Origin of the sequence: Sulfuricella sp. T08 (genome assembly GCF_000971475.1) — a bacterium.
Lineage (GTDB): Bacteria > Pseudomonadota > Gammaproteobacteria > Burkholderiales > Sulfuricellaceae > Sulfuricella.
Window position 1 is genome coordinate 1 of sequence record NZ_DF967544.1, and the last position, 88,477, is coordinate 88,477.

90 protein-coding genes, 1 pseudogene and 1 riboswitch are annotated in these 88,477 nt (G+C 58.6%); of the genes and pseudogenes, 56 read left to right on the forward strand and 35 right to left on the reverse strand.

Annotation, left to right across the window (positions count from 1 at the left end):
• The first annotated feature begins 107 nt into the window (after nt 1-107).
• Both SCT_RS11045 and SCT_RS11050 read left to right on the forward strand, forming a co-directional pair.
• Nucleotides 108-1,985, forward strand: a complete 1,878-nt coding sequence (locus SCT_RS11045; RefSeq protein WP_059422963.1) for a DUF1631 domain-containing protein — start codon at nt 108-110, stop codon at nt 1,983-1,985.
• 96 nt (nt 1,986-2,081) lie between these two features.
• On the forward strand, nt 2,082-3,425 hold the full coding sequence (locus SCT_RS11050) for an EAL and HDOD domain-containing protein (RefSeq protein ID WP_059422965.1): 1,344 nt from the start codon (nt 2,082-2,084) through the stop codon (nt 3,423-3,425).
• A gap of 131 nt (nt 3,426-3,556) precedes the next feature.
• On the opposite strand, the gene SCT_RS11055 is transcribed toward SCT_RS11050, so the two are convergent.
• From SCT_RS11055 to SCT_RS11085, 7 genes are read right to left on the reverse strand one after another with little or no spacing between them, the layout of a single operon-like run.
• On the reverse strand, nt 3,557-3,970 hold the full coding sequence (locus SCT_RS11055) for a type II toxin-antitoxin system VapC family toxin (protein WP_059422967.1): 414 nt from the start codon (nt 3,968-3,970) through the stop codon (nt 3,557-3,559).
• A complete protein-coding gene (locus SCT_RS11060; protein WP_059422969.1) occupies nt 3,967-4,215 on the reverse strand; it encodes a type II toxin-antitoxin system prevent-host-death family antitoxin in 249 nt (82 codons plus the stop codon). The genes SCT_RS11055 and SCT_RS11060 overlap by 4 nt, the downstream gene beginning before the upstream one ends.
• A 45-nt stretch (nt 4,216-4,260) precedes the next feature.
• On the reverse strand, nt 4,261-5,277 hold the full coding sequence (locus SCT_RS11065; protein WP_059422971.1) for a hypothetical protein: 1,017 nt from the start codon (nt 5,275-5,277) through the stop codon (nt 4,261-4,263).
• Nucleotides 5,274-5,573 carry a DUF167 domain-containing protein gene (locus tag SCT_RS11070; RefSeq protein ID WP_059422973.1) on the reverse strand — a complete coding sequence of 100 codons (300 nt, stop codon included), beginning with the start codon at nt 5,571-5,573 and terminating at the stop codon, nt 5,274-5,276. The genes SCT_RS11065 and SCT_RS11070 overlap by 4 nt, the downstream gene beginning before the upstream one ends.
• A gap of 1 nt (nt 5,574) precedes the next feature.
• The gene (locus SCT_RS11075; RefSeq protein ID WP_059422974.1) at nt 5,575-6,150 is read right to left on the reverse strand and encodes a YggT family protein; all 576 of its coding nucleotides are present in this window, start codon (nt 6,148-6,150) and stop codon (nt 5,575-5,577) included.
• A gap of 2 nt (nt 6,151-6,152) precedes the next feature.
• The gene (proC, locus tag SCT_RS11080) at nt 6,153-6,983 is read right to left on the reverse strand and encodes a pyrroline-5-carboxylate reductase (protein ID WP_059422978.1); all 831 of its coding nucleotides are present in this window, start codon (nt 6,981-6,983) and stop codon (nt 6,153-6,155) included.
• A 3-nt stretch (nt 6,984-6,986) separates the two neighbouring features.
• Entirely contained in the window at nt 6,987-7,682 is a 696-nt protein-coding gene (locus tag SCT_RS11085) for a YggS family pyridoxal phosphate-dependent enzyme (RefSeq protein WP_059422980.1), read from the reverse strand.
• Between the two features lie 36 nt (nt 7,683-7,718).
• Here SCT_RS11085 and SCT_RS11090 point away from each other — a divergent pair, with 36 nt between their 5' ends.
• From SCT_RS11090 to SCT_RS11100, 3 genes are all read left to right on the forward strand, one after another.
• Nucleotides 7,719-8,762 carry a type IV pilus twitching motility protein PilT gene (locus SCT_RS11090; protein WP_059422982.1) on the forward strand — a complete coding sequence of 348 codons (1,044 nt, stop codon included), beginning with the start codon at nt 7,719-7,721 and terminating at the stop codon, nt 8,760-8,762.
• Between the two features lie 11 nt (nt 8,763-8,773).
• Complete coding sequence (locus SCT_RS11095; RefSeq protein ID WP_059422984.1) at nt 8,774-9,910, forward strand: PilT/PilU family type 4a pilus ATPase; 1,137 nt, start codon at nt 8,774-8,776, stop codon at nt 9,908-9,910.
• 252 nt (nt 9,911-10,162) lie between these two features.
• The gene (locus tag SCT_RS11100) at nt 10,163-11,827 is read left to right on the forward strand and encodes a long-chain fatty acid--CoA ligase (protein ID WP_059422988.1); all 1,665 of its coding nucleotides are present in this window, start codon (nt 10,163-10,165) and stop codon (nt 11,825-11,827) included.
• Here SCT_RS11100 and hemJ read toward each other — a convergent pair.
• The gene (gene hemJ / locus SCT_RS11105; protein ID WP_059422989.1) at nt 11,814-12,227 is read right to left on the reverse strand and encodes a protoporphyrinogen oxidase HemJ; all 414 of its coding nucleotides are present in this window, start codon (nt 12,225-12,227) and stop codon (nt 11,814-11,816) included. The genes SCT_RS11100 and hemJ overlap by 14 nt on opposite strands.
• Before the next feature lie 52 nt (nt 12,228-12,279).
• Here hemJ and SCT_RS11110 point away from each other — a divergent pair, with 52 nt between their 5' ends.
• Nucleotides 12,280-12,813 carry a TlpA disulfide reductase family protein gene (locus tag SCT_RS11110; RefSeq protein WP_237759669.1) on the forward strand — a complete coding sequence of 178 codons (534 nt, stop codon included), beginning with the start codon at nt 12,280-12,282 and terminating at the stop codon, nt 12,811-12,813.
• Nucleotides 12,814-12,861: 48 nt separating this feature from the next.
• On the opposite strand, the gene SCT_RS11115 is transcribed toward SCT_RS11110, so the two are convergent.
• On the reverse strand, nt 12,862-14,469 hold the full coding sequence (locus SCT_RS11115) for an ABC-F family ATPase (RefSeq protein WP_059422991.1): 1,608 nt from the start codon (nt 14,467-14,469) through the stop codon (nt 12,862-12,864).
• Nucleotides 14,470-14,634: 165 nt separating this feature from the next.
• Here SCT_RS11115 and gshA point away from each other — a divergent pair, with 165 nt between their 5' ends.
• From gshA to metW, 8 genes are all read left to right on the forward strand, one after another.
• Nucleotides 14,635-15,906, forward strand: a complete 1,272-nt coding sequence (gene gshA / locus SCT_RS11120; protein ID WP_059422994.1) for a glutamate--cysteine ligase — start codon at nt 14,635-14,637, stop codon at nt 15,904-15,906.
• Nucleotides 15,903-16,844: a glutathione synthase gene (gshB, locus tag SCT_RS11125; RefSeq protein WP_059422995.1), complete on the forward strand. Its 942-nt coding sequence runs from the start codon at nt 15,903-15,905 to the stop codon at nt 16,842-16,844. The genes gshA and gshB overlap by 4 nt, the downstream gene beginning before the upstream one ends.
• A 65-nt stretch (nt 16,845-16,909) precedes the next feature.
• Entirely contained in the window at nt 16,910-17,956 is a 1,047-nt protein-coding gene (locus SCT_RS11130) for an FAD:protein FMN transferase (RefSeq protein ID WP_059423260.1), read from the forward strand.
• A gap of 63 nt (nt 17,957-18,019) precedes the next feature.
• Nucleotides 18,020-18,412 carry a PTS sugar transporter subunit IIA gene (locus SCT_RS11135; protein ID WP_059422997.1) on the forward strand — a complete coding sequence of 131 codons (393 nt, stop codon included), beginning with the start codon at nt 18,020-18,022 and terminating at the stop codon, nt 18,410-18,412.
• 1 nt (nt 18,413) lies between these two features.
• Nucleotides 18,414-18,683, forward strand: coding sequence for an HPr family phosphocarrier protein (locus tag SCT_RS11140; protein ID WP_009207122.1), 270 nt, complete (start codon nt 18,414-18,416; stop codon nt 18,681-18,683).
• Between the two features lie 52 nt (nt 18,684-18,735).
• The gene (gene ptsP, locus SCT_RS11145; RefSeq protein WP_059422999.1) at nt 18,736-20,460 is read left to right on the forward strand and encodes a phosphoenolpyruvate--protein phosphotransferase; all 1,725 of its coding nucleotides are present in this window, start codon (nt 18,736-18,738) and stop codon (nt 20,458-20,460) included.
• 29 nt (nt 20,461-20,489) lie between these two features.
• Nucleotides 20,490-21,632 (forward strand): homoserine O-acetyltransferase, encoded by a 1,143-nt coding sequence (locus SCT_RS11150; RefSeq protein ID WP_059423002.1) that lies wholly within the window; start codon nt 20,490-20,492, stop codon nt 21,630-21,632.
• A complete protein-coding gene (gene metW, locus SCT_RS11155; RefSeq protein WP_059423004.1) occupies nt 21,629-22,213 on the forward strand; it encodes a methionine biosynthesis protein MetW in 585 nt (194 codons plus the stop codon). The genes SCT_RS11150 and metW overlap by 4 nt, the downstream gene beginning before the upstream one ends.
• Before the next feature lie 97 nt (nt 22,214-22,310).
• Here metW and SCT_RS11160 read toward each other — a convergent pair whose 3' ends face one another.
• Nucleotides 22,311-22,979, reverse strand: a complete 669-nt coding sequence (locus SCT_RS11160; RefSeq protein ID WP_059423007.1) for a sulfite exporter TauE/SafE family protein — start codon at nt 22,977-22,979, stop codon at nt 22,311-22,313.
• Between the two features lie 238 nt (nt 22,980-23,217).
• Between SCT_RS11160 and SCT_RS11165 the strand changes: the two genes are divergently transcribed.
• Nucleotides 23,218-24,468 (forward strand): AmpG family muropeptide MFS transporter, encoded by a 1,251-nt coding sequence (locus SCT_RS11165; RefSeq protein ID WP_059423010.1) that lies wholly within the window; start codon nt 23,218-23,220, stop codon nt 24,466-24,468.
• A gap of 7 nt (nt 24,469-24,475) precedes the next feature.
• On the opposite strand, the gene SCT_RS11170 is transcribed toward SCT_RS11165, so the two are convergent.
• On the reverse strand, nt 24,476-25,255 hold the full coding sequence (locus tag SCT_RS11170) for an exodeoxyribonuclease III (RefSeq protein WP_082098314.1): 780 nt from the start codon (nt 25,253-25,255) through the stop codon (nt 24,476-24,478).
• A 26-nt stretch (nt 25,256-25,281) separates the two neighbouring features.
• Between SCT_RS11170 and pyrE the strand changes: the two genes are divergently transcribed.
• The 3 genes from pyrE (at nt 25,282) to SCT_RS11185 (ending at nt 29,014) form a co-directional block, all read left to right on the forward strand.
• Nucleotides 25,282-25,923, forward strand: a complete 642-nt coding sequence (gene pyrE, locus SCT_RS11175; protein ID WP_059423013.1) for an orotate phosphoribosyltransferase — start codon at nt 25,282-25,284, stop codon at nt 25,921-25,923.
• 10 nt (nt 25,924-25,933) lie between these two features.
• A complete protein-coding gene (locus tag SCT_RS11180; protein ID WP_059423016.1) occupies nt 25,934-26,557 on the forward strand; it encodes a DUF4124 domain-containing protein in 624 nt (207 codons plus the stop codon).
• An 81-nt stretch (nt 26,558-26,638) separates the two neighbouring features.
• Nucleotides 26,639-26,724, forward strand: a riboswitch (cyclic di-GMP riboswitch).
• Between the two features lie 223 nt (nt 26,725-26,947).
• Entirely contained in the window at nt 26,948-29,014 is a 2,067-nt protein-coding gene (locus tag SCT_RS11185) for a methyl-accepting chemotaxis protein (RefSeq protein ID WP_059423017.1), read from the forward strand.
• 60 nt (nt 29,015-29,074) lie between these two features.
• Here SCT_RS11185 and gatB read toward each other — a convergent pair whose 3' ends face one another.
• The 3 genes from gatB to gatC form a co-directional block, all read right to left on the reverse strand.
• Nucleotides 29,075-30,532 (reverse strand): Asp-tRNA(Asn)/Glu-tRNA(Gln) amidotransferase subunit GatB, encoded by a 1,458-nt coding sequence (gene gatB, locus SCT_RS11190; protein ID WP_059423019.1) that lies wholly within the window; start codon nt 30,530-30,532, stop codon nt 29,075-29,077.
• Between the two features lie 2 nt (nt 30,533-30,534).
• The gene (gene gatA, locus SCT_RS11195; protein ID WP_059423023.1) at nt 30,535-31,989 is read right to left on the reverse strand and encodes an Asp-tRNA(Asn)/Glu-tRNA(Gln) amidotransferase subunit GatA; all 1,455 of its coding nucleotides are present in this window, start codon (nt 31,987-31,989) and stop codon (nt 30,535-30,537) included.
• 79 nt (nt 31,990-32,068) lie between these two features.
• The gene (gene gatC, locus SCT_RS11200; protein WP_059423025.1) at nt 32,069-32,356 is read right to left on the reverse strand and encodes an Asp-tRNA(Asn)/Glu-tRNA(Gln) amidotransferase subunit GatC; all 288 of its coding nucleotides are present in this window, start codon (nt 32,354-32,356) and stop codon (nt 32,069-32,071) included.
• 93 nt (nt 32,357-32,449) lie between these two features.
• Here gatC and SCT_RS11205 point away from each other — a divergent pair, with 93 nt between their 5' ends.
• The 12 genes from SCT_RS11205 to SCT_RS11260 all read left to right on the forward strand — a co-directional run bounded on the left by SCT_RS11205 (nt 32,450) and on the right by SCT_RS11260 (nt 43,679).
• Nucleotides 32,450-33,493 carry a rod shape-determining protein gene (locus SCT_RS11205; RefSeq protein ID WP_059423264.1) on the forward strand — a complete coding sequence of 348 codons (1,044 nt, stop codon included), beginning with the start codon at nt 32,450-32,452 and terminating at the stop codon, nt 33,491-33,493.
• 83 nt (nt 33,494-33,576) lie between these two features.
• A complete protein-coding gene (gene mreC / locus SCT_RS11210) occupies nt 33,577-34,482 on the forward strand; it encodes a rod shape-determining protein MreC (protein ID WP_059423027.1) in 906 nt (301 codons plus the stop codon).
• Between the two features lie 4 nt (nt 34,483-34,486).
• On the forward strand, nt 34,487-35,026 hold the full coding sequence (mreD, locus tag SCT_RS11215) for a rod shape-determining protein MreD (protein ID WP_059423029.1): 540 nt from the start codon (nt 34,487-34,489) through the stop codon (nt 35,024-35,026).
• Nucleotides 35,027-35,094: 68 nt separating this feature from the next.
• On the forward strand, nt 35,095-37,008 hold the full coding sequence (gene mrdA, locus SCT_RS11220) for a penicillin-binding protein 2 (RefSeq protein ID WP_059423031.1): 1,914 nt from the start codon (nt 35,095-35,097) through the stop codon (nt 37,006-37,008).
• A complete protein-coding gene (rodA, locus tag SCT_RS11225) occupies nt 37,001-38,104 on the forward strand; it encodes a rod shape-determining protein RodA (RefSeq protein WP_059423032.1) in 1,104 nt (367 codons plus the stop codon). Before mrdA ends, rodA begins: the two co-directional genes overlap by 8 nt.
• The gene (locus SCT_RS11230) at nt 38,101-39,069 is read left to right on the forward strand and encodes a septal ring lytic transglycosylase RlpA family protein (RefSeq protein WP_159107899.1); all 969 of its coding nucleotides are present in this window, start codon (nt 38,101-38,103) and stop codon (nt 39,067-39,069) included. The genes rodA and SCT_RS11230 overlap by 4 nt, the downstream gene beginning before the upstream one ends.
• Nucleotides 39,070-39,085: 16 nt before the next feature.
• Entirely contained in the window at nt 39,086-40,225 is a 1,140-nt protein-coding gene (locus SCT_RS11235; RefSeq protein ID WP_059423268.1) for a D-alanyl-D-alanine carboxypeptidase family protein, read from the forward strand.
• Nucleotides 40,222-41,073 (forward strand): D-amino acid aminotransferase, encoded by an 852-nt coding sequence (locus SCT_RS11240; RefSeq protein WP_059423033.1) that lies wholly within the window; start codon nt 40,222-40,224, stop codon nt 41,071-41,073. Before SCT_RS11235 ends, SCT_RS11240 begins: the two co-directional genes overlap by 4 nt.
• A 1-nt stretch (nt 41,074) precedes the next feature.
• Nucleotides 41,075-41,341 carry a YbeD family protein gene (locus tag SCT_RS11245; protein WP_059423035.1) on the forward strand — a complete coding sequence of 89 codons (267 nt, stop codon included), beginning with the start codon at nt 41,075-41,077 and terminating at the stop codon, nt 41,339-41,341.
• Nucleotides 41,342-41,389: 48 nt separating this feature from the next.
• The gene (lipB, locus tag SCT_RS11250; protein ID WP_059423037.1) at nt 41,390-42,004 is read left to right on the forward strand and encodes a lipoyl(octanoyl) transferase LipB; all 615 of its coding nucleotides are present in this window, start codon (nt 41,390-41,392) and stop codon (nt 42,002-42,004) included.
• Nucleotides 42,005-42,032: 28 nt separating this feature from the next.
• Nucleotides 42,033-42,986 (forward strand): lipoyl synthase, encoded by a 954-nt coding sequence (gene lipA, locus SCT_RS11255; RefSeq protein ID WP_059423039.1) that lies wholly within the window; start codon nt 42,033-42,035, stop codon nt 42,984-42,986.
• A 33-nt stretch (nt 42,987-43,019) separates the two neighbouring features.
• Nucleotides 43,020-43,679, forward strand: a complete 660-nt coding sequence (locus SCT_RS11260) for a metalloregulator ArsR/SmtB family transcription factor (protein ID WP_059423041.1) — start codon at nt 43,020-43,022, stop codon at nt 43,677-43,679.
• A gap of 217 nt (nt 43,680-43,896) precedes the next feature.
• Here SCT_RS11260 and SCT_RS11265 read toward each other — a convergent pair whose 3' ends face one another.
• Entirely contained in the window at nt 43,897-45,021 is a 1,125-nt protein-coding gene (locus SCT_RS11265) for a nickel/cobalt efflux protein RcnA (RefSeq protein WP_059423043.1), read from the reverse strand.
• Nucleotides 45,022-45,030: 9 nt separating this feature from the next.
• Nucleotides 45,031-45,300 (reverse strand): metal-sensing transcriptional repressor, encoded by a 270-nt coding sequence (locus SCT_RS11270; protein WP_059423045.1) that lies wholly within the window; start codon nt 45,298-45,300, stop codon nt 45,031-45,033.
• Between the two features lie 263 nt (nt 45,301-45,563).
• Here SCT_RS11270 and SCT_RS11275 point away from each other — a divergent pair, with 263 nt between their 5' ends.
• From SCT_RS11275 to SCT_RS11310, 8 genes are all read left to right on the forward strand, one after another.
• Nucleotides 45,564-46,301, forward strand: a complete 738-nt coding sequence (locus SCT_RS11275) for an MBL fold metallo-hydrolase (RefSeq protein ID WP_059423047.1) — start codon at nt 45,564-45,566, stop codon at nt 46,299-46,301.
• Nucleotides 46,302-46,407: 106 nt separating this feature from the next.
• Complete coding sequence (locus SCT_RS11280) at nt 46,408-47,715, forward strand: MFS transporter (protein ID WP_059423049.1); 1,308 nt, start codon at nt 46,408-46,410, stop codon at nt 47,713-47,715.
• Between the two features lie 21 nt (nt 47,716-47,736).
• Complete coding sequence (locus SCT_RS11285; protein ID WP_059423052.1) at nt 47,737-48,087, forward strand: DsrE/DsrF/TusD sulfur relay family protein; 351 nt, start codon at nt 47,737-47,739, stop codon at nt 48,085-48,087.
• A 63-nt stretch (nt 48,088-48,150) separates the two neighbouring features.
• Complete coding sequence (locus SCT_RS11290) at nt 48,151-48,930, forward strand: sulfite exporter TauE/SafE family protein (protein ID WP_059423054.1); 780 nt, start codon at nt 48,151-48,153, stop codon at nt 48,928-48,930.
• A gap of 217 nt (nt 48,931-49,147) precedes the next feature.
• Nucleotides 49,148-50,635 (forward strand): PLP-dependent aspartate aminotransferase family protein, encoded by a 1,488-nt coding sequence (locus tag SCT_RS11295; RefSeq protein ID WP_237759670.1) that lies wholly within the window; start codon nt 49,148-49,150, stop codon nt 50,633-50,635.
• Nucleotides 50,636-50,676: 41 nt separating this feature from the next.
• Nucleotides 50,677-51,468, forward strand: coding sequence for a class II glutamine amidotransferase (locus SCT_RS11300; RefSeq protein WP_059423056.1), 792 nt, complete (start codon nt 50,677-50,679; stop codon nt 51,466-51,468).
• Entirely contained in the window at nt 51,465-52,604 is a 1,140-nt protein-coding gene (locus tag SCT_RS11305) for a cysteine desulfurase family protein (RefSeq protein ID WP_059423058.1), read from the forward strand. Before SCT_RS11300 ends, SCT_RS11305 begins: the two co-directional genes overlap by 4 nt.
• A 272-nt stretch (nt 52,605-52,876) precedes the next feature.
• Nucleotides 52,877-53,473, forward strand: coding sequence for a cyclopropane-fatty-acyl-phospholipid synthase family protein (locus tag SCT_RS11310; protein WP_059423061.1), 597 nt, complete (start codon nt 52,877-52,879; stop codon nt 53,471-53,473).
• On the opposite strand, the gene SCT_RS11315 is transcribed toward SCT_RS11310, so the two are convergent.
• Genes SCT_RS11315 through SCT_RS11355 form a run of 9 tightly spaced genes read right to left on the reverse strand, consistent with a single transcriptional unit; the run spans nt 53,470 to nt 59,078 of the window.
• Entirely contained in the window at nt 53,470-54,069 is a 600-nt protein-coding gene (locus SCT_RS11315; RefSeq protein ID WP_059423063.1) for a DUF2238 domain-containing protein, read from the reverse strand. The two genes, SCT_RS11310 and SCT_RS11315, sit on opposite strands and share 4 nt — an antisense overlap.
• A gap of 13 nt (nt 54,070-54,082) precedes the next feature.
• Nucleotides 54,083-54,328, reverse strand: a complete 246-nt coding sequence (locus SCT_RS11320) for a hypothetical protein (RefSeq protein WP_059423066.1) — start codon at nt 54,326-54,328, stop codon at nt 54,083-54,085.
• 31 nt (nt 54,329-54,359) lie between these two features.
• Nucleotides 54,360-54,662: a Dabb family protein gene (locus tag SCT_RS11325; RefSeq protein ID WP_237759671.1), complete on the reverse strand. Its 303-nt coding sequence runs from the start codon at nt 54,660-54,662 to the stop codon at nt 54,360-54,362.
• Nucleotides 54,663-54,721: 59 nt separating this feature from the next.
• The gene (locus tag SCT_RS11330) at nt 54,722-54,973 is read right to left on the reverse strand and encodes a TIGR02647 family protein (protein WP_009207051.1); all 252 of its coding nucleotides are present in this window, start codon (nt 54,971-54,973) and stop codon (nt 54,722-54,724) included.
• A 29-nt stretch (nt 54,974-55,002) separates the two neighbouring features.
• Nucleotides 55,003-56,193: a class I SAM-dependent RNA methyltransferase gene (locus SCT_RS11335; protein ID WP_059423070.1), complete on the reverse strand. Its 1,191-nt coding sequence runs from the start codon at nt 56,191-56,193 to the stop codon at nt 55,003-55,005.
• Between the two features lie 3 nt (nt 56,194-56,196).
• Nucleotides 56,197-56,979, reverse strand: a complete 783-nt coding sequence (locus tag SCT_RS11340; protein WP_059423072.1) for an ABC transporter permease — start codon at nt 56,977-56,979, stop codon at nt 56,197-56,199.
• 13 nt (nt 56,980-56,992) lie between these two features.
• Nucleotides 56,993-57,436, reverse strand: coding sequence for a large conductance mechanosensitive channel protein MscL (gene mscL, locus SCT_RS11345; RefSeq protein WP_059423074.1), 444 nt, complete (start codon nt 57,434-57,436; stop codon nt 56,993-56,995).
• A gap of 30 nt (nt 57,437-57,466) precedes the next feature.
• Nucleotides 57,467-58,417 carry an ATP-binding cassette domain-containing protein gene (locus SCT_RS11350; protein WP_237759672.1) on the reverse strand — a complete coding sequence of 317 codons (951 nt, stop codon included), beginning with the start codon at nt 58,415-58,417 and terminating at the stop codon, nt 57,467-57,469.
• Nucleotides 58,418-58,469: 52 nt separating this feature from the next.
• A complete protein-coding gene (locus SCT_RS11355) occupies nt 58,470-59,078 on the reverse strand; it encodes an alpha/beta hydrolase (protein WP_059423076.1) in 609 nt (202 codons plus the stop codon).
• Between the two features lie 218 nt (nt 59,079-59,296).
• On the opposite strand from SCT_RS11355, the gene dbpA reads away from it, so the two are divergent.
• Nucleotides 59,297-60,724 (forward strand): ATP-dependent RNA helicase DbpA, encoded by a 1,428-nt coding sequence (gene dbpA, locus SCT_RS11360; protein WP_059423078.1) that lies wholly within the window; start codon nt 59,297-59,299, stop codon nt 60,722-60,724.
• 36 nt (nt 60,725-60,760) lie between these two features.
• On the opposite strand, the gene SCT_RS17325 is transcribed toward dbpA, so the two are convergent.
• On the reverse strand, nt 60,761-60,928 hold the full coding sequence (locus tag SCT_RS17325) for a hypothetical protein (protein ID WP_159107901.1): 168 nt from the start codon (nt 60,926-60,928) through the stop codon (nt 60,761-60,763).
• A 257-nt stretch (nt 60,929-61,185) separates the two neighbouring features.
• On the opposite strand from SCT_RS17325, the gene SCT_RS11365 reads away from it, so the two are divergent.
• The 4 genes from SCT_RS11365 (at nt 61,186) to SCT_RS11380 (ending at nt 65,362) form a co-directional block, all read left to right on the forward strand.
• Nucleotides 61,186-61,920 carry a C39 family peptidase gene (locus SCT_RS11365; protein WP_059423080.1) on the forward strand — a complete coding sequence of 245 codons (735 nt, stop codon included), beginning with the start codon at nt 61,186-61,188 and terminating at the stop codon, nt 61,918-61,920.
• A gap of 59 nt (nt 61,921-61,979) precedes the next feature.
• A complete protein-coding gene (locus SCT_RS11370) occupies nt 61,980-63,389 on the forward strand; it encodes a RimK family protein (RefSeq protein WP_237759673.1) in 1,410 nt (469 codons plus the stop codon).
• 83 nt (nt 63,390-63,472) lie between these two features.
• Nucleotides 63,473-64,621, forward strand: coding sequence for a glutamate-cysteine ligase family protein (locus SCT_RS11375; RefSeq protein ID WP_237759679.1), 1,149 nt, complete (start codon nt 63,473-63,475; stop codon nt 64,619-64,621).
• A gap of 6 nt (nt 64,622-64,627) precedes the next feature.
• Complete coding sequence (locus SCT_RS11380) at nt 64,628-65,362, forward strand: N-formylglutamate amidohydrolase (RefSeq protein WP_059423087.1); 735 nt, start codon at nt 64,628-64,630, stop codon at nt 65,360-65,362.
• Here the strand turns inward: SCT_RS11380 and SCT_RS11385 are convergent.
• From SCT_RS11385 to SCT_RS11395, 3 genes are all read right to left on the reverse strand, one after another.
• Nucleotides 65,328-65,636, reverse strand: coding sequence for a ferredoxin (locus SCT_RS11385; protein WP_059423089.1), 309 nt, complete (start codon nt 65,634-65,636; stop codon nt 65,328-65,330). The two genes, SCT_RS11380 and SCT_RS11385, sit on opposite strands and share 35 nt — an antisense overlap.
• Before the next feature lie 74 nt (nt 65,637-65,710).
• The gene (locus tag SCT_RS11390; protein WP_059423091.1) at nt 65,711-66,055 is read right to left on the reverse strand and encodes a nucleotide pyrophosphohydrolase; all 345 of its coding nucleotides are present in this window, start codon (nt 66,053-66,055) and stop codon (nt 65,711-65,713) included.
• A complete protein-coding gene (locus SCT_RS11395) occupies nt 66,033-67,283 on the reverse strand; it encodes a VanZ family protein (protein WP_059423093.1) in 1,251 nt (416 codons plus the stop codon). Before SCT_RS11395 ends, SCT_RS11390 begins: the two co-directional genes overlap by 23 nt.
• A 30-nt stretch (nt 67,284-67,313) precedes the next feature.
• Between SCT_RS11395 and SCT_RS11400 the strand changes: the two genes are divergently transcribed.
• Entirely contained in the window at nt 67,314-68,273 is a 960-nt protein-coding gene (locus tag SCT_RS11400) for an acetyltransferase (protein WP_059423095.1), read from the forward strand.
• A 365-nt stretch (nt 68,274-68,638) separates the two neighbouring features.
• On the forward strand, nt 68,639-71,110 hold the full coding sequence (locus SCT_RS11405; protein ID WP_059423097.1) for an EAL domain-containing protein: 2,472 nt from the start codon (nt 68,639-68,641) through the stop codon (nt 71,108-71,110).
• Between the two features lie 514 nt (nt 71,111-71,624).
• On the opposite strand, the gene cyaY is transcribed toward SCT_RS11405, so the two are convergent.
• Nucleotides 71,625-71,936, reverse strand: a complete 312-nt coding sequence (gene cyaY / locus SCT_RS11410) for an iron donor protein CyaY (protein ID WP_059423098.1) — start codon at nt 71,934-71,936, stop codon at nt 71,625-71,627.
• 56 nt (nt 71,937-71,992) lie between these two features.
• Between cyaY and SCT_RS17920 the strand changes: the two genes are divergently transcribed.
• The 11 genes and pseudogenes from SCT_RS17920 (at nt 71,993) to SCT_RS11460 (ending at nt 84,193) form a co-directional block, all read left to right on the forward strand.
• A complete protein-coding gene (locus tag SCT_RS17920) occupies nt 71,993-72,142 on the forward strand; it encodes a lipoprotein (RefSeq protein WP_144408265.1) in 150 nt (49 codons plus the stop codon).
• Entirely contained in the window at nt 72,139-73,383 is a 1,245-nt protein-coding gene (lysA, locus tag SCT_RS11415) for a diaminopimelate decarboxylase (RefSeq protein ID WP_059423100.1), read from the forward strand. The genes SCT_RS17920 and lysA overlap by 4 nt, the downstream gene beginning before the upstream one ends.
• Before the next feature lie 376 nt (nt 73,384-73,759).
• Complete coding sequence (locus SCT_RS11420) at nt 73,760-74,368, forward strand: hypothetical protein (protein ID WP_059423102.1); 609 nt, start codon at nt 73,760-73,762, stop codon at nt 74,366-74,368.
• A gap of 167 nt (nt 74,369-74,535) precedes the next feature.
• Nucleotides 74,536-75,174, forward strand: a complete 639-nt coding sequence (locus SCT_RS11425; protein WP_059423104.1) for a TetR/AcrR family transcriptional regulator — start codon at nt 74,536-74,538, stop codon at nt 75,172-75,174.
• An 18-nt stretch (nt 75,175-75,192) separates the two neighbouring features.
• Nucleotides 75,193-76,254 carry an efflux RND transporter periplasmic adaptor subunit gene (locus tag SCT_RS11430; protein WP_059423107.1) on the forward strand — a complete coding sequence of 354 codons (1,062 nt, stop codon included), beginning with the start codon at nt 75,193-75,195 and terminating at the stop codon, nt 76,252-76,254.
• A complete protein-coding gene (locus tag SCT_RS11435; RefSeq protein ID WP_059423112.1) occupies nt 76,251-79,319 on the forward strand; it encodes an efflux RND transporter permease subunit in 3,069 nt (1,022 codons plus the stop codon). The genes SCT_RS11430 and SCT_RS11435 overlap by 4 nt, the downstream gene beginning before the upstream one ends.
• Before the next feature lie 78 nt (nt 79,320-79,397).
• Nucleotides 79,398-80,363: an HlyD family secretion protein gene (locus tag SCT_RS11440; protein WP_237759674.1), complete on the forward strand. Its 966-nt coding sequence runs from the start codon at nt 79,398-79,400 to the stop codon at nt 80,361-80,363.
• Between the two features lie 4 nt (nt 80,364-80,367).
• On the forward strand, nt 80,368-81,294 hold the full coding sequence (locus SCT_RS11445) for an ABC transporter ATP-binding protein (protein ID WP_059423113.1): 927 nt from the start codon (nt 80,368-80,370) through the stop codon (nt 81,292-81,294).
• Between the two features lie 97 nt (nt 81,295-81,391).
• Nucleotides 81,392-82,422, forward strand: a pseudogene (locus tag SCT_RS11450) (ABC transporter permease).
• 79 nt (nt 82,423-82,501) lie between these two features.
• On the forward strand, nt 82,502-83,548 hold the full coding sequence (locus SCT_RS11455; protein ID WP_059423115.1) for an inorganic phosphate transporter: 1,047 nt from the start codon (nt 82,502-82,504) through the stop codon (nt 83,546-83,548).
• Between the two features lie 3 nt (nt 83,549-83,551).
• Nucleotides 83,552-84,193 carry a DUF47 domain-containing protein gene (locus SCT_RS11460; RefSeq protein WP_009207021.1) on the forward strand — a complete coding sequence of 214 codons (642 nt, stop codon included), beginning with the start codon at nt 83,552-83,554 and terminating at the stop codon, nt 84,191-84,193.
• On the opposite strand, the gene SCT_RS11465 is transcribed toward SCT_RS11460, so the two are convergent.
• From SCT_RS11465 to mgtE, 5 genes are all read right to left on the reverse strand, one after another.
• Nucleotides 84,190-84,957, reverse strand: a complete 768-nt coding sequence (locus SCT_RS11465; protein WP_059423116.1) for an anti-sigma factor — start codon at nt 84,955-84,957, stop codon at nt 84,190-84,192. The two genes, SCT_RS11460 and SCT_RS11465, sit on opposite strands and share 4 nt — an antisense overlap.
• Nucleotides 84,954-85,463 (reverse strand): RNA polymerase sigma factor, encoded by a 510-nt coding sequence (locus SCT_RS11470; protein WP_059423118.1) that lies wholly within the window; start codon nt 85,461-85,463, stop codon nt 84,954-84,956. The genes SCT_RS11465 and SCT_RS11470 overlap by 4 nt, the downstream gene beginning before the upstream one ends.
• Before the next feature lie 6 nt (nt 85,464-85,469).
• Complete coding sequence (locus SCT_RS11475) at nt 85,470-85,898, reverse strand: nuclear transport factor 2 family protein (RefSeq protein ID WP_059423120.1); 429 nt, start codon at nt 85,896-85,898, stop codon at nt 85,470-85,472.
• Between the two features lie 91 nt (nt 85,899-85,989).
• Nucleotides 85,990-86,652 (reverse strand): DUF1614 domain-containing protein, encoded by a 663-nt coding sequence (locus tag SCT_RS11480; protein WP_059423121.1) that lies wholly within the window; start codon nt 86,650-86,652, stop codon nt 85,990-85,992.
• Between the two features lie 208 nt (nt 86,653-86,860).
• Entirely contained in the window at nt 86,861-88,303 is a 1,443-nt protein-coding gene (gene mgtE / locus SCT_RS11485) for a magnesium transporter (RefSeq protein ID WP_059423123.1), read from the reverse strand.
• Between the last annotated feature and the right edge of the window lie 174 nt (nt 88,304-88,477).

Here is an 88,477-nt window from a genome sequence, read left to right on the forward strand (position 1 = left end):
CACTCGTTCCCGAGTAGGTCAGTGTATAAACGTGGGTCAAAATTCCATGCAAATCTCTATGGTTAGTGGGTCAGTTTTAAACGCAAATCAACAGTCTGGGCACGCTGTTGCATGTGCATGAGTTGGATTCCGCCGACAACCCGATTGGCCCGGAAGCAATCGGTTCAGGCTTCATGGAAGCGCTCAAGGAGCTGGACAGCAGCGTGAAGGTCAAGCTGCTGCTGGTCATGATGTTCAACAAGTACATGCCGGATCAGATCAAAAATATGTACCAGGACATCAACCAGCATTTGGTGGATAAGGGCGTGCTGCCCAAAATTCGGGTTGGCATGAAGAAACACGGCGGTTCTGCTGCCCGCCAGCCTGAATTCAACGCAGCTGGTGCAACTGGTGCCGAGCCAACGGCGAATGGGCCGGATTTATTTGCAACCTTGCAACAGCTTGTCTCGCTTGGCAATTCGGGTATGGCGGGAATGGGCTTGCCACAGCAAGCCGGTCAGCCTGGAGCTATTGGAGGCGCAATGGCTTCGGGCGGCGCAGCCGTACAAAGCGCAGGAGTAATGAGCACGCTGACCAAGTTGCAACAGGGTCAGTTTGAAGGAGTATTGGGTGAGGGTGTCATACTCGACCCTGCACTGTTGGCTAATGGGCGTACGAATGTTCTACGTGAAATAAAATCAAGCGGCATGGCCAGCGTCATGGGGCACGTCGACGCCATGACGCTGGATATTGTCGCCATGCTGTTCGACTATATTCTGGATGACCGCAATATCCCGGATGCCATGAAGGCGTTAATCGGCAGGCTGCAAATACCGGTTCTTAAAGTGGCCATGCTGGATAAAACGTTTTTCTCAAAAAAAATGCATCCAGCCCGCAAGTTCCTCGATACGCTGGCAGATGCTGCGATTGGCTGGAATGAGGAAGAAGGTCATCAGGGAGGCTTGTACAAGAAGGTGGATCATCTGGTACAGCGCATCCTGAACGAGTTTGAAGATAAGGTCGGTGTATTCGCCGATATGCAGGAAGAACTGGAAAGCTATCTTGCAGCGGAGAAAGAGCGTGCTGACGAACTGACTGGGCGCAGTGCCCAGGTAGTGCAGACCCGTGAGCAGGAAGAGATCGCCAGGATCATGGCGCACGACGAAGTCAAACGTCGCATCGAATCGCGCAAGCTGCCGCAGCTTATTCGTGAATTCCTGTCCCACCAGTGGGAGTCCGTGCTCAGCTTAACCTATCAGAAATCCGGCGAAGACAGCCAGGCATGGAACGAAGCGCTGGAAACAATGGATCAACTGATATGGAGCGTGGCCGCCAAGGAAGTGCCGGATGACCGTAAAAGGCTGGTTGGTCTGCTGCCGAATCTGCTGAAACGCTTACAGCAGGGCATGGCCGCCATTGACGTGACAGGTGACGAACGCGACCAATTCTTCGCCAAGCTCATCCGCTGTCATGCGGATGCAGTGAAATCCGGCCTGCACGCTGAAGATGAAGAAGCATGGCAAGACTCGGACATAGACAATCTTGCGGAAGAGACGGATGCCGTGGTCGAAGCGCCGGCAGATTTCGAAGAAATCACCCCCTCGCCGGAAGCCCCTGCACCGGATATCGCTCTTATTCAGCAGATTTCTGCGGAACATGTTCCAGCCGACCTTGATCTGGAGGAAGTACCAATCAGTGATGTGCCGTGGCAGGCAAATGAACTTCATAAAGACGACTCTGGAGCGTTAGTGGCAAAACTCAAGCGTGGTACCTGGATCGAATTCCTCCAGGCGGATGGCACCACCTCGCGCAGCAAGCTGGCGTGGGTGAGCCCGCTCAAGGGACTGTACCTGTTTACCAACCGTCTTGGCTCAAGAGCGCTTTCAATAACGCCTTCCAATCTCGCGGAGAAATTCCGCAGCGGGCAGGCGCAAATCATCAACGACGAAGCATTGATCGACCGTGCAGTCAGCGACATGATGGAACGTCTCCAGCAAGCGGCCTGATTTGGCCGTGGCAACACGTTTCCCGCGAACATTTACAAAGCATGCGGGTTATTGCATGCTAGCGCTCTGTTGCAGGTTGTTACGCGAAGAGCCCACATGCTAGAGAAATATCTCAGACTTATCACCGGCGGCCGCGATAAAACGGTCACCCCTCTCCCCGCCGGAATCGAAACCTTTCTGGACAACCCGGGCCACGAGACCCGTGCAGCTGCAAAAGCCACGTTACAGCGCTTTCTCGGCCGCCAGCCGATCCTGGACGATTCATCCCGGATTGTTGGATACGAGCTGAAGATAAGAAGCGGTGTGTTGTCCCCGGAAGAACTAACTGAAGGCGCACGACAACAGACACAGCATGAAATGCTGGTGATCGGCGTCATCGACCTCGCTTTCCAGAAAGCGCTGGGCACCAAGCTGACCTTCATCAGTCTGTCCCCTGCCATGCTGGACAACCCCCTGGTGAATGAGCTGCCGGCAAAAAATATCGTCGTCGCTATTTGCCCTGAAAAAGCTGATATTGAAGAACTGGTTGAGCGATGTCGCGAACTCACTGCCCGTGGCATCCAGATTGCACTGGAAGATTTCGAATACCGCCCTGAGTTGAATCCGCTGCTAGAACTTTGTCGTTACGTCAGGATCAACACACGTCAATACGATGCGTTGCAACTGAGTGAACAGGCTGTCGCACTGCTTAAAATGCATGGGCCCACTCTGATTGCCACTCAAGTAGAAACGGAAGAAGCATTCGAGGCTTACTGCAAGCTCTCATTCAGCCTGTTCCAAGGTTACTACTTTACCCGCTTGCAGCCCGCCGCACCTCACCGCATCGACAGCAATCGGATGCGCGTGATGGAACTGCTCAATCTGGTCATTAACCGTGCTGACATCCTCGCACTGGAAGAAAAGGTCAAACTGGATGCGGCCTTGTCCTACCGCTTGCTGAATTACATCAATTCCCCGGCAAATGGCCTGCAGCATCAAATCCAGTCGATTGGGCATGCCATCACGCTCATCGGTTACGACCAGTTGTACCGTTGGCTTACCCTGCTGATGTTTGCCAGCGGGAAAGCTGATGAACGCAGCCGTTCGCTACTCAAAAACGCACTGGTGCGCGGTCGTTTCTGCGAGTCGCTCGGCAAAACCAGGCTGCGGCCAGCCGAGCTCGGCGGCTTGTTTATCGCCGGCATCTTTTCGCTGCTGGATGCCCTGCTCAATATACCCATGGGGGATGCACTTACCCGCCTGAACCTGCCGAAATCGGTCGTCGACGCCCTAGTCCGGCGCGAGGGTATATATGCGCCGTATCTACAGCTGGCCATTGCCTGCGAGAATTTTGACCAGGATACCATCGCCCGCTATTCCTCCGATTGCGGCCTTGATGCAGATGCGGTTAACGTGGCGCATGTGAATGCTTTGATCTGGTCTGAGCAGATCGAAGTGTAGAAGCAACTGCAGTTTCTAAGCAAAACAAGGAGCCAGCTGCCGGGCTGCCCCCGGCAAGTAATATTCATGCGTAGCGCACAAAAAAGCCTCGCGAAGAATGGTTAGGGGCAATCAACGTATATCACCCTCAGCTAACCCTTCCATGGATTTACTACCACCAACCCCGGAATCTCAAAATCCTTGCCGTTGCGCGTGACTATCCGCAAGTCGTGATACAGGGCGGTGGCCGCCAGCAGGCTATCGACAGCGGGAAGGGGGTGAGCTGTTTCGGCCAGCAGGCGGCCCCACCGGTCGGCGACGGTGGCGTCCACGGATAACAGATGATCGCCGAACCAGGCGGGCAAGTCGTTTTCCAGCCACAACCGCAGTTTTTCACGGCGGCTTGCATCCGGCAATTTTTCCACCCTTTTGCGCAACTCCCCCAGAGTCAAGGTGCTCAAGTATAGGGCGGAATCCGGTATGGCATTAAACCATTCCACCACCCGTGGATCGGGCTTGGTCCGGCCGAGTTCTGTAACGACGCTGGTGTCGATGAGGTAGCTCACAGCCCAGCCAGGCGAGTAGGGGTGGTGTCCCGCTCCAGTTCGAGCTCTACGCCATGCAGGGGAGATTCGCGCAGAAAGGCGGTGAAGGAGGGCTTGGGCCGGTTTAGCATCGCGTAATCGGCATGAGAAAGAACCACTGCCGCCGGGCGGCCCCGCAGAGAAATGTCCTGTGGCCCTTCGTTTATCGCTTTCTGAATCACCTCGCTCAGGCGGGCTTTAGCTTCTTGCAGTTGCCAGGCTTGCATGACGCCTTCCTATTAGGACTAGTCAGTCTAGTCAGTATAGGACGATCAGGCTGGTTTCGCAAATGAGAATGTTTGCGTGAGCGCCAGTATCCGAGCTATCGCTGCTTCCTGTATCTGTAGTCTGTCGAGCGCGGCTTCCGTTTCTTCTTTTCGTGTATCCAGGATGGAGATCTGGTCACGGATCATGTTGATGTTTTCCTCGCGTTTCTCCAGCGCGATTTTTTGTGCCTGGATCTGGTCCTGGACGGGGACGGATAGTTCACTCAGCCGCCAGTCGGTTTCTGCCTTCAGTTGCGTGAACAGACCGCGCAGAGGCGCCACCACTTCCATGCCAAATTTCTTTGCCAGGCTGGTCTTGTCTGTCATCAGATTGATCGGGCGGCGGCAGAATTCTGAGGTTTTTTCGCCGAGTTGCTCCAGGCCCTGACGGTAATTTTCCAGGGCGGAAAGTTGGGGTGAGGCAAGCGTAAAGCCAGGCAGTTGATTGAATCGGGCGTATACGGCTTCGACCATGCTCATGACTTGGCGATTCTGGCGCTCAAAACCTTCAAGCAAGGTGGACGCCTCGCTGATCAGGGAAAGCATTGCCTGGGTAAGCGCGCCTGTAGTGGAGCTACGCAGAATTTCCTTCAGGTTTTTTGCCACCAGTTGTTCGACGTGTTCGCTGTCGAGGAGGTTGAGAAGTATGCCTCCCTGCCGCGCAATAAGTTTGCGCGCGATGTTGAAGCTTTGCCATGCTTCCTGGCTCTGGTACTGGTCTGCCTGCAGGCTTTGCTCCAGTCGATCAGCGACCTCGCGGTTTTGGCTGATCAGGCTGCTCAATGTGTCTTGTTCGTGCAGCAGTTCGCCGTGTCGACGCTGCACGGCTGCGCTGCCCGCCTCCGTAACCAAGCTGATTTGGGAGAAAACGTTGGTATCCGGCGGCGTGGCTTTCAGGGTGTCCAGCAGTTCATGGGCACGCAGCTGCAACTGCGGGTCGAGCAACTCGGGTGTACCCGGCAAGGCCAGCCAGGTTTCCAGCATCGTCGCCAGCTCATTGTGCGGCAGCAAGGTGTCTGTCATGGCGTGTCCATTCCGGGCAGCAATATTTCCGGCGCAAGGGGCGAACCCAGGATTTCCACCACTTTGCGGCGCGCATGTTCGCCGTGCTTCAGGCTAATCCGGCTGGCCGGAACCTTGAATGCCTTGCGCAAAAAATCCAGTAGCCTGGTATTGGCCTGCCCTTCCACGGCGGCGGCAGCGACCCTGATTTTCAATGCATCGCCGTGCAGTCCGATCACTTCGGTACGCTTGGCTCCGGGCTGCACGTGCACGGTGAGGGTGAGACGGTCTTCCCTGAGTTGATACCAGTCAGCCATGTCAGGCAAGTTGCATGGCGAGGCTTTCCAGCCACGCTAAAGGCACCATCAGTAGAAGTTCGCAGATGATGAACAGCACCAGCGGAGAAAGATCGACATTGGCCAAAAGCGGGACAACCCTGCGCAGTGGCAGGAGGAACGGGTCGGTCAGCCGACTTAGCACCGGTGCCAGGGGTGTGTGCGGGTTGGTCCAGGACAGGATCGCCTGGATGAGGACCGCCCCGAGCAGGATGTAAATGCTGATCTTCAACAGCTTGATCACTGCCAGGAATGCGATAGCAAGAAAAACGGAAGGTCCGGCCTTCAGCAGGAACAGGCCGCCCAGCCAAAACAGGGCGAGCAGTATGACGTATTCCACCAGCCAGGCCAAGAACAAGGAGGCCAGATCCAGTCCGAACAGCCCGGGAATGAATCTGCGCAGCGGTTTCACTGCAAAATCGGTGAGCGCCGCGATGAACTGCGAGACCGGGTTGCGGAATGGTGCCCGTGCCCATTGCAGGTAGAAGCGCAGCAGCACGGCCAGCACAAACAGGCCGAGGAGGGTTTCGATAAGGAACTGCAGGGCTTGGTTTAGCATGGTCAGATTATCCCCCCGGCACCCATTTTGCCCAGTTCGTCCCCTAGCTCGCGCGAGCGCTGGCAGGCGGCCTGCGTGGCCTGGATGATGGTTTGCTTGATCCCGGCAGCCTCCATCGCAAGAATGGCACGTTCTGTGGTGCCACCCTTGGAAGTGACGCGCGCACGCAGGGTGGCGGCATCCTCGCTGCTCTGGCTGGCGAGTTTTGCGGCACCGAGGAAGGTTTCCAGGCTGAGGATGCGTGCATCATCCGGGCTGAGGCCCAGTTCCACAGCGGCTGTCTGCAATGCTTCGATGAAGAGGAACACGTAGGCCGGACCGCTACCGGAAATGGCGGTGACGGCGTCCATTTGCTCTTCCTTCTCCAGCCACAGTGTCGTGCCCACCGCACCGAGTATGATTTCGGCCTGCTGGCGCTGGTATTCGGGTACCCCGGGCAGAGCGTAGAGGCCAGTGACCCCCGCCAGCACCATCGCAGGCGTATTCGGCATGGCGCGGACGATCACGCCATGGCCGCCCAGCCACAGGGAGAGATCGGCGCTGCGCACCCCGGCGGCGATGGAAATGACCAGTTTGCCGTCGATCAGCCCATGTAGTTGCGCGGCAACGCCATGGAGTTGCTGCGGCTTCACTGCCAGTACGATGATGTCGGTGGCAACGGCGGCTGCGCTGATTGCCTCGTGGGTAGCGATGCCGAATTTCTCACTCAACTGGGCTCGGCTTTCCGCGGAAATTTCCACCACGCCGATGCTTGTCGGATCGAAGCCTTTTTGCAGCAGACCGGTGATGAGCGCTCCGGCCATGTTGCCGCCGCCGATGAAGGTGATGTGCATGAATTATTCCTTGTTGTATTCTCTTGCGCCGAAGATCGCCGAACCCACCCGCACGATAGTCGCGCCCTCGGCAATTGCAGCTTCAAGATCGTCCGACATGCCCATCGACAAAGTGTCGAGCTGAAAGCCTTCGGCATTGATCTGCTCCAGTAGCTGGCGCAGGCGGGCGAAGGCCCGACGCTGATCCACGGGGTCGTCGGTCGGTTCGGGGATCGTCATCAGCCCGCGCAATTTCAGGCGCGGCAGGGCCAGTACGTGGCGTGCCAAGGCCGCCAAATCTTCCGGCGCAACGCCGCTTTTGCTGGGTTCTCCGCTGACGTTGACCTGTAGGCACACCTGCAGGTCGGGCAGGTTGGATGGCCGACCTGCGGAAAGCCGGTCGGCGATCCTGGCCCGATCCAGACTGTGCACCCAGGCAAAACTTTCGGCGATCGGACGGGTCTTGTTACTCTGGATCGGGCCGATGAAATGCCACTTCAGCGGCAAATCGTTGAGCGCTTCGACTTTCTCTACTGCTTCCTGTACGTAGCTTTCGCCGAAGGCGCGCTGTCCGGCCGTATAGGCCTGGCGCACCGCTGCAGCGAGAAAGGTTTTGCTGACCGCCAGCAGCTGGATGTCCGCAGCCGGCCGTCCAGCCGCTGTGGCGGCCTGTGCGATGCGCTGCCGCACTGCTTGCAATGAGTTTGCGATAGTTGTCATAATGGTGGGACGCGTTTGTGCATAAGGGAAATTATAATGGAAATCTCGGATTTGCTTGCCTTTTCGGTAAAAAACAAGGCCTCCGACCTGCACCTGTCATCCGGTCTGCCGCCGATGATCCGGGTGCATGGCGACGTACGCCGCATCAACGTGCCGGTGCTGGAGCACAAGGATGTTCACGGCATGGTGTACGACATCATGAATGATGGTCAGCGCAAATTCTACGAGGAAAATCTGGAAGTCGACTTCTCCTTCGAGATTCCCAACCTGGCTCGCTTCCGCGTCAACGCCTTCGTCCAGAACCGCGGCGCCGCTGCGGTGTTTCGTACAATTCCATCGAAAGTGTTGAGCCTGGAAGAGCTGAAATGCCCGGAGATTTTCAAGGAAATATCCGAGCAGCCGCGCGGTATCGTGCTGGTGACCGGACCGACCGGCTCGGGTAAGTCCACTACCCTGGCAGCGATGGTCAATCACATCAATGAAAAGGATTTCGGCCATATCCTGACAGTGGAAGATCCGATTGAATTCGTTCATGAGAGCAAAAAGTGCCTGATCAACCAGCGCGAGGTCGGGCCGCATACCCTGTCTTTCAACAATGCGCTGCGTTCAGCCTTGCGTGAAGATCCGGACGTGATTCTGGTGGGCGAGCTGCGTGATCTGGAAACCATCCGCCTGGCACTGACCGCAGCGGAAACCGGCCACCTGGTGTTCGGTACCCTGCACACCAGTTCCGCCGCCAAGACTATCGACCGGATCGTGGACGTGTTCCCGGCCGCGGAAAAGGATATGGTGCGCTCGATGCTGTCGGAATCCCTGCGCGCAGTAATTTCACAGACCCTGCTCAAGACCAAGGACGGCACCGGGCGGGTGGCGGCGCACGAAATCATGATTGGTACGCCCGCGATCCGCAACCTGATCCGTGAGGCCAAGATCGCCCAGATGTATTCGGCGATTCAGACCGGCGGGAATATCGGCATGCAGACGCTGGACCAGAATCTGACCGAACTGGTCAAACGCAACGTCGTGTCCTCGGCTGAGGCACGCACCAAGGCCTCAAACAAAGACACCTTTTCAGGCTAAGGAAACGCATTATGGAACGCGATCAAGCAGTCAAATTCATGCATGACCTGTTGCGGTTGATGCTGTCGAAGAAGGCCTCGGATCTGTTTATCACCGCCGACTTCCCACCTGCCATCAAGGTGGACGGCAAGATGACGCCGGTATCCAATCAGAAGCTGACGCCGCAGCACACCAAGGAACTCGCGCGCGCGATCATGAACGACAAGCAGTCATCCGAGTTCGAGTCGAGCAAGGAGTGCAATTTCGCCATCAGTCCGGCGGACATCGGGCGCTTCCGGGTCAGCGCCTTTATCCAGCAGGGGCGGATCGGCATGGTGCTGCGCACCATCACCACCGAGATTCCCAATTTCGAGGATCTGGGGTTGCCTGGCGTGCTCAAGGACGTGGCGATGACCAAGCGCGGCCTGGTGGTTTTCGTCGGCGGCACCGGTTCGGGTAAATCCACCTCCCTGGCGGCGATGATCGGCTACCGTAACCAGAACAGCTACGGCCACATCATCACCATCGAGGACCCGGTCGAATACGTGCATCCGCACCTCAACTGCATCCTGACCCAGCGCGAGGTCGGCGTGGATACCGATTCTTGGCAAGCAGCGCTGAAAAATACCCTGCGCCAGGCGCCGGACGTGATCCTGATCGGCGAAATACGCGACCGGGAAACCATGGAATATGCCATCGCCTTCGCCGAAACCGGTCACTTGTGCATGTCCACTCTGCATGCCAACAGCGCCAACCAGGCGCTCGACCGGATCATCAACTTCTTTCCCGAGGAGCGGCGTCAGCAGCTGCTGATGGACCTGTCCCTCAATCTCAAGGCGTTCGTGTCACAGCGCCTCATCCCCAAGGTTGGCGGCAAGGGACGGGTGGCGGCGGTCGAGGTCATGCTCAACTCGCCGCTGATTGCCGATCTGATCTTCAAGGGCGAGGTACACGAGATCAAGGAGCTCATGGCCAGGTCCAACGAACTCGGCATGATCACTTTCGATCAGGCGTTGTTCAAGCTCTACGAGGCCGATCTGATCAACTATGAGGATGCGCTCAGAAACGCCGATTCGGTCAACGATCTGCGTCTCAAGATCAAGCTCCACGGCAAGGCTACCAAGGATGCCGACCTGATGAGCGGACTCGAGCATCTGGATATCGTTTAGCCACCAGCCGGTAAACGGTTTAACCCAGAAATGGCATTTCACCGCGGAGGACGCGGAGGTCGCAGAGAAAACAGGGGAGGCGGGAGGGCGACTTTGCGGGTTGCTTCGCATACCCGCCAGAACCTGTTCGCACAACTCGCAAAATCAGTGATAGCCGAGTTATAGCAAGTTACCCAACGGGTGATGTACTATATTCTAAGCATTTGAATTCCTCCGCGTCCTCTGCGGCTAAATTGTTTTTTGGCGGAACCTATGGCCAATCTCGCCAGCTTGCTCGAGCAGCATCGGGCCACCCCGGAAAAAATCCTCTACCGCCAGTGCATCGACGATGTCTGGTGCGACTTTTCCGCTCAGGATGTCTTGGCCCTGGCGGCTCGCTGGCAGCAGGCCTTCCGCGCCGCGGGTTATGAACCGGGCGACCGTGTGGCGCTGTGCCTGAAGAATGGCGTCGACTGGGTGGCGATCGATCAGGCAGCACTGGGCTTGGGTCTGGTAGTGGTGCCGTTGTATGCGGACGATAACCCGGAAAACCTGGCCTGGTGCTTGAACGATTCCGGCGCGCGCCTGCTGGTGCTGGAAAATACCCGCCTGTTCGGCGCCTTGGCCCAAGCGACTCCCTCCCTTCCCGTCATCGTCTGTCTGCAGGGGGACGCGCCCGCCCCAGCCATCTCTGCCAGCGGCTGGCTGCCCAAAAATGGCGGCTCGTTCGAGGCGCTCGAGCTGGACGAAAATACGCTCGCCACCCTCGTTTACACTTCCGGCACCACCGGACGTCCCAAGGGCGTGATGCTGTCCCATCGTAACATTTTCAGCAACGTGGCGGCGGCGCTGGAAGTGGTCAGCCTGCATCCGGGCGATCTGTTGATTTCGGTGCTGCCGCTTTCCCACATGTTCGAGCGCACCTGCGGCTATTACGTACCGCTCAAGGCCGGAGTGCCGGTTGCCTACGCCCGTTCCATCAATCAGCTGGCCGAGGATCTGGCATTTCTCAAACCGACAGTGATGATAGCCGTGCCGCGGGTGTTCCAGCGCTTCCTTGCGCGGATCGAGCAGGCGTTGGCCGCCTCACCGCTCAAACGCGCGTTGTTTTCACTCACTGTGGCGCTGGGCTGGCGCAAATTCGAGCGCCGCGCCAGCAAGGTGGAATTGGCGATTTTCCGGTTGCTGCAACCCCTGGTTGCCGGCCCGGTGCTAAACAGGCTCGGCGGGCGCCTGCGCTTGGCGGTGGTGGGCGGCGCGCCGCTGGAGTTGCGTGTGGCGCGATCATTCATTGGCCTTGGGCTAAGCATGATCCAGGGTTATGGCCTGACCGAAGCATCGCCGATAGTGGCCGGCAACCGCGAGCATGACAACGACCCGGTTACGGTCGGCGCACCCTTGCCGGGTTTGGCGATCAGGGTCAACGAGGCCGGCGAGCTGCTGGTGCGCGGCCCCTCCGTGATGCTGGGCTACTGGCATGATACGCAGGCCACCGCGCAAGTGCTGGACATGGAAGGTTGGCTGAATACCGGCGATCTGGCAGAAATCCAGGCGGGCAAGATCATCATCAAGGGCCGCACCAAGGATATTATGGTGCTATCCAACGGCGAGAAAGTGTCACCTCAGGATGCGGAAATGGCGTTACTCGACGATCCCCTGTTCGAGCAGGTGATGCTGGTGGGTGAAGGGCGCGCCTATCTCGTGCTGCTGGCCGTGACCCAGGAAAGCGATGAAAGAACTTTGGTCAAACACGCCAATGCCCGACTCAAGTCTTTTTCCCGCTGGGTGCGGGTGCGCCGGGCGATCGCCTTGCAGGAGTCCTGGACGCTGGCGGAGGGTCTGCTGACGCCCACCCTCAAAGTCAAGCGCAACGCGGTGTATGACAAGTATCGCGAGCGGATCGAGGGCGTGTACCGCAACGGAATCAGAATGGTTTGACGACGACCAGGATCACCACGGCTATCAGAATCAGCACCGGGAATTCGTTGAACCAGCGATAAAAAACATGGCCATGACGGTTGCGGTCATCACGGAAATCCCGGAGCAGTTTGCCGCAATACACGTGGTAAATCAGCAGCACCGTCACCAACGCCAGCTTGACGTAAAGCCAGCCGCCCGAAAAACCAAAGCCGAGCCACAGCCATAAGCCGAGGGAGACCGCCACCATCGCGCTGGGCGTCATGATGCCGCGGTAAAGCTTGCGCTCCATTACCTTGAAACGCGCGATGCTGACGGCGTCATCGCTCATGGCGTGATAGACGAACAGTCTCGGCAGGTAGAACAGCGCGGCGAACCAGGTCACCACGGCGATGATGTGAAAAGCTTTGACCCAGAGCATGTCAGGTTCCAATGTTAAAATCCGGGGCAACTATAACGTATCGGGAGCGAGGGTGAAAGCAGGCAACATGTGGGTGCGGGTCAAAAAATACCGGCCGGACTGGCTGACGCTGGTGCTGCTCGGGCTGATAGTCTACGTCTGGTTCCGTCCGCCGGCGTGGGTGTCGGACGAAAACCGCGCGGTCCCGGAGGTGAAGGTGACGTTGCTGGACGGTAGGCAAACCAGCCTGGAACAGCTGCGCGGCAAGGTGGTGCTGGTCAACTTCTGGGCTACCTGGTGTCCCTATTGCCGCCACGAAATGGCCGACATGGAGCGTTTTTATCGCGATTACCGGGCTCAGGGCTTCGAAATTCTGGCCCTGAGCCAGGATGACGTGCCGGAACCGGTGCACCAGTTCATGGCGAAGGAAGGTTACCATTTTCCTGTGGCGATGGCAGAAGCCCGGCATGCCGTTGCTTTTGGCGGTGTGAGCCGGCTGCCGACTTCTTTTCTGATCGACAAACAGGGCCGAATTCGCAAGAAAATCAGCGGGCAGGTCCATTATGTCCGGCTGGAGGAGTTGGTCACGCCCCTGCTGGCCGAGTAAGTATTAAGGAATAGCGGAATCCCTATGGATTCCTAGGAGGGGCTGATTTTATGCCTCGATGCCCTGGCTGTGCAGGTATTCTTCGTAATCGCCGGCAAAATGCTTGAAGCCGCCGTTGCCGTCGAGTTCCAGCACCTGGGTGGCGAGCGACGAGATGAGCTGGCGGTCGTGGCTGACGAAGATCAGCGTGCCCTTGTACTGCTCCAGCGCGAGGTTGAGGGACTCGATCGACTCCATGTCCATGTGGTTGGTCGGCTCGTCCATCACCAGCACGTTGGGCCGTTCCAGGATCAGCTTGCCGTAGAGCATGCGGCCCTTTTCGCCACCGGACAGCACTTTGACCGATTTCTTCGAGTCGTCGCCGGTAAACAGCAGCCGGCCGAGAGTGGCACGGATGATCTGGTCGTCGTCACTTTTGCGCCCCCAGCGCTCCATCCATTCGAACAGGGTCATGTCATCCTCGAAGTCGGAGTGATGATCCTGCGCGAAGTAGCCAATCTTGGCCTTATCCGGCCACTTGACGTTGCCTTGGTCGGGCTCGATCTCGCCCACCAGCGTTTTCAGCAGGGTGGATTTGCCGGCGCCGTTTGGGCCGATGATGGCGAGGCGCTGACCAGCGTCGAGAAGCAGGTTGAGGCCGTGGAATAGCACCTTGTCGTAGCCTTTGGCGACATCCAGTAGTTCCACCGCCTGGCGATGGAGCTTTTCCCGGTCGTCGGTTTCGAAGCGGATGTAGGGGTTCTGCCGGCTGGAGGGCTTGACTTCGACCATGCCCGACTTGAGCTTATCGACCTGCCTGGCGCGACTGGTCGCCTGGCGCGCCTTGGATGCATTGGCGGAAAAACGGGCGACGAAGGCCTGCAATTCGACCACCATTTCCTTTTTCTTGGCGTTGTCGGAAAGCATCCGCTGGCGCGCTTGCGTCGAGGCGATCATGTACTCGTCGTAGTTGCCGGGATAAATACGAATCTCACCGAAATCCAGGTCGGCCATGTGGGTGCACACGCTGTTGAGGAAGTGCCGGTCATGGGAGATGATGACCATGGTGCTGGCGCGCGCGTTGATCATGTCTTCCAGCCAGCGGATGGTGTTGATGTCGAGGTTGTTGGTGGGCTCATCCAGCAACAGGATGTCGGGATCGGAAAACAGCGCCTGCGCCAGCAGCACTCGCAGCTTGAAGCCGGGGGCGACTTCCTTCATCGGGCCAGTGTGCATCTCGACCGGAATGCCGACGCCGATCAGCAGTTCGCCGGCGCGCGATTCGGCAGTGTAGCCGTCCAGTTCGCCGAACTGGATTTCCAGTTCGGCGGCTCGCATGTAGTCATCCTCGGTGGCTTCCGGATTGGCGTAGATCGTGTCTTTTTCCAGCTTCACTTGCCACAGTTCGGTGTTGCCCATCATCACCACGTCGAGCACCACGCTGTCCTCGTAGGCAAACTGATCCTGGCTCAGCTTGCCGAGGCGTTCGCCGGGGTCGATCGAGACGTTGCCCGCAGAGGGTTCCAGATCGCCGCCGAGAATTTTCATGAAGGTCGACTTGCCGCAGCCGTTGGCGCCGATCAGGCCATAGCGGTTGCCGTCGCCGAATTTGACCGAAACGTTTTCAAACAGGGGCTTTGCCCCGAATTGCATGGTGATGTTGAAAGTGGAAATCAATGTGGAGCTGTCCTGAATTGTGCTGTAAAAACCAAGTATTATACCAAACGGAGAGCAACACGGCAGCCCTTTCTCACGTCGGAGCCGGTTCTCCTACCGGAGTCCTGACGAGTCCGGCCTTATCCGCTACAATCACAATCACCCCCGAACTTTTCATGGACAGTCATGGTTCCCCATTTAACTACCGCGCTCACCGGCCCCCTGCTCACCCTGGAGCAGCACATCCTGGATGCACAGCCACAGATCGAACACTGGTTCCGCACCCAATGGCAGGATCACGCCGCGCCGTTCTATGCCTCGGTGGATTTGCGCAACAGCGGCTTCAAGCTCGCCCCGGTGGATACCAATCTGTTCCCCGGCGGATTTAACAACCTGAATCGTGACTTTACGCCGCTCTGCGTGCAGGCGACGATGTCGGCCGTGGAGAAGGTTTGTCCTGTGGCGCAGCGATTTCTGCTGATCCCGGAAAATCACACCCGTAATACCTATTACCTGCAGAACGTGGCGGCGCTCGCCTCCATACTGCGGCATGCCGGTTTGCAGGTGCGCATCGGCAGCCTGCTGCCGGAAATCACCGCGGCCACCACACTCGATTTGCCGGATGGCTCGATCCTGACGCTGGAGCCGTTGAAGCGTGAGGGCGACCGTTTGAAACTGGATGGCTTCGATCCCTGCGCGATTTTGCTCAACAACGACCTTTCGGCGGGAATTCCCGACATTCTGAAAGACCTCGATCAGCCGGTGATTCCGCCGCTTCATGCCGGTTGGTCAACGCGGCGGAAATCCGACCATTTCGGCAAATATGACCGGGTCGCCGAAGAGTTCGCGCACATGCTGCATATCGACCCCTGGCTGATCAACCCGATGTTCGCCACCTGCGGCGAGATCAATTTCCAGGAGCGGCGCGGCGAGGAATGCCTGGCCGCCCATGTTGATGATCTGCTCAAGGATATCCGCGAAAAATACCAGGAATACGGCGTGAACGAAGAGCCCTTCGTCATCGTCAAGGCCGATGCGGGCACTTACGGGATGGGCATCATGACGGTGAAGGACGCCTCCGAGGTGCGCGACCTGAACCGCAAGCAGCGCAACAAGATGGCCGTGGGCAAAGAGGGGATGGCGGTTTCCGACGTCATCATCCAGGAAGGCGTATACACTTTCGAGAGCATCGCTGAAGCGGTGGCCGAGCCGGTGGTGTACATGATGGATCATTTCGTGGTGGGCGGTTTCTACCGTGTCCACACTAGCCGCGGCAAGGATGAAAACCTGAATGCGCCGGGAATGCGCTTTGAGCCGCTGGCCTTCGAGACCGCGCTCACCCTGCCGGACTGTGCCGCTGCCCCTGATGCCGAGCCCAACCGCTTCTACGCCTACGGGGTGGTGGCCCGTCTGGCGCTGCTGGCCGCCGCGATGGAATTGGAAAGCCTGGCGCCATGAAGCTGGCGATTGTCCTCGACCCGCTGGAATCCATTAAAACCTACAAGGATTCGACCTATGCCGTGATGCGCGCGGCGCATGCCCGAGGCCACGAACTCTACGTCATGGAGCAGCATGAGATGGTATTGCGTGATAGCGCGGTAAGCGGCTTCATACGCAAGCTTGATCTGGTGGATGACGAACTGCGCTGGTACACGCTGGAAGCGCCGGTCTGGCGCGCACTTTCCGACTTCGACGTCACGCTGATGCGCAAGGACCCGCCCTTCGACATGGAATACATCTACAGCACCTATTTGCTGGAGCTGGCGGAGGAGCAGGGTGCGCGGATTTTCAACCACCCGGCAGCGATTCGTGACTTCAACGAAAAGCTTTCCACCGCAAAATTCCCCGAATTCATGCCGCCCACGCTGGTCACCAGGCAGGAAGCGCTGATACACGAGTTCATCAAACAGCACGGCGACATCATCCTCAAGCCGCTGGACGGGATGGGGGGCAGCTCGGTGTTCCGCATTCAGCGCAACGACCCCAATCTGAACGTGATCATCGAAACCATGACGCAGTTGGGAGCCAGAACGGTGATGGCGCAGCGTTACATCCCGGAGATTTCCCTGGGCGACAAGCGCATTCTGCTGATCGACGGCGAGCCGGTGCCTTATGCACTGGCGCGCATCCCGAAAGAAGGCGAGACCCGTGGCAATCTCGCTGTCGGTGGCAAAGGCGTGGCCCAGCCGCTTTCTGACCGGGACAAGGAAATTGCAGCCGTACTGGGGCCGAAACTCAAGGAAGCCGGGCTGTTCCTGGTCGGCCTCGATGTGATCGGTGACTGGCTTACCGAGATCAATGTCACCAGCCCGACCGGGATGCAGGAAATCGCAAGCCAGACCGGCTTCGACGTGGCGGGTATGTTTGTGGATGCGTTGGAGAGGAAATGCGCTTGAATTTTTTTAGCGCGGAGGCACGGAGGCGCAGAGGGGTTTTAACAAAGGGTTTTCTCCGCGCTTCCGTGCCTCCGCGGTTCAAAACCGCCCTTGTTTTTTCCGCGCTTGTAATTCTGGCAGGCTGCGCCAAGGAAGTCCCTGTCTACCACGAACAGAGCTTCGTCTTCGGCACGATGGTGGAGGTGACGATTGCAGGCGAGGAACCGGCGCGTGCCAGGGAGCTGGCGGGCAAGGTGCTGGCGGACTTCGATTATTTGCATCGCACCCTGCATGCCTGGGAGCCAAGTGCGCTGTCGCGGATGAATGCGGTGTTTGCGCAAAGCCCGTCGAAAGCGGCGGTTGTGCCCGGCCTGGTTCCGATTATCCAGGATGCCGCGCGCCTTTCGGAAATGTCGGGCGGCTTGTTCAACCCCGCCATCGGCAAGCTGATTAAACTCTGGGGGTTCCAGGGTGATGAATTCATGCCACAACAGCCCGACCCCAGGGAAATCAAGGCGCTGGTCCAGGCCAATCCGCGCATGACCGATATCGTGTTCGAAGGGATACTGTTCTACAGCAAGAACCCGGCGGTCCAACTCGACCTTGGCGGCTACGCAAAGGGCTATGCACTCGATCTGGCGGCTGAATATCTGCGTGCCCAAGGGGTGAAAGGCGCGCTGATCAACGTCGGCGGCAATATCATCGCGATTGGCAGCCGCGGTGGTCAGCCCTGGCGCGTCGGCGTGCAACATCCGCGCAAGGCGGGAGCCATTGCTTCGCTGGAGCTTCACGACGGCGAAGCAATTGGCACTTCGGGAGATTACCAGCGTTACTTCGAGTTCGACGGCAAACGCTACTGTCACATCATCGATCCGCGCACCGGCTACCCGGCGCAGGGCGTGCAGGCGGTTACCGTGCTGATTCCCAAGGGAAGCCATGCTGGCACATTGTCCGATGTTGCTTCCAAGCCAGCTTTTATCGCCGGCGTGAAGGGCTGGCGCACGGCGGCGAAAGGCATGGGAGTGGAGAGCGCCATGTTGATCGATGGACGCGGCGAAATCTATCTGACAGCGGCGATGAATAAACGTCTGGAGTTTCAGGAAAAGGGGCTGGTCTTTCATGAAGTTCCCTGATTCAGCGGATCGTCTTTGCGGTAAAATGGCAGTTTTGTGTTTGTCAGGAACCAGGGACTCTCAATGATCGGCATTCTAATTATCGCGCATGGCACTTTGGGCGACAGCTTGATTCACTGTGCCAGCCATGTATTCGGCGGACCCCAGCCGCGGTTGCAAGAGTTTGGGGTGGCGGTCCAGGACGACCCAGGTCGGCTGTTGCCTCAGGTGCGGGAAATTATCGAGGGGCTTGACGATGGCAGCGGGGTGCTGGTTCTTACCGACATGTATGGCGCCACGCCGAGCAATATCGCCTGCCGTCTGGTCGAGCATGGCCAAGTGGAGTGCGTAGCCGGGGTCAATCTGCCGATGCTGGTGCGGGCGATTACTTATCGTAACGACCCGCTGGAAGCGGTGGCGGAGAAGGCGCTTTCCGGCGGCCGCGATGGTGTGGTTCACGTTACCAAGGAATGCTGAGATGTTACAGCAAGACATAGCGATCGTTAACAAGCTCGGCCTGCACGCGCGCGCCTCCGCTAAGCTGACCCAGATGGCAGGGCAGTTCAAAAGCGAAATCTGGATTACGCGTAACGAGCGCCGGGTTAACGCTAAGAGCATCATGGGCGTGATGATGCTGGCGGCGAACAAGGGCAGCACGATCCATCTCGAGATCGACGGTGCCGACGAAGATGCGGCGATGCAGGCTCTGGCGGCCTTGATCGCCGATCGTTTCGGCGAGGGGGAATGATGAAAATGGTCGTCAGCCATCGGTCGTCAGTCGTTAGCAGGAGCGAGGCGCAATGAGTTTTGCCATGCATGGCGTCGGAGTGTCTGGCGGTATCGCCATCGGCTATGCTCATTTAATCTCCCATGCCGTTCTTGAGGTTCCTCTTTACGCCCTGTCATTGGAGCAAGTGCCGAATGAGATCGCTCGTTTCGAGGCGGCGATAACCGCCACCCGCCTCGAACTGGAGGCGCTACGGGTGAATATACCCGCTGGTTCCCCGGCGGAATTCGACGCTTTTCTTGACCTGCATTTGCTGATTCTGGCGGACGGCACGCTATCCAAGGCGCCGATCGGCCTGATCCAGAACCAGCGTATCAACGCGGAATGGGCGCTGAAGCAGCAGATGGACGCCCTGCTCTCGCAGTTCGAGCAAATCGAGGACGACTACCTGCGTGAACGCAAGGCCGACGTGGTGCAGGTGGTAGAGCGCGTGCTCAAGGAACTGCTCGGCCATCCTGGTTCGGTCAGCCAACCGTCAAGCACCGATGTGAGCCGGATCTTGGTGGCGCACGATCTTTCCCCCGCCGACATGATGCTGTTCAAGCAGCAGTCTTTCGCCGCATTCATCACCGATGTCGGTGGAGCGACTTCGCACACCGCGATTGTTGCCCGTAGTCTGAATATTCCCTCGATCGTGGCGCTGCACCATGCCCGCCAACTGATCCGCGAAAACGAGCTGTTGATCGTGGATGGCCAGCAGGGCGTGGTGATCGTCAACCCGGACAAGCAGATTCTGGCCGAATACAAGCTGCGCCAGAGCCAGTGGGAGATCGAGAAGCAAAAGCTCAAGCGTCTCAAGTCCACTGTCGCCACAACCCTGGACGGTACCGCGGTGGAACTGCACGCTAATATTGAATTGCCGCAGGATATCCCGCAGGTAAAGGCCTCCGGCGCCACCGGCATCGGCCTGTTCCGCAGTGAATTCCTGTTCCTCAACCGCGACGATTTGCCCGATGAGGAGGAGCAATTTGCCGCCTACCGCAAGGTGGCGCAGGACATGAAGGGGCTGCCGGTGACCATCCGCACCCTGGACCTGGGTGCGGACAAGCAGCTCAGGTTCGCCGACCGCAGCGGCGACAATCCCGCCCTGGGTCTGCGCGCCATCCGACTGTGCCTGTCCGAGCCGCAGATGTTCCATACCCAGTTGCGGGCGATCCTGCGTGCCTCGCACTATGGCCGGATTCACTTACTGATCCCGATGCTGTGCAGCCTGTCCGAGTTGCGCCAGACCATGCACCTGATCGGCCACGCCAAGCAGGAGCTGGCAGCGGAAGGGGTGCCCTTCGATACCCACATCCTGGTCGGCGGCATGATAGAAATCCCGGCGGCGGCGCTTGCGGTGCAGGCATTCGCCAAGCAACTCGATTTTCTGTCGATCGGCACCAACGACCTGATCCAGTACACTCTGGCGATCGACCGTACCGACGATACCGTGGCGCACCTCTACGATCCCCTTCACCCGGCAGTGCTGCAGTTGGTCGCCATGACCATTGCCGCCGCCAACAAGGCCGGCATTCCGGTTTCAGTATGCGGCGAAATGGCGGGTGATCCCAGCTTCACCCGCCTGCTGCTCGGGTTGGGGTTGCGCCAGTTTTCCATGCACCCGGCTCACGTGCTCACGGTCAAGCAGCAGATCCTCAAGTCCGACCTGCCTCACATCACCGCCGTGGCGCAGAAAATGCTCAAGGCGCAGGAGCCGGAGAAGCTGCATCAGTTGCTGGCGCGCCTGAACGCCTGAGCGCCCGAAATCACGCTATAATTTCCGCCATGCACACGCAAACCAACTCCGTCGGCATCGTAACGCCACAGACCGCCCACTTCGATACGCCGATTATCCTGAAAAGCGGTGCGACGCTGGACAGTTACGATCTGGTTTATGAAACCTACGGCACGCTGAACGCGGACAAATCCAACGCCATCCTGGTTTGCCACGCCCTGTCCGGTCACCATCACGTTGCCGGCTACCATTCCGAGCAGGAGAAGCGGCCGGGCTGGTGGGACAATATGATCGGCCCTGGCAAACCGGTGGATACCGAGCGTTTTTTCGTTATCGGCCTCAACAACCTGGGTGGTTGCCACGGTTCGACCGGTCCCTCCAGCCCTGATCCGAAAACCGGCAAGCCTTACGGCAAGGCATTCCCGTTCGTGACGGTAGAGGATTGGGTGGAAACCCAGGCGCGGCTGGCCGACCGGCTCGGCATTGAATCTTTCGCCGCGGTGATGGGCGGCAGCTTGGGCGGGATGCAGGCGCTGTCGTGGACCATCCTGCATCCGCAGCGCGTGCGCCATGCCCTGGTGATCGCTTCGGCGCCAGGCTTGACCGCGCAGAACATTGCCTTCAACGACGTGGCACGTCAGGCTATCCTGACCGACCCGGATTTCCACGGCGGTGATTTCTACGCCTACGGCGTTGTGCCCAGGCGCGGCCTGCGTCTGGCGCGCATGCTCGGTCACATCACCTATCTGTCGGACGACGTGATGGGTGAGAAATTCGGCCGCATCCTCAAGAATGATGTATTCCAGTTCGGCTATGGCGTGGAGTTCGAGGTCGAATCCTACCTGCGCTACCAGGGCGACAAGTTCGCCGACAGCTTCGACGCCAATACGTATCTGCTGATGACCAAGGCGCTCGACTATTTCGATCCTACCCATCATCATCGTGTCGGCCTGAGCTCGGCGATGAGCCCGGCCCAGGCCGATTTTCTGGTGATCTCATTCACCAGCGACTGGCGTTTTGCGCCGGGTCGCTCGCGCGAAATCGTCAAGGCGCTGCTGGATAATGACCGCCGCGTCAGCTACGCGGAAATCACCGCAGCGCACGGTCACGACGCCTTCCTAATGCCCGACCCGCACTACCATGCCCTGGTACGCGCTTACATGAACAACGCGGCCAAAGGGTTGGGGATATGATCGCAAGAGCCGATTTCGCCGCCATTGCACGATGGGTGGAGCCGAATGCCAAGGTGCTTGATCTGGGCTGTGGCGATGGCACTCTGCTGAAATACCTCAAGGAGGCCCGCAACGCGCACGGCTACGGCATCGAGATTGCCGACGCCAACATCCTCGCCTGCGTTGAAAAAAACGTCAACGTGATCCAGATGGACCTGGAGGCGGGGTTGTCCGGATTCGAGCCGCAGTCGTTTGATTTCGTCATTCTGTCGCAGACCCTGCAGGCGATGCGCAACATCGAACTGGTGGTGAAGGAAATCCTGCGCGTCGGTCGGCAGGGCATCGTCACCATACCCAATTTCGGCTACTGGCGGCGGCGTATCCAGATCATCGGCGGGCGAATGCCGGTGTCGAAGGATTTGCCCTACCAATGGTACGACACGCCCAATATTCATCTTTGCACCTTTGTCGATTTCGAGGCGTTCTGCCGCGATCAGGGGGTGCGCATTCTTGAGCGCCATGTCATGTGCGATGGCGACGATGTAAGCTTGCTACCAAATCTGCTGGGGAATTTAGCGGTATATCGTTTCGAGAAGGCGTAGGGGCTAAATGCTTTACCCGTAGAGGTGAAGCATTACTGGGTTTTCTCCGCGTCCTCTGCGGTGAAAAGACTTTCATCGAAAAACGAACACATCTGGGCTACAGCATCGCCAGCCGGTACAGACCCAGTACACCGAAGCCCGCCACCAGAAGCCCGGCGGCGAGGCGGACCCCTTTGTGCTGCATGAAGCCTTTGAGTTGTCGGGCGAAGTAGCCCATCGCCAGCAGGTTGGGCAGGGTGCCGAGACCGAAGGCGATCATGATCATGCCACCACTGGCGGCGCTGCCGCTGGCCATCGCGGCCACCAGCACGCTGTAGACCAGGCCGCAAGGCACCCAGCCCCACAGTGCTCCCAGGGCGAAAGCCTGTGGTACCGAACGCACCGGCAGCAGCTTTTTCGAGTAAGGCTGCAGGCGCTGCCAGATGACGCCGCCGAGGCGCTCAAGCTGCACTATGGCATGGGAAAGACCGGCCAGATAAAGGCCCAGGAAAACCAGCAGCAGGTTTGCAATCAGGTACAGGGCCTGCTTGACCGGCAACATGTCGCTCAGCATCATGCTGCTCGCCCCGGCAGCGCCCACCAGCACACCCGCCGCGCCGTAGCTGACGATACGGCCCAGGTTGTAGGCCAGATGGAAACGCCATTGCGGGACATTGGCCGGCATTTGCAGGCTTAATGCGCCGACGATGCCGCCGCACATGCCGACGCAGTGGGTGCCGCCGAGCAGGCCAACCAGCAACGCCGAGATCAGGCTGACTTCAGGCATGGTTTTTGGGGATGAAATGAGTCATGACCGGCCATTTTGACACAGCCGGCACTGACCCACCAAGTTATGTAGGGCGGAAAAGCGTAGCGCCTTCCGCCGTACGAGTTGCCCGCACATCGCTTCGGTGGATTGAACATTCGGCGGATAACGCTACGCTCATCCGCCCTACGTGACTACGTGGCTATTTCTGCCGCGCCTTTTCAGGTAAGGTAGCGCGTCTGATTATTGTTATTCCTGTATGTCTGAAAAATCCTCTCTCTGGCGGGCGATCTTCACCCGCAAAATGCTCATCTGCGTTTTTACCGGCTTCAGTTCCGGCCTGCCGCTGTATTTTCTGATCAGCCTGGTGCCGGCATGGCTGCGCTCAGAGCAGGTCGACCTCAAGGTGATCGGCCTGTTTGCGCTGATCCAGCTGCCCTATATCTGGAAGTTCCTGTGGTCGCCGCTGCTCGATCACTACGCTTGGCCGAAGCTGGGTCGGCGGCGGGGCTGGATGCTGTTTACCCAGATTGCACTGCTGCTTTCTGTGCCACTGTTCGGCTGGTTCGAGCCGAAGCTGGATCTTTGGAGCATCGCCTATCTGGCCCTCGCGGTCGCCTTCTTTTCCGCCACGCAGGACGTCGTGCTCGATGCCTTCCGGCGGGAAATCCTGTTCGATGTCGAGCTCGGCCTGGGCAACGCGATCCACGTCAATGCCTACCGCATTGCCGGCCTAGTGCCGGGCTCGCTGTCCCTGATCCTGGCCGACCATTTGCCCTGGAGCAGCGTGTTCCTGATCACCGCGCTGTTCATGCTGCCCGGTGTCATCATGACGCTGATGGTGGCCGAGCCCGATCTCGTCAAGTCCGGTCCGAGAACGCTGCGGGCGGCGGTGGTCGAGCCGTTCCGCGAGTTCATCAACCGCCAGGGCTGGCGCGAGGCCTTGCTGATCCTCGGTTTCATCTTCCTCTACAAGCTCGGCGACAGCATGGCCACCGCCCTGGCGACGCCGTTCTATCTCGACATGGGCTTCACCAAGACCGACATCGGCCTGATCGCCAAACACGCCGGCCTGTGGCCCAGTGTCATCGGCGGGCTGCTGGGAGGGGTGTGGATGATGCGGCTCGGCATCAACCGCGCATTGTGGCTGTTCGGCGTGGTGCAGGTCGTGTCGATTCTGGGTTTCGCCGCGCTGGCGCTGGTCGGCCACGACAAGGTCGTGCTCGCCCTGGTGATCGGCTTCGAGGCCCTGGGCGTAGGCTTGGGCACGGCGGCCTTCGTCGCCTTCATCGCCCGCACCACCCACCCGCTTTACACCGCCACCCAGTTCGCCCTGTTCACTAGTCTGGCCTCGGTGCCGCGCGCGTTTATCAATGCTTCTACCGGGTTTCTGGTTGAGCAGTTGGGGTGGTTTGCCTTCTTTTTGCTGTGTACGGTGCTGGCTTTGCCGGGGATGGCGCTGTTGATTAAGGTTGCGCCCTGGAAAGATGGAGAGGATCGGTATTTGTAGGCATCGGCTAGAACGACCAATCGTAATCCACCGTCAGCGGCGCATGATCGCTGAAGCGCTGCTCCTTATAGACCACAGCGCCTTTCGCCGTCGCGGCGATGCCCGGCGTGGCGATCTGGTAGTCGATGCGCCAGCCGACGTTCTTGGCCCAGGCCTGGCCGCGGTTAGACCACCAGGTATAGGCTTCGCCGGTAGCTTCCGGGTGTAGCTGACGGTAGACGTCGACCCAGCCGATTTCGTCGAACACCTTGGACAGCCAAGTGCGTTCTTCGGGCAGGAAACCGGAGTTTTTCTGGTTGGATTTCCAGTTTTTCAGGTCGATCTCCTTGTGGGCGATGTTCCAGTCGCCGCACAGCACCACTTCCCGCCCTTCTGCCTTCAGTGCTTCAAGGTGTGGAGCAAAATAGTCCAGGAAGCGAAATTTCGCTGCCTGCCGCTCCTCGCCGCTGGAACCGGAGGGCAGGTAGAGCGAGATCACGCTCAGCTTGCCAAAATCGGCTTGCAGGTAGCGGCCTTCGGCGTCGATCTCGGCGATGCCCATGCCTTCGACCACATTGTCTGGTTGGCGCCGGGCGTAGATGCCCACGCCGCTATAGCCCTTTTTTTCGGCGGCATGGAAGTAGCCGTGATAGCCTTGTGGGGCGCGCATTTCCGGCGTCAGGTCGGGCAGTTGCGCCTTGAGTTCCTGCAGGCAGACGATGTCGGCCTGCTGCTTGGGCAGCCATTCGAGCATGCCTTTGCTGGTGGCAGAGCGGATGCCGTTAAGATTCAGCGTTATAATGCGCAATAGATTTCTCCAGGATAAGGTTAAGCATGCAGGATTTTCGTCAGGATTTTATTCGCTTCGCCATCGAGCGCAATGTGTTGTGCTTCGGCGAATTCAAGACCAAGGCCGGAAGGTTGAGCCCCTACTTTTTCAATACCGGCCTGTTCAACGACGGAGCATCCCTGGGGCAGCTGGCGCAATTTTACGCCAAAGCCATTCTTTCCGCTCCGTTCCCGTTCGACATGCTGTTCGGCCCGGCCTACAAGGGTATTCCGCTGGTGGCGACGATCGCGGTGGCGCTGGCCGGGCACGGCCGCAACCTGCCTTTTGCGTTCAACCGCAAGGAAGCCAAGGATCACGGCGAGGGTGGCGCCATCATTGGTGCGCCGCTGGCCGGGCGGGTGCTGATCGTGGACGATGTGATTTCGGCCGGCACTTCGGTGCGCGAATCGGTGACCCTGATCAAGGCAAACGGGGCCGAGCCCTGTGCCGTGATGATCGCGCTCGACCGGCAGGAACGCGGCACGGGAGAGTTGTCCGCGACCCAGGAAGTGACGCAGGGCTACGGCATTCCGGTGGTCAGTATCGCCACGCTGGACGACATGATCGGCTACTTGCGGCAGAAGCCGGAGATGGCGCAAAATCTGCTGGCGGTTTTAGAATACAAGAATCAATATGGCGTTTCTTAAAGGAGTCTCTATGCGCATTCGCTTCTCATTGTTGTTGATTCTGCTTGTCAGTTTCCCGGCTGTAGCGGGGAAAGTGTATTCCTGGGTGGATGAGCAGGGGAAAACTCATTATGGCAACGCCATTCCGCCCCAGTATTCTCAACAGGGCAACACCGAGCTGGACAAGAAAGGCGCGGTGGTCAAGAAAACCGATGCCGCCCTGACGCCGGAGCAGCGCAAGGCCAAGGAAGATGAGCTGGCGCAGCAAAAGGAGGAAGAGAAAAAGAAACTGGAACAGAAACGCCGCGACAAGGCGCTGCTCAATACCTATACCACGGAGAAGGAAATCGACCTGGTTCGCGACCGCAATCTGCAACAGGGTGAACTCCAGCTCCAGAGCATGGAATTGCGCGCCAAGCAGGTGCAGCCGCGCCTTGATCAGGCCCGGAAGCGGGCGGGAGACCTGGTTGCCAAGAAGAGGCCGTTGCCGCCTGATTTGCAACAGGAGATTGAGGAAGCCGAAAAAGAGATGCAGCGCCTGCAGGAAATGATCAAGCAGAGACGCATGGAAATGGATGCGATTCGCGCCAGGTTCGAGGATGACAAGAAGCGTTTTCGCGAACTGCGCCAGGTCGAGGATACTGCGAAGAAGTAGGCGGCTGGCCCCTGGATGCCAGCAATAGTGGGTAATACCTGTTTGACGACAAGGGTTTCTACTATATGATGCATCTAAATTACTTGATAAGGGTCAACCCGGCCGAAAGGTGGGGGCGCAAAGTTCCGGTCTAAAGGGCGCTGCCTCATGACTGTGGAATTGCCAGGAAGGAGACAAGGCGTTCGCGCTTTCGTCGCTTTACTATGATTTGGTCAAATTCAGGCAATGCCAAAAGTCGTCCCAGTTCTATTCCATGTCTGTCCCGACGTCGTTGTTTTGACGTGCTCCGGCGTCGCCGCCATTATTCAGCTTTTCTTCATCAATGCAGGTCTGCTGCTCCGCGACATAGTGGAGTGCTGGCTTCCTGCGCGCCATGCCTAGGGAATAACAATGAAAATCAACTTGCCCGTCACCCAAACCGAGAAACCCTATATCAAGGGCGAATACCTGGTCTCCAAGACTGACCTCAAGGGTATCATCACCTATGCCAACGATGCTTTCGTGGCGATGAGCGGCTACAGCCGCGAGGAGTTGGTCGGCAAGAGCCATAACCTGGTGCGCCATCCCGACATGCCGCCGCAGGCTTTCGAGGATCTGTGGAAAACCGTCAAATCCGGCCGACCATGGCGCGGCGTCGTGAAAAACCGCTGTAAGAACGGTGACCATTACTGGGTGGACGCCTTTGCCGTGCCGGTACGCAGGAATGACGAAACCATCGGCTACATGTCGGTGCGCAGCGAGCCTTCGCGCCAGGCTGTGGCCGTGGCGGAGGCGCTGTACCGCACCCTCAACCAGACCAAGGCGCCTTTGCCCAAAGGGGGGCGATTTAAGTGGCTGCACACCATTAAAGCCAGATTAACCGGTGTTGTCGTTCTGCTTTCGTTGATCATGTTGGCGGTCGGCGCTGTTGGCCTGATGGGGATTGTCCAGTCCAACGAGGGGTTGCGTTCGGTGTACCAGAACCGTGCCCAGCCTATGGTTGAGCTTGACCAGGTTGCCCGGCTCTCGACACGCAACCGGGTGATACTGATTGATGCAATCATCAACCCGAGCGAACAGAACGTGGCAAAGCGCCTGGAGGAATTTCAAAAGAACCGTGACACCACACAGCAAAGCGTTGATGGCTTGGAAAAGCTGGTGGTTGAAGAGGATAAGCCAGCGGTTGCTACACTGGCAGCCGATTACGCCAGGCTGCTCAAGGAGGGCTTTGACCCGGCGGCCACGGCGATTCGGGCGGGAGACTTCAAAGAGGCGATCCGGATCAGCAAGGAGCATATCAGCCCGCTCAACAAGCCGGTTAGCGACGATCTGGATGGCTTGATTCAGCACCAGGTTAAGGGTGCTAAAGATCAGTACGAAACCGCCCAGCAGCGTTATGGCAGTACGCGCAACCTGGTCGTGATGCTGGTCGTGATCGGCCTGCTTGGTGCGGCCTGGCTCGGCTATCTTCTGGTCCGTGCAGTACTGGGGGCAATTAATACGGCCATCCATCATTTTGACCATATTGCCCAAGGCAACCTGACCGACGACATCGATATCTCCGGCCAGGATGAAACCGGCCAGCTGTTGTATGGGCTGGCTACCATGCAGGTGCACCTGAAGACCATGCTGGACGAAATCATCCATGCATCGAGGAGCATAGAGGCGCGCAGCCAGAACTTGCAGGAAGAGATGCTCCGGGTGGTGGAGCACTCCGATACCCAGCATGACCGCACCCAGGAAGTCGCCGCGGCGATGGAGCAGGCCAGCGAATCGGTATCGGAGGTGGCGGCTTCGGCCTCGCGCGCAGCGGAGGCGGCGGTCAGTGCGCAGGAAGTGGTGGACGCAAGCAACGCTACCATGCAGCAGAGCGTGACCGCTTCCGAGCAGGTGGTGCGGGCTGTTCAGACCTCAAGCCAGGCCATGCTCGAGCTGTTCGAGTCGATTCACCGCATCGGCCAGATCACCCTGGTAATCAAGGAAGTGGCCGATCAGACCAACCTGCTCGCGCTCAACGCCGCCATCGAGGCGGCCCGTGCCGGCGAGCAGGGACGCGGCTTTGCGGTGGTGGCCGACGAGGTGCGCAAGCTGGCCGAGCGCACTGCGGCCAATACCAAGGATATCAGCGAGACCGTCAATGAAATTCAGGCCGGCACCCAGCGCGCAGTGGCGTCGATGGATGATGCCATGGCTCAGGTCAGCAATAGCACCGGGTTGATGCAGGTGACGCGCGAAGGGCTGGGGAGGATTACTGCGAAGAGCGGAGAAGTCACTGACATGGCGCAGCAGATCGCGGCCGAGGCACAGCAGCAGTCGGCCGCCAGCCACGACGTGGCGCGCAACATGGAGACGATCGCCGAGCTGGTGGAGGAAAATACCCGTGCCGCCCAGAGTGCATGGCGTGCTACTGAGGATCTGGCTCATACCGCCGAGGGACTCAAAGCCCTGGTCGGCCACTTCGAACTGCTCAAGAAGTAAAACGGGCGAAAGAACAGGGCACGGGCTTGTCTGCCCGTGCCCTGTTCTTTTATGGCGGAATTAGCCGGCCAGCTTCTTCTTCAGGATTTCGTTGAGCTGGGCAGGATTGGCTTTGCCTTTGCTGGCTTTCATCGCCAGACCGACGAAGAAGCCGAACACCTTTTCCTTGCCGCTGCGGTATTCGGCGACCTGTGCCGGGTTGGCCGCAATGATCTCATCCACGATCTTTTCGATCGCGCCGCTGTCGGATACCTGCTTTAATCCCTTGGCTTCGATGATCGTGTCGGCATCGCCTTCGCCTGCCCACATCGCAGAGAATACTTCCTTGGCGATCTTGCCCGAAATGGTGCCGTCCACAATGCGCTGCAGCAATCCGGCGAGTTTACCAGCGGTGATCGGGGAGTTCGTGATCTCGAGCCCCTCTTTGTTGAGCTGGGCAGACAGGTCGCCCATGATCCAGTTGGTGGCCATTTTCGCCTCACCTCCCAGCGCCTTGACCGTATCTTCGAAATAGCCCGCCAGTTCACGCGATGTGGTCAGAATGCCGGCATCGTAAGCAGGCAGGCCCTGGTCACGCACGAAGCGCTCGCGCATCGCCTGCGGCAACTCCGGCATAGTGGCGCGGGCCTGATCGAGGAAAGCTTCGTCCACCACCAGCGGCAGCAGGTCGGGGTCGGGGAAGTAGCGGTAGTCGTTGGCCTCTTCCTTGGAGCGCATCGATCGCGTTTCGTCCCGGTCGGGGTCGTAGAGGCGGGTTTCCTGAATGATGCGGCCGCCGTCCTCAAGAATCTCGATCTGCCTGCGAACTTCATATTCGATGGCTTTTTCCATAAACTTGAAGGAATTGAGGTTCTTGATTTCGCACCGGGTGCCAAGCGTTTCCACGCCCATGGGGCGCACCGAAACGTTGGCGTCGCAGCGGAACGAGCCTTCCTGCATGTTGCCGTCGCAAATGCCAATCCAGCGCACCAGGGAATGCAGCTTCTTGGCATAAGCCACGGCTTCGGCGCTGCTGCGCAGGTCGGGCTCGGTGACGATCTCGACCAGCGGCGTGCCGGCGCGGTTGAGGTCGATGCCGGTCATGCCATGGAAGTCTTCATGCAGTGATTTGCCGGCATCCTCCTCGAGATGAGCGCGGGTGATGCGTATGGTTTTTTCGTAAGCCTGTCCCGAGCCTGTCGAAGGAGTTACCTGGATCTGCAGCGTTCCGCCTTCGGCCACAATGGGCAGTTCGAGCTGGGTGGTCTGGTAGCCTTTGGGCAAATCCGGGTAGAAATAGTTCTTGCGTTCAAACACCGATCTGCGATTAATTCGTGCGCCGATGGCCAGGCCGAATTTGACGGCTTTTTCCGCCGCCGCGCGGTTGAACACCGGCAGCACGCCGGGCAGGGCGATGTCGACAGCGCAGGCCTGGGTGTTGGGCGCAGCGCCATAGGCGGTGGCCGCACCAGAGAAGATCTTGGAGTGTGTGTTGAGCTGGGCATGCGTTTCCAGCCCGATGACGATTTCCCACTGCATATTTATATCCCTTGCGGCATGCGAGTATGCCAGTCGGTCGCCTTCTGGAACTGGTGCGCGACGTTGAGCATTTTCGCTTCGCTGAAATAGTTGCCGATGATCTGCAGGCCGACCGGACGGCCGTTGGCGCCGAAGCCGGCGGGCACGGACATGCCCGGCAAGCCGGCGAGGTTGACGGCGATGGTGTAGATGTCCGACAGGTACATCGAAACCGGGTCGTCGCTTTTCTCGCCCAGGTTGAAAGCGGTGGTCGGCGCGGTTGGCCCCATGATCATGTCGCACTGCGCGAAGGCGTTGGTGAAGTCCTGCGCGATCAGGCGGCGCAGCTTCTGCGCTTTCAGGTAGTAGGCGTCGTAATAGCCGGCGGACAGCACATAGGTGCCGATCATGATGCGTCGTTTCACCTCCGCACCGAAGCCCTGTGCCCGGCTCTTGCCGTACATGTCGGCCAGGTCCGTGTATTCCGGGGCGCGGTAGCCGTAGCGTACGCCGTCGAAGCGGGCTAGGTTGGAGGAGGCCTCCGCGGGAGCGAGGACATAATAAACCGGAACAGCCAGCTTGCTGTTGGGCAGCGATATTTCCACGGTCTCGGCACCCAGCTTGCGGTATTCCGCCAGGGCGGCTTCGATGGCTTGCGCTACGTCGGCGGAAAGCCCTTCGGCAAAGTATTCCTTGGGCAGGCCGATACGCAGCCCCTTGAGCGGTTGTTCCAGGTCTCGGCCGTAGTCTTCTTTTTCCCGTTCCAGGCTGGTCGAGTCGCGCGAGTCGAAGCCGGCCATCACGTTGAGCAACAGCGCGCAATCCTCGGCGCTCTTCGCCATCGGGCCGCCCTGGTCGAGCGAGGAGGCGAAGGCGATCATGCCGTAGCGCGACACCACGCCATAGGTCGGCTTGATGCCGGTGATGCCGTTGAGCGCTGCAGGCTGGCGGATGGAGCCGCCGGTGTCGGTGCCGGTGGCTGCCGGGCACAGCCGTGCCGCGACTGCCGCGGCCGACCCGCCCGAGCTGCCGCCGGGAACGGCATTGAGATCCCAGGGATTCTTCACCTTGCCGAAATACGAGGTTTCGTTGGACGAGCCCATGGCGAATTCGTCCATGTTGGTCTTGCCCAGGTTGATCGCGCCGGCGCGATTGAACTGTTCGATTACATGGGCGTCATAAGGTGAGACGAAATTGTGCAGCATCTTCGAACCGCAGGTGGAGAGCCAGCCCTCGGCGCAGAAGATATCCTTCTGCGCCACCGGAATGCCGGTGAGTGGCCCGGCCTTGCCGGATGCGATCAATGCATCAGCGGTCTTGGCCTGCGCCAGACTTTTGTTTTCATCTATAGTGATGAAGGCGTTGAGTCTGGGATTCAGCTCCCTGATGCGATCGAGGAAGGTCTGCGTCAGTTCGACACTGGAGATCTTCTTGGAGGCCAACTGGGCCGAGAGTTCTTTTAGCGATGTGTTGAACATTATTTTGGTCAGGAGTGAGGAGTGAGCCGAGAAGAGTCCGAATTTGACTCCTCACCCCTCACTCCTTACTCCTTACTCCTTACTCAATAACTTTGGGAACCAGATAGAGGCCAGCTTCAACTTGCGGCGCGACGGCCTGGTAGGCGGCGCGGCGGTCGGTTTCGGTGGCAACGTCGTTGCGCAGGCGCAGCACCACGTCCTGGGCGTGCGCCATCGGCTCGATGCCGGTAGTATCGACGGCTTGCATTTCCTCGACCAGGTTGAGGATGTTGGAGAGTTGCTGCAAATAGCCCGGCATTTCGTCCTCTTCCACCGCAATGCGGGCAAGATGGGCAATGCGCTTTACATCGGCCAGATTCAATGACATAAAAATTCACCCGGAGAACTTCAAAGCGATACGCATAAAATGGTATCATGTTTTATTTAACCGACGCACCTCAATCACTGGAATTAAGCAATGATGTTTGGATTCTTACGCGGATATTTTTCCAACGACCTGGCCATCGATCTGGGTACCGCCAACACCCTGATTTTCGTACGCGGCAAGGGTATCGTGCTGGACGAGCCCTCGGTGGTGGCGATTCGCCAGGAGGGCGGACCTTCCTCGAAGAAGACCATCCAGGCGGTGGGCATAGAGGCGAAGCAGATGCTCGGCCGCACGCCGGGCAACATTACGGCGATCCGCCCGATGAAGGACGGTGTGATCGCCGACTTCACCATCACCGAGCAGATGCTCAAGTACTTCATCAAGAAAATTCATGATTCGCGCATGCTCAGCCCTAGCCCGCGCATCATCATCTGCGTGCCCTGCGGATCGACCCAGGTGGAGCGGCGTGCCATCCGCGAATCCGCGATCGGAGCCGGCGCGCGTCAGGTATACCTGATCGAGGAGCCGATGGCGGCGGCAATCGGCGCTGGTCTGCCCGTGGCCGAGGCGACCGGTTCGATGGTGGTGGATGTCGGCGGCGGCACCACCGAAGTTGGGGTGATTTCCCTGGGCGGCATCGTCTATGCCGCTTCGGTGAGGGTCGGTGGCGACAAGTTCGATGAAGCCATCATCAACTACATCCGCCGCAACTACGGCATGCTGATTGGCGAAGCTACGGCCGAGAGAATCAAAAAAGAGATCGGCTCTGCCTTCCCCGGTTCGGAAGTGCGCGAGATGGAAGTAAAGGGTCGCAATCTGGCCGAAGGCATCCCGCGCAGCTTTACTATTTCTAGTAACGAAATCCTCGAAGCCCTGACCGATCCGCTCAACAGCATCGTCAGTGCGGTCAAGTCGGCCCTGGAACAGACTCCGCCGGAACTGGGCTCTGACATAGCAGAAAAGGGCATGGTCCTGACTGGCGGCGGCGCCTTGCTGCGCGATCTGGATCGGTTGTTGATGGAAGAAACCGGACTGCCGGTGATCGTCGCCGAAGACCCTCTCACCTGCGTGGTGCGCGGCAGCGGTCGGGCGCTCGAGGAAATGGACAAGCTGGGTGGCGTCTTCACGAATGATTGATGCAGGGCGGAAAAGCGAAGCGCTTTCCGCTGTTGTGCGGACAGACGCCGGATAAAGCCACACTTTCCAACCTACGAGACTGAATGGAACACCAGCCTTTTTTCAAGCACGGCCCCAGCCCGCTGGCACGTTTCGTCTTTTTTGCCTTGATTTCCCTGGTGTTTATGTTGTTGGATGCTCGTCTGAACGCACTGGATTCCCTGCGCCAGATAATTTCAGTTGCAGTTGCTCCTCTGCAGCGTCTGGCCATGACTCCCGCTGAACTTCTCGACCGGACAGGCAGTTTTTTCGTTACCCAGGAACGCCTGCAAAACGAGAACGCCATGCTCAGGCAGCAACAACTGGCGCAGGCGGCGCAATTGCAACGGATGCAGGCGATGCAGGCGGAGAATGCCCATCTACGTAACATACTCAATGTTCAGAGGCTGCGCGGCGAAAGCGTAGTGGCGGCTGAAATCGTCTATGCCGGACGCGATCCGTTTTCCCAGAAAATTACCGTGGACAAGGGCTCGAATCATAAAGTCCAGGCCGGGCAGCCGGCGCTCGACGATATTGGTGTAATTGGGCAGGTCACTCGAGTCTATCCGTTCAGTAGCGAGATTACCCTGCTCACCGACAAGGACCAGGCAATTCCTGTTGAAATCGTTCGCAATGGCGCTCGTGCCATCGCTTTCGGCCATGGCCAGGATGGTGCGCTTGAGCTGCCTTTCATGGCTGCCAATGCGGATATCCAGAACGGCGACACCCTGGTCACCTCCGGTATCGATGGTGTATATCCTGCCGGATTGCCGGTGGCGGTGGTAACGAAAATCGAGCGCAACTCAGCTTTCGCCAAGATTACGTGCATGCCAAGTGCGGGCGTGAACCGCCACAGGCAGCTTTTGATACTGATCGGCGAAGTGCGGCAGTTTCAGAAACCTGAATCCGCTCCGGCGGGTACAGGAACGACAGACGGCAAGACGCCCGTATTGAGAAAGAAGAGGGGCTGACGACATGCATTACGCCGGAGCACCGGAACTGCTCAAACCCGCCAGCTTGAAATTCATCTTGTTGACGCTGGTGAGTGGGTTACTGCTCAACCTGTTGCCTTGGCAAGGGCTGGCACTGTCGTTTCGCCCTGATTTCGTCGCCCTGGTGCTCCTGTTCTGGGCTATTCGTGAACCACGAAAACTGGGGTTCGCCGCGGCCTGGATCGCCGGACTGATGATGGATGTCGGTGATGGTGTGTTTTTGGGGCAGCATGCTTTTGCTTATACCCTCGGCGTCTATGCTGCAATCGTGCTGCATCGGCGTATTCAGCGTTTCACCCTGTGGCAACAGGCGTCTCACGTGTTACTGCTGCTACTATTGTTGCAGGCCACGATGCTGATCATTCGGCTTTTCGGCGGCGGCATTTTTCCAGGCCCCGGTTATTTTCTTTCCTGCCTGACCGGCGCGATGCTATGGCCGGCTTTGAGCCTGCTTTTTCTGCTTCCTCAGCGCGGCAGGCCGGATGCTGACTCGGTGTATTCCGCAGGTCATAAGGGCCTGTAAATGAATAAGCTGAATCAGCATCCGGCCAGCACACCCATGTGCCTAAGTTATCCATTTGCAGGCCCTAAGTGAATCGCCCGACCGAACTCAGAAACCATCAGAGGGAGCTGTATTATTTCAGGTGGCGGCTTGGCATTGCTGCCGCTGGTGCCATACTGTTGTTTACACTGCTGGCAGGACGCTTTTTTTTCCTGCAGGTAGTGCAGCATGAATATTTCCATACCCTGGCTGAAAATAACCGGATTTCCATCGTTCCCGTCGTTCCCAATCGCGGTTTGATCCTCGACCGCAATGGCATCGTTCTGGCGCATAATTATTCTGCTTACACTCTGGAAATCACGCCGAGCAAGATCAAGGATCTGGAGGCAACAATCAATGGACTGGCAGCACTGGTCGACATCCAGCCGCGCGATCGCAAGCGCTTCAAAAAGTTGCTTGAGGAAAGCCGCAATTTTGAGAGCCTGCCGATTCGCGCTCGCCTGAACGATGTCGAGGTTGCCCGCTTTACCGCCAACCGCTTCCGTTTCCCCGGTGTGGACATCAAGGCACGGCTGTTCCGCCATTATCCCAAGGGGGAACTGGCTTCCCACGCCATTGGACATATCGGGCGCATCAACGAAGCCGACCTTGACCGGCTGGAAGCCTCGGAAGATATGGCGAATTACCGCGGTAGCGACCATATTGGCAAGCTTGGCATTGAGCAGAGTTATGAAAAACAGTTGCATGGTGTCACCGGCTTCGACCAGGTGGAAACTGACGCCGGCGGCCGCGCGATTCGCACCCTGAGCCGGCGCGCGCCGGTTTCAGGGAGCGACTTGACCCTCACGCTCGACAGCCGCTTGCAGGAAGTGGCCGAGAAGGCGTTCGGGCAATACCGTGGTGCACTAGTGGCAATCGACCCGAAGAGCGGCGAGGTGCTCGCCTTCATCAGCAGGCCCGGGTTTGACCCCAACTTGTTTATCGATGGCATCGATCCGGTTAACTGGGATGCCCTCAACAATTCTCTCGATAAACCGCTCAACAACCGCGCCTTGCGCGGGCAGTATCCGCCGGGTTCGACCTTCAAGCCGTTCATGGCGCTGGCCGGGCTGGAACTGGGAAAGCGCACACCTTCCTACACCATTTCCGATCCCGGGTTTTATACGCTGCCCGGCAATGCCCATCACTACCGCGACTGGAAGAAGGGTGGACACGGCTCGGTGGATTTGCACAAATCCATCGTGATTTCTTGTGACACTTATTACTATGGCCTGGGTGTCGATCTGGGCATCGACAACATCACCAACTTCATCGGCCAGTTCGGTTTCGGCAGGAAAACCGGCATCGACATCGAGGGGGAAACCTCCGGCCTGATACCCTCGCGCGAGTGGAAAATGAAGCGCTACAAGCAAAAATGGTACACAGGCGATACCGTGAGCGCCAGCATCGGTCAGGGCTATAATCTGGCCACTCCCCTGCAACTGGCCTTCGCCACGGCGGTGCTGGCCAATAACGGCATCGTTATCCGTCCGCACCTGGTGCGCTCGATTCTGGATGCCGTCACTAACCAGGTGAGGACGGTGCCTGCTGCCAAACCCGTTGCCACCCTGGCCTTCAAGCCGGAGAACCTGGAACTGGTAAGGAAGGCGATGATAGATGTCACCCAGCCGGGTGGTACGGCGGCGCGGGTCGGCGTGGGTGCTCCATACCTTACTGCCGGCAAGACCGGCACAGCCCAGGTGATCGCCATCAAGCAGACCGAGAAATACGTGGAAAGCCGGGTGTCTGAGCGCAATCGCGACCACGCCCTGTTCATCGCTTACGCCCCGGCCGACGATCCTAAAATTGCCATGGCCATCCTGGTGGAAAACGGCGGACACGGCGGCTCGACCGCAGGGCCTATCGCCCGAACAGTGCTGGACTATTTCCTGCTCGGCAAGGAGCCTCCGCCGCCTGTGCCGCTAGTGCCGCCAACCGAGGCGCCGGAGGAGGAGCATGATTAAAATCGACCCGCGGCGAATCTGGCTGTGGCTGACTGCGCATATCGACAGCCTGCTGCTGAGTTTTATGCTGATGCTGATGCTGATTGGCCTGATCGTGCTGTACAGCGCCACCGGCCAGGACCTTGGCAAGACCACCGGGCAGATGCTCAATATGCTGGTGGCGCTGGTGGCAATGTGGGCCGTTGCCAATGTGTCGCCGCAGCACATTGCGCGCGCGGCGTTGCCTGTTTATGGCTTGGGCCTGCTGCTGCTGATTGGCGTAGCGTTGTTCGGAGACGTCAGTCACGGCGCACGGCGCTGGTTGAATATCGGTATCCGCATCCAGCCCTCGGAGATGATGAAACTGGCCGTGCCGCTGATGCTCGCCTGGTACCTGGACAGGCGCGAAAAAACCCTCAACCTCAAGGACTTCGGCGTCGCCGTCCTGCTGTTGGTGGCCCCAGTGGGGCTGATTGTAAAACAGCCGGATCTCGGCACTGCCTTGCTGATCTCTGCTTCCGGCTTCTATGCGCTGTTCCTGGCCGGGTTGAGTTGGCGCATTATCCTCGGGCTGGTTGGAGTGGGGGCAGCGAGCGCACCAATTTTGTGGTCGCTGATGCACGACTATCAGCGCCAGCGTATCCTGACCCTGATCGATCCTTCTCAGGACCCGCTCGGTGCGGGTTATCACATCATCCAGTCGAGCATTGCATTAGGGTCGGGCGGAATTTTCGGCAAGGGCTGGTTCAACGGGACACAAACACACCTCGATTTTCTGCCGGAGCGTACCACCGACTTCATATTTGCCGTTTATGGCGAGGAATTCGGCCTGGCCGGCAACCTTATCCTGCTGGCGGTGTACATCCTGGTGATCGGCCGCGGCCTGGTAATCGCCGCCAAGGCGCCGACTTTGTTCAGCCGCCTCCTGGCGGGCAGCATCACGCTGACCTTCTTCACCTATGCTTTCGTCAACATGGGCATGGTGAGTGGCATCCTGCCCGTGGTCGGCGTGCCGCTGCCGCTGATCAGCTATGGAGGGACTTCCATGGTGACACTGCTGGTTGGATTTGGTATGTTGATGAGTATTCAAACCCACCGGAAACTGGTGCAATCATGAGAATATCAGGCGAAAGGCGAGAGGCGAGAGGCGAGAGGCGAGGCGGCGGCACGATGTTGGCTGTGTTGTGCCTGTTGCCCGTATTTCTGATTGGCTGCGGCAGCGTCGCGCCACGGCAGGATGCTCCCGTTGTTTCCAAGCAGGAAAAATCGGCTGTGGTGACCAAAAAAGGGGGCGGCTATTATCTCAACGACGGCCCGGGCGACAACCCGCCCGCCAATCTCGACGCTATTCCCGATGCCGAGCCGAAAGTCGAGCCGCTGCACAAGTTCGCCAACCGGCCTTACTCTGTTCTGGGCCAGACCTATACCCCCGACACCCGCCTCAAGCCCTATAAAGAAACCGGCGTGGCTTCGTGGTATGGCAGGCGATATCATGGTCAGAAAACCTCGATCGGAGAGGTTTACGACATGTATGGCATGACGGCGGCACACCCAACCCTGCCGATTCCGAGCTATGCGCGCGTCACAAACCTGAAGAACAACAAGTCGGTGGTGGTTCGGGTCAACGACCGCGGTCCGTTCCTTAGCGACCGCCTGATCGATTTGTCCTACACTGCGGCCTACAAATTGGGCGTGCTCGCCGGTGGTAGCACCCGGGTTGAGGTGGAGGCTATCGACCCAGCTAATTACGTTGCTGCAGCAAAACCGGCTGAAGTACCGGACGCTGCTCCGCTGGCCGACAAGGGATCCGTTGTCGCAGTGCAGGAGGCGGATTTGCAACCGGCCGCGAGCAACGGCCACTATGTCCAACTCGGTGCGTTCGGCGCACAGGAAAATGCAGAGTCCTTCCGCAGCAGGCTCAAGATTGAGCTGGCCCAACTCACCGACAAGTTGCAAATCCACCCGTCAGGCGGGCTGTTTCGGGTGCAGGCCGGCCCATTTCAGACCTTGGCTGAAGCCAGCCAGGTTGCCACCGAGATCAAGAATTCGCTCAATATCAAAACAGTGTTGACTACCCGCTAATTATCAAATGGTTTCCATGATGAAAAAATTCCTTACGCTTGCATTGCTATTTGCTGTTCTTCCGGTGTTTGCAGCACCTCCCGCCATTTCCCTGCCTCCTGCGCCGGACATTGCTGCCAGAAGTTACATTCTGGTGGACTTTTCCAGTGGCCAGACGTTACAGCAGCGGGGTGGGGACGAACGGATGGAGCCCGCTTCGCTTACCAAGCTGATGACGGCCTACCTGACTTTTGCTGCCCTGCGCCAGGGAGTGATCACAAAAACCCAGACGTTGCCGGTGTCGGAGAGGGCATGGCGCGCCGAGGGGTCTCGCATGTTCATTCAGCCGAACACACCTGTTGCCGTGGACGATCTGATTCGCGGCATGATCGTGCAATCCGGCAACGATGCCTGCATCACCTTGGCTGAGGGCGTCGCCGGCAGCGAAGAAGAGTTTGTTCGGCGCATGAATCTGGAAGCCCAGCGTCTGGGCATGAAAAATACCCATTTCATGAATGCCACCGGCCTCCCCCACCCACAGCACTACACCACAGCCCGGGATTTGAGCCTGTTGGCTCTGGCGATCATCCGCGATTTCCCCGAATACTATCCACTCTATTCGATGAAGGAATACAAGTACAACAACATTACCCAGGCCAACCGCAACCGTCTGCTGTGGCAGGACCCCACCGTCGATGGCATGAAAACCGGGCATACCGAATCCGCCGGCTATTGCCTGATCGCCTCGGCCAAGCGCGATTCGCGGCGGCTGCTTTCGGTCGTGCTGGGCACGACATCGGAAAGCATGCGCGCCAGCGAGAGCCAGAAACTGCTGAATTACGGTTTCCAGAATTTCGACACCCACCATCTGTACCAGAAGGGCCAAGTCGTTGCCACCCTGCCGGTGTGGAAGGGTGGCGAAAATACCCTCAAGGCCGGCGTTGCCCAGGATTTCTATGTCTCGTTGCCTAAGGGCCAATACGCGCATCTCAAGGCCTCGCTGGTCAGCAAACAGCCTTTGCTGGCGCCGCTAGCGGCGGGGCAGGAGGTCGGCACTATCCGCTTGATGCTGGATGACAAACCCTATGCGGAATACCCGCTGGTGGCGCTGGAGGCCGTGGCCAGGGCGAACTTCTTCAAGCGCGGCTGGGATGGCGTGAAGCTGTGGTTCAAATGATTTTCCTCAACGGCCGGTTCATGCCCATCGAAGAAGCCTGCGTGCCGGTGCTCGACCGTGGCTTCATTTTCGGTGACGGCGTCTACGAGGTGATCCCGGTCTACTCGCGCCGTCCGTTCCGCCTGCGCGAGCATCTGAAACGACTGCAGCACAGCCTGGACGGCATCCGTTTGGCCAACCCGCATAGCGAGGATGAATGGGAGCGCCTGATCGGCGAGCTGGTCGAGCTCAACGAGGAACAAGACCAGTCGCTCTACCTGCATCTCACCCGCGGCGTCGCCAGGCGTGACCACGCTTTCCCGCTGGGCGTGGCGCCGACGGTTTTCATGATGAGCAATCCGCTGGTAACTTCGACGCCGGAACTTGTGGAAAGCGGCGTTGCCGTGGTGAGCGCGGCGGACAATCGCTGGCTGCGTTGCGACATCAAGGCAATAGCCTTGTTGCCCAACGTATTGTTGCGCCAGCTGGCGGTGGATGCAGGTGCTGCCGAAACCCTGCTGCTGCGCGACGGCTTCCTTACCGAGGGCGCCGCCAGCAACATCTTCGTGGTGCGCGATGATGTCCTGCTGGCTCCGCCGAAAGACAACCTGATGCTGCCCGGCATCACCTACGACGTGATCCTGGAACTCGCTGCTGCCGCATCCCTCAAAACCGAGGTGCGGCGCATTAGCGAGCATGAAGTGAGGACGGCGCAGGAGCTGTGGCTCACCTCCTCAACCAAGGAAGTGCTGGCGATCACCCACCTGGACGGCAAGCCTGTCGCGGATGGCAAGCCGGGTCCACAATTCCGGCAGATGTACCGACTTTATCAGGATTACAAGAACACCGTGATGCGCAAGGAAAGTTGAGATGGAAGAGCGCACCACTCTGCTCGAATTCCCCTGCGCCTTCCCGATCAAGATCATGGGCGAAGCGAGAGAGGGTTTCGCCGATGCCATGCTGGAAATCGTGCTGCGCCACGCGCCGGATTTCGTCGCCGCGAGTGTGGAAATGAAGGCGAGCAGTAGCGGCAAGTATGTTTCCCTAACCTGCACCATTACCGCTGTTTCGCAGTCCCAGCTCGACGAACTGTATCGCGAGATCAGCGGCCACCCGATGGTGTCGATGGCGCTTTAAGGCCGGGAGGAGTGAGGGGTGAGGGGTCAGGCGGAAAAAGCGAAGGGCATGGCGTTACTCCTCGGCAGAAATTTGGGTCTGGTCGAATACCTGCCGATCTGGAAAGCGATGCAGGATTTCACCGCCACGCGCGGACCGGATACGCCAGACGAGATGTGGCTGCTTGAGCATCCGCCGGTCTATACTTTGGGATTGGCGGGGAAGTCGGAGCACCTGCTGCGCGCCACTGATATCCCGGTTGTGAAGATCGACCGCGGCGGCCAGATCACCTACCATGGGCCAGGACAGATCGTCGTTTACCTGTTGCTGGATTTGAGGCGGCGCAACATCGGCGTCAAGGAACTGGTGCGGCGCATGGAGCAGGCGGTGATCGACCTGCTGGCAGGATATGGCATCAGGGCCGAGCGGCGCGACAAGGCGCCGGGAGTCTATGTCGGCAATGCCAAGATCGCCGCGCTTGGGTTGCGCATCAAGAATGGCTGCTGTTACCACGGCCTGTGCCTGAACGTGGATATGGATCTGTCCCCGTACGCGGCGATCAACCCCTGCGGCTACGAAGGGCTGGCGGTGACCCAGACCCGTAATGTCGGGATTCAGGACGGTATTGAGATCCTTGGCGAGAAGCTGGTGGAACATTTGCGCAAGAATTTATCGTCTCAGTAATCACTGTGGCGAGTTTATAGGAATAAAAATGGCTGAAAACAGACAAACAGGCGCAGCGAAAACCGCGCGCATCCCGATCAAGATCATCCCTTCCGAGCCGTTGCGCAAGCCGAGCTGGATCCGCGCCCAAGCGCCAACCTCGGCCAAATACCAGGAGATCAAACAAATCCTGCGCAGCCGCAACCTGCACACGGTGTGCGAGGAAGCCTCCTGCCCCAACATCGGCGAATGCTTCAGCCACGGCACCGCCACCTTCATGATTCTGGGCGACTTGTGTACGCGCCGTTGCCCGTTCTGCGATGTCGCTCATGGCACACCGCTGCCGCCCGATGTTGATGAGCCGGCGCAGATCGGCAGCTCGGTCGCGGTGATGGGCCTGAATTACGTGGTGATCACCAGCGTCGACCGCGACGACCTGCGCGATGGCGGAGCTGGCCACTTTGCCGCCTGCATCCGCGCCACCCGCGAGCAGTCCCCACATACCCGCATCGAAACCCTGGTGCCGGATTTCCGTGGCCGGCTGGAAGTCGCGCTGGATGCGCTGGCGGCCGACTTGCCCGACGTCCTCAACCACAACCTGGAAACCGTGCCGCGCCTGTACAAGCAGGCCCGCCCCGGCGCCGACTATGCTCATTCATTGAAGCTGCTGCAGGAATTCAGGCAGCGCTACCCGCACATACCCACCAAGTCCGGCCTGATGGTGGGGATAGGCGAAACTGATGAAGAAATTCTGGAAGTGATGCGCGATCTGCGCGCTCACGGTGTGGAGATGCTGACCGTCGGCCAATATTTGCAGCCGACCCGACATCACTTGCCGGTGGTGCGCTTCGTCGAGCCGGCACAGTTCGACAGGTTCGCAGCAGCTGCCGCAGAGATGGGTTTCACCAATGCTGCCTGCGGGCCGATGGTGAGATCCAGCTATCATGCCGACCAGCAAGCGAAAGAGGTGGGTATGAAGATATCACTTAATCCTGAGATATAATCAAAGCTATATTTGAATTTATAAATCATCTCAATGGCCGCTGTTACTCCCAAAAAGAAACTCTTCGAGAACTTCGCCCTCGTCGCGAAAGCACTTGCCAGCGCCAATCGGCTTGAATTGCTGGAGGCCCTTGCACAAGGCGAGCGTGGCGTGGACGGGTTGGCGCAAGCCAGCGGCATGTCGGTCGCCAACACCTCCCATCACCTACAAATCCTTCGTGGAGGTGGACTGGTCCAGTCGCGCAAGGAGGGTACCCAGGTTATCTACAGTTTGACCGACGAAAAGGTGCTTTCACTGTTAACGGGTATCCGTAATGTGGCTGAACAACACTTGGCTGAAGTGGAGCGCATTGTCCGCGAAAACTTTGAGAGCCGGGACAATCTGACCCCCGTCCGTCGTGATGAGCTTCTGGGATTGGTGCGCTCCGGGGAGGCGATGGTGATTGATGTTCGTCCCACCGCTGAATACGATGCTGGTCATATCGAAGGGGCGGTCAATATCCCTCTTGAGTCCCTGCCAGAACGGTTAAGCAAATTGCCTCATGACCAGGAGATTGTTGCCTACTGCCGTGGCCCCTATTGCATGCTGGCCTTCGATGCAGTTGAACAGTTGCGCCAGCACGGCTATCGTGCCCGCCGACTGGAAGACGGTTTCCCTGAATGGAAGGTCGATCACCTTCCTGTCGACCGCTAATCCCCTCTTAAAAGTCCCTCCAAATAAGCATCGATCTCCAGGTCGTCGAGCCACCCTAAAAATTAGCTTGACGACTTTAGAGGACACTCAACGAATTTCGTCTGCGCACGGCATGGCCGCTGCCCATCCGGACAGATGATGGGGTCACGAAACTGAAAAAAATTGTACGCTAAGGAGTCTTATTCCAATGTACTCCTGCCGTTGGCACGATTGGCTGTTACATCAGCCCATGCAGGCCCTGGTAGCCAACATAGAAACCCACCAGCAAAATCAGGGCACCGGAGAAGTATGGCGCTTTACGGGCGAATTCGCCGAAGCCGCTCCAGCGTTTGGAAACGTGCTTTACGCTCAAGGCGGCTAGTACGCCCGATGCCACCATCGTCAATGCCAGGCCGATACTGAAGCTCAGAACCAGCGTTGCTCCCAGTGCTATCTTCTTCAATTGCAGACATAGGAGTAGCACGGTGATGGAGGCAGGACAAGGAATTAGCCCGCCAGTCAGTCCGAACATGACAATCTGCCCGGTCGTCACTTCTCGATTGGCGAAACGGTGGCGGATGTCGTTTGCGTGGGCCAGTTCGTGAGGGTCTTGGTAGCCAGGAGCTGACACATCCAGCCCTTCATAGTCCTTGATGGCGTGGTGATGGTGGTCGTGTTCGACAAACTCCACGTCATAGTCGTGGCTGTGGTTCTCATGGCCCAAACGCAGACGTGCGACGAACTCGTGCGGCTCTGGAATCTCTTGCTCTGACTCTACGAAGCCATCGCGTTGCACAAAGGTGAACGACTGGCGGCTGCCGTTCGACCGCTCCGTCTCGATTTTCACCTGATCGACTGTCCAGACGTGGCCGTGTTTGCTTTCGAGGAACAACCGGAAACGTGGCGGCACACCGTCCTCGAATACGTCTAGGCGCACCACGCCGTGACCGGTGTCGATATGTTTGGTTTCATCGTGGTGGTGATCGTGGTCATTATTGTGATCATGAAAGCAGGCGCTCTGCTGACGCCACGTCCGCCAGATTATCCAAATAGCCGTGCCGACGATCAGCACGGCGGATGCGACTTGCAAGTAAGGTTCGCTGGTTTCCGCACTCCACCGCTGGCCGAAGTACATCCCGCCTAGCGCGATGGCCCACACCACGGCGGTATGGGAAAGCGTCGCCGAAAGTCCCAACAGAACGGCTTGCGTCAGCGTGCCACGAATGGCAATGATGAAGGCGGCCATCATGGTCTTGGAGTGGCCGGGTTCGAGACCGTGCAGCGCACCTAGCAGGATCGCGCTTGGGATGAACAGCCAGGCGTTGGATGCGCCCTGCTGTAGCAGGGTAGAAAATTCAGTCATAAGGCAGCTTTATAGATATTTTGTGATTTCTTTGAACTCGCGGATGGTGTCGTCTGCGCTCTGCGTACCATCCCGCACTGCATGTTCAAGGCAATGGTCGATATGGTCATGTACCAAAGTTTTCTTGGCGTTGCCGACAGCACTTTCTACAGCCTGTAGCTGTTGGGCGATGTCCAAGCAACCGCGCCCCTCTTCCAGCATGACGATGATGCTTTTTAGGTGGCCTTCGGCTCGCTTGAGCCGCTTAACGATGTCGGGGTGTGAGGTGTGTGTTGTCATGTCGTATTATCCTATCCTAGGGGATAGGATAATACAGCAAGAAGAAAATGACCGCCATTCGTTGTGCGATCAGAGTTGTCTTAGCGTGCTTTATTTTCCGAATTCTGAGGTGACCACTTTTACAAAGCACCTCCAATAAGCATTGATCTCCAGGTCGTTGAGCTCTCCAGAAAATTAGCTTGACGACTTTAGGTTAAGGCTGAATAATATATTCAAACATTCATTTGATTATATTATTAACCATAATTCAAGGAGGAGACGAAATGTTTTTCAGACAACGTTTAGCCAAGGAAGCCACCCTGTCTTATCTACTCGGCTGCGGATCATGTGGTGTTTCGGTTGCCATAGACCCGGTTGCGGGTGACGAGGATTGGTTCATTGAAGAGGCCACCAGGCAGAACGTCAAGATTACTCATGTCTTTGACACCCACGTTCATGCCGATCACTACTCGGGCGGGCGAGTGCTGGCAGAGAAGCTGGGCGCCCAATACTGCCTGCATGAAGCCAACCAGGGACGGGTGCAGTTCCCCTTCCATGCGCTTTCCGATGGCGAGACCATCGAAGTGGGCAACGTCGCGGTGAAAGTGCTGCACACCCCTGGCCATACTCCTGACAGCATGTGCCTGACGGTCACCGACAAGCGCCGCAGTGCCGATCCCTGGTTCGTTCTCACGGGCGACACCCTGTTTGTGGGCAGCATCGGGCGTCCCGATCTGGCGGGCAAGGGCAAGGAATGGGCGGAGCAGCTATTTGATAGCCTGCACGCGAAGCTGATGTCCCTTCCTGACGAAGTGGAGATTTTTCCCGGCCATACCTCAGGCAGCGCTTGCGGTGTGGGTATTTCCGGCAAGCCATCCTCCACGGTCGGTTTTGAAAAGCGCTTCAATCCTGGCCTGAAGATGACCAACAGGGACGAGTTCGTCAATTACATCCTGTCCGACATCCCTCCCCGCCCGGCGGAAATGGAACGCATCGTGGCTGTCAATCTGGGGGCGGCATGAACAGGAAGCCGGGGCCCCGCATAGCGGGGATGCGACCGCCCGTGAATGCCGCCAGCCACCGACGCGGCAGTGAAAAAATTGGCACAGAGATCAATGAGGTGACCGCATGAGCCATACTTTGCGCAATGAATACCAGGAGTACCGCCATGGTATTCGCGAGAACTTTGCGCAATTTTCCCACCAGTTGTTACAGGTATTTCTGGTCGGGATGACCATCGGCATGATGCGCACCGTAGTGCCTGCCTTGGGCGAGACCGAATTCGGCGTGCCCAAGGGTTCTTTCATGCTGCTGACCACCTTCGTGGTGGCTTTTGGCTTCGTCAAGGGAACGCTTAATTTCGTGGCCGGCCGCCTGTCTGAGCGCATCGGGCGGCAGAAGGTACTGCTGTTGGGCTGGGCAGCGGCATTGCCCATCCCGTTCATGATTCTTTACGCGCCCAGTTGGAACTGGATAGTCGCCGCAACCGTGCTGCTGGGTGTTAACCAGGGCCTGACCTGGTCCATGACACAGACCGCCAAGCTGGACATCACCCGGCCCGATCAAAGAGGCTTTGTGATTGGACTGAATGAATTCTCCGGTTACGTGGGTCTGGCGGTCGCAGGCATCATTACCGGTTACATGGCGACTGCCTACGGGCCACGCCACGGGCTGCTGATATTTGGCGTCGCGGTGATTGTTCTGGCCGCGCTGCTCACCATCCTGTGGGTAAAAGACACCTTATCCTGGGCCAAGGCAGAAGGTGCCAAACACGCCGCAGGGCAGTCCACCGGACCAAAACCGCGTTATCCCACCAACATCTCCGACAAACCCACCACTTGGGAGGTGTTCTCCCTCATGTCGTGGCGTGACAAGCGCATGGCGTCAATCAGCCAGGCAGGACTGGTGGAGAAATTCGTGGATGCCCTGGTCTGGGTGTTTTACCCGGTTTTTCTGTATCGCCACGGATTGTCTTTAGCCAGCATTGGTTGGGTGATCGGCGTGTACGGCTTCGTCTGGGGCGGCTCCCAGTTCTTCACCGGCAAACTATCCGACCACATTGGCAGGCAGAAGCCGATCGTGTGGGGTATGTGGGTTTGTGGTGCGGGGGTGGCGTTGATGCTCCTGGGCCAAGGCGTCGCCTGGTGGTCTTTATCGGCAGGCGTTTCCGGTTTCGGCATGGCGCTGTTGTACCCCAATCTTTCCGCAGCTGTATCTGACATCGCTCATCCCAACTGGCGTGGCTCGGCCATCGGCATCTACCGCTTCTGGCGCGATCTTGGCTATGGCATTGGGGCCTTGGCGCTCGGGATCGTGGCGAGCTTTAGCGGTGCCATCGAGGAGGCCTTCTGGTTCGTCGCAGTCTCCATGCTCCTCTCCGGTCTGGTCGTACAGATTTGGGGGGAAGAAACACATCCGCGTCTTAATCCAGCCTAATTTACTGGCAAGGAGAAAATGATGAAAACTCTTTTCATACTCAATGACCCACCCTATGGCACCGAGCGCAGCTACAACGGTTTCCGTCTGGCGCGAGCCTTATCCAAGCACGATGGCAATGAAATTCGCCTGTTCTTGCTGGGCGACGCTGCACTATGCGCCAAGGCGGGGCAGAAAGTGCCGCAAGGCTATTACAACATCGAGTTTTTCGCCCAGAGCATTTTGAAGCGTGGCGGACAAATCGGAGTGTGCGGAGTATGCATGGAAGCACGCGGGTTAAAGGATGAGGAGATGATCCAGGGCGCCGAGCATTCCACGCTGGAGCATCTCGCAGAGTGGACGGAGTGGGCAGACAAGGTGCTGGTATTCTAGCCCCTTTTTTTTACGCCTTATTCAATTGATATTTGTCAGTCAATATTAGTAAGGAACAGCACCATGATTATTATTGCCATATTCGCCGGAGCCATCACCGGCATCGTGTTGGGTTTGTTCGGCAGCGGCGGTTCCATCATCGCCATGCCGGCGCTAATGTATCTGCTCAACGTGGAAGCCAAATCGGCCATCGCCATGAGCATGGGCATCGTGGCGGTTACTGCCACTGTTTCGGGCTGGGACAACTGGCGACGCGGGAATGTCGATCTCAAGGTGGCGGCGATGTTCGGCTTTTTTGGCGTGATCGGCACCTACGGCGGCGCCCGTCTCGGGGTTTACACGCCGGTGCAGGTGCAGCTCACTTTGTTCGCTTTGGTGATGTATGCCGCTGCCTGGAAGATGTTGCAAAGCAAAAAGCAGCCGGTAAGTCAGTTGGCCACAGCAGGCGGGCCACCCTTGTCGGAAGATGAGGTCATTTCAGCGCACATGGGGCATATCGCCGCGCACGGCGTCGGTGTCGGCGTGCTGACCGGACTGGTGGGCGTGGGCGGCGGATTCCTGATTGTACCGGCGCTGGTGCTGCTGTCCGGCATCCCGATGAAGCTCGCAATAGGCACCTCGCTCGTCATCGTCGCCGCCAAGTCCTACTCCGGTTTCGCCGGTTATGTTGGGGCGGTGCCGGTGGACTGGACGACCATGGCTTTGTTCACCACGGTGACGGTGGCCGGCAGCTTTGTTGGCACACGCATTGCACACCGATTCTCGCAGGCGACGCTGAAGCGCAGCTTCGGCATATTCCTGGTGTTCGTGGCGAGTTACATTCTGCTCAAGAGCGTGGTGTAAAAAGGGGGGCAATTAAAACTGGTAGCTGGCACAAGCGGTGTAGCCTGGATGAAGGCCAAAGGCCGTAATCCGGGGCATCCCGCCGAGTAGCGGGATGGGTCGGTGGAGGGATTGCATGCTCTATTGCGCCCTGCCGGGCACTCCCGGATTACGCTACGCTTCATTCAGGCTACGCACCGACTGAACCCTTTTTCAATTCCGACAATAAGGAAGAATCATGCCGCAACCGATCAAGGTCCATTCCCAACATCCGCCCGGTGGGCGCTGCACGCTTTACGCACTTTATGCCAAAGAGCTATCATCCAGCCTTGGCCTGGACCGGCGCGTCGTTCATACTGACCGCCGCGACGCGCATGGCGAGGGCTTTCCCGCGCTGCTGGTGAAGGGGGTGGCGCTGCAACCTTCTGATGGCGTGATCCTGTCACCGGAAGATATCTGCGCCGGGCTGGCGAGCGCCGGGCTGGATTTGAGTGCCGTACCGGACTTGGCCGCGCGGCTGGAAGCCATTCAGGAACGCTTTCTCGAGGGGGTTGAATGTAACGACAAAAACGAGGGTCTTTCCACCCGCTGCATCCATGCCGGGGAAATCAAGGATGCCCACGGCTCGCCGCATACGCCGATCTACACGACCACCACGTTCAAGTTCGATTCCACCGCCGACCTGCTCGACGTGGTGGAGGGGCGCAAGGCGGGCAGCCTGTATACCCGCTACGGCCTCAACCCAACCCTCTTCAGCCTGGAGGAAAAGCTGGCCGCTCTGGAGGGGGCGGAAGCCGCTTGGGTATTTTCTTCCGGCATGGCTGCGGAAGCCTCGTTATTCTTTGCTCATGGCCGCAAGGGCGTGGTCTGCATCGGCGACGCCTACGGCGGCACCATGGAGTTTCTTTCCAGCCAGCTGCCGGAACTCGGCATCCCCACTTATTTCCTCCTCGGCAGCGAGCTGGACGGGTTGAAGACCTATCTGGAAGCGGGCGCAGGCCTGGTGTTTTTCGAAACGCCCACCAATCCCACCCTGGAGGTGCTGGATATCCGGAAAATCAGCGCTATTGCCCACGAGTATGGCGCCCTGGTGGCGGTGGATAACACCTTCGCCTCACCGGTGAATCAGAGCCCGCTTGCTCTGGGCGCAGACTTCGTCGTTCACAGCGCCACCAAGTATCTCGGCGGCCATAGCGATATTACCGCCGGCGCCCTGATGGGATCAAAACACCTTTTAGCCTCGGTATGGGGCTGGCGCAAGAACCTGGGTCAGATGCCCGCGCCTGAAACCGCATCGCTTCTGGCTCGCAGCCTGCGCACCCTGGTCGTGCGGGTGGAGCGGCAGAACGCCACGGCGCAAGCTGTGGCCAAAGCCATGTCGCGCCATCCCAAGGTGGCGCGGGTGCTTTACCCCGGTCTGCCCGATTTCCCCGGCCATGTCGTGGCCAGGTCCCAGATGCAGGGCTTCGGGGGCATGCTGACGATAGCGGTCAAAGGCGCTTATGAGGATGCGGTGTGGGCGGTGGACAAGCTCAAGCTGTTCGCCATCGCGCCCAGCCTGGGTGGAGTGGAAAGCCTCGTCACCATGCCGGTGACCACCACCCACCATGGCTTGGCGACTGAAGAACGAGTGCGACGCGGCATTTCTGATACCATGATTCGGCTCTCCATCGGCCTGGAAGACGCTGCCGACCTGATCGCCGACCTGGAGCAGGCGCTCGGATGAGTTTCTGAAAAAACATCCATGCTTAACGGAGCTTACTGACGATGTGCGAGCTTTTCGGGATGTCTGCCAGCTGCCCCGTGACAGCCAAGGGAGCCCTCGGTGATTTCCGTCTGCGTGGCGGACTGGTGGCGGACAATCCCGACGGATGGGGACTCGCCTGGTGGGAGAGTGGTGTTTTTCGTCTTGCCAAGGAGCCTCTGCCGGCACACGAGAGCGTGCCGTTCGCGCGTTTGTGCGAAACCACGCTCTCGAACCTGATCGTCGCTCATGTGCGCAAAGCCCGGTTTCCGCCCGTCAACACCATGGACAATACGCATCCGTTCAAGCGGGTGTGTTGCGGAAAAGAATGGGTGTTTGCCCACAATGGGCTGGTACCCGATATCGTGGAGATGGAGCGCGCAAATAACGGTTCGGTCTGTCAACCTGCAGGAGAAACCGATTCGGAATATGCCTTTTGTCACCTCCTGAGCCATATCTCCCAGAACATCCTGGCCTCCCCTGCCGCGAATGCAAACTTCTCGTTCCCCATCGTGGCGATGATCAGTGAACTGATCGCATCGCACGGCAAGTTCAATTTTCTCATGTCGGACGGAGAGCATCTGATCGCATACGGCCATGACAGGCTCCACTATCTGGAACAGAGAGGATCGGATACCCAGGGCGGCACCTGTGCCGACAGCGCCATGATCGCTACCGAGCCTTTGCCTGGAGATGGAAATTGGATCGCTTTCGAGCCGGGGGAACTGCGTATTTACCGACTCGGCAGGATAGTGGGGCGAATCCTGACGCGGCCGTCCGGCCAGATAGTCGAACTGGAGCGGTTGCCCGTATGAACGATCCGGTCTATCTCGACTACAATGCCACCACCCCGGTAGCGCCGGAGGTGGCTGACGCCATCGAGCCTTACCTGCGCGAACACTTCGGCAATCCGTCTTCAAGCCACATTTACGGACAGAGGGCGAATGAAGCGGTGGAGCAGGCAAGAGTGGGGGTGGCGGCCCTGATCGGCGCCAGGCCGGAGGAAATCGCCTTCACCGGTTGCGCCACCGAGGCTAACAATCTGGCTATCCAGGGTACTGCGCGGGCGCTCGCCGGAACGAAAAGACATCTCATTACCAGCGCCATCGAGCATCCCTCGGTGATGCAGCCCTTCCTCAAGCTGCGCGAAGAGGGCTGGGAGGTGACGATCCTGCCGGTGGACAGAAACGGACGGGTCGCTCCAATTGCGGTGGAGCGGGCCATAAGGCCTGACACAGCCTTGGTTTCCATCATGCACGCCAACAATGAAGTGGGCACCATCCAGCCCATCGCGGAGATCGCGCAGATAACGCGGCCGAAAGGCATTTTGCTGCATACCGATGCCGCCCAGTCCGCTGGCAAGATACAGGTCATTGCACAAAAACTCGGTGTTGACCTGCTGACGCTGGCCGGGCACAAATTCTATGCCCCCAAAGGCGTGGGAGCGCTCTATGTCCGCATGGGTACGCCGCTGATCCCGTTGCAGGTGGGGGCCAACCATGAGCAAGGACTGCGGCCGGGAACCGAAAATGTGCCCTTCATCGTCGGCCTGGGCGCTGCGGCAAAACTTTCTCGCAAGCGGTTACCCAAGGTCCAAGCCCATTTAAAAAAGTTGCGCGACCAGCTGCATGCGCAACTGCACGCAGAAATTCCCCATCTTGCCCTGAATGGCCACGTTGAAGAGCGTCTGCCCAATACCCTGAATGTTTCATTTCCCGGCGTGAGCGGCCACGAGCTGCTGGAAGCTGTTGCGCAAGACTTGGCTGCCTCCACCGGCTCCGCCTGTCATTCCGGAGACCATGCCGTGAGCGGCGTGCTGGGGGCGATGAAAGTTAGCGCCACACGGGCTATTGGCGCGGTGCGCCTGTCAGTTGGAATCTACACTACGCCAGCCGATATCGACCGGGCGGCACGGGCATTGATTGCCGCCTGGAAGGTGCTGCGTGCCTGATGGGGCGCGCAGTTGGCATCGGAATCAGCCTTGGGCGGCCAGTTCTCCACTCCCCCTGCCGACGAACTCAGGCTACAATCTTAACCGCAACCTATAAAACAATTCCGGCCCTTTTTTTAAAAACCACGCCTGAATAGATTGGTGATTTTATGTTGGTTTCTTGTATAGACTGTTTGCGGATGAGGTGTGAGAAATGAAAAAACTTGAGTTACGTTTCATGAGTTTTTTCAGTGACAGGGGCCATGAAAAAACGTGGTTAGGAAAGATCCGGCATGGACGCTAACCATTCCATCTCGTTTTTCGATAATCAGTTTCAGAAGCAGGTCCGCGAGCAGAGCTTTGCCCTCAACCCGTTCGAAGAGGTGGCATTGCCGTATTTGACGGGCAGCGTGCTGGATTTGGGCTGTGGCTTGGGCAATCTGGTGGTTGAGGCTGCGCGTCGCGGCGCGTCGGTGGTGGCTGTTGATGCCAGCCCTACGGCCATTGCGCGTATTCAGCAGGTGGCGGCAGAGGAAAAGCTGGCGCTCCGGGGTGTGCAGGCCGATTTGAAGAATTACCAGATCGACGGGCAGTTCGATTCCATCGTGGCGATCGGGCTGCTGATGTTCTTTGACCGGGCGCGGGCGCTGGCCTTGCTCGAAGAAATTCAGCAGCACGTCAAACCCGGCGGCCGTGCCGTGATCAACGTCCTGATCGAGGGCACAACTTTTCTCGGCATGTTCCAGCTCGGGCATTATTATTTGTTTGGCCGTGATGAGCTTGAACAGTGCTTTGCGGGCTGGCACGTGCTGGCATTGAATTATCAGGCCTTCTCCGCACCGGAAAACACCGAGAAGGTGTTTGCCACGCTCATCGCCGAAAAAATCTAGTTTTCAGAAGTCTTCCTAATTTGCCGGTCATGCATCCTGCCCAGCAAAGCCTGCGCGGCGATGGCGCCGATCAGCGCATAAGCCATATCCGACTGGGTGTCCCAGACGTAGCCCTGGGTACCGAGGAAAGCTTCAGCGGCTTGGTCAGAGGCCAGCGCCACCCACCACTCGATCAGTTCGTAAAACGCACTGATCGCCAGGCAGATGCAGACGACAATGAAGAACAGCCATTTCCCCGATGCGACTACAGCATTGCGGAGAAGGATTTCCCGTGCCACGATGGCCGGGACGAAGCCCTGAGCGAGGTGGCCAAGCTTGTCGTAATTGTTGCGCTGCCAGCCGAAATAATCCTTGAGCGAGTCGAACAGGGGCACTTCGGCATAAGTGTAATGCCCGCCGACCATCAGGATCAGGCAGTGTATCAGGATCAGGAAATAGGCCAGGGGCGTGAAGGGGAAACGGCGGCGCGTGGCCGCCAGCAGCACGAAGGCGGTCAGTGCCGGCATGACTTCGAGCAGCCAGGTGAGGGTGTCCTTGGGGTGGATGCCCGACCAGATCAGGGTAGCTAAATAAACCAGGACCCAGAGTGCGGTCATGGCAGGAGTGTGCTTATTCGGTCGGGTCAACGCTGTCCCACGGCTCCAGTTTGTAGCGCGGCGGCTTGCTCATCAGGTAGAGCACGATGCCGCAGCTGAAGAAGAACAGGGTGGTGGCGAACATGCTTGCGGTGGCGACGTCGCCGCTGCCTCGCGTGACCATGAAGTAGACCAGGACCACAAGGCTCACGACCATGCTGACGAAGGAGAAGACGGCGAAGCCGAAAGCGATTTTTCTGCCGGTATTGCGGGGAGTCATTAGTGTTCCTTGAGTGGGTGAATAAGTCGGTTCAGGCTTCGTAATCGACGACGCGGCGCTCACCGCGAACCGACTTCACGAAGGGGGCGACCTCGTTGTGCGCAGGGTGCACCTGGTAGGACTGCAGTGCGGCATTGCTCTCGAATTCAGAGTACAGCACCACGTCGGAGGACTCGCTTTCCTGGCTGAAATCGATGCCGACTTCCAGCTTGAGCAGGCCGGGAATCCGGCCATTAAGGCTTTCCAGTTGCCGCTTCAGTTCCTGCGCGTTGGCGGCCTTGTCTCCAGCCCCTTCCCGCAACCGCCACATGACGATGTGTTTGATCATTGTCATTACCGCCCTTCGGCCCTCCGATTTGCCAGATCGAGTCGCTTATCCGTGGGGCAATCGGCTTATTTTGCGGCCAGGATGGTCAGCGTTGACTGCAGAGCTTCCGCCACTTCGCGCCCGAGCGCGGTGAGGTAGCCGCCGTCCGCCAGCGTCACCAGTTTCTTGTCGTGCAGCCGCTGCACTGCTGCGATTACTGCGGGCTCGGCGTCTTTGTGTACCTTGATGCCTTCCTGCATGGTGTCGAGGTCGTAGTGGGCGAGGAAGTTCAGCTCAGCAACGAGGTCGGGGGTCAGTTTGGGAGGTGGAGTTAACATGGAGTGCCTTTCTTCTGGAGTGGTTTTGACTATTGTGGCACGGAATTGGGGACTGCTCCATCCGATTTTTTCTCTTTCCGGTTGGAACCGGCCACCATGTCGTACACGAACAGGCGGCAATCCAGTGCGCCGTTGTAGAGCGGTATGCGCCGAGACACGGAAAGCCGGATCAGTTTGGCCAGGCGCATGTCCGCGCTGAGGAAGCAGGCACGCCAGCCGCCGAATTTCTGTTTGAGCAGGTCGCCGATCCTGGGATAAAGCTGTGCCATTTCTTCCTGTTCGCCGATGCGTATGGCGTAGGGCGGGTTGGTGACCAGTACTCCAGTCGGCGCGGGCGGCGTAACGTCGAGCAGGTTGATCTGCTTCAAGGTCACCACTTCTTCCAGCCCGGCGGTCGCCAGGTTGGCGCGCGCCGCCATCAGTACGGTGCTGGAAACGTCGCTGCCGTAGATCGGCAATGGCGTTTTCGGCAGTTCCGCTATGGTGGCTTCCTGGTAGATTTTGTCCCAGGTGGCGGCATCGAAATTTTTCATGTGCTCGAAAGCGAACCAGCGTTCCGATCCGGGCGCGATATTGAGCGCCATCTGGGCAGCTTCGATGAGGAAGGTGCCGCTGCCGCACATCGGGTCGAGCAGCGGCATCCCCGGCTGCCAGCCGGCGAGATGCAGAATTCCCGCTGCCAGGTTTTCGCGCAGCGGCGCTTCTCCCTGCTCCTTGCGGTAGCCGCGCTTGAACAGCGGTTCGCCCGATGTGTCCAGGTAAAGCGATACCCGGTCCGCAGTGAGAAAAGCATATATCCGCATGTCTGGCGCGGCGGTGTCGATACTCGGGCGTTCGCCGCCCGAGGTGCGGAACTTGTCGCAGATGGCGTCCTTGATTCTCAGGGTGACGAAATCCAGGCTGCGGAGGGGGCATTTGATCGCGCTGACCTTGACGCGAAAAGTTTGTTCGACGTTGAAATGGCTCGGCCAAGGCAGGGCCAGCGCGGCGCGGTAAATGTCTTCCTCGCTGCGGTAGGACTGTTCTGCCAGCCGCCACAGGACGCGGCTGGCGACCCGGCTCCACAGGTTGACGCGATAGCATAGCGCCAGGTCGCCGGCAAAGCCGACGCCGCCGTCGGTGGGTTCAATACTGGCTGCGCCTAGTTTTTCCAACTCAGCAGCCAGTGGGCCTTCCAGGCCGCGCGGGCAGGGGGCGAAAAATTCTTGGGTAGTGGTCATAAGTTATTTCAGTAGTCTGCGCCGGGTCAGTACCAGCGCAATATAAAAACCGACGCCGCCATAGGCGAGCAGCGCCACAACATGAGCGAGCACTTGCTGCGGTGCGCCGCCCTGCACCAGAGGGCGAGCCAGTGCGATGGCATGGGTCAGAGGGAGCCAGGCTGATATTGCTTGCAGCCACGTCGGCAACTGGTCGACCGGGTAGAACACGCCACATAACAGCACCATCGGCGTGATCACCAGGGTGAAGTAATACATGAAAAAATCATAGTTGGGCGAAAGCGCGTTCATGACCAGCCCCATGCCGGCAAAGCAGAAGCCAATCACGATGATCAGCGGGATCAGCCACAGGGTCTGGCCGAAATCCGCCAGGCCCAGCGCCCAGACGATGACCAGGATGGCGAGGCCGGAGAGCAGGCTCTTGCTGGTGGCCCAGAGCAGTTCGGCGAGCAGCACGTCGTCCAGGGTCAGCGGGGCGTTGAGGATGGCCTCCCAGGTTTTCTGCACATGCATCCGCGAGAACCCCGAGTAGAGCACCTCGAAGGTGGCGCTGTTCATGGTGCTGTAGCACACTGTGCCGGCGGCGAGGAAGGTCAGGTAAGGCACGCCACCCACTTCGGGCAGCAGGCCGCCCAGCCCGTAACCCAGACCCAGCATGTAAAACGCCGGGTCGGCCAGATTGCCGAGGATGGAGGGGATGGCGAGCTTGCGCCATACCAGGAAGTTGCGCCGCCATACCGGGATGAAGCGCAGGCTCAGGGTGGGCAGCGCCCAGTATCCGGTCATGGCAGCGGCTTCTTCATTTCAGTTCCGAGGTGCAGTGGCCGCAACGGGTGGAATTGAGCGGAATGGTGTTAAGGCAATAAGGGCACTCCTTGGTCGTCGGTGCGGCCGCCTCTGCCACGGGTTCCTTTTTGAGACGGTTGATCTGGCGCACCAGAATGAAAACGGCGGCTGCGACGATGGTGAAATCAATCAGGGTGTTGAGGAACAGGCCGTAATTGATCGTCGCGATCCCGGCGGCCTTGGCCTCCGCCAGGGTAGTCACCGATTTGTCGGAAAGATTGATGAACAGGTTGCTGAAGTCGAAACCGCCCAGCAGCTTGCCGATCGGCGGCATCAGGATATCATTGACGAAGGACGTGACGATCTTGCCGAATGCCGCGCCGATGATGATGCCGATAGCGAGGTCCACGACGTTGCCCTTGACCGCAAATTCCTTGAATTCCCGTAAAACGCTCATGACTTTTTCTCCTTATTCGCTGTTTAAGAGTTAATCACGCAAGTCGCGCCCGGTCAGCTTGAGAAAGACATCTTCCAGGCTGGCCGGGCGGTTCAGATAGCGCAGATCGGTCCGGTTGCACAATTGCTGTACCAGCGCCTCGCTGTTGCGGGTGTAGCAGAACACGGTTTCGCCTACCTTTTCAACCCGTTCGCAATAAGCGCTGCTGTGCGCCGCCGTCCAGTCGGCCACTCCTTCACCATAGACTTCCACCACCTGAGGTTCAATGTGGTTTCCGATCAATTCGTGCGGGCTGCCCGTGGCAATGATTTTGCCATGATCCATGATCGCGATCCGGTCGCACAGGCGCTCCGCCTCTTCCATGAAATGGGTGGTGAGGAGTATGGTCTTACCCTGGTTGAGCAGCCGCCGCAAGCCCTGCCACATCATGTGCCGCGCCTGGGGGTCGAGACCGGTGGTCGGCTCGTCCAGAAAGATCAGATCGGGGTCGTTGACCAGTGCCCGCGCCAGGGTAAGCCGCCGCTTCATGCCGCCGGAGAGGGCGTCGATGCGTGCGTCGGCGCGGTGCTCCAGGCCGGCGAATTCGAGCAGGGCCGGGATGCGCACGGCAGTCTCGGCATCCTTCAGGCCGAAATAGCGGCCATAGGCGAGCAGATTTTCGCGCACCGTGAAGTCGGGATCGAGGTTGTCCATTTGCGGCACTACTCCCACCCGCATCCTCGCCTCGCGCGCTTGGTCGGGAACTGGCAGGCCGAGCATGGAAATTGTGCCGCCATCCGGCGCGGTCAGCCCCAGCGCCAGGCGCAGAGTGGTGGTTTTGCCCGCCCCGTTCGGCCCGATCAGGCCGAAGCATTCGCCCTTGTTCACGGCGAGGTCGATCCCGGCCACCACTTCGAGCGGGCCATAGGACTTGCGCAGGTTCTGGATGTTCAGCAGCGGCATGAGCAGGGAGCGGTGCTTTCCGAAGGAAGGTGCGACCATCCGTGATTGTCGCTGGACGCCGACACGAGGAAGTGAAAATTCATGATATCAATTAAAGGAGGCGGAGGCATGCGTTGTTCACGATCCTGGCGAGCAGGTTGAGCTGCCCGTGGAAAAAATGCCCCGCGCCCGGCACCACGGTAAGCGGCAGATTCTGCGGCCGCGCCCAGTCGAGCACGTCGGCCAGTGGCACGACTTCGTCCCGTTCGCCATGGATCACCAGGGTATCAGCCGGTACAGCGCCGACTTCGAAGCGCTTCACCGCCGGTGCGACCAGCACCAGCCGTTGTACTTCAAGCCGTTCCAGCATCCGGGTCTGGACATAGCCACCAAAGGAAAATCCGGCCAGCATGATGGACAGATTGCCCAGTTCACGCCGGGCATGACCGGCCAGCGCCAGCATGTCCTCGGTTTCGCCGATGCCGTGATCGAACTCCCCCGCGCTTTGCCCGACGCCGCGGAAATTGAGGCGAAACGCAGCCAGCCCGAGGCGGCTGAAAGTCTTGGCTAGGGTGGTCACCACCTTGTTGTCCATGGTGCCTCCATGAAGCGGATGGGGATGGGCGATCAGCGCGATGCCGCGGCATTCATCGCTGGGCATGGCGACGGTCGCTTCGAGTTGGCCGGCAGGGCCGTCGATGAAAAAGTGCTGCGAGGTCACGGATGGAAGATGAGCAAGTTGCCGGAAGGAGGCCAATTATACGGGGTGGCGTATTGCTTAGGGAAGGACTGAACAAGTCCTGCGCCCCTTCCGTCTTGCAGCTACTGTATGCGCAGATCTCGATTGGATCGTCATTCCGGCAATAGCCGGAATCCATTATCCGGGGCGATTGTGATTTTTTTTCAAGCACACTGTGCCGCAGACGGGGATAATTGCGCATGACCAATCTTACCCCGTCCCCCTCCCCGTCCTCAGCAAGTGCTGCCAGTCACTCTTTCAACGACTTGCCGCTGCCGCCCGGCATACTTTCGACATTGCAGCAACTCGAATACCTGACGATGACACCCATACAGGCGGCCAGCCTGCCGATTGCGCTCGCCGGGCACGACCTGATCGCGCAAGCGAAGACCGGTAGCGGCAAGACCGCCGCCTTCGCGCTGGCCCTGCTCACCCGGCTGAACCCGCGCCGCTTTGCAGTGCAAGCCATGGTACTGTGCCCGACGCGTGAGCTGGCCGATCAGGTCACGCAGGAGATCCGCCGCCTGGCGCGATTCGCAGACAACATCAAGGTCGTTGCCCTGTGCGGCGGCACGCCCATGCGTCCGCAGATAAACAGTCTGGAGCACGGTGCGCACATCGTCGTCGGCACGCCAGGCCGCATCATCGATCACCTCGGGCGCGGCAGCCTGAATCTGGATGCGCTCAACACCCTGGTGCTCGACGAAGCCGATCGCATGCTGGACATGGGTTTTTACGACGACATCGCATACGTGGCGACAAGATGCCCGGCAGAGCGCCAGACCTTGCTGTTCTCCGCGACCTATCCCGATGGCATCGCACGACTGGCGCGCCAGTTCCTGCGCAAACCTCAGGAAGTGAAGCTGCTGGAACAGCATGATGACAGCAAGATACGTCAGCGCTTCTACGAGGTGAAACCCGAGGAGCGTTTGCAGGCCGTCGGCCTCTTGCTCAAGCACTACCGCCCGGTCAGCACGCTGGCCTTCTGCAACACCAGGCAGCAATGCCGCGACTTGCTGGAGGTGCTGCATGCGCAGGGCATACATGCGCTGGCCTTGCATGGTGATCTGGAACAACGCGAACGCGATCAGGTGCTGATCCAGTTCGCCAATCGCAGCTGCTCGGTGCTGGTGGCCACCGATCTGGCGGCGCGCGGCCTGGATATCGCGCAACTCGAAGCGGTCATCAATGTCGATGTCACGCCCGACCCGGAAATCCACATCCATCGCATCGGCCGCACCGGCCGCGCCGATCAGGACGGTTGGGCGCTGAGCCTGTGCAGCCCTGCCGATCAGCGCCGTGTCGCCGCCATCGCACAGATAATGGGCAGCGAACCGGAGTGGCATGAGCTTGGCGAACTGCAAAACGGAAATGACTCGCCGCTGGTGCCGCCGATGGTGACGCTGCAGATTCTCGGCGGGCGCAAGGAGAAGATCCGCCCCGGCGACGTGCTGGGCGCACTCACCGGCGAAGCGGGATTCACGCGCGAGCAAGTCGGCAAGATCACGGTGACCGATCTATCCACCTATGTTGCCGTCGCCCGCAACATCGCCAGTGTGGCCGTGCGCAAATTGTCGGCAGGCAAGGTAAAAGGAAAGACGGTGAAGGTGCGCGCGCTGGAGGATTGATCCACCCCCGGATTTACGCGGTACCGTAACGAGAATTCAGGCACAGGGTGATGCCGAACAGGCAGGCCTGATGGAGTGCTCGAATTCGATGCGCTTCCCTTTGATTTGATATAGCAGGCGGCTCTCCTGCGCATGAATTTCTGCCCGCAATTCGTTTTCGAGTTCGGCTATCTGGTTGCTGATGCGGCGAATTTTTTCATTCATGAGTTCATCATTTTCCCCGAGTGTTGGAGTCGCCAAATACGGTAGCTAAAGGATCAATGCCGCAAGTTGGAACTTTAGCCGAAACATTAGACCTTGGCTGATTAAATTCCGACCGCCAGCCTGTATGGCCGCTTCTGGCAATCAGAGATTCGGCATCTGGCCGAAGCGGATCGTTGCCGGCAGCCGGTTTCAAGCCCAGGCAGCAGCATAACCTATACTGAAAACAGTTAATTATTCTTTGGGCGAGGCCTGCTTTCATGCATCCGATCACGCTACGCTTGCCGGTCAAGATGCTGCCGCAGCCGGACGAGACTACCTGCGGCCCCACTTGCCTGCATGCCGTATACCGCTACTGGGGCGAGGACGCGCAGCTTGCGGAGGTGATCGCCCGCACCCGCAAGATGGAGCTCGGCGGTACCTTCGCAATATTTCTGGCTTGCGATGCGCTGCGCCAGGGCTATCAGGCCACCATTTACACCTACAACCTGACGGTGTTCGACCCCACTTGGTTCGTGCCGGGGGTGGCCATCGCCGAGCGCCTGCAGCGGCAGCGGGAGGTAAAGCAGGATGCCAGGCTGCAGCATGTCACCGAGGGCTACCTGGAGTTTCTCAGCCTGGGCGGGCGGTTGCGCCTGACCGACCTTTCCCGCCCCCTGATACGCGGCCTGCTGCGCCGCAATCTGCCCATCATCACGGGCTTGAGCTCGACCTATCTGTATCGCGCTGCCAGGGAATACGGGCCGGACGACGAGCCGGACGACGTGCGCGGCCTGCCAGCCGGGCACTTCGTCGTGATTGCGGGCTATGACCGGGCAAAGCGCACCGTATTGGTGGTCGATCCCTATGCGCGCCATCCCTACGGCCCGTCGCACGAGTACTGGATTAACATCGACCGTGTGCTCGGCGCCGTGCTGCTGGGCATCGTGACCCACGATGCGAACCTGCTGGTGATTCATCCGCCCAGTTCGCGACAGCGCGGGGGTGCACCGTGAGCATCCTGATCGTGGTCAACAACCCGCGCGACTGGCCGCTCGACGTTCCCGGCGTGACCGTGGTGCCGGCGCGGGCCTACCTGACTGATCCGGCCTATGGCGGCGACCGCTACGCCCGGGTGTTTAACCTGTGCAAATCCTACCGCTACCAGAGCCTCGGCTATTACGTCTCGCTGCTCGCCGAGGCGCGCGGCCACAAGCCGCTGCCGCGCGCCAACACCATCGAGGACCTGCAATCCCGGAACATGGTGCGGCTGCTCACCGAAGGTCTGGACGAACTGATACAGAAATCGCTGGCGCCGATCAAGTCGGACGCCTTCGAACTCAGCATCTATTTCGGCCGCAACGTGGCGAGCCGCCACGACACGCTGAGCCGGCAACTGTTCAACCTGCTGCAGGCCCCTCTGCTGCGCGCCGAGTTCGAGCGTAGAGGCCGTCATTGGCGCATCCGCTGCGTGCGACCGATTGCCGCCAGCGACATCCCGCCCCAGCACCAGGAATTCGCGATCCAGGCCACTACGGAATACTTCATGGGCCGCAGGCGGCGGCCGCGCAAGCGTATTGCGCCGCGATACGACCTTGCCATCCTGCACGACCCAGACAATCCCGAGCCGGCGTCCAATGTCCGGGCGCTGCAGAAGTTCGAGAAGGCGGCGCAGGCCTTGGGCATGCACGTGGAGTTCATCACCAAGGCGGACTTTGGCAGACTGACCGAGTTCGACGCCCTGTTCATCCGCGACACCACCTTCGTCAATCACTACACCTACCGCTTCTCGCGGCGGGCTGCCGCCGAGGGGTTGGTGGTGATCGACGATCCGGACTCAATCCTGAAGTGCAACAACAAGGTCTATCTCGCCGAGATTCTGGCCCGGCACCGTATCCCGGCACCCAAAACCCTGCTGGTGCACCGCGACAACGTGGACCGGATCATCCCCACCCTTGCGCTGCCCTGCGTGCTCAAGCAGCCGGACAGCTCGTTCTCCCTCGGGGTGGTGAAGGTGGAGTCGGCGGAAGAGCTGCATGCAAAAGTGAACGCCCTGCTGGATAAATCGGAGCTGATCGTTGCCCAGGAGTACTTGCCCACCGAGTTCGACTGGCGTGTCGGCATCCTCGACCGGCGGCCGCTATTCGTGGCAAAGTACTTCATGGCTCCCGGTCACTGGCAGATCATCAAGCATGGCGACCGGAAGCAGGATTTTGTCGAGGGGGCAACGGTGGCGCTGTCCATCGGCGAAGCGCCGGATCGGGTGGTGAAGTTGGGGCTCAAGGCGGCCAACCTGATCGGCGACGGATTCTATGGCGTGGACATCAAGCAGATCGGCGGCCGTTGCTGTGTTATCGAAATCAACGACAATCCCAACGTGGATGCCGGCAACGAAGATGGCGTGCTCAAGGACGCGCTCTACCGCGAAGTGATGGGCGTGTTCCTGAAGCGCATCGAAGCGCGCAAGCGGGGCGCTTCACGATGAGCATCCCACCATTGCTTCATGCCTTCACCGGCTACGGTATCGAGCTCGAGTACATGATCGTGGATCGGGAGACGCTGTCGGTCATGCCTGTCGCCGACGAACTGCTGCGCCGGGCAGCCGGAGCCCGCGTGGCGGAAGTGAAGCGGGGGAGGTTCTGCTGGTCCAACGAGCTGGTGCTGCATCTCGTCGAACTCAAGAACGCGATCCCCGACCCTGCTCTCGAATCCCTTCCCGCCGCTTTTCAGGCCGAGGTTCGATACATCAACCGGCTGCTCGAACCCCTTGGCGCGCGGCTTATGCCTGTCGCCACGCATCCGTGGATGGATCCCCGCACCGAAACGCGGTTGTGGCCCCATGATAATGCGCTCATCTACCAGACCTACGACCGCATCTTCGGTTGCAAGGCGCACGGCTGGGCCAACCTGCAGAGCATGCATCTCAACCTGCCCTTTGCCGATGACGCCGAGTTCGCCCGCCTGCATGCCGCCATCCGGCTGGTACTACCGATCATCCCGGCCTTGGCAGCGAGTTCGCCCATCGCCGGAGGCAGGCCGACTGGCTTCATGGATTTTCGCATGGAGACCTACCGCACAAATCAGGCAAAAATCTGGTCGACCATTGCGCGGGTGATCCCGGATATGGTCACCAGCCGGGCAGAGTACCAGGCAACCATCCTGGCGCCCATGTACCGGGACATTGCGCCCTTCGACCCTGAGGGCATTCTGCAGCACGAATGGCTCAACGTCCGCGGCGCAATTCCGCGCTTCGACCGCAATGCCATCGAGATCCGCGTGATCGACCTGCAGGAATGCCCGCAGGCCGACCTCGCCATCGCCGCCGCCGTCACTGCCGTTGTTCGGGCGATCTACGATGACAAATGGTCGTCGTTCTCCATGCAGCAGGCAATCGGCACGGACGCCCTGGTGGAGATCCTGCACGCCTGCATCCGCGACGCCGAGCAGGCGGTGATCGGCGATGCCGGGTATTTACGATTATTGGGCTTCCCCGGGCGACAATGCCAGGCCGGCGAACTCTGGCGCCACCTCATCGCAGCGGCGTCGCCGGACGGTTCCGCGCACTGGATCGAGCCGCTACGCATGGTGCTGGAACGCGGACCGCTCGCCCGCCGTATCCTGCGGGCAGTGGGCTCGGATTGCTCGAAGACGCGCCTGGATGCGGTTTACCGGGAGCTGTGCGACTGCCTGGAAGCGGGGCGGATGTTCGTGTGCTGATATGCCATGGCTAAAAAAACAGACCACTTTTTGATTACCTGCGAGCATGGCGGCAACCGCATTCCGCACCGCTACCGCCATCTGTTTGCGGGTTTCGAGGCGTTGCTGCAAACTCACCGCGGCTACGACGCCGGTGCGCTTGCCTTGGCCAGAGAGCTGGCCAGGGCATTGGCCGCGTCCCTGTTCGTCTCCACCACCAGCCGTCTGCTTGTCGACCTCAACCGTTCCATCGGCCATCCGAGACTGTATTCCGAGGCCACGCGGGGTGCCCCCGCCACGGTTCGCAGCGAGATGCTGGAAGGGTATTACCGGCCTCACCGGAACAAGGTCGAGGCGGACATCGGCGCAGCGGTTGCACACGGCAGCCGGGTGATCCACGTCGCCTCCCACAGCTTCACTCCGGAACTCGACGGCGCGGTGCGCAATGCCGATATCGGCCTGCTCTACGACCCGGCGCGACCCGGAGAGCTTGATCTGTGCCGTCGCTGGCAGGCGCAACTCAAGGTGCTGGCGCCGCATCTTAAAGTACGCCGCAATTACCCCTACACTGGCAAGTCCGACGGCTTCACTGCCTACCTGCGCCGCCGTTTTCCGGCCGAGGCATACATCGGCATCGAGCTGGAAATCAACCAGAAGCACGTTTCTAACGGGAGCCGCAACTGGCGTGACGTGCGGGGCTGGGTGACAGAGGCTTTGCGCCAGGCGCTCAGATTTTCAGGCGCTCGACGATCTTGCCGTTGACCAGATGCTGGTCGACGATCTCGTCGATGTCTTCCTGGTCCACATAGGTGTACCAGACCGCTTCAGGATAGACCACCAGCACCGGGCCTTCGTCGCAGCGGTCGAGACAGCCGGCGCTGTTGATGCGGATCTTGCCCTCGCCGTTGAGGTCGAGCTTCTTGATCCGGCTCTTGGCGTAATCGCGCATTTCCTGCGCGCCATGCTGGCTGCAGCACTGCCCACCGTCCTCACGCACGTTGGTACAGAAGAAAACATGTTTTTCGTAGTAGCTCATAAGTTATCGTTCCTGTAAAAAAACAATCTTAACTGCTAAGTATGTAGGATGGGTTGAGCGCAGCAATACCCATCCTACGGTTTAAATTTGGCAGCGCTGCCGCGGGCAAGTTCAGCCGGGTATTTTTCGGCATTGATCACCATCTTGTCATGCGCTGCGGCAACCGGGTCGATGCCCAACTGATCGGCGATGCGCGTCAGGTAGATCAGCACGTCGCCGATTTCCTGGCGCACTTCCTCCAGCTTGGAAGCGTCGAGCGTTTGGCTTTGCTCGGCGGTGAGCCACTGGAAGTGCTCCACCAGTTCCGCCGCTTCCACGATCATCGCCATTGCCAGATTTTTCGGCGAGTGAAACTGCTCCCAGTCGCGTTCCCGGGCGAAGTTGCGAAGCTTGTTTTTAAGCTCGGCCAGGCTGTCCATGCGATTCTCCTCGTGGGGTGTGGATGCGCCACCACCAAGGCAGCGACCAGCCGGCCAGTGCCAGCAAAATGTCCGTGATGTCGGCGTGTTGTCCCGGGATGGTCTGCTGCTGCCACTCCAGCACGAACATCAGGGCCAGCACCAGCAAGCCGCCGCTAAAAGCCATCCTCCTGCGCCGATTGGGTCGGGTGGCGAAAGCGCCAAGGCATCCCAGGGCAAGGAACGGCCAGAACAGCGAAAGGATCTCGCTGAAACCGGAGAGGTTGTGCATCTGGCCATGAAAGGGAATCCAGTTGAACGGCTGGAGGGGCTTGAAGATCACGCTGGTCGCCGGTTCCAGTTCGACGAGAGCGAATCCGGCCAGCAAGGCCAGGCCGCCTGCGGAAAACCTGAATGGCTTGGGGGCAGGGCGCAGAACAATCGCCAGGACCATTCCCATGGCGGCGCCAAGCGCCGTTTCCAGCGCAAGATAGCGGCCCATCACCAGAATTTTCACCAGCAGTATGGCGCTGACAAAGCCGATGAATGGCAGTGCCGAGTTCTTTTCGGGGCGGGCGAGTATCGTGCCAAACAAACCCAAGCCGGTAATGGTGCAGGCATAGGCAGCCATCTGCGGCCAGTTGAAGAGCGAGGGAAAGCCGGGAGTCCACAGCGGCAGCAGCCCTTTGCGCAGGTTGTCGGTATCCAGCGAAAGCAGCAACGGGGTGAGCTGTGAAAGCGCCCATAAGCAGATGGCGACCAAACCCAGGTCCATGGCGCGTCCGGGCAGGAACCATTCGCGGCGCAGCGCGGCCAGCCTGCGCAGCGGCCCCGGCGGATTGACGGTCAACCGTGCAAGAAGCGCTCCACCCAGCCCGCCCAGCCCGTTGAGCAGCAGGTCGAGGCGGGATGCAACCCTGTCCGGCAGCAGGGTCTGAAGGCTTTCCATGGTAAGGCTTAGCAGCAGGCACAGCGCGGTGGCGGCGATCACTGCAGCGCCCGGACGCAGCCGGTAACGCAACGCACGTGCGACAAGCAGGCCCATCGGCAGGTAGATCAGGATGTTGATGATAATGTCAGAGCGGATGATGTAGCGCGGCCAGGGTGCCGTCAGGAAGGCCAGCATGTCCTCGGCCGGGACCGGGAGCCAGTCGCTAAAAGGGTACAGGCTGCCGTAAACGATCAGCAAGGCATAGGCTGCTGCCAGAATGGGACTGGCGCTGGGGGCTTTGTATTTCTGTGCTAGCATAGTCGCCGACCTGATTGAGATCTAAAAAATATGACTCATTACGACGTATTCAATGGCGACGCCGACGGCATTTGCGCCCTGCACCAGTTGCGACTGGCTTATCCCAGGGACAGCCAGCTCATTACCGGGGTGAAGAGGGATATTACCTTACTTGAGCGGGTCGTGGCGAAGCCGGGTGACAAGATCACCGTGCTGGATGTCTCCCTGGACAAGAACCGGGAGGCGCTGCTGGCCTTGCTGGAGCTAGGCGCCCGTGTGGTTTATTTCGACCATCATTTTCCCGGCGATATTCCCGCCCATCGGGACTTCGATGCCCATATCGACCGTGCTCCCGGCATCTGCACCAGCCTGCTGGTCGACCGTTTCCTGCACGGCCGGTATCGCATCTGGGCAGTGGTCGGCGCATTCGGCGACAACCTCCACGAAGCCGCGCGACGCGCTGCCGAGCCCCTGCATTTAAGCGCCGACCAGCTCGACGCATTGCAGAGCCTGGGCGAATGCCTCAATTACAACGGCTACGGGGAAACCCTGGCCGATCTCCATTTCCCACCCGATGAGTTGTATCGCTTGCTGCATTGCCACACCGATCCTTTCTCCTTCATCGCCGAGGCGCCCGCGTTTCAACAACTGCGACAAGGCTATGCTGAAGATATGGCTAAAGCCGGGGAGCTCCAGCCGGAAATGGCGACGGAAGCCTGCGCGCTATACATCCTGCCCGACGCACCCTGGAGTCGCCGCGTCAGCGGTTCGTTCAGCAATCGTCTCGCGCAGTCTTGGCCAAACCGCGCCCATGCGATTTTGACCCGGCGTTCAAACGGTTACACCGTCAGCGTGCGCGCCCCGCTTTCCGCGCCGACTGGAGCGGACGAGCTGTGCCGGCGTTTCGACACTGGAGGTGGTCGCAAGGCAGCGGCTGGGATTAACTGTTTGCCTGAGTCTAAGGTGGTGGAGTTTGTGGAGGAATTTCGGGCGGCATGGGGTTCGGTTTAGGGGTTTGGTTACGCTTCGCGCTGTTGGTTTAGGTGCCGGGGGCAGCAGGGCGAGCACTCGCCCACAAGACCTAAATCCCCCGCCACACCGGCGGGGTGCCCATTTGTTTGGTTACTTGTATTTTTGGCAAGCAAAATATAGTTACCTGCTGCCGGGCAGCCCCTGGCATCTAAGCATCCGCGCGTAGCGCACCCTTCGTATCTTTCCTTCCGTAGTTGTTTGCTCCCCGTGTTACTTGAATGGGGGATTTTTCGATTCGGAGTAGATATGCGAAATTTGCCATTAAGGAGACGTTCGCCGTTTGCCAGCCTTGTGCCTGCCAAAGAAGCCTTGATATTTCATTGGGTTCACGGCAGGATATAAAAATGAAATCACTTTTCTCTTATGAAGTCTCTAACGACGCAATCATGCTGCTGACGGAGAAGGGATTTTTTGACTGCAATCAGCGCACCCTGGAAATATTTGGGCTGACGAACAAGGCAGAGTTTATTTCTTGTCATCCCTCCGATCTTTCTCCACCCTTGCAACCAGATGGGCAAGATTCTGTTGCTGCCGCGAATGAACGCATCATGGTGGCTCACAAACAAGGATCAAACCGTTTTGAATGGATCCATCGCCGCAAAAATGGCGAGGATTTCCCCGCAGAGGTTCTCCTTTCTGCCTTCACTTATGAGGGAAAGCGCGTATTGCAGGCGTCCGTTCGCGACATCACTGATCGTAAGAAAGTGGAAGCGGAGCTTCAAACTACTCTGAAACATCTACAGGCCGCTAACCAAAGGCTTGATATTGAGAAGGAACTCAATCAGAAGATCATCGAAACTTCCCCAGTGGGTATCTGTATTTACGACGAACAAGGCGACTGCATAATAGCCAATCCATCCATAGCCCGTCATATTGGCGCTACCCAGGCCCAGGTTGCTTCCCAGAACTTCCATCACATCGAGTCATGGAAACGCTCCGGCATCTACAATTTGGCACTGCAATCGCTCACGAGCGATGAACCCCTATCTAAGGTGGTTACACTCACAACCGGTTTCGGCAAGAATGTTCGGCTTGGAATCACCTTCTGCTCACTGCATAGCAGAGGACAGCATGCCTTGATGCATCTCACCACGGATCTTACTGAATCCATGCATGCCCAGCAGGCGCTTGAAGAAAGTGAAGAGCGCTTCCGCCGCGTGGTTACTGAAGCCCCCGTGCCCATGATGATTCATGCCGAAGATGGGGAGATTCTGGAAGTCAACAAAGTGTGGGCCGAGGTGACTGGCTATTCACGCTCAGATATCCCTACCACAAAAGAATGGACGATGAAGGCGTACGGGAATAATGCCCAACAAGTGCAGCAAAGAATCAAACCTCTTTATGGTCTCGAACATAAAGTTGACCAAGGAGAATTTGCCATCACTTGCAAGGATGGCAGTTCGCGCATCTGGAATTTCAGTGCAGCGCCTGTTGGGAAATTACCGGATGGACGCAGATATGTCATTAGCACAGCGCAGGACATCACCGATCGCAAAGCGGCCCAGGAACGGGTCGAATTTCTGGCCTACCATGATTCCTTGACTGGCCTGCCGAATCGTTTATTAGCCGAAGACCATTTTGAGCTGGCAGTGTCTTTTGCGGATCGTGAACATACCAAAGTCGCACTTGTTTTTCTCGACCTCGATGACTTCAAGATCATTAATGATTCGTTGGGCCACGCGGTTGGCGACGCTTTACTCAAGGCGGTAGCCACACGACTCAAGGAATGCTTGCGCGACACGGATACTCTCAGTCGGCAAGGTGGCGACGAGTTCCTGATCGTGCTCGGCGGGGTGTCTGATCTGGACGCTATTACCCATGTCGCAGAAAAATTTCTGGCGCGACTGACGGAAATTTTCTCTATCGAGGGTAATGAACTTTTCACTTCATTGTCGATGGGCATTGCCGTCTATCCAGACGACGGCAAGGACTACGACACCCTGCTCAAGAAGGCTGATACTGCAATGTACCAGTCCAAGGAAGCCGGGCGCAACACCTACCATTTCTTCGCCGAGAAAATGAACGTCGACGCCGTGGAGCATCTGCAAATACGCAACAATCTGCGCAAGGGATTGGAGCGTGAGGAATTCGTTCTGCACTACCAGTCGCAGATCGATCTGAGCAGCAATACTGTCATCGGTGCTGAAGCCCTGATCCGCTGGAACCACCCTGAGTTCGGCATGGTGCCTCCGGGCCGTTTTATCCCCATCGCCGAGGACAGTGGATTAATTGTTCCGATTGGCGAATGGGTACTGCTTGAAGCATGCATGCAGGCGGTTACGTGGTGCAAGGCGGGGCTGCCTGAGTTAGCGATTGCCGTGAATCTGTCATCGGTGCAATTCAAACGCGGCGATCTGGAGAAAAGCGTAATCCAGGCACTTTCTGCATCGGGCTTAGACCCAACTTTACTTGAACTCGAATTGACCGAATCAATTCTAATCCATGACACTGAGAAAGTGCTGGACACGGTACAACGATTGAAATCGCTCGGTGTGAAACTGTCAATCGATGACTTCGGTACCGGCTATTCCAGCCTTTCCTACTTGAAACGCTTCGCCGTAGACAAGCTAAAAATTGACAAGTCCTTTATTCGTGACATGGCCGATGACCCGAATGATGCAGTCATCGTTCGCACCATCATTCAGATGGCCAAGAGTCTTAACCTGAAGACCATTGCCGAAGGTGTCGAGACAGAAAGCCAGACAGAAATGCTACGTCTGCTACATTGCGACGAGGTACAGGGTTACCACTTTGCACGACCGATGCCAGCAAAGGAGTTTGAGCGCTATTTTTCCACGAGGCAATCAGCTTTGTGAAGCTGAGCGCCACTTAATTCATACTTTGAATGTTTCCTTAAGTGTCTCATCGAGGTGTTGAAAAACTCTGTTTTTGACTGAGACAGAAAAATTCTAGCGCCATCTGTGGCGTGAAGTAGCCGCAAATACGGGGGCTACTTAAATTACTTTCCAGCGCAACCAAGGACGTGCCAACAGGCTCATTCACGCAATTTGAATGGGCTTTTCAATCAAATCTGCTTTCGGCCTGAAATTCAGGGAGTTTGAATTTTTGAGTTTTTCAACACAGTACTAATGGATTGGCAATATGGATGGGGAAATTATCGATTACGCTTTTCACATTTGGACAAAAAAGAAAAAGGACAGAATAATTACGGCAATCCTGTGCCCAGATTTGGTCGAACTGGCGAACCAACCAACCCTCGATATCGACCGGATTGCCAACATGAAAGCGCGGGGCCTAGTCTTGCAAAGCTAGGTGCGAACGCAACAAGCCAGCCATTTGCGCCGCATGAAACGGCTCCTTGCGCACCGATCAAAACCTCACCACCGCCCCCGCCTGCTCACTAGCATACTTCCCCAACGCCGCAAACAATTCCAACCCATCTCTCGTGTCATGCCATGCTCCATCCGTCCACAAAAAATGATACCCCCCCGATTTCGCAGCCACCCAAATTTCCCTTGCCGCCGTCTGCCGATTGACGATGATCTTGCTGCCATTCTCGAAGCTCAGTTCAAGTACGCCGCCGTTCATTTCGTAGTCGATGTCCGTGTCGGAGTCATCCAGTGACTGTTCGATTCTGGCCAATGTTTCGTCAGCCAGTTTGTTGAATTCGCTCTCGGTCATTTCGATATTTCCTTGTGATAAGATGATGCGCAAACTTACAGATTACCGAGAATAATATGCGCTACGTTTTTTTACCAGTTCTGCTTGTCCTTTTGCTCCAGGGTTGCGGCCACAAAGGTCCGCTCTATTTGCCCGCACCTGATCAGGCGCCTGTCGCCCAGACTCCGGTAGCACCGCAACCTGCCGCCGAGGAGAAAAAGCCATGAAATTCTTCTCTCGCCATGATGCTGAATTGTGCGTCGAATCCGTTCCTCTTTCCCGCATTGCGGAAGAATTCGGCACGCCCTGTTATGTCTATTCCCATGCCGCATTAACAGCAGCCTATCAGAGTTTCGACTCGGCTTTTGCCGAGCGCGATCATCTGATTTGCTATGCGGTAAAGGCTAATTCCAGCCTCGCTATTCTGAATCTTTTCGCGCGGTTAGGCGCAGGATTCGACATCGTTTCAGGCGGTGAGTTGGCGCGTGTTCTGGCGGCGGGCGGAGATGCAAAAAAAGTGGTTTTTTCCGGCGTCGGAAAAACTGCGGATGAAATGCGCCAGGCGCTTGAAGCGGGCATCCTGTGCTTCAATGTCGAATCGGAAAGCGAGCTGGAACGCCTGAATAAAGTTGCCGGCGAAATGGGTCAGCGAGCACAGGTCAGTTTGCGTGTTAATCCCGATGTCGATCCAAAAACCCATCCCTATATTTCCACCGGTCTCAAGGGTAACAAATTCGGTATCGCCTATACCGATGCCGTCAGACTTTACTGCAAGGTACGCGATCTTCCGCACCTGGAAGTGGTCGGCATCGACTGCCATATCGGCTCGCAAATCACCGAGGTTACGCCCTTTGCCGATGCGCTCGATAAAATTCTGCTGCTGATCGATGCACTGGAAAAAGAAGGCATAGCGATTCATCACCTCGATCTTGGTGGCGGTCTGGGTATTTGCTACAGCGATGAAACGCCGCCGCCAGTGGCCGACTACGCAGACACGCTGCTGGAAAAACTCGCTGATCGTAACTTCAAGATCCTGCTCGAGCCTGGCCGCGCATTGGTTGGAAACGCCGGTTTGCTGCTCACCAAAGTGGAATATCTCAAGCATGGAGAAACAAAAAATTTCGCTCTCGTCGATGCCGCGATGAACGATCTGATGCGCCCCGCACTTTACGATGCCTATCACGCGATCCTTCCCGTCAGGGAAAATACGGGCGTCGCGCAACGCTATGAAATCGTCGGGCCGGTATGCGAGAGCGGCGATTTTCTTGGCCATGATCGCCACTTGCACCTCGCCGAAGGCGACCTGCTGGCGGTGATGTCGGCAGGGGCATATGGCATGAGCATGAGCTCCAACTACAACACTCGACCGCGCGTTGCCGAAATTATGGTGCAGAAAAACAACACGTTTTTGATTCGTGATCGAGAAAAAATTTCACAATTATTTGCGCTGGAACGGCTGCTTCCCTGAGTGTTTCCCATGTTGCGCAGATCCGCACAAATGAAAAAATATGGTCCATAAACATTGCCCATGGCCGATGTAGGCCATTGGCATTTTAATTATTGTTGTGTCGCGGCCGAAAAAAATTCAGCTCAACCTCTCGTAAGCCTGTCTATTTCCAACGATTTTCTTTTCGTAATGCCGTTTTATCTGTTGTGCATTTCCAAATAATTGGAATAGAATTTGAGCGCAAGGCGGAAACATGCTCTCGGTCATGCAGTCCTAACGGGAGGAACGACAAGGTGATGCAATCAGTTGTTCAGTGCTGCCGCTTTATTTTGGATCTGCTAACAGGGCCAAAATAAAAATGTACTCGAGATAACTTTCTACAATAAGGAGTCAGCAAATGGCAATAAAGAAAGCGACCAAGTCTCCCGCCAAGGCACCCGCCAAAGCGACCGCAACCAAACCTGCAGCCAAGGCAGCACCAGTGGCCGCAGCAAAAACTGCCGCCAAGCCTGTAACAGCAGCCAAGGCCGCACCAGCTAAAAAAGCACCGGCTAAAAAAGCGGTCGCTGCAAAACCAGCCGCCAAACCTGCAGCGAAAAAAACCGTCGCCAAAAAAGCACCGGCTAAAAAAGCGGTTGTAGCTGCCAAGAAACCTGCTGCGGCAGTCAAAAAAGCAGCTCCAACTAAAGCGACTGCAGCTAAAAAAGCACCGGCTAAAAAAGCGGTCGCTGCAAAACCAGCCGCCAAACCTGCAGCGAAAAAAACCGTCGCCAAAAAAGCACCGGCTAAAAAAGCGGTTGTAGCTGCCAAGAAACCTGCTGCGGCAGTCAAAAAAGCAGCTCCAACTAAAGCGACTGCAGCTAAAAAAGCACCGGCTAAAAAAGCGGTCGCTGCAAAACCAGCCGCTAAACCTGCAGCTAAAAAAACCGTCGCCAAAAAAGCACCGGTTAAAAAAGCCGCTGCTGCGAAACCTGCAGCAGCACCTGCAGCCGCTGCGGGAAAGTAGTCAACTCTGGTCCAGCATAACGGCGGGTTTTAACCCCGCCGTTATGCTTTTATTTCTCCCTATCAAGATTCTTTCTCCGCTCTAAAAATATATCCCCCCGCAATATTGACCGGCCGGTCAGTCAGTGCTAATTTGCTTTCTGTTTTCATGACTTAGTGAGACCGGCTGTGCCTCTGGTAGAACCCGCCCCCAACTTGTCTGCATCTGGCCCTGATGCGGTCGAACGTATCCTGGCTTCGGCCAAGGACCTGTTTGCCGAATCCGGCTTCGACGCGGTATCGATGAATGCCATCGCGGAGCGCGCCGGCGTCAGCAAGGCCAATGTTTTTCATCACTTCAAATCGAAGGACGCGCTTTATCTTGAAGTATTGAAAACTGCCTGCAATGAATCCGGCAGTCAGATCGATCAACTCGGCAACGGCTCCGGCACCTTGGTCGAACGCCTGCGCGATTTCTCGCAATTGCATCTGGCCAACATCCTGCAGGATGAAAAAATCTCCCGATTGATACAGCGCGACTTGCTGGAAAACGGCCCGCAACGCGGCAAGGAATTCGCCGAACAGGTATTCGGCCAGAACTTCGCGAGCCTGGTAAATATCCTGCGCACCGGTCAGAAGAAAGGCGAACTGCGCAAGGGCATCGACCCCGCCATGCTGGCCACGTTGCTGATCGGCGCGGACGTGTTCTTTTTCCAGTCGCGCGAGGTGCTGCGCCATTTTCCTGACGTCGGCTTCACCGACACCCCGGGGAGTTACAGCAGGATGCTGGTCGATATCCTGCTGCACGGAATTCTGCCCCACCCCTGATACTTTGGATTAAACAACATGCGAACAACCACCTCGATCCTGATCCCCTGCTTGCTCGGTACTGCGCTGCTGCTACCCGGGTGCGCGAAAAAGCCGGAAGAGCAGAAGAAAGGCCCGTCGGCAGCGATCATCACCGTCATCCAGGCGCAATCGCGCACCATGCAGGTGCTGGAGCAGTCGGTCGGCGAGGCGGATAGCTCAACTGCACCCAAGGTGGGGGCCGAAGTGGCGGGACGCATTATCAAGGTCCATGTCGAAATCGGTGACCCGGTAAAGAAGGGACAACTGCTGGCTGAAATCGATGCCACCGATTTTTCCGCCGATGAGAAGCGTCTGGCAGCCCAGGCAACCAGCCAGCGCAAGCTGACGGAACGCTATCGCGAATTGGCCAGGAAGGGTTTTATTTCGCCCTCTCTGCTGGAAGGCTACGAAGCCCAGGATGTCTCCACGCGCGAGCAGTACACCCGTGCCGCCAAGAATCTTTCCCGCACCCGCATCGTTTCGCCGGTGGATGGGCGGGTCGACAACCGCATGGTTTCGGTGGGCGACTGGATCGATCTTGGCAAGCCGGTGTTCCAGCTTTCCACTAGCGAAAATCTGCGCATCCGCCTGCCTTTCCCTGAAACCTCGGCGCAGCGCATCAAGGTGGGCCAGGTGGTCAATCTTTCCACGCCGACCGCACCGGATGCCACCGTAACAGGCAAGATCGAACAGGTGAGGCCGATGGTGGACAGCACCAACCGCGCCTTCGATGCGGTGGTGGAAGTCAAGAACCCGGGCGGCTGGAAACCGGGCGCTTCGGTCAACGGCGCAGTCATCGTCGAGGAGCATGCGGAGGCGGTTATCGTGCCGGAGGTCAGCGTGGTTCTGCGACCTGCCGGCAAGGTGGTCTACGTGATCGAGAATGGCAAGGCTATTCAGAACGTTGTCACCACCGGCGTCACCCAGAACGGTCAGGTGGAAATTTTACAGGGCATAAGATCAGGTGAAACGGTAGCCGTTGACGGCGCGGGTTTCCTTACAGACAAGGCTGCGGTCAGCGTGAAAGAAGCGAACGGCAAAAAAGGCGAGCAGAAATGACCTTGCCCGAACTTTCCGTCAAACGTCACGTGCTGGCGTTCATGTTGTCCGCGGTGCTGGTGCTGTTCGGCTACATCAGCTACCAGCGCATCGGCATGGATCGCTTTCCTCAAATCGAGTTTCCCGTCGTCTCGATCTCCACTACGCTGAAGGGTGCCAATCCCGATATCGTCGACGCCAGCATCACCAACGTGATCGAGACGTCGATCAACAGCGTACCTGGCATCGAACACATCCAGTCCACCTCCTCGCCCGGCGTATCGGTGATCAACATCACCTTCGGCCTGGACAAGAAAGTCGATGTCGCCTTCAACGAGGTGCAGGCCAAGGTCAACCAGGTCTTGCGCCGTTTGCCCAAGGATGCTGATCCCCCCGTCGTCGCCAAGGTCGAGACCAATGCCATGCCTATCATGTGGCTGGCGCTGCGCGGCGACCGCACCCAGCAGCAACTCAACCAGTACGCCGTCAACGTCATCAAGAAGCGTCTGGAAACCATCGACGGCGTCGGCGAGGTGCGGTTGGGCGGTCGGCGCGACCGCACCATCCGGGTCAACCTGTTGCCGGCGAAGATGACCGCGTTCAAGGTCACCGCTCAGGATATCAACACCGCCTTTGCCAACGAGCATGTCCAGCTCGCTGGCGGTTTTCTGGTGGGCCAGAAAACCGAAAATCTGATCAAACTCGACCTGGAATTCCACCGCCTCGACGACCTGGAAAAAATGATCGTCGCCTACCGCGATGGCTCACCGGTGCGTCTCCGCGATATCGCCGAAGTCGAGGACGGCCTGGCCGATTACCGTCAGCTCGCGCGCTTCATGGGCAAAACCACTATCGGCCTGGGCATCGTCAAGGTCACCAACACCAACACCGTAGCGATTGTCGACGCAATCAAGAAACGCCTGGAAACCGAGATCATCCCGCAACTGCCGCCGGGCATGACACTAAACGTCGTCTCCAACGATGCAATTTTCATCAACGAGATCGTCAATTCCCTGAAAGAACATCTGCTCGAAGGCACGCTGCTGGCCTCGCTGATCGTCTGGCTGTTCCTGCGCAGCATGCGCTCCACACTGATCATCGCCACAGCCATTCCGGTATCGCTGATGGGCGCGGTGGCGGTGATCTACTTCTTCGGCTACACCCTCAATTCGCTCACCATGCTCGCCCTGCTGCTGCTGATCGGCGTGGTGGTCGATGATGCCATCGTGGTGCTGGAAAACATCTTTCGCCACCGCGAGGAAATCGACGCCGACCCGGTCACCGCTGCGGTCAACGGCAGCCACGAAGTGATGTTCGCGGTGATCGCGGCGACGCTGTCGCTGGTGTCGATTTTCGCGCCGGTGATCTTTATGGGTGGCATCATCGGCCAGTTCTTCAAATCCTTCGCGGTAGTGGTGACCTTCGGCGTGCTGGTGTCCCTGTTCGTATCGCTCACCCTGACGCCGATGTTGTGCTCGCGCTACCTCAAGGTGGGAAAGCAGCACGGACGCGTGTATTACATCCTGGATCGCTTCTTTCACGGCATGGACAGCCTGTACCGTTATTTGCTCGACAAGGCGCTACGCCACCGCTGGAAGGTGGTTGCGTTGACCCTGGCGACCGTCGTGGCGAGCAGCTATTTTTTCATCAACGTGGGCAAAACTTTCGTCCCTGAAGAGGATGAAGGCCGCTTCCTGATAAACCTGCGTACCCCGCTCGGCTCCAGCATCGAATACACCGACAGCCGTTTACGCATGGTCGAGAAGCTGCTGTTCAGCCACAAGGAAATCGTCACCGAGTTTGCCCTGATCGGCCTCGGCAATGCGGGACAGGTCAATCAGGGGATGGTGGTGGTGCGCATGGCGCCGCGCGGAGAGCGGAAAATCAAGCAGCAGGACGTCATCCCCGTGATTCGCAAGGAGCTGGCGCAAATCCCCGGTGCACGCGCTTTCGCCGCACCCTATCCGATGGTCGGCGGCCAGCGAGGCGAGCCCTTGCAGTTCGTGATCAACGGCCCCAATCTCGACGAAGTAGGACGCTTGGCCAAGTCGTTGCAGCAAACTCTGTCGGCGGATCCCGGCTTGGGACGCATGGACCTCGATTTGCAGCTCGACCTGCCGCAACTCGTCCTCGATCCCGATCGCACCCGGATTGCTTCTGCGGGGCTGACGACCCAGGACGTGGCGCTTGCACTCAACCTGCTCTCCGGCGGCGTAGACATTGCCAAATTCAATGACATGCCGGGAGATGGTCAGCGCTACGATATCCGGGTCAAGGCCAAGGACGGCGAATTCAGGCAGCCTTCCGATCTGAACAAGGTTTACCTGCGTTCCCGCGATGGGTCGCTGGTGCGTCTCGACACTGTGGCGAACGTGAAGCAGACGCTGGGACCCGCAGTGATCGGCCGCTTCGACCTGCAATATGCCGCCACCTTTTACGGTTCACCGACGATCCCGCTCGGCGATGCTGTAAACAAAGTAAAAGCCGCCACTGCGGAAATCCTGCCGATGGGCTATACCGTAAAAATGATCGGTCAGGCGGAAGAATTCGGCAAGACCATGCAGAACATGATTTTCGCCTTTTCCCTGGCGATGGTCCTGCTGTACATGGTGCTGGCAAGCCAGTTCAACTCCTTCATCCAGCCCTTCATCATCATGGTGGCGCAGCCGCTGGCCATTATCGGCGGGGTGATGGCCTTGTGGCTGTTCAACCACACCCTCAACATCTACTCGATGATCGGCCTGGTGCTGTTGATTGGCCTGGTGGCGAAGAACTCGATCCTGCTGGTGGATCTTACCAACCAGCGGCGCACAGAAGGAAAGGGCATCGACGAAGCGCTTTCCGATGCCTGTCCGATCCGGATGCGGCCCGTGCTGATGACCTCGATGACAGTGATCCTGGCGCTGTTGCCGGCAGCACTGGGCTTGGGGGCCGGCGCGGAAACCAACGGTCCGCTGGCGGTGGCGGTGATCGGCGGCATGATTACCTCGACCCTGCTCACTCTGGTGGTGGTACCGGCGGTGTATTCTCTAGTGGAAAACGCTCTTGAGCGCTTCCGCGCGAAAGCGCGTTTCAGTGAAGGGTAACCTTCAGGTTGGCTGGAACTAAAACGGCCTGCTGCGCTGGCAAACCAGGCGTGCCCGGCACCCTCGTATGAAGGCAGAATGATTATGCGTAAATACGGCAAGTTAAGGCAATTAGGACTGCTGTTCGCGGCAGCCGGGCTTGCCGGCTGTTCGCACGAATCAGCGCAGATTTACCAAGGCTATGCCGAGGGGGAATTTGTGCGCGTGGCAGCACCTTACGCCGGGTCCCTGACGACACTGAACGTGCAGCGCGGCGCGCAGATCGAAGCTGGCACGCCCCTGTTCGCGCTGGAGCAGGACAATGAAAAGGCGGCGCGCGACGAGGCGACACAAGGATTGAAGCGTACCGAGGCGCAACTGGAAAACCTGAAGAAGGGCAAACGCCCCGCCGAACTGGACGCCATCGTCGCCCAGCGAGAGCAAGCGCGGGCTGCCATGAAGCTGTCAGAAGATGACTTTGCGCGCGACGAGAAACTCGCGAAAGCGGGGTTCATTTCCAGCCAAAAACTGGATGCCGGCCGTACTGCGCTGAAGCGCGACCGCGAACATCTAAAAGAGCTGGAAGCTCAGCTTGCTACCGCCAAACTGGCGGCGCGGGCCGATGAAATTCACGCCGCGGAAGCGGCGGTGGCGGCATCCCGCGCAACCCTTATCCGCGCTGACTGGTCGCTCGCCCAGAAGAGCGTGGCAGCGCCGGTTGCCGGCCTGGTGCAGGATACGCTTTACGTCCAGGGCGAGTGGGTGCCCGCCGGCAGCCCGGTGGTGTCGCTGCTGCCGCCGCAAAACATCAAGGTGCGCTTCTTCGTGCCGGAAACCCGGATCGGCGCTTTGAAAACCGGGCAGGCCGTCACGCTGTCCTGCGACGGCTGCGCCGCGCCGATTTCCGCCGCGATCAGCTACATCTCTCCGCAGGCCGAATACACCCCACCGGTAATTTACAGCCGGGAAAACCGCGGCAAGCTGGTGTTCCTGGTCGAAGCGCGCCCAGCCTCGATCAATGCCGCAAAACTTCGCCCCGGCCAGCCGATGGACGTCAGGCTTTAGCTCCATGAATAATGCCACGCTGGCCATCGACGTCACCGGGCTGGTCAAGCGCTTTGGCGATCTGGTGGCGGTGAACAATCTTGCCCTGCAGGTGCGGCGCGGCGAAATCTACGGCTTCCTCGGCCCCAACGGTAGCGGCAAGACCACCACCATCCGCATGCTGTGCGGCCTGCTTACGCCTGACGGCGGGAGCGGCACCTGCCTGGGCTACGACGTGATCCGCGAAACACGCCAGATCAAGCGCCAGGTCGGTTACATGACGCAGCGTTTCAGCCTCTACGAAGACCTCACCATCCGCGAGAACCTGGATTTCACCGCCCGCATCTACGGCATGGACAACCGCAACGAGGCGGTGGAGCGGTCGCTGGAACGGCTCGGCCTGGCCGACCGCCAGAAGCAGCTGGCGGGCACCCTGTCCGGTGGCTGGAAACAGCGGCTGGCGCTGGCCGCCTGCATGCTGCACGAACCGCAGCTGCTGCTTCTCGACGAGCCCACCGCCGGGGTGGATCCCAAGGCGCGGCGGGATTTCTGGGACGAAATTCACCGTCTTGCCGGGGAGGGCATCACCGTGCTGGTGAGCACGCACTACATGGACGAGGCGGAGCGTTGCCACCGCCTCGCCTATATCGCCTACGGCCATTTGCTGGCCCAGGGCACGGTAGCGGAGGTGGTGGAAAATTCCGGCATCGTCACCTGGATGGTGGAATGTTCTGACGTTTACGTGCTGGGCGCGCAACTGCGCGGGCTACCGGGAATCAGCCAGGTGGTGCCTTTCGGCAACGCCCTCCACGTGAGCGGCACCGACAAGGACCTGCTGGAACAATCCATTTCGCCCTTCCGGGAACAACCCGGATGCCGCTGGGCACCGATTCAGCCGGGACTGGAGGATGTCTTCATCCAGATGATGGAAGGGGCCAAACCCAATGTCTGAGCGCTTCGTATGGCACCGCTTCCTGGCCGTGGTCAACAAGGAATTCATCCAGATGCGGCGCGACCGTCTGACCTTTGCCATGATGGTCGGCATCCCGATGATCCAGTTGATTCTGTTCGGCTTCGCCATCAACGCCGATCCCAAAGAGCTGCCCACGGCGGTGCTGGTGGCGGACCACAGCGAGTTTTCGCGCAGCTTTGTGCGCGCCCTGGAAAACAGCGGCTATTTCAAGGTGACCGCGCAGCCGCGCAACGAGGCCGAGGCCGAGCGGCTGATCGCGAGGGCGACGCCCAGTTCGTGGTGAGTATCCCGGAAAATTTCGCGCGCAAGCTGGTGCGTGGCGAGCACCCGTCTATCCTGGTCGAAGCTGACGCCACCGACCCCACCGCCGTCGGCAACGCAGTGGGCGCGCTGAGCCAGCTGGCCCAGACCGCCCTCAATCGCGACCTGCAAGGCGCGCTACAGCCGCTGCAAGGCAAGCCCGCGCCGTTCGACGTGCAAATCCACCGCCGCTACAACCCGGAAGGCATCACCCAGTACAACATCGTGCCGGGCCTGATGGGCGTAATCCTGACCATGACCATGATCATGCAGACCGGCCTCGCCATGACCCGCGAGCGCGAGCGCGGCACCATGGAAAACCTGCTCGCCACGCCGGTGCGACCATTCGAGGTGATGGCCGGGAAAATCGTGCCCTACATCATGGTCGGCTACATCCAGGTGACACTGATCCTGCTGGCGGCGCGGCTGATCTTCGGCGTGCCGATCCTCGGCAGCGTCGTGCTGCTTTATATCGTGGTACTCGCCTTCATCGCCGCCAACCTGGCGGTCGGCCTGATGTTTTCCACCGTGGCAAAGAACCAGATGCAGGCGATGCAGATGACCTTCTTTTTCTTCCTGCCGTCGATGCTGCTGTCCGGCTTCATGTTCCCGTTCCGCGGCATGCCGGAATGGGCGCAGAACGTCGGCAGCCTGCTGCCTTTGACCCATTTTTTGCGCATGGTGCGAGGCATCCTGCTGAAGGGCAACGGCCTGATGGAAACCCTGCCGCACCTGTGGCCGATCGGCCTGTTCCTGCTAACGGTGGTGGCGATAGGACTGAAGCGCTACCGCAAGACGCTGGACTAGTTCTTTTGGCTTAAATAAAGCACCCACATCCGCGCCAAACGATGGTAGCCTAGATTCATCATAATTTTTCGCGCCAACCATGGATGTCGTGCTGATTCTGGCTATCGCCGCGGTGGTGATAGTGCTCTTGTTCGATTACACCAACGGCTTTCACGACGCCGCCAATATCGTCGCCACGGTGATCGCCTCGCGCGCCATGACCCCGGTGCAGGCGGTGGTGATCGTCGGTTTTTTCGAATTCCTCGGCCCGCTGCTGGGCGGCACGGCGGTCGCCAACACCATCGGCAACTTCATCACCCTGGGCGACCTGAAAGCCACGGTATCGCTAACCATCATCCTGTGCGGACTGGTGGGAGCCATCGTCTGGAATCTGCTGACCTGGTGGCGAGGCATTCCTTCCTCTTCCTCGCACGCCTTGGTGGGCGGCCTCGCCGGCGCGGTGGTGGTGGCCGTCGGCGCCGATCATGTCGCATGGGGCTTCGAGGAACTGCTGCTGCACGGCCACTTTACTGGTGTGACCAAGGTGCTGCTGGCCTTGGTGCTGTCGCCGCTGATCGGCTTCTGGGCGGGTTTCTTCCTGCACCGCCTGATGCTGTTCCTGCTGCGCGGCGCGAGCCCCACGATCAATCGCAGCTTGCGCCGCGTCCAGTTCCTCACTGCCGCCGGCCTGGCTTTTTCCCACGGCGCCAACGACGCGCAGAAAAGCATGGGCATCCTCACTCTGGTGCTGCTTCTGGGCGGCTTCATCCACGAGTTCGCCGTGCCATTCTGGGTGATGCTGGCCTGCGCCACGTCGATCACGCTGGGCATCATGTCCGGCGGCTGGCGCATCGTGCGCACCCTGGGTTTCGCCATCTACAAGGTGCGGCCGCTACATGCGCTGGATTCCCAGCTCACCTCGGCGGGATTGATTTTCGCCGCCTCTCTGGTCGGCGCGCCGGTTTCCACCACCCATGTCGTCGCCACCTCGATTATGGGGATCGGCGCCTCGGAGCGCCCCAAGGCGGTGCGTTGGGCGAAAGCGAAAGAGATTTCCATAACCTGGCTGATCACCATCCCCGGTGCGGCAATAGTGGCGATCGCATGTTATTTCATCGTGCAACTGACAATGAACTCGATAGGATAAGCCATGAGCGAACCATCCAAATCCCTCCTCTCAGCGCTCTACAATCGCGTGTTTCCGAAAACGCCCAACTTCTTCAAGTTGCTGACTGAGCAATGCGAGATGGTCAGCCTTTCGGTGGATGATCTGGTTGAATTCATGAAAACCGGTGACGAAACCCTGGGGAAAAAAATCAAGCAGGATGAGCATGAAGCCGACCTCATCAAAATGCGCAACCTCCATGCCCTGAACGAAGCCTTCTCCACCCCGATCGACCGGGAGGACATTTACCGGGCGATCGCCGACCTCGACCGGATCGTGACCTACTGCAAAACCACCGTCAGTGAAATGGACGTACTTGGGGTGACGCCGGACACATTTATCGTCGAGAAGTCCAAGCTGCTGCAGGAAGGCGTAGACGCCCTAGTCGCGGGATTCGGCAAGCTGGGTAGCACCCCCCTGACGGCAGCGGACGATGCCGATATAGCGCGCAAGGCGCAGCGGCGGGTCGAAAGGCTGTATCGCATCGCCCTCGCCGAATTATTCAAGGGCGACGACTACATCAACATGTTCAAGCGCCGCGAAATCTATCGCCACCTCTCCAATGCCGCTCACAACATGGCGCATTGTGCCAATACTCTGCACGATATCGTGGTGAAGATTTGTTAGGGATTAAGCTGGTGGTAAACGGCTTGTGCCACCTTGAGCAGCTCGGACTTTTCAAGGTCGCCGGATAGCGCATAGCCGAGCGGCCCATCGATCCAGTAAAACACCCCGATGTTGTTTTCACGGGCATAACGAAATGCGGTTTCCCGGCTGCCGCCGCCATCCGTCCGCACGTACAGGGTGAGGCGCTGGCCGCGCCCATCCTGGTACATGAACTGCGCCGCCGGGCCGCTGCTGCCGGGCAATAGCCGGCCGCCGACCAGTTCATAGCCGGCCTCGCTCAAGTGAGGCGCCTTGACTGAAACGCCCAGCCGTTTCGACAGCCAGGCCACCAGGTGGGCTTCCTGCTCTGCGCCCACTTCGACCGGGTGGCGCACTTCCGGGGTGTATACCACATGAGCCACAGCCGCCTGACGGACAAAGGCCATGGTGGTGCCGGAACGCACATCCTGCGTGCCATGCAGGAACCAGCCGAGCGTGCCGCCGATGGCCAGCCACGCCACTACCGCAGCATGGCGCAGCAAGGGCATGCTTAGCCAGGAAGCCGGCTCCGGCCTTTGCAGGCGTGGCGGCACCGACTCGTCCAGCACTGGATCGAACAGGGCGTGCAAGGCCTCGTTCTGGCGGCGGTAATCCTCTACCCGGCCGGCCTCGGCAGGATGGTTCGCCAGCCAGGCGCCTACTTCCGCACGACGCGGTTCATCCAGCTGATCATCGGCATAGGCCTGCAATTCGTCCTCGTTCACAGTCTGCATCGGCTCGCTCATTTCACCACCCTCAAAGCCGGTACGGCGCCGCCCGCCATGATCTGGCGCAGGCGCTCGCGTCCGCGCGACAGGCGCGACATCACCGTTCCCAGCGGCACATCCAGTATTTTCGCCACTTCTTCGTAACGCATTTCCTCCAGCCCGACCAGCAGCAAGACTTCGCGCTGATCTTGCGACAGGCAGCCGAGTGCCGCATGCACATCCCGGACCTGGAGCCCGTCTTCCTGGTCGGCGCGCACCGGCACATTCAGCGCATCTTCCTCCAGCGGCAACAGCATGGGCGCAGCACTACTCTTCCTGATGCCATTCACATACACATTGTGCATGATGGAAAATAGCCAGGCGCGTAGATCGCTGCCACGCCGCCACAAATGAAACTTGCCCCAGGCGCGTTCGAGCGTGTCCTGCACCAAGTCGTCGGCACGCGTACGATCTCCTGCCAGCGCCCGGGCATAGCGGCGCAGGCGGGGGATGTGCTCCTCGATCAGGCGGTCAAATTTTTCCACAAAGACTTAGTAGCCCAGCGCGAGTTTCGGGTCAATCTGCCACACTTCATTCACCAGTTTGCCTTCGCGGTAAACCAGCACGTAGCGTACCTTGATTGCGGCCTTGCCCTTGAATTCGACATTGGCAGTGACGGTGCTGCCCTTGGGATTGGCGCTTTCTTCCAGCTTTGCCACGGTCACTTCGAGTGGTGCGTTGGCCTTGGCGAACTTGCTCCAGGTTTCACGGATCTTGTCACTGCCGGCATAAGCGCCGTCGAGCGGACCGCCCACCCATTGCAGGCTGGCGTTGTCGGAATAACCCTGCATGATCTGCTCGACATTGCCGGCGGCGATCGCCTTGAAGTGCGCGCTGGCGTCGTCTGCCGGGCCGGCGAAACTAGAGGCGGAAAGGGAAAACAGAACCGCGGCGGCGAATGAATGGACTTTCTTGTTCATGATTTGCTCCTGTTGAATAAATTTAAGGGGGATTACACTTGGGTAAACACCCTGGCCCAGCGATTTATTCCCGGCACAGAAAAATTATTTTTCAGGTCAGTAGCACAGCCACGATGCCGGTGAGGAAAATCCCGTCGAAAGTCCCTGCCCCGCCGATCGAGGCAAACGGCGTTCCCATTTTGCGAATGTCGTTAATGCGGGAAATATCGGCCCCGATCAATACGCCCAAGGTGCCGCTGATGTAGGCGAGCGGTGCGCTGTAATCCGGGTCGATGATGAGAGAGGCCATCGCCGCAACCAGTGGTGCGACAAAAATGGGAATGCCGATGCCTACGCCCGGTACCGGGCGGCTTGCTAGGCGGCACACCATGGATACCAGCGCCACCGTGCCGATCACGGCCCACAGACTGAGCAGGGGGTTATGCCGCAACAGGTAGACTGAAAAAGCCAGTGGCACCAGACAGCCGCCGACGTTGATCGCAACCACGGTCTTGCCGGTAAATTCCATCGGCGGCAATCTGAGCAGACTGCGGAACGGTTGCGGCATAGAAGGCGGTGGACCCTCTGTCTTGACGCTGAACAGCGGCAGGTTGATCAGGCTGCCGAGCAGTGAGGTGAACAGCAACAATGTGGCGGAATTGGGCGACAGGCCGAGCTTGTCGAAGGCCAGGGTCAGGGCGCCGACCTGGACAAAAACCGCCAGCAGGCCAAACGCGACCAGAAGCAACGCGAAATAGAAAGGCGAAAACGGCATGGTTTCATTTACCGATTAAACCTAGAAACGGCAGTTCACCGTCAAGGACGCAAAGGAACGCAAGGGAAAACGAATGGATAGATGGGCTCTCTTTCCACCGGCTGGGTAGCCCCCAGTAATCAGTAACCTATTTTGTCTTACCTCGCGTCCTTTGCGTCCTTGGCGGTTCAATAGCTTTTTTAGGGCAAACCCATAAAGCACCCTTTTATTAAAGCAGGAAAATCGTGGCCAGGCCGAGAAAAATGAAAAAACCGCCGCTGTCGGTCACAGCGGTGATCATCACGCTGGAACCCACCGCTGGATCACGTCCGAGCTTGTGCATCAGCATCGGAATAAGCACGCCCATCAGCGCCGCCAGCAGGAGGTTGAGGATCATCGCTCCGGTCATCACCACGCCCAGTGCCGCATTGCGGTAGAGGAGCCAGGCGACCAGTCCGATGATGCCGCCCCAGATCAACCCGTTGACCAGACTGACCCCGAGTTCCTTGAGGAACAGCTTGCGGATGCTGCTGCCGCGAATCTGCCCCAGCGCCAGGGCGCGGACGATCATGGTCGTGGTCTGGTTGCCGGAATTGCCGCCGATCCCGGCAACGATCGGCATCAGTGCCGCCAGTGCCACGATCTTCTCGATCGATCCTTCGAATACACCGATCACGCGTGAGGCGATAAACGCCGTCACCAGGTTGAGGGCCAACCAGGTCCAGCGGTTCTGGATACTTTTCCACACCGTGGCGAACAAATCTTCCTCTTCGCGCAAACCGGCCATGGACAGCATCTCGTTGTCGGTTTCCTCGCGGATGTAATCCATCATCACGTCCACTGTCAGGCGTCCCACCAGCTTGTTGTTCCGATCCACTACCGGGGCGGAAACCAGGTCATAGCGCTCGAATGCCGAGGCAGCTTCGTCGGCTTCGTCGTCTGGATGAAAAATCACCGCATCCTCGGCCATTACCGCCGCTACGCTCGCCTCGGGGTCATGGACCAGCAGCCGCTCGAGGGACAGCACTCCCTTGAAGTTGTCGTTGCGATCCACCACAAACAGTTTGTCGGTGTGACCCGGCAACTCGCCAAGGCGGCGCATGTAGCGCAACACGACTTCCAGGCTGATATCGTCGCGGATGGAAACCATGTCGAAATCCATCAACGCACCGACCGTGTCTTCCGGGTAGGACATAGCTGACTGCAGGTGGGCGCGGTTCTGTGCGTCCATCGACACCATCAGTTCCTGCAGCACGTCGTGCGGCAGGTCGGGGGCGAGGTCGGCGATTTCGTCGGTATCGAGCTGCTCGGCGGCGGCGAGGAGTTCCTCACTGTCCATGCTGGCGATCAGGGATTCCCGCACCGCATCGGATACTTCCAGCAAAATGTCGCCGTCTCGTTCGACCTTGACCAGGTCCCAGACCTGCAGGCGCTGTTCCAGCGGCAAGGCTTCGAGGATGTAAGCAATATCGGCGGAATGAAGCTCGTCGAGTTTTTTCTGCAATTCGGCCAGATGCTGCTTGTGCACCAGCGTCTCGACTAGATCATGGCGCGGCATGTCCTGTTTATGGACGAGTCCTTCTACCAGCTGATGCCTGCTCAGCAGTTCGACTACCTGTTGCAGTATCTCCTGCAGACTTTCCTGGACCCTGGTTTTTTCAATTTCCGACATGCCGCCTGTCCCTTTGGTTTCCAGCCATCAACTTTCACCTTCGGCAAAACCGTGCGCGTTGCGCGCACAAGCCAAAAGCTGACCGCTGATTGCTGACAGCTATTTATTAGTAGGGCAAGGAAAAAGGGGGGGGGGGGCGATAACGCCGGCCGGGGCCGGCAGGATCACGATTTA

Coding starts and splice junctions, on each gene's coding strand:
- SCT_RS11050 (WP_059422965.1), top strand. CDS start 2,082: ATGCTAGAGAAATATCTCAGACTTATCACCGGCGGCCGCGATAAAACG.
- SCT_RS11060 (WP_059422969.1), bottom strand. CDS start 4,215: ATGCAAGCCTGGCAACTGCAAGAAGCTAAAGCCCGCCTGAGCGAGGTG.
- SCT_RS11065 (WP_059422971.1), bottom strand. CDS start 5,277: ATGACAGACACCTTGCTGCCGCACAATGAGCTGGCGACGATGCTGGAA.
- SCT_RS11070 (WP_059422973.1), bottom strand. CDS start 5,573: ATGGCTGACTGGTATCAACTCAGGGAAGACCGTCTCACCCTCACCGTG.
- SCT_RS11075 (WP_059422974.1), bottom strand. CDS start 6,150: ATGCTAAACCAAGCCCTGCAGTTCCTTATCGAAACCCTCCTCGGCCTG.
- proC (WP_059422978.1), bottom strand. CDS start 6,983: ATGCACATCACCTTCATCGGCGGCGGCAACATGGCCGGAGCGCTCATC.
- SCT_RS11085 (WP_059422980.1), bottom strand. CDS start 7,682: ATGACAACTATCGCAAACTCATTGCAAGCAGTGCGGCAGCGCATCGCA.
- SCT_RS11090 (WP_059422982.1), top strand. CDS start 7,719: ATGGAAATCTCGGATTTGCTTGCCTTTTCGGTAAAAAACAAGGCCTCC.
- SCT_RS11095 (WP_059422984.1), top strand. CDS start 8,774: ATGGAACGCGATCAAGCAGTCAAATTCATGCATGACCTGTTGCGGTTG.
- SCT_RS11100 (WP_059422988.1), top strand. CDS start 10,163: ATGGCCAATCTCGCCAGCTTGCTCGAGCAGCATCGGGCCACCCCGGAA.
- hemJ (WP_059422989.1), bottom strand. CDS start 12,227: ATGCTCTGGGTCAAAGCTTTTCACATCATCGCCGTGGTGACCTGGTTC.
- gshA (WP_059422994.1), top strand. CDS start 14,635: ATGGTTCCCCATTTAACTACCGCGCTCACCGGCCCCCTGCTCACCCTG.
- gshB (WP_059422995.1), top strand. CDS start 15,903: ATGAAGCTGGCGATTGTCCTCGACCCGCTGGAATCCATTAAAACCTAC.
- SCT_RS11135 (WP_059422997.1), top strand. CDS start 18,020: ATGATCGGCATTCTAATTATCGCGCATGGCACTTTGGGCGACAGCTTG.
- SCT_RS11140 (WP_009207122.1), top strand. CDS start 18,414: ATGTTACAGCAAGACATAGCGATCGTTAACAAGCTCGGCCTGCACGCG.
- ptsP (WP_059422999.1), top strand. CDS start 18,736: ATGAGTTTTGCCATGCATGGCGTCGGAGTGTCTGGCGGTATCGCCATC.
- SCT_RS11150 (WP_059423002.1), top strand. CDS start 20,490: ATGCACACGCAAACCAACTCCGTCGGCATCGTAACGCCACAGACCGCC.
- metW (WP_059423004.1), top strand. CDS start 21,629: ATGATCGCAAGAGCCGATTTCGCCGCCATTGCACGATGGGTGGAGCCG.
- SCT_RS11160 (WP_059423007.1), bottom strand. CDS start 22,979: ATGCCTGAAGTCAGCCTGATCTCGGCGTTGCTGGTTGGCCTGCTCGGC.
- SCT_RS11165 (WP_059423010.1), top strand. CDS start 23,218: ATGTCTGAAAAATCCTCTCTCTGGCGGGCGATCTTCACCCGCAAAATG.
- pyrE (WP_059423013.1), top strand. CDS start 25,282: ATGCAGGATTTTCGTCAGGATTTTATTCGCTTCGCCATCGAGCGCAAT.
- SCT_RS11180 (WP_059423016.1), top strand. CDS start 25,934: ATGCGCATTCGCTTCTCATTGTTGTTGATTCTGCTTGTCAGTTTCCCG.
- SCT_RS11185 (WP_059423017.1), top strand. CDS start 26,948: ATGAAAATCAACTTGCCCGTCACCCAAACCGAGAAACCCTATATCAAG.
- gatB (WP_059423019.1), bottom strand. CDS start 30,532: ATGCAGTGGGAAATCGTCATCGGGCTGGAAACGCATGCCCAGCTCAAC.
- gatA (WP_059423023.1), bottom strand. CDS start 31,989: ATGTTCAACACATCGCTAAAAGAACTCTCGGCCCAGTTGGCCTCCAAG.
- gatC (WP_059423025.1), bottom strand. CDS start 32,356: ATGTCATTGAATCTGGCCGATGTAAAGCGCATTGCCCATCTTGCCCGC.
- SCT_RS11205 (WP_059423264.1), top strand. CDS start 32,450: ATGTTTGGATTCTTACGCGGATATTTTTCCAACGACCTGGCCATCGAT.
- mreC (WP_059423027.1), top strand. CDS start 33,577: ATGGAACACCAGCCTTTTTTCAAGCACGGCCCCAGCCCGCTGGCACGT.
- mreD (WP_059423029.1), top strand. CDS start 34,487: ATGCATTACGCCGGAGCACCGGAACTGCTCAAACCCGCCAGCTTGAAA.
- rodA (WP_059423032.1), top strand. CDS start 37,001: ATGATTAAAATCGACCCGCGGCGAATCTGGCTGTGGCTGACTGCGCAT.
- SCT_RS11230 (WP_159107899.1), top strand. CDS start 38,101: ATGAGAATATCAGGCGAAAGGCGAGAGGCGAGAGGCGAGAGGCGAGGC.
- SCT_RS11235 (WP_059423268.1), top strand. CDS start 39,086: ATGATGAAAAAATTCCTTACGCTTGCATTGCTATTTGCTGTTCTTCCG.
- SCT_RS11240 (WP_059423033.1), top strand. CDS start 40,222: ATGATTTTCCTCAACGGCCGGTTCATGCCCATCGAAGAAGCCTGCGTG.
- SCT_RS11245 (WP_059423035.1), top strand. CDS start 41,075: ATGGAAGAGCGCACCACTCTGCTCGAATTCCCCTGCGCCTTCCCGATC.
- lipB (WP_059423037.1), top strand. CDS start 41,390: ATGGCGTTACTCCTCGGCAGAAATTTGGGTCTGGTCGAATACCTGCCG.
- lipA (WP_059423039.1), top strand. CDS start 42,033: ATGGCTGAAAACAGACAAACAGGCGCAGCGAAAACCGCGCGCATCCCG.
- SCT_RS11260 (WP_059423041.1), top strand. CDS start 43,020: ATGGCCGCTGTTACTCCCAAAAAGAAACTCTTCGAGAACTTCGCCCTC.
- SCT_RS11265 (WP_059423043.1), bottom strand. CDS start 45,021: ATGACTGAATTTTCTACCCTGCTACAGCAGGGCGCATCCAACGCCTGG.
- SCT_RS11270 (WP_059423045.1), bottom strand. CDS start 45,300: ATGACAACACACACCTCACACCCCGACATCGTTAAGCGGCTCAAGCGA.
- SCT_RS11275 (WP_059423047.1), top strand. CDS start 45,564: ATGTTTTTCAGACAACGTTTAGCCAAGGAAGCCACCCTGTCTTATCTA.
- SCT_RS11280 (WP_059423049.1), top strand. CDS start 46,408: ATGAGCCATACTTTGCGCAATGAATACCAGGAGTACCGCCATGGTATT.
- SCT_RS11285 (WP_059423052.1), top strand. CDS start 47,737: ATGAAAACTCTTTTCATACTCAATGACCCACCCTATGGCACCGAGCGC.
- SCT_RS11290 (WP_059423054.1), top strand. CDS start 48,151: ATGATTATTATTGCCATATTCGCCGGAGCCATCACCGGCATCGTGTTG.
- SCT_RS11295 (WP_237759670.1), top strand. CDS start 49,148: ATGCCGCAACCGATCAAGGTCCATTCCCAACATCCGCCCGGTGGGCGC.
- SCT_RS11300 (WP_059423056.1), top strand. CDS start 50,677: ATGTGCGAGCTTTTCGGGATGTCTGCCAGCTGCCCCGTGACAGCCAAG.
- SCT_RS11305 (WP_059423058.1), top strand. CDS start 51,465: ATGAACGATCCGGTCTATCTCGACTACAATGCCACCACCCCGGTAGCG.
- SCT_RS11310 (WP_059423061.1), top strand. CDS start 52,877: ATGGACGCTAACCATTCCATCTCGTTTTTCGATAATCAGTTTCAGAAG.
- SCT_RS11315 (WP_059423063.1), bottom strand. CDS start 54,069: ATGACCGCACTCTGGGTCCTGGTTTATTTAGCTACCCTGATCTGGTCG.
- SCT_RS11320 (WP_059423066.1), bottom strand. CDS start 54,328: ATGACTCCCCGCAATACCGGCAGAAAAATCGCTTTCGGCTTCGCCGTC.
- SCT_RS11325 (WP_237759671.1), bottom strand. CDS start 54,662: ATGACAATGATCAAACACATCGTCATGTGGCGGTTGCGGGAAGGGGCT.
- SCT_RS11330 (WP_009207051.1), bottom strand. CDS start 54,973: ATGTTAACTCCACCTCCCAAACTGACCCCCGACCTCGTTGCTGAGCTG.
- SCT_RS11335 (WP_059423070.1), bottom strand. CDS start 56,193: ATGACCACTACCCAAGAATTTTTCGCCCCCTGCCCGCGCGGCCTGGAA.
- SCT_RS11340 (WP_059423072.1), bottom strand. CDS start 56,979: ATGACCGGATACTGGGCGCTGCCCACCCTGAGCCTGCGCTTCATCCCG.
- mscL (WP_059423074.1), bottom strand. CDS start 57,436: ATGAGCGTTTTACGGGAATTCAAGGAATTTGCGGTCAAGGGCAACGTC.
- SCT_RS11350 (WP_237759672.1), bottom strand. CDS start 58,417: ATGGTCGCACCTTCCTTCGGAAAGCACCGCTCCCTGCTCATGCCGCTG.
- dbpA (WP_059423078.1), top strand. CDS start 59,297: ATGACCAATCTTACCCCGTCCCCCTCCCCGTCCTCAGCAAGTGCTGCC.
- SCT_RS17325 (WP_159107901.1), bottom strand. CDS start 60,928: ATGAATGAAAAAATTCGCCGCATCAGCAACCAGATAGCCGAACTCGAA.
- SCT_RS11365 (WP_059423080.1), top strand. CDS start 61,186: ATGCATCCGATCACGCTACGCTTGCCGGTCAAGATGCTGCCGCAGCCG.
- SCT_RS11375 (WP_237759679.1), top strand. CDS start 63,473: ATGCCTGTCGCCGACGAACTGCTGCGCCGGGCAGCCGGAGCCCGCGTG.
- SCT_RS11380 (WP_059423087.1), top strand. CDS start 64,628: ATGGCTAAAAAAACAGACCACTTTTTGATTACCTGCGAGCATGGCGGC.
- SCT_RS11385 (WP_059423089.1), bottom strand. CDS start 65,636: ATGAGCTACTACGAAAAACATGTTTTCTTCTGTACCAACGTGCGTGAG.
- SCT_RS11390 (WP_059423091.1), bottom strand. CDS start 66,055: ATGGACAGCCTGGCCGAGCTTAAAAACAAGCTTCGCAACTTCGCCCGG.
- SCT_RS11395 (WP_059423093.1), bottom strand. CDS start 67,283: ATGCTAGCACAGAAATACAAAGCCCCCAGCGCCAGTCCCATTCTGGCA.
- SCT_RS11400 (WP_059423095.1), top strand. CDS start 67,314: ATGACTCATTACGACGTATTCAATGGCGACGCCGACGGCATTTGCGCC.
- SCT_RS11405 (WP_059423097.1), top strand. CDS start 68,639: ATGAAATCACTTTTCTCTTATGAAGTCTCTAACGACGCAATCATGCTG.
- cyaY (WP_059423098.1), bottom strand. CDS start 71,936: ATGACCGAGAGCGAATTCAACAAACTGGCTGACGAAACATTGGCCAGA.
- SCT_RS17920 (WP_144408265.1), top strand. CDS start 71,993: ATGCGCTACGTTTTTTTACCAGTTCTGCTTGTCCTTTTGCTCCAGGGT.
- lysA (WP_059423100.1), top strand. CDS start 72,139: ATGAAATTCTTCTCTCGCCATGATGCTGAATTGTGCGTCGAATCCGTT.
- SCT_RS11420 (WP_059423102.1), top strand. CDS start 73,760: ATGGCAATAAAGAAAGCGACCAAGTCTCCCGCCAAGGCACCCGCCAAA.
- SCT_RS11430 (WP_059423107.1), top strand. CDS start 75,193: ATGCGAACAACCACCTCGATCCTGATCCCCTGCTTGCTCGGTACTGCG.
- SCT_RS11435 (WP_059423112.1), top strand. CDS start 76,251: ATGACCTTGCCCGAACTTTCCGTCAAACGTCACGTGCTGGCGTTCATG.
- SCT_RS11440 (WP_237759674.1), top strand. CDS start 79,398: ATGATTATGCGTAAATACGGCAAGTTAAGGCAATTAGGACTGCTGTTC.
- SCT_RS11445 (WP_059423113.1), top strand. CDS start 80,368: ATGAATAATGCCACGCTGGCCATCGACGTCACCGGGCTGGTCAAGCGC.
- SCT_RS11455 (WP_059423115.1), top strand. CDS start 82,502: ATGGATGTCGTGCTGATTCTGGCTATCGCCGCGGTGGTGATAGTGCTC.
- SCT_RS11460 (WP_009207021.1), top strand. CDS start 83,552: ATGAGCGAACCATCCAAATCCCTCCTCTCAGCGCTCTACAATCGCGTG.
- SCT_RS11465 (WP_059423116.1), bottom strand. CDS start 84,957: ATGAGCGAGCCGATGCAGACTGTGAACGAGGACGAATTGCAGGCCTAT.
- SCT_RS11475 (WP_059423120.1), bottom strand. CDS start 85,898: ATGAACAAGAAAGTCCATTCATTCGCCGCCGCGGTTCTGTTTTCCCTT.
- SCT_RS11480 (WP_059423121.1), bottom strand. CDS start 86,652: ATGCCGTTTTCGCCTTTCTATTTCGCGTTGCTTCTGGTCGCGTTTGGC.
- mgtE (WP_059423123.1), bottom strand. CDS start 88,303: ATGTCGGAAATTGAAAAAACCAGGGTCCAGGAAAGTCTGCAGGAGATA.